This is a genomic window from Streptococcus pluranimalium (assembly GCF_002953735.1).
GTDB lineage: Bacteria > Bacillota > Bacilli > Lactobacillales > Streptococcaceae > Streptococcus > Streptococcus pluranimalium.
In genome coordinates, this window is record NZ_CP025536.1 from 360686 (window position 1) to 476028 (window position 115343).

General features: G+C 38.7%; 111 protein-coding genes, 2 pseudogenes and 1 riboswitch (2 of these 114 running past the window's edge). Of the genes and pseudogenes, 88 read left to right on the forward strand and 25 right to left on the reverse strand.

Going from position 1 to position 115343, the window contains the following annotated elements:
- From pbp2x to sstT, 16 genes and pseudogenes are all read left to right on the forward strand, one after another.
- Window positions 1-526: the 3' end of a penicillin-binding protein PBP2X gene (pbp2x, locus tag C0J00_RS01840; RefSeq protein WP_104967297.1), read on the forward strand. 1721 nt of this gene lie to the left of the window's left edge; 526 of the gene's 2247 nt are visible here — the last part of the coding sequence; its start codon lies off the left edge, out of view; the stop codon is at window positions 524-526.
- A 1-nt stretch (window position 527) separates the two neighbouring features.
- The gene (gene mraY / locus C0J00_RS01845) at window positions 528-1538 is read left to right on the forward strand and encodes a phospho-N-acetylmuramoyl-pentapeptide-transferase (protein ID WP_104967298.1); all 1011 of its coding nucleotides are present in this window, start codon (window positions 528-530) and stop codon (window positions 1536-1538) included.
- 67 nt (window positions 1539-1605) lie between these two features.
- Window positions 1606-2949, forward strand: coding sequence for a DEAD/DEAH box helicase (locus C0J00_RS01850; protein WP_104967299.1), 1344 nt, complete (start codon window positions 1606-1608; stop codon window positions 2947-2949).
- 146 nt (window positions 2950-3095) lie between these two features.
- Window positions 3096-3911: a transporter substrate-binding domain-containing protein gene (locus C0J00_RS01855; protein WP_104967300.1), complete on the forward strand. Its 816-nt coding sequence runs from the start codon at window positions 3096-3098 to the stop codon at window positions 3909-3911.
- A gap of 138 nt (window positions 3912-4049) precedes the next feature.
- Window positions 4050-4847, forward strand: a complete 798-nt coding sequence (locus tag C0J00_RS01860) for an amino acid ABC transporter permease (protein WP_104967301.1) — start codon at window positions 4050-4052, stop codon at window positions 4845-4847.
- Window positions 4847-5590: an amino acid ABC transporter ATP-binding protein gene (locus tag C0J00_RS01865; RefSeq protein ID WP_104967302.1), complete on the forward strand. Its 744-nt coding sequence runs from the start codon at window positions 4847-4849 to the stop codon at window positions 5588-5590. The genes C0J00_RS01860 and C0J00_RS01865 overlap by 1 nt, the downstream gene beginning before the upstream one ends.
- Window positions 5591-5796: 206 nt before the next feature.
- Window positions 5797-6021, forward strand: coding sequence for a DUF4059 family protein (locus tag C0J00_RS01870; RefSeq protein WP_104967303.1), 225 nt, complete (start codon window positions 5797-5799; stop codon window positions 6019-6021).
- Window positions 6022-6086: 65 nt separating this feature from the next.
- A complete protein-coding gene (trxB, locus tag C0J00_RS01875; protein ID WP_104967304.1) occupies window positions 6087-7004 on the forward strand; it encodes a thioredoxin-disulfide reductase in 918 nt (305 codons plus the stop codon).
- Window positions 7005-7374: 370 nt separating this feature from the next.
- Window positions 7375-8841, forward strand: a complete 1467-nt coding sequence (locus C0J00_RS01880; RefSeq protein WP_104967305.1) for a nicotinate phosphoribosyltransferase — start codon at window positions 7375-7377, stop codon at window positions 8839-8841.
- A complete protein-coding gene (gene nadE / locus C0J00_RS01885; protein ID WP_104967306.1) occupies window positions 8842-9663 on the forward strand; it encodes an ammonia-dependent NAD(+) synthetase in 822 nt (273 codons plus the stop codon).
- Window positions 9664-9803: 140 nt separating this feature from the next.
- Complete coding sequence (locus C0J00_RS01890; protein ID WP_104967307.1) at window positions 9804-10673, forward strand: MetQ/NlpA family ABC transporter substrate-binding protein; 870 nt, start codon at window positions 9804-9806, stop codon at window positions 10671-10673.
- Window positions 10674-10773: 100 nt separating this feature from the next.
- Entirely contained in the window at window positions 10774-12132 is a 1359-nt protein-coding gene (locus tag C0J00_RS01895) for a M20/M25/M40 family metallo-hydrolase (protein ID WP_104967308.1), read from the forward strand.
- Window positions 12125-13189 carry a methionine ABC transporter ATP-binding protein gene (locus C0J00_RS01900; protein ID WP_104967309.1) on the forward strand — a complete coding sequence of 355 codons (1065 nt, stop codon included), beginning with the start codon at window positions 12125-12127 and terminating at the stop codon, window positions 13187-13189. The genes C0J00_RS01895 and C0J00_RS01900 overlap by 8 nt, the downstream gene beginning before the upstream one ends.
- On the forward strand, window positions 13190-13882 hold the full coding sequence (locus C0J00_RS01905; RefSeq protein ID WP_104967310.1) for a methionine ABC transporter permease: 693 nt from the start codon (window positions 13190-13192) through the stop codon (window positions 13880-13882).
- 193 nt (window positions 13883-14075) lie between these two features.
- Window positions 14076-14564 (forward strand): annotated as a pseudogene (locus C0J00_RS01910) (aminotransferase class I/II-fold pyridoxal phosphate-dependent enzyme); the annotation flags it as partial.
- A gap of 112 nt (window positions 14565-14676) precedes the next feature.
- A complete protein-coding gene (gene sstT / locus C0J00_RS01915) occupies window positions 14677-15885 on the forward strand; it encodes a serine/threonine transporter SstT (protein ID WP_104967311.1) in 1209 nt (402 codons plus the stop codon).
- A 136-nt stretch (window positions 15886-16021) separates the two neighbouring features.
- Here sstT and brnQ read toward each other — a convergent pair whose 3' ends face one another.
- The 4 genes from brnQ to rsmG all read right to left on the reverse strand — a co-directional run bounded on the left by brnQ (window position 16022) and on the right by rsmG (window position 20513).
- On the reverse strand, window positions 16022-17404 hold the full coding sequence (brnQ, locus tag C0J00_RS01920; RefSeq protein WP_104967312.1) for a branched-chain amino acid transport system II carrier protein: 1383 nt from the start codon (window positions 17402-17404) through the stop codon (window positions 16022-16024).
- Window positions 17405-17711: 307 nt separating this feature from the next.
- Window positions 17712-18383 (reverse strand): potassium channel family protein, encoded by a 672-nt coding sequence (locus C0J00_RS01925; RefSeq protein ID WP_104967313.1) that lies wholly within the window; start codon window positions 18381-18383, stop codon window positions 17712-17714.
- Between the two features lie 18 nt (window positions 18384-18401).
- Window positions 18402-19775, reverse strand: a complete 1374-nt coding sequence (locus C0J00_RS01930) for a TrkH family potassium uptake protein (RefSeq protein WP_104967314.1) — start codon at window positions 19773-19775, stop codon at window positions 18402-18404.
- A gap of 24 nt (window positions 19776-19799) precedes the next feature.
- Window positions 19800-20513, reverse strand: a complete 714-nt coding sequence (gene rsmG, locus C0J00_RS01935) for a 16S rRNA (guanine(527)-N(7))-methyltransferase RsmG (protein WP_104967315.1) — start codon at window positions 20511-20513, stop codon at window positions 19800-19802.
- A 114-nt stretch (window positions 20514-20627) separates the two neighbouring features.
- On the opposite strand from rsmG, the gene htpX reads away from it, so the two are divergent.
- The 14 genes from htpX (at window position 20628) to greA (ending at window position 38502) form a co-directional block, all read left to right on the forward strand.
- The gene (gene htpX, locus C0J00_RS01940; protein WP_104967316.1) at window positions 20628-21533 is read left to right on the forward strand and encodes a zinc metalloprotease HtpX; all 906 of its coding nucleotides are present in this window, start codon (window positions 20628-20630) and stop codon (window positions 21531-21533) included.
- Window positions 21534-21567: 34 nt separating this feature from the next.
- On the forward strand, window positions 21568-22101 hold the full coding sequence (locus tag C0J00_RS01945) for a YceD family protein (RefSeq protein WP_104967317.1): 534 nt from the start codon (window positions 21568-21570) through the stop codon (window positions 22099-22101).
- Between the two features lie 232 nt (window positions 22102-22333).
- Window positions 22334-23023, forward strand: a complete 690-nt coding sequence (locus C0J00_RS01950; protein ID WP_104967318.1) for a response regulator transcription factor — start codon at window positions 22334-22336, stop codon at window positions 23021-23023.
- 43 nt (window positions 23024-23066) lie between these two features.
- On the forward strand, window positions 23067-24524 hold the full coding sequence (locus C0J00_RS01955; RefSeq protein WP_233995856.1) for a HAMP domain-containing sensor histidine kinase: 1458 nt from the start codon (window positions 23067-23069) through the stop codon (window positions 24522-24524).
- Between the two features lie 442 nt (window positions 24525-24966).
- Window positions 24967-25440 carry a transcriptional regulator NrdR gene (gene nrdR, locus C0J00_RS01960; RefSeq protein WP_104968798.1) on the forward strand — a complete coding sequence of 158 codons (474 nt, stop codon included), beginning with the start codon at window positions 24967-24969 and terminating at the stop codon, window positions 25438-25440.
- Window positions 25440-26612: a replication initiation and membrane attachment family protein gene (locus C0J00_RS01965; protein ID WP_104967320.1), complete on the forward strand. Its 1173-nt coding sequence runs from the start codon at window positions 25440-25442 to the stop codon at window positions 26610-26612. The genes nrdR and C0J00_RS01965 overlap by 1 nt, the downstream gene beginning before the upstream one ends.
- 2 nt (window positions 26613-26614) lie before the next feature.
- A complete protein-coding gene (dnaI, locus tag C0J00_RS01970; RefSeq protein WP_104967321.1) occupies window positions 26615-27517 on the forward strand; it encodes a primosomal protein DnaI in 903 nt (300 codons plus the stop codon).
- A gap of 58 nt (window positions 27518-27575) precedes the next feature.
- On the forward strand, window positions 27576-28886 hold the full coding sequence (gene der / locus C0J00_RS01975) for a ribosome biogenesis GTPase Der (RefSeq protein ID WP_104967322.1): 1311 nt from the start codon (window positions 27576-27578) through the stop codon (window positions 28884-28886).
- Between the two features lie 601 nt (window positions 28887-29487).
- Window positions 29488-32586: a DEAD/DEAH box helicase gene (locus C0J00_RS01980; protein ID WP_104967323.1), complete on the forward strand. Its 3099-nt coding sequence runs from the start codon at window positions 29488-29490 to the stop codon at window positions 32584-32586.
- A 59-nt stretch (window positions 32587-32645) separates the two neighbouring features.
- Window positions 32646-33347: a hypothetical protein gene (locus tag C0J00_RS01985; RefSeq protein WP_104967324.1), complete on the forward strand. Its 702-nt coding sequence runs from the start codon at window positions 32646-32648 to the stop codon at window positions 33345-33347.
- Between the two features lie 9 nt (window positions 33348-33356).
- Window positions 33357-34688: a UDP-N-acetylmuramate--L-alanine ligase gene (gene murC / locus C0J00_RS01990; RefSeq protein ID WP_104967325.1), complete on the forward strand. Its 1332-nt coding sequence runs from the start codon at window positions 33357-33359 to the stop codon at window positions 34686-34688.
- Window positions 34689-35321: 633 nt separating this feature from the next.
- The gene (locus C0J00_RS01995; RefSeq protein WP_104967326.1) at window positions 35322-35813 is read left to right on the forward strand and encodes a GNAT family N-acetyltransferase; all 492 of its coding nucleotides are present in this window, start codon (window positions 35322-35324) and stop codon (window positions 35811-35813) included.
- Window positions 35814-35905: 92 nt separating this feature from the next.
- A complete protein-coding gene (gene mltG, locus C0J00_RS02000) occupies window positions 35906-37771 on the forward strand; it encodes an endolytic transglycosylase MltG (protein WP_104968799.1) in 1866 nt (621 codons plus the stop codon).
- 239 nt (window positions 37772-38010) lie between these two features.
- Window positions 38011-38502, forward strand: coding sequence for a transcription elongation factor GreA (greA, locus tag C0J00_RS02005; RefSeq protein WP_104967327.1), 492 nt, complete (start codon window positions 38011-38013; stop codon window positions 38500-38502).
- A gap of 204 nt (window positions 38503-38706) precedes the next feature.
- Here the strand turns inward: greA and yidC are convergent, their stop codons facing one another.
- Together yidC and C0J00_RS02015 are read right to left on the reverse strand one after the other, a co-directional pair.
- Window positions 38707-39624 carry a membrane protein insertase YidC gene (gene yidC / locus C0J00_RS02010; RefSeq protein WP_104967328.1) on the reverse strand — a complete coding sequence of 306 codons (918 nt, stop codon included), beginning with the start codon at window positions 39622-39624 and terminating at the stop codon, window positions 38707-38709.
- A gap of 81 nt (window positions 39625-39705) precedes the next feature.
- On the reverse strand, window positions 39706-39984 hold the full coding sequence (locus C0J00_RS02015; protein ID WP_104967329.1) for an acylphosphatase: 279 nt from the start codon (window positions 39982-39984) through the stop codon (window positions 39706-39708).
- 187 nt (window positions 39985-40171) lie between these two features.
- On the opposite strand from C0J00_RS02015, the gene C0J00_RS02020 reads away from it, so the two are divergent.
- Genes C0J00_RS02020 through C0J00_RS02035 form a run of 4 tightly spaced genes read left to right on the forward strand, consistent with a single transcriptional unit; the run spans window position 40172 to window position 42505 of the window.
- Window positions 40172-40468 (forward strand): DUF4298 domain-containing protein, encoded by a 297-nt coding sequence (locus C0J00_RS02020; protein ID WP_104967330.1) that lies wholly within the window; start codon window positions 40172-40174, stop codon window positions 40466-40468.
- Between the two features lie 42 nt (window positions 40469-40510).
- Window positions 40511-41251: a TrmH family RNA methyltransferase gene (locus C0J00_RS02025; protein WP_104967331.1), complete on the forward strand. Its 741-nt coding sequence runs from the start codon at window positions 40511-40513 to the stop codon at window positions 41249-41251.
- Between the two features lie 39 nt (window positions 41252-41290).
- Window positions 41291-41794, forward strand: coding sequence for an HD domain-containing protein (locus C0J00_RS02030; RefSeq protein WP_104967332.1), 504 nt, complete (start codon window positions 41291-41293; stop codon window positions 41792-41794).
- A 21-nt stretch (window positions 41795-41815) separates the two neighbouring features.
- Complete coding sequence (locus tag C0J00_RS02035) at window positions 41816-42505, forward strand: Bax inhibitor-1/YccA family protein (RefSeq protein ID WP_104967333.1); 690 nt, start codon at window positions 41816-41818, stop codon at window positions 42503-42505.
- Window positions 42506-42562: 57 nt separating this feature from the next.
- On the opposite strand, the gene C0J00_RS02040 is transcribed toward C0J00_RS02035, so the two are convergent.
- The 5 genes from C0J00_RS02040 to C0J00_RS02060 form a co-directional block, all read right to left on the reverse strand.
- Window positions 42563-43908 (reverse strand): IS3 family transposase gene (locus C0J00_RS02040; RefSeq protein WP_199773974.1). Its coding sequence is split into 2 segments (ribosomal slippage): window positions 42563-43467 and window positions 43467-43908, totalling 1347 coding nucleotides; the frame shifts between segments, so codons are not numbered across the junction.
- A gap of 80 nt (window positions 43909-43988) precedes the next feature.
- Window positions 43989-44306 carry a DUF960 domain-containing protein gene (locus tag C0J00_RS02045; RefSeq protein WP_104967334.1) on the reverse strand — a complete coding sequence of 106 codons (318 nt, stop codon included), beginning with the start codon at window positions 44304-44306 and terminating at the stop codon, window positions 43989-43991.
- 89 nt (window positions 44307-44395) lie between these two features.
- Window positions 44396-44929 carry a nucleoside tri-diphosphate phosphatase gene (ntdP, locus tag C0J00_RS02050; protein WP_104968801.1) on the reverse strand — a complete coding sequence of 178 codons (534 nt, stop codon included), beginning with the start codon at window positions 44927-44929 and terminating at the stop codon, window positions 44396-44398.
- An 80-nt stretch (window positions 44930-45009) separates the two neighbouring features.
- Window positions 45010-45786, reverse strand: coding sequence for a recombination regulator RecX (gene recX / locus C0J00_RS02055; RefSeq protein WP_104967335.1), 777 nt, complete (start codon window positions 45784-45786; stop codon window positions 45010-45012).
- Between the two features lie 2 nt (window positions 45787-45788).
- On the reverse strand, window positions 45789-46568 hold the full coding sequence (locus C0J00_RS02060) for a phosphotransferase (RefSeq protein WP_104968802.1): 780 nt from the start codon (window positions 46566-46568) through the stop codon (window positions 45789-45791).
- A gap of 60 nt (window positions 46569-46628) precedes the next feature.
- Between C0J00_RS02060 and C0J00_RS02065 the strand changes: the two genes are divergently transcribed.
- From C0J00_RS02065 to C0J00_RS02075, 3 genes are all read left to right on the forward strand, one after another.
- A complete protein-coding gene (locus C0J00_RS02065; RefSeq protein ID WP_104967336.1) occupies window positions 46629-47594 on the forward strand; it encodes a helix-hairpin-helix domain-containing protein in 966 nt (321 codons plus the stop codon).
- Window positions 47591-48946 (forward strand): 23S rRNA (uracil(1939)-C(5))-methyltransferase RlmD, encoded by a 1356-nt coding sequence (gene rlmD / locus C0J00_RS02070; protein WP_104967337.1) that lies wholly within the window; start codon window positions 47591-47593, stop codon window positions 48944-48946. Before C0J00_RS02065 ends, rlmD begins: the two co-directional genes overlap by 4 nt.
- Before the next feature lie 207 nt (window positions 48947-49153).
- On the forward strand, window positions 49154-49780 hold the full coding sequence (locus tag C0J00_RS02075) for a ribonuclease P (RefSeq protein WP_104967338.1): 627 nt from the start codon (window positions 49154-49156) through the stop codon (window positions 49778-49780).
- Between the two features lie 38 nt (window positions 49781-49818).
- Here C0J00_RS02075 and serS read toward each other — a convergent pair whose 3' ends face one another.
- Window positions 49819-51102 carry a serine--tRNA ligase gene (gene serS / locus C0J00_RS02080; RefSeq protein WP_104967339.1) on the reverse strand — a complete coding sequence of 428 codons (1284 nt, stop codon included), beginning with the start codon at window positions 51100-51102 and terminating at the stop codon, window positions 49819-49821.
- Window positions 51103-51385: 283 nt separating this feature from the next.
- Between serS and C0J00_RS02085 the strand changes: the two genes are divergently transcribed.
- On the forward strand, window positions 51386-52453 hold the full coding sequence (locus tag C0J00_RS02085) for an acyltransferase (protein WP_104967340.1): 1068 nt from the start codon (window positions 51386-51388) through the stop codon (window positions 52451-52453).
- Window positions 52454-52501: 48 nt separating this feature from the next.
- On the opposite strand, the gene C0J00_RS02090 is transcribed toward C0J00_RS02085, so the two are convergent.
- From C0J00_RS02090 to C0J00_RS02110, 5 genes are all read right to left on the reverse strand, one after another.
- Complete coding sequence (locus C0J00_RS02090; RefSeq protein ID WP_104967341.1) at window positions 52502-52861, reverse strand: DUF956 family protein; 360 nt, start codon at window positions 52859-52861, stop codon at window positions 52502-52504.
- A 252-nt stretch (window positions 52862-53113) separates the two neighbouring features.
- Complete coding sequence (locus C0J00_RS02095; protein ID WP_104967342.1) at window positions 53114-54028, reverse strand: PTS system mannose/fructose/sorbose family transporter subunit IID; 915 nt, start codon at window positions 54026-54028, stop codon at window positions 53114-53116.
- A gap of 16 nt (window positions 54029-54044) precedes the next feature.
- The gene (locus C0J00_RS02100; RefSeq protein ID WP_104967343.1) at window positions 54045-54857 is read right to left on the reverse strand and encodes a PTS mannose/fructose/sorbose transporter subunit IIC; all 813 of its coding nucleotides are present in this window, start codon (window positions 54855-54857) and stop codon (window positions 54045-54047) included.
- Window positions 54858-54919: 62 nt separating this feature from the next.
- Entirely contained in the window at window positions 54920-55912 is a 993-nt protein-coding gene (locus tag C0J00_RS02105) for a PTS sugar transporter subunit IIB (RefSeq protein WP_104967344.1), read from the reverse strand.
- 290 nt (window positions 55913-56202) lie between these two features.
- Window positions 56203-57015, reverse strand: coding sequence for a Cof-type HAD-IIB family hydrolase (locus C0J00_RS02110; RefSeq protein WP_104967345.1), 813 nt, complete (start codon window positions 57013-57015; stop codon window positions 56203-56205).
- An 87-nt stretch (window positions 57016-57102) separates the two neighbouring features.
- On the opposite strand from C0J00_RS02110, the gene C0J00_RS02115 reads away from it, so the two are divergent.
- The 7 genes from C0J00_RS02115 to C0J00_RS02145 all read left to right on the forward strand — a co-directional run bounded on the left by C0J00_RS02115 (window position 57103) and on the right by C0J00_RS02145 (window position 64047).
- The gene (locus C0J00_RS02115) at window positions 57103-57711 is read left to right on the forward strand and encodes a DUF1361 domain-containing protein (protein WP_104967346.1); all 609 of its coding nucleotides are present in this window, start codon (window positions 57103-57105) and stop codon (window positions 57709-57711) included.
- 81 nt (window positions 57712-57792) lie between these two features.
- Window positions 57793-59214, forward strand: a complete 1422-nt coding sequence (locus tag C0J00_RS02120) for an NCS2 family permease (protein ID WP_104967347.1) — start codon at window positions 57793-57795, stop codon at window positions 59212-59214.
- A 385-nt stretch (window positions 59215-59599) separates the two neighbouring features.
- On the forward strand, window positions 59600-60037 hold the full coding sequence (gene tsaE, locus C0J00_RS02125; protein WP_104968803.1) for a tRNA (adenosine(37)-N6)-threonylcarbamoyltransferase complex ATPase subunit type 1 TsaE: 438 nt from the start codon (window positions 59600-59602) through the stop codon (window positions 60035-60037).
- A 2-nt stretch (window positions 60038-60039) separates the two neighbouring features.
- Window positions 60040-60564, forward strand: coding sequence for a GNAT family N-acetyltransferase (locus C0J00_RS02130; RefSeq protein ID WP_104967348.1), 525 nt, complete (start codon window positions 60040-60042; stop codon window positions 60562-60564).
- On the forward strand, window positions 60564-61787 hold the full coding sequence (gene lytR, locus C0J00_RS02135; RefSeq protein ID WP_104967349.1) for a glycopolymer--peptidoglycan transferase LytR: 1224 nt from the start codon (window positions 60564-60566) through the stop codon (window positions 61785-61787). Before C0J00_RS02130 ends, lytR begins: the two co-directional genes overlap by 1 nt.
- A gap of 519 nt (window positions 61788-62306) precedes the next feature.
- Window positions 62307-62431: riboswitch (FMN riboswitch) on the forward strand.
- A 76-nt stretch (window positions 62432-62507) separates the two neighbouring features.
- Complete coding sequence (locus C0J00_RS02140; protein ID WP_104967350.1) at window positions 62508-63068, forward strand: ECF transporter S component; 561 nt, start codon at window positions 62508-62510, stop codon at window positions 63066-63068.
- Between the two features lie 325 nt (window positions 63069-63393).
- Window positions 63394-64047: a phosphatase PAP2 family protein gene (locus C0J00_RS02145; RefSeq protein ID WP_104967351.1), complete on the forward strand. Its 654-nt coding sequence runs from the start codon at window positions 63394-63396 to the stop codon at window positions 64045-64047.
- Between the two features lie 82 nt (window positions 64048-64129).
- On the opposite strand, the gene C0J00_RS02150 is transcribed toward C0J00_RS02145, so the two are convergent.
- Window positions 64130-65140: a YeiH family protein gene (locus C0J00_RS02150; protein WP_104967352.1), complete on the reverse strand. Its 1011-nt coding sequence runs from the start codon at window positions 65138-65140 to the stop codon at window positions 64130-64132.
- A gap of 112 nt (window positions 65141-65252) precedes the next feature.
- Here C0J00_RS02150 and C0J00_RS02155 point away from each other — a divergent pair, with 112 nt between their 5' ends.
- From C0J00_RS02155 to C0J00_RS02225, 14 genes are all read left to right on the forward strand, one after another.
- On the forward strand, window positions 65253-65807 hold the full coding sequence (locus tag C0J00_RS02155) for a tRNA (mnm(5)s(2)U34)-methyltransferase (protein WP_104967353.1): 555 nt from the start codon (window positions 65253-65255) through the stop codon (window positions 65805-65807).
- Between the two features lie 48 nt (window positions 65808-65855).
- Window positions 65856-66095 carry a hypothetical protein gene (locus tag C0J00_RS02160; RefSeq protein WP_104967354.1) on the forward strand — a complete coding sequence of 80 codons (240 nt, stop codon included), beginning with the start codon at window positions 65856-65858 and terminating at the stop codon, window positions 66093-66095.
- A gap of 5 nt (window positions 66096-66100) precedes the next feature.
- Entirely contained in the window at window positions 66101-68164 is a 2064-nt protein-coding gene (locus tag C0J00_RS02165) for a cation:proton antiporter (RefSeq protein WP_104967355.1), read from the forward strand.
- A gap of 555 nt (window positions 68165-68719) precedes the next feature.
- The gene (locus C0J00_RS02175; RefSeq protein WP_104967357.1) at window positions 68720-69118 is read left to right on the forward strand and encodes a VOC family protein; all 399 of its coding nucleotides are present in this window, start codon (window positions 68720-68722) and stop codon (window positions 69116-69118) included.
- Entirely contained in the window at window positions 69115-70398 is a 1284-nt protein-coding gene (locus C0J00_RS02180; RefSeq protein WP_104967358.1) for a hypothetical protein, read from the forward strand. The genes C0J00_RS02175 and C0J00_RS02180 overlap by 4 nt, the downstream gene beginning before the upstream one ends.
- A 15-nt stretch (window positions 70399-70413) precedes the next feature.
- A complete protein-coding gene (locus C0J00_RS02185; protein ID WP_104967359.1) occupies window positions 70414-73068 on the forward strand; it encodes a valine--tRNA ligase in 2655 nt (884 codons plus the stop codon).
- Between the two features lie 85 nt (window positions 73069-73153).
- Window positions 73154-74515: an ApeA N-terminal domain 1-containing protein gene (locus C0J00_RS02190; RefSeq protein WP_104967360.1), complete on the forward strand. Its 1362-nt coding sequence runs from the start codon at window positions 73154-73156 to the stop codon at window positions 74513-74515.
- A gap of 530 nt (window positions 74516-75045) precedes the next feature.
- Complete coding sequence (locus tag C0J00_RS02195; protein WP_104967361.1) at window positions 75046-76176, forward strand: hypothetical protein; 1131 nt, start codon at window positions 75046-75048, stop codon at window positions 76174-76176.
- 223 nt (window positions 76177-76399) lie between these two features.
- Window positions 76400-76879 carry a methylated-DNA--[protein]-cysteine S-methyltransferase gene (locus C0J00_RS02200; protein ID WP_104967362.1) on the forward strand — a complete coding sequence of 160 codons (480 nt, stop codon included), beginning with the start codon at window positions 76400-76402 and terminating at the stop codon, window positions 76877-76879.
- Entirely contained in the window at window positions 76879-77235 is a 357-nt protein-coding gene (locus tag C0J00_RS02205; RefSeq protein ID WP_104967363.1) for a Spx/MgsR family RNA polymerase-binding regulatory protein, read from the forward strand. Before C0J00_RS02200 ends, C0J00_RS02205 begins: the two co-directional genes overlap by 1 nt.
- A gap of 83 nt (window positions 77236-77318) precedes the next feature.
- Entirely contained in the window at window positions 77319-77948 is a 630-nt protein-coding gene (nth, locus tag C0J00_RS02210; RefSeq protein ID WP_104967364.1) for an endonuclease III, read from the forward strand.
- 138 nt (window positions 77949-78086) lie between these two features.
- Window positions 78087-79418, forward strand: coding sequence for a hemolysin family protein (locus tag C0J00_RS02215; RefSeq protein WP_104967365.1), 1332 nt, complete (start codon window positions 78087-78089; stop codon window positions 79416-79418).
- A gap of 200 nt (window positions 79419-79618) precedes the next feature.
- Complete coding sequence (gene pflA / locus C0J00_RS02220) at window positions 79619-80410, forward strand: pyruvate formate-lyase-activating protein (protein ID WP_104967366.1); 792 nt, start codon at window positions 79619-79621, stop codon at window positions 80408-80410.
- A gap of 137 nt (window positions 80411-80547) precedes the next feature.
- Window positions 80548-81483 (forward strand): manganese-dependent inorganic pyrophosphatase, encoded by a 936-nt coding sequence (locus C0J00_RS02225; protein ID WP_104967367.1) that lies wholly within the window; start codon window positions 80548-80550, stop codon window positions 81481-81483.
- A gap of 38 nt (window positions 81484-81521) precedes the next feature.
- Here C0J00_RS02225 and C0J00_RS02230 read toward each other — a convergent pair whose 3' ends face one another.
- From C0J00_RS02230 to C0J00_RS02250, 5 genes are all read right to left on the reverse strand, one after another.
- Window positions 81522-82529 (reverse strand): FecCD family ABC transporter permease, encoded by a 1008-nt coding sequence (locus C0J00_RS02230; protein ID WP_104967368.1) that lies wholly within the window; start codon window positions 82527-82529, stop codon window positions 81522-81524.
- Complete coding sequence (locus tag C0J00_RS02235; RefSeq protein ID WP_104967369.1) at window positions 82526-83542, reverse strand: FecCD family ABC transporter permease; 1017 nt, start codon at window positions 83540-83542, stop codon at window positions 82526-82528. Before C0J00_RS02235 ends, C0J00_RS02230 begins: the two co-directional genes overlap by 4 nt.
- Window positions 83543-83559: 17 nt before the next feature.
- Window positions 83560-84504 carry an ABC transporter substrate-binding protein gene (locus tag C0J00_RS02240; protein ID WP_104967370.1) on the reverse strand — a complete coding sequence of 315 codons (945 nt, stop codon included), beginning with the start codon at window positions 84502-84504 and terminating at the stop codon, window positions 83560-83562.
- Window positions 84501-85298 (reverse strand): ABC transporter ATP-binding protein, encoded by a 798-nt coding sequence (locus tag C0J00_RS02245; RefSeq protein WP_104967371.1) that lies wholly within the window; start codon window positions 85296-85298, stop codon window positions 84501-84503. The genes C0J00_RS02240 and C0J00_RS02245 overlap by 4 nt, the downstream gene beginning before the upstream one ends.
- Before the next feature lie 245 nt (window positions 85299-85543).
- Window positions 85544-86989, reverse strand: coding sequence for a UDP-N-acetylmuramoyl-L-alanyl-D-glutamate--L-lysine ligase (locus tag C0J00_RS02250; RefSeq protein WP_104967372.1), 1446 nt, complete (start codon window positions 86987-86989; stop codon window positions 85544-85546).
- 88 nt (window positions 86990-87077) lie between these two features.
- Here C0J00_RS02250 and C0J00_RS02255 point away from each other — a divergent pair, with 88 nt between their 5' ends.
- The 17 genes from C0J00_RS02255 to C0J00_RS02340 all read left to right on the forward strand — a co-directional run bounded on the left by C0J00_RS02255 (window position 87078) and on the right by C0J00_RS02340 (window position 103560).
- Window positions 87078-88712, forward strand: a complete 1635-nt coding sequence (locus C0J00_RS02255; RefSeq protein ID WP_104967373.1) for a putative polysaccharide biosynthesis protein — start codon at window positions 87078-87080, stop codon at window positions 88710-88712.
- Window positions 88713-89335: 623 nt separating this feature from the next.
- Window positions 89336-90430 (forward strand): cystathionine gamma-synthase, encoded by a 1095-nt coding sequence (locus C0J00_RS02260; protein ID WP_104967374.1) that lies wholly within the window; start codon window positions 89336-89338, stop codon window positions 90428-90430.
- Between the two features lie 9 nt (window positions 90431-90439).
- Window positions 90440-91606: a MalY/PatB family protein gene (locus C0J00_RS02265; RefSeq protein ID WP_104967375.1), complete on the forward strand. Its 1167-nt coding sequence runs from the start codon at window positions 90440-90442 to the stop codon at window positions 91604-91606.
- Between the two features lie 91 nt (window positions 91607-91697).
- On the forward strand, window positions 91698-92327 hold the full coding sequence (gene upp, locus C0J00_RS02270; RefSeq protein WP_104967376.1) for a uracil phosphoribosyltransferase: 630 nt from the start codon (window positions 91698-91700) through the stop codon (window positions 92325-92327).
- 262 nt (window positions 92328-92589) lie between these two features.
- Window positions 92590-93180, forward strand: coding sequence for an ATP-dependent Clp protease proteolytic subunit (locus C0J00_RS02275; protein ID WP_104967377.1), 591 nt, complete (start codon window positions 92590-92592; stop codon window positions 93178-93180).
- A 375-nt stretch (window positions 93181-93555) separates the two neighbouring features.
- Window positions 93556-93813 (forward strand): DUF2129 domain-containing protein, encoded by a 258-nt coding sequence (locus C0J00_RS02285; protein ID WP_104968804.1) that lies wholly within the window; start codon window positions 93556-93558, stop codon window positions 93811-93813.
- 284 nt (window positions 93814-94097) lie between these two features.
- A complete protein-coding gene (locus C0J00_RS02290; RefSeq protein ID WP_104967379.1) occupies window positions 94098-95273 on the forward strand; it encodes an ABC transporter substrate-binding protein in 1176 nt (391 codons plus the stop codon).
- 135 nt (window positions 95274-95408) lie between these two features.
- Window positions 95409-96278: a branched-chain amino acid ABC transporter permease gene (locus C0J00_RS02295; protein ID WP_104967380.1), complete on the forward strand. Its 870-nt coding sequence runs from the start codon at window positions 95409-95411 to the stop codon at window positions 96276-96278.
- Between the two features lie 4 nt (window positions 96279-96282).
- Window positions 96283-97236 carry a branched-chain amino acid ABC transporter permease gene (locus tag C0J00_RS02300; protein ID WP_104967381.1) on the forward strand — a complete coding sequence of 318 codons (954 nt, stop codon included), beginning with the start codon at window positions 96283-96285 and terminating at the stop codon, window positions 97234-97236.
- Window positions 97236-98000 carry an ABC transporter ATP-binding protein gene (locus C0J00_RS02305; protein WP_104967382.1) on the forward strand — a complete coding sequence of 255 codons (765 nt, stop codon included), beginning with the start codon at window positions 97236-97238 and terminating at the stop codon, window positions 97998-98000. The genes C0J00_RS02300 and C0J00_RS02305 overlap by 1 nt, the downstream gene beginning before the upstream one ends.
- Window positions 98000-98710 carry an ABC transporter ATP-binding protein gene (locus tag C0J00_RS02310; protein ID WP_104967383.1) on the forward strand — a complete coding sequence of 237 codons (711 nt, stop codon included), beginning with the start codon at window positions 98000-98002 and terminating at the stop codon, window positions 98708-98710. Before C0J00_RS02305 ends, C0J00_RS02310 begins: the two co-directional genes overlap by 1 nt.
- Window positions 98711-99020: 310 nt before the next feature.
- Window positions 99021-99680, forward strand: a complete 660-nt coding sequence (locus C0J00_RS02315) for a CBS and ACT domain-containing protein (protein ID WP_104967384.1) — start codon at window positions 99021-99023, stop codon at window positions 99678-99680.
- Window positions 99681-99745: 65 nt separating this feature from the next.
- On the forward strand, window positions 99746-100393 hold the full coding sequence (tmk, locus tag C0J00_RS02320; protein WP_104967385.1) for a dTMP kinase: 648 nt from the start codon (window positions 99746-99748) through the stop codon (window positions 100391-100393).
- A complete protein-coding gene (locus C0J00_RS02325; protein ID WP_104967386.1) occupies window positions 100386-101285 on the forward strand; it encodes a DNA polymerase III subunit delta' in 900 nt (299 codons plus the stop codon). Before tmk ends, C0J00_RS02325 begins: the two co-directional genes overlap by 8 nt.
- A 29-nt stretch (window positions 101286-101314) precedes the next feature.
- On the forward strand, window positions 101315-101635 hold the full coding sequence (gene yabA / locus C0J00_RS02330) for a DNA replication initiation control protein YabA (RefSeq protein ID WP_104967387.1): 321 nt from the start codon (window positions 101315-101317) through the stop codon (window positions 101633-101635).
- A gap of 2 nt (window positions 101636-101637) precedes the next feature.
- Window positions 101638-102504, forward strand: a complete 867-nt coding sequence (gene rsmI / locus C0J00_RS02335; protein ID WP_104967388.1) for a 16S rRNA (cytidine(1402)-2'-O)-methyltransferase — start codon at window positions 101638-101640, stop codon at window positions 102502-102504.
- Window positions 102505-102942: 438 nt separating this feature from the next.
- Window positions 102943-103560 carry a hypothetical protein gene (locus C0J00_RS02340; protein WP_104967389.1) on the forward strand — a complete coding sequence of 206 codons (618 nt, stop codon included), beginning with the start codon at window positions 102943-102945 and terminating at the stop codon, window positions 103558-103560.
- A gap of 170 nt (window positions 103561-103730) precedes the next feature.
- Here C0J00_RS02340 and C0J00_RS02345 read toward each other — a convergent pair whose 3' ends face one another.
- On the reverse strand, window positions 103731-104369 hold the full coding sequence (locus tag C0J00_RS02345) for a copper homeostasis protein CutC (RefSeq protein WP_104967390.1): 639 nt from the start codon (window positions 104367-104369) through the stop codon (window positions 103731-103733).
- A 170-nt stretch (window positions 104370-104539) separates the two neighbouring features.
- On the opposite strand from C0J00_RS02345, the gene serC reads away from it, so the two are divergent.
- The 6 genes and pseudogenes from serC (at window position 104540) to C0J00_RS02375 (ending at window position 109793) form a co-directional block, all read left to right on the forward strand.
- A complete protein-coding gene (serC, locus tag C0J00_RS02350; protein ID WP_104967391.1) occupies window positions 104540-105631 on the forward strand; it encodes a 3-phosphoserine/phosphohydroxythreonine transaminase in 1092 nt (363 codons plus the stop codon).
- Window positions 105631-106179, forward strand: a complete 549-nt coding sequence (locus C0J00_RS02355) for a GNAT family N-acetyltransferase (RefSeq protein ID WP_104967392.1) — start codon at window positions 105631-105633, stop codon at window positions 106177-106179. The genes serC and C0J00_RS02355 overlap by 1 nt, the downstream gene beginning before the upstream one ends.
- 77 nt (window positions 106180-106256) lie before the next feature.
- Window positions 106257-107442, forward strand: a pseudogene (locus tag C0J00_RS02360) (3-phosphoglycerate dehydrogenase family protein).
- Between the two features lie 58 nt (window positions 107443-107500).
- Window positions 107501-107683, forward strand: a complete 183-nt coding sequence (locus C0J00_RS02365) for a DUF6440 family protein (RefSeq protein WP_104967393.1) — start codon at window positions 107501-107503, stop codon at window positions 107681-107683.
- Between the two features lie 453 nt (window positions 107684-108136).
- Entirely contained in the window at window positions 108137-108652 is a 516-nt protein-coding gene (locus C0J00_RS02370; RefSeq protein ID WP_104967394.1) for a GNAT family N-acetyltransferase, read from the forward strand.
- Between the two features lie 43 nt (window positions 108653-108695).
- On the forward strand, window positions 108696-109793 hold the full coding sequence (locus C0J00_RS02375) for an MmcQ/YjbR family DNA-binding protein (protein WP_104967395.1): 1098 nt from the start codon (window positions 108696-108698) through the stop codon (window positions 109791-109793).
- A 153-nt stretch (window positions 109794-109946) separates the two neighbouring features.
- Here the strand turns inward: C0J00_RS02375 and C0J00_RS02380 are convergent, their stop codons facing one another.
- The gene (locus C0J00_RS02380) at window positions 109947-110855 is read right to left on the reverse strand and encodes a diacylglycerol/lipid kinase family protein (protein ID WP_104967396.1); all 909 of its coding nucleotides are present in this window, start codon (window positions 110853-110855) and stop codon (window positions 109947-109949) included.
- Between the two features lie 88 nt (window positions 110856-110943).
- Here C0J00_RS02380 and rsmD point away from each other — a divergent pair, with 88 nt between their 5' ends.
- The 6 genes from rsmD to rbsD form a co-directional block, all read left to right on the forward strand.
- Window positions 110944-111483 carry a 16S rRNA (guanine(966)-N(2))-methyltransferase RsmD gene (rsmD, locus tag C0J00_RS02385; RefSeq protein ID WP_104967397.1) on the forward strand — a complete coding sequence of 180 codons (540 nt, stop codon included), beginning with the start codon at window positions 110944-110946 and terminating at the stop codon, window positions 111481-111483.
- Window positions 111473-111973, forward strand: coding sequence for a pantetheine-phosphate adenylyltransferase (gene coaD, locus C0J00_RS02390; RefSeq protein ID WP_104967398.1), 501 nt, complete (start codon window positions 111473-111475; stop codon window positions 111971-111973). The genes rsmD and coaD overlap by 11 nt, the downstream gene beginning before the upstream one ends.
- The gene (locus C0J00_RS02395) at window positions 111954-113033 is read left to right on the forward strand and encodes a SepM family pheromone-processing serine protease (protein WP_324761706.1); all 1080 of its coding nucleotides are present in this window, start codon (window positions 111954-111956) and stop codon (window positions 113031-113033) included. Before coaD ends, C0J00_RS02395 begins: the two co-directional genes overlap by 20 nt.
- A 263-nt stretch (window positions 113034-113296) precedes the next feature.
- Window positions 113297-114280, forward strand: coding sequence for a LacI family DNA-binding transcriptional regulator (locus C0J00_RS02400; protein ID WP_104967399.1), 984 nt, complete (start codon window positions 113297-113299; stop codon window positions 114278-114280).
- The gene (gene rbsK, locus C0J00_RS02405) at window positions 114273-115184 is read left to right on the forward strand and encodes a ribokinase (RefSeq protein WP_104967400.1); all 912 of its coding nucleotides are present in this window, start codon (window positions 114273-114275) and stop codon (window positions 115182-115184) included. The genes C0J00_RS02400 and rbsK overlap by 8 nt, the downstream gene beginning before the upstream one ends.
- A protein-coding gene (gene rbsD, locus C0J00_RS02410) for a D-ribose pyranase (protein ID WP_104967401.1) crosses the window boundary here: on the forward strand, window positions 115159-115343 show its start. Its footprint extends 214 nt past the window's final position; 185 of the gene's 399 nt are visible here — the first part of the coding sequence; the start codon lies at window positions 115159-115161; its stop codon lies off the right edge, out of view. The genes rbsK and rbsD overlap by 26 nt, the downstream gene beginning before the upstream one ends.

Below are 115343 nucleotides of genomic sequence, written 5' to 3' on the forward strand. Positions count from 1 at the left end.
TGTAGCCATGGTTCCTGCTGAAAAACCTATTTTTACGATGTATGTTACGGTTCAACAACCTGGCAGTTGGAAAGGTTTGGAGTGGCGAACGATTTTTAACCCAGTCCTTCAAGAAGCCATGACCATGCAGGATCAGTTGCTGACATCAGTTGCTGACAAGGAAAAACGCAGTGAGACAATTTATGAAATGCCTGATTTTATCGGAGAGTCTAGTGCAACAGCTGTGGAAACCTTGCGAAAAAACCTGGTTCATCCTATCTTAGTAGGTGATGGTGCCAAAGTGAGCAAAATATCTGTCACAAAAGGTACAAAATTAAAGGCTAATCAACAAATCCTTGTACAAGCTGGTAAAGTCGACGAAATGCCAGACATGTATGGCTGGAGTAAACGAAATGTCCAGGCATTTGCCAAATGGAATGATTTGAGTATTACCCTCAAAGGTTCAGGCAAAGTTGTCAAACAAAATACGGATGTCGGTACACCGTTTAGAAAAAAGAAAAATATCAAAATTACATTGGGAGATTAACATGTTATTCAGTTTAATAGTAGGTAGTGTGAGTTTTCTTTTCACCATTATCGCTATGCCCTTCTTTATTCGCTATTATCAGATGAAAAAAATTGGTGGACAGCAAATGCACGAGGATGTTAAACAACATCTGGCAAAAGCTGGGACACCAACTATGGGAGGAACTGTTTTTCTAACAGTAAGTCTTCTTATCAGTCTTGTTTTTGGACTTATGGCTCAAATCAATCAAGGAGCACCTATTGGGGCTACTATAGGCATTTTATCTGTTGTGCTGATTTATGGTATTATTGGATTCTTGGATGATTTCTTGAAAATCTTTAAGCAGATCAACGAAGGCTTGACCCCTTGGCAAAAAATGGCACTTCAGATTATAGCCGGCTTGCTTTTCTATTTTGTCCATGTGCGTCCAAGTGGTATCACCAGTTTAACGATTTTAGGTTGGGAACTTCCTTTAGGTGTTTTCTACGTTGCCTTTGTCATTTTCTGGGTTGTTGGTTTTTCAAATGCTGTTAATCTTACAGACGGTATCGACGGATTAGCTTCTATTTCAGTTGTGATTAGCTTAGCGGCCTATGGGGTCATTGCTTTTGTTCAAAAACAATTTGATATTTTACTCATTATTACGTCAATGATTGGTGCCCTTTTAGGCTTCTTTATCTTTAATAAAAAGCCTGCTAAGGTCTTTATGGGAGACGTTGGCTCACTAGCACTGGGAGCGATGCTGGCAGCTATTTCAATTGCTCTTCGTCAGGAATGGACGCTCTTACTGATTGGACTTGTCTATGTTATTGAAACAGCATCTGTAATGTTACAAGTCACATACTTCAAGTACACTAAGAAAAAATATGGTGAAGGACGTCGCATTTTCAGAATGACTCCTTTCCACCATCATCTTGAACTAGGTGGTTTATCTGGAAAAGGGGAGCGTTGGAGTGAGTGGAAGGTGGATGGCTTTATGTGGTCAGTCGCTCTTGTCTCAAGCTTAGTTACCTTAGCGTTACTTTATCTATAATCTCAGAGCAAGGGAGATTTTCCCTTGCTTTTATTATGTTATAATAGTCATAAGAAAAGGAGGCCTTATGTCCTTTAAAGATTTTAATTTTAAAACCTATATCCAATCAGCCTTAGATGAGATTGGATTTAAAGAACCAACCCCAGTACAACAAAAGTTAATTCCAGTTGTTCGCTCAGGTCGTGACCTGGTCGGAGAATCAAAAACAGGTTCTGGTAAGACTCATACTTTCTTGTTGCCCATTTTTGAAAAATTGGATGAAGAAAGAGCAGAAGTCCAAGTTGTTATCACAGCACCGAGTCGTGAATTGGCTACTCAAATTTATCAGGCGACTAAGCAAATTGCGTCGCATTCTGATAAGGAAATCCGTGTCGTTAACTATGTAGGCGGAACGGATAAATTGCGTCAAATTGAACGCCTAAAATCAGCACAGCCGCATATCGTCATCGGTACGCCGGGTCGTGTTTATGATTTGGTTAAATCCGGTGACTTGGAAATTTACAAGGCCCACACCTTTGTCGTTGACGAAGCTGATATGACCATGGATATGGGATTTCTGGATACTGTTGATAAGATTGCAGCAAGTTTTTCAAAAGATATCCAAATGTTGGTCTTTTCAGCAACCATTCCGCAAAAATTACAGCCATTCCTTAAAAAATATTTGACCAATCCGGTGATGGAACAAATCAAGACAAGTACTGTCATTTCAGATACCATTGATAACTGGTTGATTTCCACAAAAGGTAAGGATAACAACACGCATATTTTGAAATTATCCAAAGTCATTAATCCTTATATGGCAATGATTTTTGTTAATACCAAAGAGCGTGCTGATGAATTACATGCTTACCTTCTAGCCAATGGTCTAAAAGTAGCTAAAATCCACGGTGGTATTCCACCACGTGAACGTAAGCGTATCATGAATCAAGTGAAAAACTTAGATTTTGAATATATCGTGGCGACAGATTTGGCTGCGCGTGGGATTGATATTGAAGGAGTCAGTCATGTGATTAACGATGCCATTCCGCAAGACTTGTCCTTCTTTGTGCACCGTGTTGGGCGTACAGGACGTAATGGATTATCTGGAATTGCTATCACCCTTTATCAACCAAGTGATGACTCAGATATTCGTGAATTGGAAAAGTTGGGTATTACTTTTAAAGCAAAAGTTTTAAAAGACGGTGGTATTCAAGATACTCACGATCGTGATCGTCGTAACCAACGTGAAAAATCTTATCAGAAACTAGATACTGAGATGATTGGTCTTGTTAAGAAGAAAAAGAAAAAAGTTAAGCCAGGCTACAAGAAGAAAATCCAGTGGGCTGTTGATGAAAAACGTAAAAAAGAACGTCGTGCTGCTAATAAGGCGCGTGGTCGTGCAGAACGAAAAGCTAAGAAACAAACCTTTTAATCACAATATAAAAACTAGATTTCGGTCTAGTTTTTTTGTTCGAGCGACTTTTAATTTTTATAAGGCTTAATATAAAAAAGCTATTAGTCAAGGCCTTCAAATGATGATAGACTATGGTCATAGTTATTCATTGAAAGGAGAAGCATATGAATTTAAAAAAGATCGCTATTTTAATGGTTAGTTTGGGTGCTTTGTTATTTTCTACGAAGGCTTACGCTGACAAACCAACACTTGTGACTGTCCCTACTGATTCTGATACTAAACCCTTTACTTACAAAGAAAATGGGAAGTTCAAAGGCTATGATATTGAAGTTGTTAAAGCTATTTTCAAAGGCTCCAAAAAATATGATGTCACCTTTAAAACTATCCCTTTTTCATCCATTTTAACGGGATTGGATGCGGGACGTTATCAAATGGCTGCTAATAACTTTAACTATAACGAAGAAAGAGCTGAAAAGTATCTTTTTTCTGATCCCATTTCTAAATCAAATTATGCCATTGCCGCTAAAGATGGTAAGACATTTGATTCTTTAGATGCTGCTTCAGGAAAATCAGTTGAAGTATATGCTGGATCAAACTATGCTCAAATTTTGGAGAACTGGAACAAGAAACATAGAGATCGTAAACCGATTGATATACGATATGTTGACAATCAGGTTACCCTGCCACAACGTCTTCAAAATATTGAAAATGGTAAAAGTGATTTTCTGATTTACGATGCTATATCCTTAAAGACAGTCATTAAAGATCAGAATCTATCTTTGGTAGTTACAGATGTTGCAGATCAATTAGGAACTAATAAAGACGGACTGGAATACTTACTATTTCCAAAAGATAAAGAAGGGAAAGCTTTACAAAAATTTGTTAATAAACGTATCAAGGTGTTACAAAAAAATGGCACTTTAAGTAAACTCAGTCAGAAATACTTTGGTGGTGATTACAGTACACTAGGTAAGGAATAATTGGTAAAACTGGAGATAGAAAAAGGATAAGAGGTGATAGGTAAATCTTATCACCTCTTTAAAACCTCCTATTTTACAGGCTAGATAGTCAGTGATAGAATGGACAGATAAGAAGATTATCGATTAAAGGACATAATTATGAGACCATTATTTTTAGCAGCAGGTTGGTATGAAAGCCTTGTTGAAAAATTACCAGCAGGCAAACTGTTTTCATGGAGGGCGGTTTTTGATGCCATCCCATCCATTTTAGAGCGTCTTCCGCTAACGATTGGGTTAACTTTAGCAGGGGCTGTAGCTGGGCTAATCCTAGCTCTTTTATTTGCGGTTATTAAAATTAATCGTGTTAAGGTGATTTATCCTATCCAAGCGTTTTTTGTTAGTTTCCTGCGTGGAACACCGATTTTAGTTCAGTTGATGCTTAGTTACTACGGTATTCCGCTTTTACTTAAAGCTATTAATCAAAGAACTGGTTTAGATATGAATATCAATGCTATTCCAGCATCTGTATTTGCGATCACAGCCTTTGCTTTTAATGAGGCGGCTTATGCTAGTGAGACCATTCGAGCAGCTATTCAATCCGTGAATTCTGGTGAAGTAGAAGCTGCCAAGAGTTTGGGGATGACCAATAAACAAATTTATAGTCGCGTTATCATCCCTAACGCCGCTGTCGTTGCGACACCAACATTGATTAATAGTTTAATTGGTCTGACCAAAGGAACTTCTCTAGCTTTCAGTGCAGGAATTGTTGAAATATATGCGCAGGCACAAATTCTTGGTGGTGGTGATTACCGTTACTTTGAACGCTTTATTTCCGTATCACTTATATACTGGGGAGTAAGTTTCTTGATTGAAAATCTTGGTCTTTTTATTGAAAAATGCATGGCTATTAAGCCACCAGAATCAGTACAAGAATCACTTGAAGTAGGAGGTCGCTAATGATTTCAATTCGCCATTTAACCAAAGAATTCTCAGGGCAAAAAGTTCTTGATGGCTTAGATTTAGATATCCAAAAAGGGGAAGTTGTTGCTCTTGTCGGGGCTTCAGGTGCTGGTAAATCAACCTTTTTACGTAGTCTTAATTACCTTGAAGAAGCTGATTCTGGAAGCATTGACATTGATGGCTTCAAAGTTGATTTTAAAACCATTTCTACCGAGGAAATCTTAACACTTCGCCGTAAGCTAGCTATGGTTTTTCAACAGTTTAATCTGTTTGAGCGCCGTACAGCCCTTGGAAATGTTAAAGAAGGTTTAAAAGTGGTTAAACAGTTGTCAGACGCAGAGGCAACTAAAATCGCGAAAGAAGAATTGGCTAAGGTTGGTTTGTCAGATAGAGAAAACCATTATCCTCGTCACTTGTCAGGAGGGCAAAAGCAGCGCGTAGCCTTAGCGCGTGCCTTAGCTATGAAACCAGATGTTCTCTTGCTTGACGAGCCAACATCAGCATTGGATCCTGAGCTTGTAGGTGAGGTTGAAAAATCGATTGCAGATGCTGCTAAGGCCGGCCAAACCATGGTATTAGTTAGTCATGACATGAATTTTGTTGCTCAAGTGGCTGATAAAATTCTATTTCTTGAAAAAGGGAAGATTTTGGAACAGGGAACACCTGATCAGTTGATTAATCATCCTAAGGAAGAACGAACTAAAGAATTCTTCGCTAGTTACAAAAAATCATATCTTTGATATAATGGAGAAAAACTCAGCTAGGTAGTCTGGCTGAGTTTGTTTTAACATTGTTTTAGTCTTTTGAATTAACTTTGATACATTGTCACTTTCAACTTGTCGTACTCCAGTACTGTCTGCGTCTCAGTTCCTTGTCTGAAAGTTAATTCATTTGACTATATTAATGATTGAGCCATTAATGGACTTAAGGCAAAGAAGGTAGGCGTATGTTACACACTTTAGTTTCATTTTATTTACAAGGACTCTTACTAGCGACTATAGTTGTAGTTATCACTGGTCTGGCTTATATGGTGAATAGAGCCTATAAAAAAGTAGATAAAACCGCGAGAGAAAAACAGGAAGTTCTTTACGATGTTTTAATGATTTGTATTTTAACTACTCCTATTTTTTCATTCGCTTTTATGGCTTTACTACTTGTTATTAAGTCTTAAAGATTGCTAATTAAAAAAAGAATTGCTAAAATTTGGCTACGTATGTAGATGAAAAAGGAGAAAGCATGTACGATACAATTGTGATTGGAGCAGGTCCTGCAGGAATGACTGCAGCGCTTTATGCAGCTCGTTCAAATCTGAAGGTGGCAACCTTGGAACAAGGAGCTCCAGGTGGACAGATGAATAACACTGCTGATGTCGAAAATTATCCAGGATTTGAGCTTATCAGTGGTCCAGAACTGTCAATGAAGATGTTTGAACCGCTTGAAAAGTTTGGTGTCGAAAACCTTTATGGGATCGTAACGGGTATCGAAGACAAGGGTGATTATAAGATCGTTCGCACTGACGATGAAGCTTATGAAGCAAAGACGGTCATCATTGCAACAGGAGCTAAGCATCGCCAAATTGGGGTAGTTGGAGAGAATGAATACAACAGTCGAGGCGTTTCTTACTGTGCGGTTTGTGATGGCGCTTTCTTTAGAAATCAAGATTTGCTTGTTGTCGGCGGTGGTGATTCAGCTATCGAAGAAGGTCTATTTTTAACACGATTTGCAAATTCTGTAACGATTGTTCATCGTCGTGATGAATTACGGGCTCAGAAGATTTTACAGGATCGTGCCTTCGCTAATGATAAAGTTTCTTTCATCTGGGATTCTGTCGTTGAAGAAATCAAGGGTAACGACATGAAGGTTACGAACGTAGACATCAAAAACGTTAAAACAAATGAGATTACCAATCATGAATTTGGTGGTGTCTTTGTTTATGTTGGTCTCGATCCGGTATCTGATTTCTTCCGTGATTTAGGTATCACAGACCAAGATGGTTGGGTAGTAACTGATGATCATATGAGAACTAATATTCCTGGCATCTTTGCTGTCGGGGACATTCGTCAGAAGCATTTGCGTCAAATCACAACAGCTGTTGGAGATGGTGCTATTGCAGGTCAAGAAGCTTATCAATATATTGTAGACCATGAGGTTTAAGGGGAGTCAGGACAAAAGTCCTGGCTTTTTATACTCATTGAACATCAAAATCTGACCTTGTCACCTTTACCTTGATGACTTTTAGTTCTATTTGAGGCGCCTTTCCTAGTCAGATTTTGATTTTCTTCGAGTACTATGTTGGTGCTATTCAACAGTGACCTTTTCTTTTTTATAGCCAAAAAGTTTCCTTTGAGTTTTTGGTTGGAAAGAAAAATATCAGATGAGGAGAAAACTTGTTGTTTTATTCACAATAAAAGGGTGGATGATTCCCTAAAGCTAGCGCTTGTGCTATAATAGTCAACAAGATTAGAAGTACTGACTTTTTGAAATGAGGTTCGCTACTTTGGTCAAGAACGAAGGATATAAAAAAATGAATTATACAGACGATAGTTTAACACTACATACAGACCTTTATCAAATCAATATGATGCATGTTTATTTCAAGCAGGGTATTCATAACAAACATGCTATTTTTGAACTTTACTTTCGTAAGTTACCTTTTGAAAATGGTTTTGCAGTGTTCGCTGGTCTAGAACGTATCGTATCATACTTAAAGCAATTACGCTTCACAGAGACAGATATTGCTTATTTGCGTGAGGAAGGCTACCCAGAAGACTTTTTAACTTATTTACAAGAGTTTAAGCTAGAATTATCAGTAAAATCAGCGCGTGAGGGAGATTTGGTTTTTGCTAATGAACCTTTAGTTCAAGTCGAAGGTCCCTTGGCACAATGTCAACTTGTCGAAACAGCGCTTTTGAACATTGTCAACTTCCAAACGTTGATTGCGACAAAAGCGGCTCGTATCAAGACTGTTATTGCTGACGAACCACTTCTTGAATTTGGAACACGTCGGGCACAAGAGATGGATGCAGCGATTTGGGGTACTCGTGCAGCTGTTATTGGTGGAGCGGATGCGACTTCAAACGTTCGAGCTGGGAAGATTTTTGGCATTCCAGTATCGGGGACCCACGCTCATGCCATGGTACAAGCTTATGGTGATGATTACAAGGCTTTTAAGGCCTATGCTGAAACCCACAGAAACTGTGTTTTTTTGGTAGATACCTATGATACCTTGAAAATCGGTGTTCCGGCAGCGATTAGGGTTGCTAAAGAATTTGGTGATAAGATCAATTTCCAAGGAGTTCGTCTGGATTCAGGAGACATGGCTTACCTCTCGAAAGAAGTGCGTAAACAACTAGACGAAGCAGGCTTCACAGATGCTAAGATCTATGCGTCAAATGATTTGGATGAAAATACCATCCTTAACTTGAAGATGCAAAAGGCTAAGATTGACGTCTGGGGAGTTGGAACAAAATTAATTACAGCTTACGATCAACCAGCCCTAGGTGCCGTTTATAAAATTGTTTCGATCGAAGATGACAATGGCGAGATGATTGATACTATCAAGCTATCAAATAATGCCGAAAAAGTCTCTACACCTGGTAAGAAACAGGTTTGGCGGATTACTAGCCGTGAAAAAGGTAAGTCTGAGGGGGATTACATCACCTTTGCGGATGTCGATGTGTCAAAAATGGATGAAATCCATATGTTCCATCCTGTCTATACTTACATTTCAAAAACAGTCAAAAACTTTGATGCTGTCCCATTATTAACTGACATCTTTCAGGATGGTCAATTGGTTTACGATTTGCCAAGTCTGGAAGAAATCAAAGAATATGCCCATAAAGAACTAGATGATTTATGGGATGAGTATAAGCGCGTTTTAAACCCTCAAGAATACCCAGTAGACCTAGCCAAAGATGTTTGGGATAATAAGATGGCTCTTATTGATCGTGTTCGTCAATCAGCATTTGCTCAAGTTAAAGGAGACAAATAGGTGAGTTTGCAAGAAACTATTATTAAAGAACTAGGTGTGAAACCAGAAATCAATGCCAAAGAAGAAATCCGTCGTTCGGTTGATTTCTTAAAGGCTTATCTTTTGAAATATCCGTTTTTAAAGACGCTTGTTTTAGGGATTTCAGGTGGTCAAGATTCTACTTTAGCTGGACGGCTTGCTCAACTAGCCATTGAGGAATTACGTGATGAGACTGGTAAAGATTATCAATTCATCGCCATTCGTCTTCCTTATGGGGTGCAGGCTGACGAAGCGGATGCCCAAAGAGCACTTGATTTTATCAAACCAGATGTGACTTTAGCGATTAACATCAAGGAAGCAGTAGACGGTCAAGTATCAGAATTGGCCAAGGCAGGCGTAGAAGTGTCTGATTTTAATAAGGGTAATATTAAGGCTCGTCAACGCATGATCACTCAGTACGCAGTTGCTGGTCAGTACAGTGGTGCTGTTATCGGAACAGATCATGCTGCAGAAAATATTACTGGCTTTTTCACTAAGTTTGGTGATGGTGGTGCCGATATCTTACCGCTCTTTAGACTTAATAAACGTCAAGGAAAACAGCTTTTGGCAGAGTTAGGTGCCGATAAGGCACTCTACGAAAAAATCCCTACAGCGGACTTGGAAGAAAATAAACCAGGCATCGCTGACGAAGTTGCACTCGGTGTAACCTATAACGATATCGATGACTATTTAGAAGGTAAAGCTGTCTCAGCAGATGCCCAAGAAAAAATCGAAAACTGGTGGCATAAAACCATGCACAAACGTCATCTACCAATCACGGTATTTGATGAGTTTTGGAAATAATAAGTATCAAGACCGGCCAATATGTCGGTTTTTGTTATAAACTAAAACTATAACTAAACCTAACTTTTAACAACTTGTTTTTTATAACTGTATATGACATAATAAGTAAGCATTTAAAAACAAGTGAGAGGTAGAATGATATGACATTCAAAAAAGTATTAGGTATTGCAGGTGTAGCTTTAGCTTCAACAGTTGTTTTAGCAGCTTGCTCAGGTGATAACTCAGCTGATGATAAAAATGTCGTGCGTGTTGGTATCATGACGAAAACTGATGCGACAGAGCCCATCTGGGACCGTGTTGAAGAACTTGCTGAGAAGAAAGGTGTGGAACTAAAATTCACAGAATTCACAGACTACACACAACCCAATAAAGCTCTTAAAAATGGTGAAATTGATGTCAATGCTTTCCAACATTATAATTTCTTAAATGATTGGAACAAGAAAAATGATGGTGATTTAGTGGCAGCAGCTGATACTCTCTTGAGTCCAATTCACTTGTTCTCAGGATTAGACGGTAAGAAAGCTAAATACACAGATGTCAAAGATATTCCAAAAGGTGCAACGATTTCAGTTCCAAACGACGCAACAAATGAAAGTCGCGCCCTCTATGTTCTTCAATCAGCAGGTCTAATCAAGTTATCTAAATCAGGTGAAGAAGTAGCAACACTTGATGATATTACATCAAATCCAAAAGATTTGGATATCAAAGAAATCGCTGCTGACCAAGCCGCATCAACTCTAACATCAGTTGATGCAGCTGTTGTCAATAATAACTATGCTGTCGATGCTGGCGTTGATTACGACACTTCAATCTTTACTGAAGAGAAAAATGATAGTTCAAAACAATGGATTAATGTCATTGCTGCTCAAAAAGATTGGAAAAAATCTGCTAAAGCAGATGCTATCAATACATTGATTGATGTTTACCAAACGGATGAAGTTGCCAAAATCATCAAAAAAGCCTCAAAAGGTACTGATATTGCTATCTGGGAAGGCGCTCCAGAAAATTAATTCAAGTCTCCAATAATTTATTAATGAACAAGTAAAATAGGCGTGTGACGAGCACTCCTGTTTTCTTGTTATTAGTAGCTATTAAAGAGGGGGAGAGAATATGGTAGAAACCAATCAAATTGATGAAAAAGCTAGCTTGAAGGAGAATTACCTCAAGGTTTTAGAAAGATTAATTGCCAGTAAATCCATCTTTGCTCAAGGGATTGGCTTAACGGAAACAGCAAGTTACCTCAAGGAAGTTTTTGAAGAAGCTGGTGCTCAAGTTCTTGTGGACGAGACTTATGTTGCACCGTTTATTCTGGCTCAGTTTAAGAGTTCTCGTCCAGATGCCAAGCACATCATTTTTTACAATCACTATGATACACAACCAGCAGATGCAGATCAGATTTGGCAAAGTGATCCCTTTCAACTCACCTTCCGTGATGGCTATATGTATGGACGAGGCGTCGATGATGACAAGGGGCACATTACAGCTCGTTTGACAGCAGTGGTATCCTATTTGCAAAAATATAAGGATCTGCCAGTTCATATCACGTTTATGATGGAGGGGGCGGAAGAATCCGCTTCTGTTGACTTAGAAAAGTACTTGGAGATTTATGCTGATCAGTTGAGAGGGGCAGACCTTCTTGTTTGGGAGCAAGGGATTCGTAATAAAGAAGGACAGATTGAGATTTCTGGTGGAACTAAGGGTATTGTTACCTTTGATGCATCGGTTGTTTCCGCCAAAGTTGATAGTCATTCAAAATTTGGGGCTATTTTTGACAGTGCTACTTGGTATCTTATCAATGCTCTGTCTAGTCTTAGAGCTCCTGATGGTCGTATTTTAGTAGATGGTATTTATGAAGATATCATTGAGCCTACAAAGCATGAACTTGACTTGGTTGCAAAACATGCACATTTGGATTTGGAATCCTTAAAAACATTGTATGATTTAAGTTTGCCAACCTTAGCCAAAACGCAAGCTGATTTGGAAAGACGCCTGTTCTTTGAGCCAGCTTTAACGATTGAAGGCTTATCATCGGGTTATCTGGGTCAGGGTGTTAAAACCATTATACCTGCAGAGGCTTCAGCTAAGTTAGAGGTTCGTTTGGTACCAGGTATGGATCCGTATAAAGTTTTAGGTTTGATTGACAAACAGCTTGCCAAAAATGGTTATGATAAAGTACAATTAACCTACACTTTGGGTGAAAAAGGCTATCGTAGTGACATGACAGCACCAGCTATTCAAAATGTTATTAGCATAGCGGAGCGCTTTTCGCCCAAAGGGGTAGCTATTTTGCCAACGACATCAGGTACTGGTCCTATGCACCAAGTCTTTGAAGCCCTAGAAGTGCCTATTGCAGCTTTTGGGATAGGGAATCCTGATAGTCGAGATCATGGTAGCGATGAAAATGTCAAGATGACAGACTATGAGACACATATAGAAATGATAGAGGAGTTAATTGCAAGTTATGACTGATGCGATTATAAATTTAGAGCATATTGATATCACTTTCCATCAGAAGAAACGTGTTATCGAAGCTGTTAAAGATGTTTCGGTAAGTATCCATAAGGGTGATATTTATGGGATTGTTGGTTACTCAGGTGCTGGGAAATCAACCTTAGTTAGGGTTATCAACCTTCTTCAAGTTCCTACAGCAGGGAAAATTACCATCAATGGCGATGTGACTTACGATCAAGGAAAAGTTCAGCTGTCATCAGCTGCCTTACGCCAAAAACGCCAAAAAATTGGTATGATTTTCCAACACTTTAACTTGATGGCACAAAAAACAGCTTCTGAAAACGTTGCTTTTGCCTTACGCCATTCTGATTTGAGTAAGGAAGCTAAAGCTAAGAAGGTTTCGGAATTGCTAGAATTGGTTGGTTTGTCAGATCGTGCGGATAACTATCCCGCTCAATTATCTGGTGGTCAGAAACAGCGTGTCGCGATTGCGCGTGCTCTTGCTAACGACCCTGAAATTTTGATTTCTGATGAATCAACATCTGCTCTAGACCCTAAAACGACGAAACAAATTTTGGCTCTTTTACAAGATCTCAATCGTAAATTAGGGTTGACAGTTGTCATGATTACTCACGAAATGCAAATTGTTAAAGATATTTGTAATCGAGTTGCAGTCATGCAGAATGGTGTCTTGATTGAAGAGGGATCTGTTTTGGATATTTTCTCAAATCCCAAAGAGGAATTGACACAGGAGTTTATCAAAACAGCTACTGGTATCGATGAAGCTATGATTAAAATTGCCCAGCAAGATGTTGTTGTCAACTTAGCAGCTGATTCTATTTTGGTACAGCTAAACTATGCGGGAACATCTACAGATGAGCCGATTTTGAATGATATTTACAAACGATTCCAAGTTACTGCCAATATTCTTTATGGTAATATCGAAATTTTAGATAGCACACCTGTGGGTGAAATGGTGGTTATCCTATCAGGAAATTTGGATAATTTATCAGCAGCGCAAGAAGCTATTACGGCGGCTGGTATTCATTTAACAATTTTGAAAAGAGGTGCCTAGATGTTAGAATGGGTTCAAACGTATTTGCCAAATGTTTATAATATTGGTTGGACGGGAGATAATGGCTGGTTGGCAGCAATCAATGCTACTTTGTACATGACCATTGTATCTTTTATTATTGGTGGATTTTTAGGTCTCCTAGCAGGTCTATTTCTCGTTTTAACAGGTCCTGGTGGCGTTATTGAAAATCGTCCTGTTTTTCAAGTTTTAGATAAGATAACCTCTATTTTTCGCGCAATTCCCTTTATTATCTTACTAGCGATTTTGGCACCAGTGACTTTCTTGATTGTTAAAACAAATCTTGGAGCGACTGCCGCTCTAGTACCGCTTTCAGCAGCAACCTTTCCATTTTTTGCTCGTCAAGTTCAAGTGGTCTTGTCAGAACTTGATCGCGGAGTCATTGAGGCAGCACAAGCTTCAGGTGCTACCATTTTTGATATCATCAAGGTATATCTTGGAGAAGGTTTGCCTGATCTTATTCGTGTGTCAACGGTAACCTTGATTTCTTTGGTAGGTGAAACAGCTATGGCAGGTGCTATCGGCGCTGGTGGACTTGGTAATGTAGCGATTTCTTACGGTTATAACCGTTCTAATACAGACGTTACCTTTGTAGCTACCTTAGCTATTTTGTTGTTAATCTTCGCCATTCAATTTATTGGAGATTTCCTAACCCGCAAACTTAGTCATCGTTAATTATTTTTGGTGAATGTGGCAGGACTTGTCAAAACTATATATAAAGAGAGGTTTCCTGTTGGTGATCCTCTCTTTGTTTTTTATCGAATGGCAGGTATTATGAAACTTGCTTTATGACAGATGGCGATTAAGGAAGGTCAGTCTGAGCAAAATCGTCAGCGTGTGTTAGACTTATTGGATGAACCGATATTGTGATGTGGGCATTGAGCTTTATACCTTTTCTAAAACGTTTAATATGGCAGGTTGGCGTATAGCCTTTGCAGTAGAAAATAAGGACATGATTTCACCTTTAAACCTGTTACAAGACCATCTCTAGGTTACCGTTTTTTCAGCTATTCAGGAAGCTGATCGTGTTGCCTTGCTTGATGATAGAAGTGAGGAGGCTATTAGGCAATTAAATAAACTCTATGATCAAAGGCGTCATGCTTTTGTAGAAGCAGCTGCTAAGATTGGTTGGTAGGCTTATCCATCCAAAGGTAGTTTCTATGCATGGCTGCCAGTCCCTGAAGGCTATTCGTCAGAAAGCTTTGCAAATTTGTTATTAGAAGAAGTCAAGGTTGTTGTCGCTCCTGGCCTTAGTTTTGGTCATGCTGGAGACGATTATGTTCGAATTGGATTTTTAGAGACTTCCGAACGTTTGGTTGAAGCAGTAGAGAGAGTCAGACAGTTGGATTTATTTTGAAAATCATAAAATCACTTGAATTTTTAAACAGATTTTATGATATAATATCTATTTGTGGGAGCTATTGGCTCCTGTTTTAGTATCAAATTGTAATAAAAATTCAGGAGAAGTTATGAAAAAAGCATTTCATGTTTGGAAGCGTGTCAGTCTAGTTAAGCGTATTGTCATCGGTGTTATTTTTGGTGCTCTTTTGGGCCTTCTTGTCCCTAGCATGACCTTTATTGGCTTGATTGGGCAGATGTTTGTTGGGGGCTTAAAAGCTATTGCTCCTCTTTTGGTATTCGCTCTTGTTGCTAATGCTTTGTCACAGTCGCGTGATGGTCAAAAAAGTAATATGAAGCTTGTTATTTTCCTTTATATTTTGGCAACATTTTCTGCAGCCTTTGTAGCGGTTTTAAGTTCTTATGTTTTTCCAGTAACCTTGACTTTGACGGAGTCAGCTGCCGCTAATGCTGATTCACCTGAAGGGATTGCCCAAGTTTTTCAAGGACTCCTTTTAAATATTGTAGATAATCCTATTAATGCCTTAGCTCAAGCTAATTATATTGGTGTCCTATCATGGGCAGTTATCTTTGGGCTTGCCTTTCGTTCAGCTAGCCAAACAACCAAAGAACTATTGGCTACCCTAGCAGACGTCACAGCGCAAATTGTTAAGGGGATTATCAATCTAGCTCCTTTTGGTATCATGGGATTGGTCTTTACGACTATTGCTGAAAATGGGCTTGCCGTTTTGGCTGATTATGGCATTTTACTTCTAGCGCTTGTGGGAACTATGTTTTTTGTTGCTGTAGTTGTCAATCCAATCCTTGGTTTTGTGATGATGGGTAAAAATCCTTATCCCCTTGTTTTTCAATGTTTGAAAGAATCAGGAGTAACAGCTTTCTTTACACGTAGTTCAGCTGCCAATATTCCTGTTAATATGCGCCTTTGTGAAAAAATGGGCTTGAATCCAGATACCTATTCGGTTTCTATCCCTCTTGGCGCAACCATTAATATGTCAGGTGCAGCCATTACAATTAATGTTTTAACCCTAGCTGCTGCACGTACCTTGGGAATAGAGGTTGATTTTGCAACAGCATTTATCTTGAGTGTTGTTGCTGCAGTTTCTGCTTGTGGGGCTTCAGGTGTCGCTGGTGGTTCTCTTCTTTTGATTCCGGTGGCATGTAGCTTGTTTGGGATTCCAAATGATATCGCAATGCAAGTTGTTGGCGTAGGCTTCATTGTTGGAGTTGTCCAAGATTCTTGCGAGACAGCGTTGAACTCATCAGCAGATGTTTTCTTTACAGCAGTTGCTGAAAAATCACGTTTTAGCAATCATTAATGACTAAGTCAAAGAAACTGTACCAAAGTTTAAAAAAAGAAAATAGCTTAGAATGACGTTTCATGACATGTCATTCTAAGCTATTTTATATGGTATAACAGAAAGGCTAAAGTCGAAGTTTTACCCAAATGCTTGTTTATTTGTTTTTAAAATAGAAATGGTAGCCAGATAACCCGATAAGGTAACCTATCAGTGTAAAGATAATCCATCCCATGTTGTATTGTCCCAAAGGAACGACAGTTGTAAAGAAATGTTTCATAGCGTCGGGTAATTGGAAGAAACCTGTCATTGATCCTAATGTTGATGCAAAATCGTAAAAACTAGCTATAAAAGTAGCTACAATAGTAGTCTGATAGACAAAAGAATGATTAGCAAAGAATGATTTTGTAAAAACTAATAGTATCAAGGCAATTGTTAATGGATATAAGAGATATAGGAATGGGGTTGACCATTTAACAATCTCTGATAGTCCACCAAAGTAAAAGAGGGTTGACATCAACGTAAAAACTGATACCCATGTCACGTGTGATACTTTGGGCATGAGATGGTGGAAAAATTCAGAGCAAGCTGTGATTAATCCAGAGGAAGTTGTCAAACAAGCTAGGAAAATAACAACCGATAAGATGGTCTGCCCCAAATTACCTAGGTAGAAGGCGGCGGATTGGTTAAGGATATGTCCTCCATCTACTTGAATACCATAAAGCTCAAAGATCCCACGTTTTAGGGTGAATAAGCTTTGGGATGTAGCGCCTATGTGCCCAATAAAGACGTAAACTAGAGAGAGTAAGAAGCAAGCAATTAAGCCAGATTTGACAACATTTTGTCCGACTTCTTGCTTTTCGCTAATCCCATGATCTTTGATAGCATTAATGACTAGAATAGCAAAAGCTAATGATGCTAAGGCATCCATAGTTCCATAACCTTGGATGAGACCAGCGACAAAAGGTGAGTCTTTAAAAGCATTGTTGATGGTTTCAGAAGCATTTCGTGGTTCTCCTAATCCACCGATAGGGTTGATAAAAGAGACTACAATCAAGATTCCAAGGACTGATATTAAAATAGGTGTTAGGTATTTTCCGATATAATCTGCAATTTGGCTTGGCTTAACAGCTAGAAAGTAAGATAGACCAAAGAAAATAAGGGCGTAGATGATCCTTACTAAAAGGCTATTTCCGAAAATAGGTTCAATGCCGATAGAAAATGATGTTGCTCCTGTTCGTGGAATAGCAAAGAAGGGTCCGATAGATAGGTATAAGATAGCTGCAAAAAGCAAGGCATACCATTTGGAAACAGGACGTGCAAGCTCCTGAGGGATTTCATGGCCAGAAAAGGCTACAGCAGTGACTCCGAGCAAGGGGAGACCTATACCAGTGATACAAAATCCGATGATAGCTTGCCAGAAATGCTGTCCTGAATAAAGCCCTAAAAATGCAGGGAATGTTAAGTTTCCTGCCCCAAAAAAGAGCGCAAAAAGCATAAATCCAACAATAAGTGTTGGATTTTTAAATTTTTTTAACATGTAAAGGTGATACTTTCTAAAAATGAGTAATATGTTGTGAAAAAACAACGTTTATTATTTTAGAATTATTCAGACAGTTTGTCAACTTTTCTTACTAAGGATGTCAGAAAATGAGAATTATCAAATATTGGTGTAAAATGAAAAAATAGCGCAATCAAATCAGTTATTGATAGAGAAAAGCAGTCTAGCGCTTCAGTAAGAGCCGATTGAAGTCTACTGTAGCAGCGTAACAGTTGGAAAGCGGTGGCGTTAGGAGACAAAAAGAAAGAAACTGGGAATTCTCCCAATCTCTTATGATACTTAAAAATTATGTTAAGTAACCTAAATAGTCGAACTTTTCAAAAGTGCGGGAATTGGTGACAGCACTGATTTGAATATCGCCTGGTAAGGGATCTTGAGGATTAAAGTCTGTTGTCAGACTTTCCATATTTCCTCTACGGATACCAACAACGTTTAATTCGTATTTATTGCGGACATCAAGCTCGATAAGATTTTTACCGACCCATTTTTGAGGGATTTTAAATTCAATAATAGAAATATCGTCCTCAACATGTATGATATTGGAAATGTGACGTCTTAAAATATGAGAAGCCAATGATTTTCCTGAGGCTCTTTCGGGCATGATGATACGACTGGCTCCAATATTGTAAAGAACATCTTCAAAAATACCACTTTTAGCCTTGGCGATAATATTTTGAACACCCAGTTTTTTACAATGCATAACAGCAAGAACAGAAGCTTCCAAGCTATTACCTGTTGCAATAACAACGGTATCGCAATGTTCAATCCCAACACTTTCGAGAAATTCGTAGTTGGTAATATCACCAACAGCAGCACGAGTGACGGTATTAGCAACAGCTTGAACATGGTCTTCACGATAGTCAAGAGCGATGACCTCTTGGTCAAAGGTACATAGTTCTTCAGCAACTGTTTTTCCAAAAATCCCGAGTCCTAGAACACCAATGATTTTTTTAGACATAATCTTTTCCTTTCTTTATTACCCAACGGAAATGTTTGCTTTTGCGTAACGAATGGTTTTTTCTTTCTTTTGTAATAGGCTTAGAAGAACCGTGATTGGTCCGACACGTCCTATAAACATAAGGATCATAATAATAACCCGTCCAGCTGATGATAAATCGGGTGTTAGATTCATAGAAACACCGACAGTTGCGATGGCTGATGACACTTCAAATAAGAGCCTAAAGGGATTTACAGTTTTCTCAACTATCAGCAAGAGAAGAAAGCCAGTTATCATCAGGCTGAAGAAAAAGATAATAATGGTCAAGGTTTGTTTGATAATCCGATTATCAATGGTTCGATGGAGGAAGGTGACCTCTGTTTGACCCGAAAGCTCCGCTTTAAATAATAAAGCAATAATGGCAATCACTGTGATTTTAATACCACCAGCTGTACCTCCAGGCGCACCTCCCATAATCATTTGAATCATGTAGAGGAAATTAGTAGCAGGATTAGCGCTTTCGTAGTTAATCGTTGCAAAGCCAGCTGTTCTCATTGTCACTGTCTGAAAGAGCGATGTCATAAACTGCTGAGCTGGTGATAAGTTGGCAATGGTTTTAGGGTTGTTGAGTTCCAGCAACCAACTTAGCACTGTTCCGATTATTAAAATAATAGCTGTTGTTTTGAGAACCAAGCGAGACTGAGTGGAGAGAGGTCGAAAGAGTGCGGAAATCCGTTTAGGACGTTCAGACAAATAGTTTTTAAAACACTTAATGATATCCTGCCAAACACCAAATCCTAGACCACCTGCAATAATTAAGCTAATAATAGTAAAATTGACAATGGGATCTGTGGCATAGTTTTGCAAGCTAGATGAACCAAAGTTGTCAAAACCAGCATTACAGAAAGCAGAGATAGCTAGAAAGATAGCATTAAAAATGCCGTGTCCTAAACCAAAACGTGGTATGAAATCAATCATTAAGATTAAGGCTGCGAGCGTCTCAACAACAAAAGTGAATCGATAAACTAGATAGAGAAACTTTTTCAAGTCTTGACCACTATCTCTACTCAAAGCAGACTGCAATAAAGATTGATCAGAAAGATTTATTTTACGATGAAGAGCATAGCTACTGATAGCGATTAGGGTAACTAACCCCAATCCTCCAATCTGCATGAGAAGCATGACAATCACTTGCCCAATACCATTATAGACATCGCCTACAGCAAAAACAGATAAGCCAGTCACACAAACCATAGAAACAACATTGAAGAGGTGGTCAAAATAACTGGTCTGAGGGGCATTGCTATAGTGGGTGAAGGGCTGTGACAGGATAAGACTACCGACCAAAATAACGATAATAAAGCTAAAACTAAGTCGCTGAGTCACAGACCATTTGGAGATAAAAGATGACATGAGAGTCCTTTCTGATAATCAGTCCTAAAGAGGTTTTTTGTTTGGAATCCCAGCTTTTCGTGGATACTTTTTGGGAGTTTCTTTTTTCTTTTCGACAATGGTAATGTTGCGAGGATCTCCGTTTGGTAATTCATAATCCTTGCTTTCAATAACTTGTGCAAAAAGGGTGGTTAAGGCATGCTTAGCTTGATCTAATTCTTGGTCTGCAGCGCTAGCTTTCAAGGCGATTAACCGACCGTTTAATGTTAAAAAAGGAATGGTTAATTCTGCTAAAACCTGCATTCTTGCCACAGCTCTAGCGGTTACAATATCAAATTGTTGGCGAAATGCCTTATCCTGACCAAAATCTTCAGCACGGCCGTGGAAGAAATGGACATTTGTGAGTTCTAATGCTTCAGCTAAAAGATTCAAAAACTGGATGCGTTTGTTTAACGAATCAATGATGGTAATCTCTAAATTAGGGAAAATAATTTTCATCGGAAGGCTAGGGAAACCTGCTCCCGCTCCAATATCAAGAATCCGAATAGGTTCATTTGTTATCTTGCCTTGTAAGATCGGTGCAATGGAATCATAAAAATGTTTGAGATAGACCTCATGTTTTTCAGTAATAGCAGTGAGGTTAATCTTTTGATTCCATTCGACTAAAAGATCAAAATAGCGCTCAAACTGTTTTTTTTGTTTATCTGTTAGAGCGATGCCGTAAGCTTCTAATTGCTCATAAAAAGTCTGCGGTGTCATATAAACTCCTTGTATCTTAAAACTTCTCTTATTTTATCACAATCACTTGTTATTTTCTTTGGAAATCATCTTAAACCTGTTATAATGAAGAGAAAAGTTCTTAGAGGAAGGCTTATGATAAAACATCAGATTGCAAGTAATAAAAGAAGGACTATTTTTCTTCTTGTTTTCTTTTTTATCCTATTAGCTGTTATTGGAGCTGCTATTGGTTACCTTATGCTAGATAATATGAGGCTAGGTCTTTCGATAGCCTTAATTATTGGGATAATTTATGCGGTTAGCATGATTTTTCAATCAACGCAAGTGGTCATGTCTATGAATGGGGCTAGGGAGATTGGTCCCGAACAAGCTCCAGAATACTATGACATTGTTGAGAAGATAGCCTTGGTAGCTCAAATTCCAATGCCAAAAGTTTACATTATCGAAGATAATGCTTTGAACGCCTTTGCAACAGGCTCAAGTCCAGAAAATGCTGCTGTTGCGGCTACCAGTGGTTTATTAAAGGTCATGAATCGTACAGAACTAGAGGCTGTTATAGGGCATGAAGTTAGTCATATCAGGAATTATGATATCCGCATCTCGACGATCGCTGTGGCTCTTGCGTCTATCATAACATTGATTTCTAGTCTAGGAGGTCGAATGATGTGGTTTGGCGGTGGACGAAGACGTAACGATCGTGAAGAAGGTTCGAATATTGTCATTGTTTTGCTATCCTTAGTTACGATTATTCTGGCGCCATTGGTCGCTAGTCTGGTTCAATTGGCTATTTCTAGACAAAGAGAATTCTTAGCAGATGCGAGTTCTGTTGATTTAACTAAGAATCCACAAGCTATGATTAATGCTTTAAAGAAGCTACAGGCTTCACAACCAATGACTCACCCTGTTGATGATGCTAGTGCCGCCTTGTATATTAGTGATCCTAGAAATAGGGCTTCTGTTAGAGCCTTATTTCAGACGCATCCGCCACTTGAAGCTCGTATCAAGAGGCTTGAAGAATTGCCAGCCAGTCACCTGTTGTAATAGTGACCACTATCATTAAGAAAAGGAAAATAGAATGAAATTAATTGATATTAGAAAAAGCCTTGATGGTTTACAGTTTGACAAAGTATTAGATGTGAAAGACCAGCTGTTAGCTAGAGATGAAACGATTATTGACTTGCAAAATGTCATGGCAAAAGGCTTAGTCACATTTGATGATAGTTTTTATTTGTTGAATTACCAGTTATCATATGAACTCACTCTACCTTCAAGCCGTTCAATGGAACCGGTAGTTTTATCTGAAAAGCAGGAGGTATCAGAAATCTTTATAGCAGTCTCAGACGCACCTAGTAAGGCAGACTTGGTTGAAGAAAATCTTGTATTACTACTTGAAGAAGATTATATTGATCTTTCAGAGAGTGTTGTGGATAACATTCTATTAAACATCCCATTGAAGGTTCTTACTGATGAAGAACAAAAAGCAGAAGTGATGCCAGAAGGAAGTAACTGGACAGTTTTAACCGAAGAGCAATACCAAGCTATGAAAGAAGAAGAAAAACAGGATAATAGTCCTTTCGCCTCTCTATCTGGTTTGTTTGATGAGGATTAATTGAAATTGAAACCATTTTGACACATAACTTTAATTTGTAAAGTTTGTTGAAACATGATATTATAAAATATCAGGAGATTATTGAAACGACGCTTGCTCAAAGTAGAACAACTAAAAAGAATGATGACTAATGTAAACCTTATGATTGGAGTCCCTTTCTTTATTTAGTTTATTTGAGCAGGAAAACTCTCATTATATAAAAAATAATAAAAATAATATTAAAGGTGGAAAAATGACAAAAAGTATTCTGATCATAGAGGATGAGAAAAATCTTTCGCGCTTCGTTTCTTTAGAATTACAGCATGAAGGGTATTCGGTAACCATTGAAAGTAATGGTCGCGCTGGTTTAGAAACAGCATTAGATAAAGATTTTGATTTGATTTTATTAGACTTGATGTTGCCAGAGATGGATGGCTTTGAAGTGACACGTCGCTTACAACAAGAAAAGTCAACTTATATCATTATGATGACTGCTAGAGACTCTGTTATGGATATTGTTTCAGGATTGGATCGTGGCGCAGATGATTATATTATCAAGCCATTTGCGATTGAGGAACTCTTAGCGCGTGTTCGTGCTGCTTTTCGTCGTCAAGAAATTGAAGAAAGTAAACGAAATGCTTCAGGTGGAGCTAGCTATCGTGACCTCAAATTGGATCCACAGAATCGCTCGGTTGTTCGCGGGGATGAAACAGTTCCTTTAACAAAACGTGAGTTTGATTTGTTATCTGCTTTGATGTCTAACATGAACCGTGTCATGACACGTGAAGAATTATTAAATCTTGTCTGGAAGTATGATGAAGCTGTAGAAACAAATGTTGTTGATGTCTACATTCGTTATCTTCGTGGCAAAATTGATGTCTCTGGTAAAGAATCATACATTCAAACTGTCCGTGGTATGGGTTATGTCATTCGTGAAAAATAATCATGCTTTTCAAGAATTATATCGAATGTCGCTAAGAAGAAAAATGGTCCTAGTCACAATGGGGCTGTTTTTTCTCATTTTAACAACATTTACGATAATGGTTCTGCTTTTTTCTAATGACTTATTAATTAAGCAAGAAGAAAAAACCATAAGATCAACCGCCGATTTGCTTCAAAGACACATTTCTGATATTGATAATCCCTTAACAAAAGAAAATTTAGTGGGATATCTACAGACAGCGCAAACAATTGATGTGGCGAGCTCAGAAACGATATTAACTGAAGGTATGGCTATAGCTGGAAATAACTCGGTTTCTCATCTCTTATATTCTAACCAAGTCGCTTATTTGTATAATGATGAGAAAAAGCTACTTTTTACCACTGGTTTAGAAGTAGATGATATTAAGTTAGGCCCTCTCAATGTTCTGCGGTCTGAAAAAATCGAAGATGATAGAGGGTTTACATTAAGTGTTCCTGTTTTTAATCAAACAGGGAAGAAAGTGATTGGATACGCTAAATTATTTCATAATCTAGAGTTCTACTATGCTTTAAAAAATCGTTTGATTATTTTATTGCTTTTCCTAGAAGTCGGCACAATTATTATTGTTTTAGTAATCATGCGATATAGCATAGAGACCTTTTTAAGACCTATTTATAGTCTTCGTAGGGTTATGCGTCGCATTGAAGCTGACCCTACTGATTTGGACGTTAGGGCGGATATTAATAGTGGCGATGAGATTGAAGAGCTTTCGCATATCTTTAATGACATGATGTCTAGGATTGCAGAACAAAATAAGTTACAGCAACAATTTATCAGCGATGTTAGCCATGAATTGAGGACACCTGTTGCCGTTATTAAGGGGCATTTGGACATGCTTAGTCGCTGGGGGAAAAATGATCCTGACATTTTAGAGGAAAGTTTAGAGGCTAGTCGCCATGAAGCCCATCGTATGAATTTGATGATCAGTGACATGCTTGATTTGATTCGTCTTCAAGGTAATTTAACAGGTAAAAATAAAGAAGTGACCAGTTTGGAGGAACCTATGCAAGCTGCACTTTATAATTTTGAAATTTTACGACCTGATTTTCAATTTAGCTTACATATCAAATCAGCTCATATTCGCGCTAAAATTGCTAAAAATCATTTTGAACAGTTACTAACGATTTTGATTGATAATGCCATCAAGTACTCACCCAATAAGGGACAGATCGATTTGTTTTTAGACCAAGAGGATGGTTATGCTCTAGTGACCGTTGAGGATGAAGGAGAGGGTATCGCTAAAGAAGACTTGCAAAATATTTTTGAGCGCTTCTATAGAACAGATAAGTCACGTAACCGAGAAGGCACCCGAGCAGGATTAGGTATTGGTCTGTCTATCCTTAAGGAAATTTGTGATGCTTATGACTGTCGACTCAGTGTCGATAGTGAGGTTAATGTTGGAACAAGCTTTGTTGTGGCTATCCCCTTAGCAACTGATACCGAAACATCTTCATATGATTAGTATTTGTTATGATCAAGAGGTAGGGAGCTTTCGTTTGATATCAATGTTCACTTTTACAATTCCAATAAGACTAATTGATCTTCTGGTTGTTCTGGGGGTGCTTTAGATGACAAATGAATGAGGCAAATGGCATTTTAAGTAATCTTTCATTGCTTTAGGAGCTTGTTTGTTTTTATGACGTTAGTAAACCAGATGATAGAAGGCTAGGAATGGTAGAGACTTAGTCAAAGATTATTGCAAAAAGTTCTGAAAAGATTCGACTTCATCTGTTTTTAATGAAGTCGATTTTTTAAAGACCTATCATGAGGGTCTGTCTGATGGTTTTATTTCTATTTCAAGATATGCTATAATTAAGTATTACAAGCTCACTATAATAATTGTTTTTGAAGCTTTTAAATAAAGCTTTAGTAGTCATTATATAAAGAAAGATGGGGTGTTTTTTGTGCGTTGTCCAAAATGTCATACTACAAAATCTAGTGTCGTTGATAGTCGTCAAGCCGAAGAGGGGACAACTATCAGAAGACGTCGCGAATGTGATCATTGTCAAAATAGATTCACGACTTTTGAGCGTGTAGAAGAGTTGCCACTCTTGGTGGTCAAAAAAGATGGGACTAGGGAAGCCTTTTCAAGAGATAAAATATTACATGGTATCATCATGAGTGCACAGAAACGCCCAGTTTCTAGTGAGGACATCGAAAATGTCATCAGTCGTATCGAGCAGGCTATCCGTAGTAACTATGAAAATGAAGTGCCAAGTACAGTTATTGGTAACATGGTGATGGACGAGTTAGCAGAACTAGATGAGATTACTTATGTTCGTTTTGCTTCTGTTTATCGTAGTTTTAAAGATGTTGATGAAATCGAAGAATTGTTGCAACAGATTACCAATCGTGTTCGTGGAAAAAAGGGTAGTTAATGAGACCTATTGATGAATTTTCCTTTGTAAAAGGTAATGTGGTCGATGTGGCTCCAGAAGCTCTCATGACTTGTTATTATCCCATTATTGGTCAAGACGCCTTCAGTCTATATCATTATTTGGTTGCCTTTAAGGATGATGGTGCCAAAAAACATAAGTTTTCAGAGATTCTCAATCACACGTTGATGGGAATGTCATCCTTTGAAACAGCGTTGGCAACCTTGACAGCAATGGACTTGGTTGCTTTCTATCAGCATCGGGACTCCTACCTGATCAATCTAAAAGCTCCCTTATCAACCGAAGCTTTTTTGAAAGTCTCTTTATATCGACAGTTGTTGATACAAAAAATTGGGGAAGTCGCTGTCGGTGAGATTGATCTTGTGTTACCAGAAAATGCTCAGAATTTGTCTAAGAAATTTTCAGATGTCTTTGACGATCAGGGACACGTCGCTCTTTTAAAAGAAAATAACAATGCGAAAGAAAGTTTTGATTTGGAAGCTTTCAAAAATCTGATGAAGCGTGATGGCTTGTCTTTTGCTCAAGAAAAATCAGACATTATCGGTTTACATCGTATTGCTGAAAATTATCAAATGACCTGGTATGACACTTATCTGCTAGCTAAGGAAACAGCTATCAATTTGACGATTTCTCTGTCAAGAATGAAAACCAAAAAAGAGCAGTCTAAGGGACTTCTTGTTAAATCAGGAGAATTAACGGCTCAAGAAGCTATTCTTGTCAAAGAAGCAAAGCTTGATAGGGCAGATGTTTTCTTGGCGAAAATCAAGAAGACACGAAAAGCGTCAATCACTCATGATGAGAGGCAGTTGCTTCTAGACTTGGCTAAAATGGGTTTTTTGGATGAAGTGATTAATGTTATTGTGCTTTATACCATCATGAAAACCAATTCAGCCAATGTGAATAAAAAATACGCTATGAAGATAGCTAATGATTTTGCTTATCAAGAGATTAATAAGGCTGAAGTAGCAGTTTTAAAGATGCGTGATTTTTCAAATAGAACCTCTAAATCAACTCAAGCATCCTCGAAACAATCAGTAAAACCTAATATTCCTGAGTGGAGTAATCAAGATTATCAGAATCAGACGTCTGATGAAGATCAAAAACGACTAGAGGAAGCAAGACGTAAGGCTTTGGAACGCCTTAGAAAGGACTGATCATGGAAAAAGTAGGACAAACTTTACATAAATCGGGACATTCTAGGCACTTCGATGCCCACCAAGTGACCCAACTAATCTTATCAGATCCTGATGTGGTGACTTTTATCAATCAACATGGCTTGACACAAGATGAAATCAAACGGAGTTTACCAAAGTTCAATCAATTCATTAATGAACGCCGTAAATTTCAAGATCAGGAAGACAGTTATATTGCCAAGGGTTACGAGCCTATTTTAACTATGAATGAGGGTTATGCGGATGTGACCTATTTGGAAACAAGGGAGCTAAAAGAAGCGCAGGAACAAAAAGCTATTGAAAATCGGATTAATCTGGTAAGTTTGCCAAAATCCTATAAATCCATTTCATTTGATGATGTTTTATTGGATGATGTTAAGCGTTTAGATGTTTATGAAAGTTTGGTTGATTTTATTAGCCAGTACCCTAGTCCTGACCAGAAAGGGCTATATCTCTATGGGGATATGGGGGTTGGAAAGTCCTTTTTCATGGCAGCTTTGGCGCACGAATTGTCAGAGAAGAAAAGTGCCCTTACAACGATCCTGCATTATCCAAGCTTTACCATTGATATCAAAAATGCGATAAAAACAGACTCGGTCAAAGATGAAATTGATGCTGTTAAAACCAGTGAAGTTTTAGTTCTTGATGATATTGGTGCAGAGCAAACCTCATCATGGGTACGTGACGAGGTTTTGCAAGTGATTCTGCAATACCGTATGCAAGAAAACTTACCAACTTTCTTTACGTCAAATTACAGTTTTGCGGATTTAGAACGAAAATTGGCTAATGGTCGAAATGGCGACGAAACATGGCAAGCAAAACGAGTCATGGAGCGTGTACGCTTTTTAGCTAAAGAGACCCACTTGCAGGGTGAAAATAGAAGATAAGGATCAATTACACCTTGGGACTTATCGAAATAATTATAGAAAAAGATAGGGAGACATTATGTCCTTACCAACAGTTGCTATTGTCGGACGTCCCAATGTGGGGAAATCGACGCTATTTAACCGTGTTGCGGGTGAACGTATTTCCATCGTTGAAGATGTGGAAGGAGTGACACGTGACCGTATTTATACTAGTGCTGAATGGCTTAATCGCCAGTTTTCATTGATCGATACAGGAGGTATCGATGATGTCGATGCACCATTTATGGAACAAATCAAGCACCAAGCTGATATCGCTATGACAGAAGCCGATGTTATTGTTTTTGTTGTGTCTGCCAAAGAAGGTGTGACCGATGCTGATGAATATGTCGCACGCATCCTTTACAAAACGAATAAACCGGTTATCCTAGCAGTTAACAAAGTGGATAATCCGGAAATGCGTGCTGAAATTTATGATTTCTATACATTAGGTCTAGGGGATCCTTTCCCTGTATCATCTGTTCACGGTATTGGTACAGGTGATGTTTTGGATGCCATTGTGGAAAATCTTCCATCTGAACATGAGGAGGAGAATCCAGATATCATCAAATTTAGTTTGATTGGACGTCCGAATGTTGGCAAATCAAGTCTTATCAATGCCATTTTAGGTGAAGAACGTGTGATTGCTAGTCCAGTAGCTGGAACAACTCGTGATGCCATTGATACAAACTTTACGGACAGCGAAGGTCAAGAATACACCATGATTGACACTGCAGGAATGCGTAAATCTGGTAAAATTTATGAAAGCACTGAAAAGTATTCTGTTATGCGCTCCATGCGTGCTATTGACCGCTCGGATGTCGTTCTTATGGTTATTAATGCTGAAGAAGGTATTCGAGACTATGACAAGCGTATTGCTGGCTTTGCTCATGAAGCAGGTAAAGGCATTATCATCGTTGTTAATAAATGGGATACGATCAAAAAAGACAACCATACTGTCAGTCAATGGGAAGCGGATATCCGCGACAATTTCCAGTTCTTGACTTATGCACCTATTATTTTTGTCTCAGCTGAAACTAAGCAACGTCTCAATAAATTGCCTGAGATGATTAAGCGTATCAGTGAAAGTCAAAATCGTCGTATTCCATCAGCCGTACTTAATGATGTTATTATGGATGCTATCGCCATTAATCCGACACCAACGGATAAAGGGAAACGTCTCAAGATTTTCTATGGAACACAAGTGGCGGTTAAACCACCAACATTTGTTATTTTTGTTAACGAAGAAGAACTCATGCACTTCTCATACCTTCGTTTCTTAGAAAATCAAATTCGTGCTGCTTTCGGTTTTGAGGGGACACCGATCCATCTCATCGCACGTAAACGTAGTTAGTGATACAGAAAAGAGGCAGGGACAAAAGTCCCTGCCTTTTTAGGTTATCGTCAAATGAATTCACTTTCAGACAAGAAAATGAGACACAGATAGCTTAAATAGCGCCCACCTACCTGTTTGAGCTGTCCAAACCTAGGAATGAACGAGTGAGGGGAAAGTGAACACTTCGAGTTATCGATTTTTGTCCCACACTCTTTTGAATTATCTAAGCACTATCACTTTATCTGTTATGTTCAGGCTAAAATCTAGATTGGTAAGGATAATGATGTTAGTGAAATGATTTACTGAAACTGATTGGGTGTTGTTAACGGTTTTCTTTTTGTAGTACAATTATTTTGAATCTCAGAGTTCCTTTTATGTGTTTGTGGTGAACGACATGATATTTCTCTGAGCTATTTTTGTGCTCTCAACTGGCTAACTTCATTTTAGAACTTTCGTTTTTTTGATTCTTCTGGTAAATCATTCTATTGTTCAATTATCATAAGCGAAATACTAGGCTTTTTGTTATAATAAAGGGATAGATAATGCGAGGTTTAGCTAAGTTAGTTATTGCAATAAAGTCCTTTAATCAGCTTTATCTGGCATGAGAGGTAAAACAATTATGGCAAAATTAATTCCAGGTCGTATCCGTAATCAAGGAATTGCTTTTTATGAAGCAGGTGCGATTTCGATTATTTCTCAAGAAGAAACCGCACTACAAGCTAGTGTTGATGAGGTCGTCATTCAGTATTCTTTGGATGATGAAGCTGTTACTTGTCAGTGTGCTTTTTTCCATGAAAAGTCTTACTGCGAACATCTAGCTGCGATTGAATATTTTTTAAAAAACGATATTCAAGGGCAGGAATTAGCAGAAGAGCTGGAGGAACAGTCTGAGGTCGTTGAAAAGGTTTCAGAACGTCAGTCATTTGGAAGTTTATTTTTAGATACCCTACAAATGAATGAAAGTAGTGATGATGTCTTCAGCCTCAGCGCTGAGGGTCAGCAAAGTCTGTATTCGAATGAAATCTGGTGGACGCTTCGTATCCGTCGTTTGCCTGACCAGAGAAGTTATGTTATTCGTGATATTAAGAGTTTTCTCAATCTTATCAAGAAGGAATCCTTTTATCAAATTGGAAAACATTATTATGAACCCTTATCATTTGGACAATTTGATGATGCTAGTCAACAACTGATTGAGTTTTTATGGCGTATAACACCTGAGACTTCTCAACAAGAATTAGCATTTTTATATCCCAATCACCATCGCCATCTTCTCTTACCATCAGGTTTCTTTGAGGAAGGTCTGAGTTTGCTTAATCAGCTAGAAGCATTCAGTTTGGAAGTTGGTTTGAAAACCTACCATCATATAGATATCACTTATCTTCAACCAGATCACCATCTCTTTGAGTTTGAAGTGGAAGTGCATCAGAAGGCTATTGAATTACGAGTCAGAGAAAGCAGTTATCAAGCTTATTTTGACAATCAATATCTTTTTACGAATGGCCATTTTTATTACTTGGATCGTAAACAACAGAAGTTGGTGAGTGCTTTGAAAACACTACCGATTGCTGAGGATTTAGCGAAGCACTTGTATTTTGATTTAGATGATCAGGATAAGTTGGCAGCTAGCCTTTTGGATTTTGCGCTTCTTGGATCAGTGGCTGCTCCTAAAACATTTGAACAAAGAGAGTTTAAACCGCTTTTTAACTTTGACTTACAAGATGAGAATCGCCTTGTCTTACAAGCCAGCTTACAGTTTAATGACCTCGAGATTACCAGTAAAGCGCAACTGAAAGAGTTACCTTTTGCGGTGCATTACAAGAAAGAAGCTAGACTTTTTCAATTGCTTGATAAAGAGGGATTTGGTCTTGATTTACATAGCGAGAAAGTTCTCTCATCTAGTGATGATTTGGTTCAATTCTTTCAAACAAGTCTTCCTAAGTTTCGCCAGTTAGGAGCTGTTAAGCTTTCGGAACGTTTGGAAACGATGAGAGTGGTAGAACGTCCTAAAGTTAGAGTAGAGCGTCAAGGCGGACTCTTGGATGTATCCTTTGATTTTACAGAGCTAGGCGAAGAAGATGTTGACCAAGCCCTCCAAGCTCTCTTCGATAATCAAGTTTACTTTATTGCCCAATCAGGAAAAATGGTTGTCTTTGACCAAGAAACTCAAAAGATAAGTAAGTCGTTGGAAGAACTTCGAGCCAAGCCTATTCAAAATGGTCATGTCCAGTTGGATAGTATCGCAGCCTTTCATTTATCAGAAACGTTTACGAGTTCAGAACAGGTCATCTTTTCTCAAGAATTTCAAGATTTAGCTAGAGATTTACGTCATCCTGAAGCATTTGATATCCCTGAGCTATCTATACAAGCTGAGTTACGTGATTATCAGCTCAGAGGCGTTCAATGGTTATCAATGCTAGATCATTATGGCTTTGGCGGTATTTTAGCAGATGATATGGGTCTTGGAAAAACATTGCAAACCATTGCTTTTTTAACAAGTAAATTATCAAAAGAGGGGCGCGTGTTGATTTTGGCTCCTTCTAGCTTGATTTACAATTGGCAAGAAGAATTCCATAAGTTTGCACCCCAGATTGATGTGGCTGTTTCCTATGGCTTGAAACCAGTACGTGACCAGATTATTGCTGAAAATCATCAAGTGACTATTACGAGTTATAGTTCATTTCGCCAAGACTTTGAAGCATATCAAGCCTTTGCCTATGATTACCTCATTTTGGATGAAGCTCAGGTCATGAAAAATGCCCAGACCAAAATTGCCCATTATTTACGACAATTTGATGTCAAGAATGTTTTTGCGCTCTCAGGAACACCTATTGAGAATAAACTGTTAGAAATTTGGTCCATTTTTCAAATTGTCTTACCTGGTCTTTTGCCTAGCCAAAAAGCCTTTTTGAAACTAGACGCTAACCAGGTTTCTCGCTACATCAAACCCTTTGTCCTTCGCCGTAAGAAAGAAGATGTCTTACCGGAGTTGCCTGATTTGATTGAAATTACTTATCCTAATGAGTTGGCAGAAAGTCAAAAGGCGATATATCTTGCTCAGTTACGCCAAATGCAAGAACGTATTAGTCACTCCAGTGATTCAGAAATTAATCGTCAAAAAATTGAGATTTTATCTGGTATTACTAGATTGCGTCAAATTTGTGATACTCCAAGCCTCTTTATGGATTATTCTGGAAATAGTGGGAAGTTGGACAGTTTGCGTGAGTTGCTACTTCAAATTAGAGAAAATGGGCATCGTGCTTTGATTTTCTCACAATTTAGAGGAATGCTTGATATTGCAGAAAAAGAACTTGAAACATTAGGGTTGAGTACTTATAAAATAACAGGGTCAACTCCAGCTAATCAACGTCAAGAGATGACACGAGCTTTTAACGCTGGTTCCAAAGATGCTTTCTTGATTTCTTTAAAAGCTGGGGGAGTAGGGCTAAATCTAACAGGTGCTGACACGGTTGTTTTGATTGATTTATGGTGGAATCCTGCTGTTGAGATGCAAGCAATCAGTCGTGCCCATAGGATTGGTCAGAAAGAAAATGTCGAAGTTTACCGCTTGATTACACGCGGAACGATTGAAGAGAAGATTTTAGAAATGCAAGAGAGCAAGAAAAATCTTGTCACCACTGTCTTAGATGGTAATGAAACGAGAGCGAATATGAGTATTGAAGATATTAAAGAAATTCTTGGTATAGGTGTCGGCAGATAACTTTGAAAAAGTAGAGGCTTTAGTTTATAATAGGACTGTTACAGAAAGGAAGTGAGCTAATGAGTTCCAGAAGACGTGCGTTTCCCCTAATTCCCGATGACGAACCAGTTATCGGACAATCAACAGCGATGCGCTTATACGATAATGACGATCTTATTACTAATATTAATGGGACTTATTATGATAAGGATTATTCTGATGTAACACCCAGTATTCAATTTGTTCCTAAGACCAGTAACGATAGTGAAGATAGTCGATCGAATATCCCTACTGAGCTAGATCAGGGGCGGACTTATGCAGAGCAGGCGCGTGAAGATGCTAAAAATGATTTGCGACAAAAGCGACAGTTTTACGTCAATCATGAGTTACAACGCGCTAAACAGCCTAGCCACTCTGCTAAGACCGGTACAGCTTTATCACAATCGTCTTCTAAAAGAGAAGTACCTAGCTTTCAAAAGAAAGGGTCTGTAGTAAAGAAACCGGCGCAGACTATTACTAAAACTAAGGTATTTCAGAAAGGCAAAGCATCAGAACACACTTCTGAAATAGCTGCATTTTCTAAAAACTTGCACCAAGAGACATATATTTTGGTGGATTTGCCAAAAGTCTATAACAAACCTGAGAATCAAAAAGATTCAAAACCAAAGAAAAATACCTTTGACTTTTTAAAACGCAGTCAAATTTATAATCACCAAGAAAGACAAGAAAAACGAGAACGTCAGATTGCTCAAGAGCTTAATTTGACACGTTTTGAAGATTAAGGAGTTACCATGTCAAAAACCTATCATTTTATCGGAATTAAAGGCTCTGGGATGAGTGCCTTGGCACTGATGTTGCATCAAATGGGTCACAAGGTTCAAGGATCCGATGTTGAAAAATATTACTTCACACAGCGTGGATTAGAACAAGCTGGTATCCCAATCCTTGCTTTTTCTGAAGAAAATATTACAGCAGATGTTGAATTAATCGCTGGTAATGCCTTTCGTCAAGACAACAATGTCGAAGTGGCTAAGGCTATTGAGTTGGGCTATTCCTTTAAACGTTACCATGAGTTTCTGGGCGAATTCATGGGACAATTTACCAGCCTTGGTGTAGCCGGTGCTCATGGAAAAACATCTACAACGGGTCTCTTGGCTCATGTCATGAAAAACATCACAGATACATCATTCTTGATCGGTGATGGTACAGGCCGTGGTTCTGCGTCCAGTCAATACTTTGTCTTTGAATCTGATGAATATGAGCGTCACTTTATGCCGTATCATCCAGCCTACTCTATCATTACCAATATCGATTTTGATCATCCAGATTATTTTACAGGTATTGATGATGTTTTTGATGCCTTTGATGCTTATGCAAAGCAAGTCAAAAAAGCTCTATTTATCTTTGGTGAAGATGAGTATCTCCGTCGTATTACTTCACCAGCAAAAATTTACTATTATGGTTTCGAAGAATCAAACGACTTTTATGCGACAGATATCACTCGTACAGTAAATGGTTCTGACTTTACTGTTATGCATAAAGGAGAAGCAATTGGTCGCTTCCATGTACCAGCATTTGGGCGTCATAATATCCTAAATGCCACAGCTGTTATTGCTAATCTTTTTGTTGAAGGTTTTGATATGGTACTTGTTGCAGAACACCTAAAAACCTTTTCTGGAGTAAAACGTCGTTTTACAGAGAAAAAAATCAGTGATACGATTGTGATTGATGATTTTGCTCACCATCCAACAGAGATTATCGCTACTCTGGATGCAGCGCGTCAAAAATACCCTTCAAAAGAAATTGTGGCTATCTTCCAACCTCATACTTTTACACGTACCATCGCCTTGTTAGATGAATTTGCAGCTGCTTTGAATGAAGCTGATGCTGTTTATTTAGCACAAATTTATGGTTCAGCTCGCGAAGTTGATAATGGAGATGTTAAAGTAGAAGACTTAGCAGATCGCATTAAAAAACCAGCTAAAGTAGTCACCGTTGAAAATGTATCACCACTTCTTGACCATAACAATGCTGTCTATGTTTTCATGGGAGCAGGTGACATCCAACTGTATGAGCGTTCTTTTGAAGAGCTTTTAGCAAATTTGACCAAAAATAATCAGTAGTCTTGTAACTATCAGAAAGTTTTCTAGTCGGCAAGAATCACATATACTTCAACGTAGTATTTTCTTAGAATTATCCTAGTACCTCTATTTTGATAGGATTGCAAAGGATTAATCAAGTGCAATTGTCTTTTGTTGATTTAATGATTAATGTGATTTTTTTGGCTTATGTTTTTAAAACTAGCTGTAGAGGACTACGCAACACCGTCCAACCTCACTATATGGAGTTCGTTATAACATTCTAACGCAGTGTCGAGAGAAACGCTTAAGGATTTATTTCTTTTAGCGTTTTCTTTGCATACTTGCTCAGGAGCTTAAGTTCCAAGCGGCCATTACTGAATGGTTTTTTGGTTACGATTTAGGTTCTGAAACAAGCCTATTTAATATTGCGGGGATGGAAGGCGGACTTTTTTTAGGACAAAAAATCTTACTTTTTCGGAAATGTTCTATCAGATGGAGAACGGTCAGTATAAAAGTATTTTTTGTACAAAGAAGATAGTGCTTAGATGAGGTGATGACTTACCGATAGGCCTGACAGGTGGTATGCTAAGATATCGTCAGAAAAGTATTGTATGGCAGTCATCGTTTGTTACATAAGTAGTCTAGGAATGATTTTAGCATTTATATGGAGGACATATGGAAATTAGACATGTGGCATTAGCAGACTGGGCTATCATCTCAGATATTGAGTCTCAAAATTTTTCAATAGAAGAAGCTGCAACACCAGAAGCTATGAAAGAAAGAATTGAGCGAATTTCAGATACTTTTCTAGTCGCTGTGATAGATGGGAACATAGCTGGCTATATTGAAGGGCCAGTGGTATCACAACGCTATTTAACGGATGACTTATTCCATAAAGTAGAGCAAAATCCTAAAGAGGGTGGTTTTATTGCTGTTACCAGTTTATCTATTTCAAAAAACTATCAAGGGCAGGGGGTTGGGACAGCTTTAATTGCGGCGCTTAAGGACCTAGCTGTAGCTCAAAAACGACAAGGCATTAATCTGACCTGTCATGATTACCTGATTTCTTACTATGAGATGAATGGCTTTATTGATGAAGGTCAATCCGAGTCAGCACATGGTGGGAGTATCTGGTATAATATGGTCTGGGAAAATCCAATCAACTAATGTTAAGAATAGGTGACAACCTGATGTAATCGTTGCTTTTCCAAGGTTTTTGAGATATAATGGCGATTGATTATTATGTAGGAGGATCAGCTTTGACGGATTTTAAAGACGATGATAAATCTTCTTCTGTGGGTGCGGAAAATTTTAAAGAGCGTATTTTACGAGAATTAGAAGAAGCCAATCGCAAACGTCAACTTCAAGAAGAGGAACAGAGACGAGCTGAGGAAGCACGTCAAGCTGAACAAGCAAGACTTCAGCAGGAAAAAGAAGCTGCACGTTTAGCTAAAGAGCGAGAAGATGAGTTAGCTCGCATTCAACGTGAGCAAGAATTGGCACGTCAAACTGAACAAGTAAGACTTCAGCAGGAAAAAGAAGCCGCACGTTTAGCTAAAGAGCGAGAAGATGAGTTGGCTCGCATTCAACGTGAAAGAGATTTAAAGCATCACCAAGAATCAGCAGTGTCTCTTAGTCTTTCCACTGAAGTTTCAGAGAGCAGCCACTCCGTGTCAATGAGTGAAAGTACTAGTGAAGCGTTTCAGCTTACTGATGATAAAGTATTATCGGCTGATTTAAAAGCACCCCTTCTTAGACCTAGTCAGGAAAAACAATCAACTTCAGCTTCATTGACTGCTGGTGAAGTTGATTTTTCAGACACAGACATTGAACAGAGCCATAAGCAAGAAGCTGGACAAACTCATATTGCTGAGAATAATGAATTATCTAGTGATAGTATAGCAGCTAAAAATGAGGCTGTAGTGGCTCAAGTAGAAGCAAAAGAATCTATTACTGAGGTAAAACGTCCAATGATGAATAGACGACGAAAAAATAATAGGATTGCCGCAAAAATAACAGGTATTTTAGTAACCATTATCGTATTGATTGGTTTATTAACAGCGTTTTTAGGCTATCGTTATGTTTCAAGTTCACTTGGAGCTGTTGATACAGACTCCAAAGAATTTGTTACTGTCCAAATTCCTGAAGGATCGGGTAATAAATTAATTGGGCAGATTTTAGAAGAAAATGGCTTGGTGAAAAATGCTGCTATTTTCAACTATTATACCCGTTTTAAAAATGTTTCAAATCTTCAAAGTGGTTATTATAATCTTCAAAAAAGTATGACTGTGAAGGATATTATCGACACTCTTAAACAAGGTGGAACTTTAGAGCCACAAGAGCCTGTTTCTGGAAAGATTTTGGTTACCGAAGGTTCTACGATAGATCAGATTGCTAAAGCGGTGACAGTCAATGTTAATACGAAAAAAGCAAGTAAGACCTCATATTCTGAACAAGACTTTTTAGAGTTGATGAAGAATAAAGACTTCATTGACAAAATGGTTAAGAAATACCCTGAGTTACTCAAGGATATTCCTTCAGCCGATCAAGCAAGGTACCAGTTGGAAGGTTATTTATTCCCAGCAACTTATAATTATTATGAGGAGTCAAGCCTTGAAGATATCGTTGACCAGATGTTGGCGACAATGAATACTAATTTAGCACCATACTTTGATCAGATTGCTGCTAAAGGACATACGATTAACGAAGTCCTTACCCTAGCTTCATTGGTCGAAAAAGAAGGCTCCACAGATGAAGATCGTCGTCATATTGCAAGTGTTTTTTACAACCGTTTAAATATCCAAATGCCTCTTCAAAGTAATATTGCTATTTTGTATGCTATGGGCAAGTTAGGTCAAGAAACGACACTTCGTGAAGATGCTACTATTGACACTAAGATCAATTCACCCTATAATATCTATGAAAATCCTGGCTTGATGCCTGGTCCTGTTGATAGCCCAGGAATGTCAGCTATTGAAGCAACCATTAATCCTGCAAATACAGATAATTTGTACTTTGTTGCTGATGTCACAACAGGTGAAGTTTACTATGCGGAAGATTATGCTACTCATGACGCTAATGTTTCTAAGTATGTTAATGCTCATTTGGAAAATAGTGCAGAGTAAAAGGAGTAGACTGATCAGTCTGAGATAAAAGAGTCTCAGATTTGTGATAATCGTATCCTTGGTTAACTAAGTTTGCAAAAAATCAAGAGAGCTGTTAGTAGCTGCTATAATCAATTCTTAAAGTTTTAGCAGTTGCAAGTACTTTTTAGGAGTGAATGCACAGTGTATCTTCTATCGATTATTGATTTTTAGGATTATTCCCATTCTTTCATAAAAAAAGATTTAGAAAAGAGAAAAACATGTCAGAAAAAACATTTCCAATGACTCAAACTGAAAAAGAGCAACTCGAAAAAGAGTTGGAGGAATTAAAGTTAGTTCGTCGCCCAGAAGTTGTTGAGCGTATTAAAATTGCTCGTTCTTATGGAGACCTTTCAGAGAATTCAGAATACGATGCAGCAAAGGATGAGCAGGCATTTGTTGAAGGTGAAATTTCAACACTTGAAAATCAAATTCGTTACGCTGAAATTATTGATAGTGATGCCGTTGCTAAAGATGAAGTTGCTATCGGTAAGACAGTTGTTGTTCAAGAAGTTGGTACAACTGATAAAGATACCTACCATATTGTAGGTGCTGCTGGAGCAGATATTTTCTCAGGAAAAATTTCAAATGATAGCCCAATTGGTCAGGCTCTGATTGGAAAAAATAAAGGTGATAAGGTTTCGATTGTTTCACCTGCCGGTAGTTATGAAGTTGAAATTATCAGTGTTGAGAAAACAGAAGATAATAAATAATAAAAAAGTTGACAGTCGTTTCAAAAAACTGTCAACTTTTTTATTGATTTGACTTATTTTGGCATCAGTAAAGAACTTTTGAAAAAGCTAGGAACTTGTCTAGATGAGCTATCCTAACTTATCGCTACATGTTGATCATCTACCTACCATAAAGGTATTTCCAAACACTAAAAAAGGTTGAGAAGTTCCTCAACCTTTTTATAATTAACGTTTACGCTGTTTTCCAGCATTACGATTTGATTTAGTTTGAATGGCGCCTTGAGTTGGATTAGCTGTTGGTGTTACGTCTTTACGAGCTGTTGCATTTGATTTAAAAGGTTTTGGAGGATTTTTAGCAAATTCCGCCTCCACTTTTTGACGCAAACGAGGTTTGATAACGTAAGTTGTGAGTAATTGTTGGGCAATAGCGAAGAAACCACCGACAAGCCAGTATAATGTTACACCTGCTGGTGAAGAAAAACCAAAGAAGGCCATCATGAGGGGCATTGAATACATAGCTGTTTTCATTTGCGCCCTTTGTTCTTCTGGAACTGCAGCGACTGACAACCAAGATTGGAAGAAGTAGAGTGCTACAATGATTGCTGTCAAAAGCAAATCGGGTTTATCTAAGGAGAACCATAAGAACTGGGAACCTTGAATACCATTAGTATAGCGAGCTGCAAAGTAAAGAGCAGAGAAAAATGGCATTTGAATCAGGAGCGGTAAACACCCAATACCACCAAACATGCTAACACCGTATTGACGCTGTGCTGCCATAAAATCAGCTTGAGCAGCTAATTTTTCTTCTTGGGTTGTTGCAGACTTCATACGTTCTTGAATGGGACCTAAGAAAGGTTTCAAGTAAGCCATCTTTTCAGATTGATAGGCAGCTTTTTGAGATTGGTAAAGCCCAAGAGGTAAAATAATCAAACGAACAATGATTGTCACTGCGATGATCCCGAGACCAAAGCCGAGACCTAAGTCATTGGCAAAGTACTGGATGACCTTTTCCATTGGTTTACCGATGGTATTCCAGACAAAGCCAACGGGTTTACCATGTTCAGTTCTGACACATCCAGACAGGAATAGGAGCAGTGATAATGCAAATCCTGAGAAGAATAATTTTTTAGTTAATTTTTTCACAGTTTATATCCTTTAATTTTGTAATACCTATCTATTTTACAGCTTTTTAAGGATTTTCTCAATACTTCTGAAGTCCTAATTTTAATTGCCTACACGAAAGTCTGTATAGTCTTCAAAGTTATCTATTTGCACATCAACATAAGTGACGCGACTCATGCGCGAAGGGCCTTTTCTTACTTCTTGGATAAAACTTGCCATCTTGTTGGCATCATCAGATTGGGCAAGAATTTCAACGGTTCCATCGTCATTATTCCAAACACGACCATGAATACCTCCTATTTCTTTAGCAAGGGCATAAGTTGAATAACGAAAACCAACCCCTTGAACACGACCAGAAACAATCATCCGAATTTTTTTCATTTTCTTATCCTCCTGATGTTATAGTAAGTTTATTATAACCCAAAAAGTTAGCAAAAGTCTTGTTTCAGCAGAGAAGATAACTGTTTGACTTCAATTAAAAAAATATTACCGCTGTCATCTAGTAATGTTTAATTCACTTTTGTTATAATGAAATAGACGAACAGATGATCGCAAGAAAGGAATGGCTATGAATCTTAAAGATAAACAAATAATCGAAGAAATGGAAGCCAAGTATGATAGTTTGGCTCCTAAATTGAAAGCACTTAGTACAGCGGTCGAAGATTTCGAACAGCATTACGCAGATTATATAGCTCTAAGAGATTTTTATGGAAGTACGGAATGGTTTAGACTCTTTGAACAGCCCCATGCTGATATAAAATCTGGTGTGCTTAGTGAAGATCAATTGTATAACTTTATTAGTGACCATAATGCACTCTTAGCAACGTGTTTGGAATTAGCCGCTAAAATGTCTAAAAATATGTAAACATTAATACCCTGATAATAATCATTTGACAATAGGAAAAATATGACAGTAATCACTTCAAAATCCAATCCTCTCATCAAGAGAACAAAAAAATTATTGCAAAAAAAGCATCGTAAAGATTCCTACCTGATAGAAGGCTGGCATCTTTTTGATGAAGCGCAGAAATCTAACGCTACATTCCGCCATATTTTTGTATTAGAAGAGATGGCAGATCAGCTTACAGCAAGTTCTGAAATCGTTCTGGTTTCAAGTGATGTCTTGAAAGAAATATCAGATGCACCAACTCCACAAGGGATTGTGGCAGAAGTTATCTTAAATAAAGTGGACTTACCAGACTTCAAGACAGGTCGTTATCTTGTTTTAGAGGATGTCCAAGATCCGGGAAATTTAGGGACTATGGTTCGTACGGCGGATGCAGCAGGTTTAGATGGTGTGATTTTATCAGATAAATCCGCGGATTTGTATAATCCAAAAACTCTGCGTTCTATGCAGGGAAGTCATTTCCACTTGCCTGTTTATCGTCAGTCTTTGACTTCTGTTTTTGAACAAATGAAGACAGCTAATTTACCCGTTTTAGCGACTACCTTGTCTGATAAGTCAGTGGATTACCAAAGTTTAGCACATTTTGATAAGTTTGCTTTGGTGATGGGTAATGAGGGTCAAGGGATTCGTCCTGAAACGAGCCAACTAGCAGATCATCTGATTCATATTAGCATGCCTGGTCGGGCAGAGAGTCTGAATGTATCCGTTGCTGCAGGGATAGTGATTTTTAGCTTGCTTTAAGCCAATATGGTATAATAGTGGTCTAGAAAGGTGAGTATTATGAAAAAATATGAACAAGATGCTGAATTTATGGAATTAGTTGGGCATTTGATTGATCACCCACGCTTTCAAAAACTTGACGGTATTGTTCAACATCACCATTCCACACGGATGGAGCACTCCATTAATGTGGCTTATACTAGCTATAAGATTGCTAAAAAGTTTGGGTGGGACAAGGACAGTACTGCTAGAGGTGGTTTGTTACATGACTTCTTTTACTATGATTGGCGTGTGACGAAGTTTAATAAAAGCCATGCTTGGGTGCATCCACGCATTGCGGTACGTAATGCTAAAAAATTAACACCACTAAACAAAAAAGAAGAAGATATTATCCTCAAACATATGTGGGGGGCAACAGTGGCTTTTCCACGTTATAAAGAGTCTTATATTGTGACCATGGTTGATAAGTATTGGGCGATTAAGGAAGCTACTATTCCAATGCGTCGTAAGCTTGGGAAGCCTATTCGCTTTAGCCGTAAGTTTTTAGGTAGTCACAATCGTTAGTTAGAAAAGGGAAATACAGTTATGAATGACAATCTTATTTACACAGAATCACAGGACGGCTTGTCAGCCTTCTTTACTAAAATATACAGTCTTGTAGGTATTGGTATCGGGCTTTCAGCTTTTGTGTCTTGGTTGATGCTTTACCCATTCCAAGCTAATCTTATCACTATTATGAATCAGTATTCATGGGTTTATCTGGGTGCATTTTTTGTAGAATTAGCCTTGGTTTTCTTGGCGTCTAATGCAGCACGTAAAAACACACCAGCTGCCTTGCCACTATTTTTGACCTATTCGGCTTTGAACGGTTTTACCCTAAGTTTTATCATTTCTCAATACGTTCAAACAACAGTTTTTCAAGCTTTTGTTAGTTCTGCTCTTGTTTTCTTTATTATGGCAGCCATTGGTGCAACGATTAAGAAAGACTTGTCAGGTATGGCGAAAGCTCTACTAGCAGCCCTAATTGGTATTATCATTGCTAGTGTTGTTAATATCTTTATTAGAAATGACTCAATGAGTTTCATCATCAGTATTGCTTCTGTATTGATTTTCTCAGGTTTGATTGCTTATGACAACCAAATGATTAAACGTGTTTACCAACACACAGGTGGTAATGTACAGGATGGTTGGGCTATTTCAATGGCACTTAGTCTTTACTTAGATTTTATTAACTTGTTTTTAAGCCTTCTACGTATTTTGGGACGTAATGATTAATTAGTAAGAAAAGACTTGCCGCTTGGGTGTACTGACCCCAAAAAGTTGGACAACTCATTATTGAAAGGATTTAGTTCTGTATTGGACAGGACTAAGTCCTTTTAGTTTTACTTTAATGCGTTTGTTGTTGTAGTAATAAATATAGTCTATAATAGCTTCTTCAAGCTCGTCAAGGGATTGATAAGATGTCTCGAGTCCATAAAACATTTCAGATTTGAGAATGCCAAAGAAAGATTCCATCATGCCATTATCTGGACTATTTCCCTTGCGGGACATAGATGGCAGAATGCCTTTAGACTCTAAAAAATCATGGTAGGACTGGTGTTGGTATTGCCAACCCTGGTCACTATGAAGAATAGTTCCACTGTATGAATCTGCTGGAAATGCCTTATCCAGCATGGTCTGAACCTGTTTCAAGTTAGGAGATCGAGACAGAGTGAAATCAATAATCTCGCTGTTATAGCCGTCAAGAACAGGTGATAAGTAGAGTTTTCCTTCAGGTAAGGCAAACTCCGTCACATCGGTATAACACTTCTCGCAAGGCTTAGAGCCCTCGAATTGACGTTTAATTAGATTATCAGCCTTCTTACCAACTCCACCTTTGTAAGAAGAATACTTGCGCTTACGACGAATGCGGGCTGCTAGGCCTATGACTGTCATGAGACGTTGAACTTTCTTATGATTGACCACAAATCCACGATTTCTGAGTTCTAAATAAATTCGACGATAGCCGTAATTACCTTTATGTTCATCATAAATGGCTTGAATTTCAGTCTTAATTGCTTTGTTCTTGTCGAGTTTATCCAGTTGCTTGACTTGATAATAATAGGTGGAGCGAGGCATTTTAGCTGTCGCAAGTAGGAGGTCTAGTCGGAATCCTTCTTGGACCATGTCTCTAATTGTTTCTGCCGTTCGCGCGCTAGAGCTTCGTCCCTTAAACGAAGTTCTCTCAACTTTTTTAGAAAGGCCACCTCAGTTCGGAGACGTTCATTTTCCTCTTGAAGGCGTTCTAATTCCGTCATTTCATCCCAGGTTTTATTGCGTTTACGTCCCATCTTGCTCGGTCTCCCTCTTGGTTTTTCAAGAATAGTATAACCGTTTTTCTTGTATTGCGCTATCCAATTTGGAAGTATTCCTCGATTTGGCAAGGCATAATCAAGAGAAACTGAGAGTTGAGAACAACCATGAATCAAGACTTTATCTATTATTTCCTCCTTTAATTCGGGAGAATAATACCGATTGTTACCTTTTTCAACGACTTCTACGCCATACCGATCCATGAGGTTCATCATGTATGTGAGATTAGAAATATTAACATCATATTGTTGGCTAATCCAAGGCCACGACATTCCGTTCTTTCTCAGCTCATAGATTTCTAGTTTATCTTTATAACTTAACTTCATAGGAAAAGCACCCCAATCGTTAGATTTTGTGTCTAACTTTTGGGGTGCAGTTCAGGGCAAGTCTTTTTGATGTAATCTTTCTATAAATGGTTTAACTCATGGGCAAGAAGAATAGTCTGTCGGCCCCTGTTATCAACGATATAGAGTTTTTGGGGGAAGAAGGGGTCAAAAGGATACTTGTAATCAAAAGCAATCATGAGCTTTCGTTTGACATCATGATACTCATAGGTCATGCCTTTGTTAGACTTTTTCAGGTTAAAGGTTAAAATACTGTCTAAAGGGACAACTGACTTTAAATAATTGTCCAAAATATCCCAAAACGTATCGATGAGTTCGCTGGGTAAGCTAGTCGCTACACCAAAACTAGCATAACGAGCGCTTGTTTTTTCAAAAGCCATATAAGCTCCTTTCTAGTATGTTGATGATTTTGGTGTTGCCGGCAAAAGCGAAGGAGCTGAAGACCTTTCTCCAGCTCCTATGGACAACTTTAACGCTTCTTCAGCTCAAGATAGCGTTTGTACCAGATATTAACGTAAGACTGTGAAAATGGTCCTTTATGGTTGTTAATCCAATCCACTAAAATTTTGACATTCTCTTTGAGAATAAAATCAATATCAGCTGAATAGTGCATTTCTCGCTTGTGAATCTCATATTCATCAACATCAAGCAGTTTTTTCTCCCCATCGGCAAAGACTTTGACATCTAAATCGTAGTCGATGTATTTGAGGGCTTCTTGATCAAGAATATAAGGACTAGCCAGGTTGCAATAATAAGAAACGCCGTTATCTCGAATCATTGCGATGATATTGAACCAATATTTTTTGTGGAAGTAGACAATTGCGGGTTCACGGGTCACCCAGCGACGACCGTCATGCTCGGTTACGAGCGTATGGTCATTCACACCAATAATTGCATTTTCCGTTGTTTTGAGTACCATAGTATCACGCCAAGTGCGGTGCAAACTACCATCATGTTTATAACTTTGAATTGTAATAAAGTCGCCTTCTTTTGGTAATTTCATGGCAATCATCTTTCTACAATTTCTTTGTCCTTACTAGTCTATCATAATTTTCAGAAAAAATCACATTGAGATAAGATGGATTACAAATAGTCTCTTAATGCCGAACGAATGGCATCGAAATCATAGCCCTTTCTGGCTAAAGCCTGCGTTAACCGTTGTTTTAAATCATAGCCCTCGTATTTTCGGCTATACTTCCGATATTGCTTGTCTAATTCTTGGTAGATGAGTTCTTCCTCGGTTTCATCATCTTTCTCCAAATCTAGACCTTCAACAGCGATTTTAGCTTCTTGGTAGGAAAATCCTTTGTTCGTTAGACTTTGGCTGAGCTTGTCTTTTAGGGCTTTAAAAGCTAGCTTACCCTCATACTTGCGCAAGAGTTTCTGTGCGACGCGTTCAGCGACTTCTATGAAGTCATAGTCACCTAAAACGCCATCGATCGTAGCACTAGAAATACCTTTTTGTATGAGTTTTTGTTTGATGACAAAAGCTCCCTTATCACCACTGGATAGATTTTGTTCAGCAATAGAGATGACAAACTGCTTATCATTTATCCAACGGTCTGCTTTTAGATTTTCTATCACTTGTGGAATGATAGATGCCTCAATCTCATGTTTATAAAGGTAATCTTTTACTTCTTTTTCCGTGCGTTGTTTGAAAGAAAGAAAATAAAGAGCTAGGTTTTTCCCGTAAGAAAATTGGGCAAACTGACGAATTTGATTCAATTCTTCTTTAGAAACAGACATGCCCTTGGTCAGCATAAAACGAACGATAGTATCCTCAGTAATATACAATTTATCCGACTCATCCAGCTCTAAAAGATAGAGACGCTTTTTCTTCTCGATTTTAGTGATTTTCATGCTTAGTCTCCAAAGGCTTCGTGTGCTGCAACAATTTTTAATTTATCCCAGTCAATTTCTTCTCGTGAATAGCTGTCTAGAAAAATATCGATGTATTTGTTATCAGCTAAATTATAATGGATGGACCAAATAGCCCAAAAGATATCAATATGCTTTTCACTATAGCCAGAAAGGCCCCAATCTATGAAGGTTGAGAAAGTTTGGCTGTCTTTTAAAATAATATTAGGTAGACAGGCATCACCATGTATGAAGGCATTTGTTTCTAACAGATATCCTTGGTCTTGTACTAAGTAAATGGCTTCATCTTTACCTGAGATATTAAAGTATGGAAGGAGTGCTTTTTGATAGAAAACACCTTTTTGATAGTTGATTTTGCTTGTTTGACGATAAGTATCAAGAAGATTGTCTTGCGGAAAATCCTTTGGTCTTAATTGATGCAGATCACGCAATGCTTTTCCTAAAATCTTACAGACTGATTCTGGCTGATCCAAAAAAGATGTTGCAGCAGAACCCATTGCTGCCCTTGTCAGGAGATAGTCTTTGTCGGTACTGATATAATCAATCACCTCAACTCCCATATCATGTGTGAAAAAATAGTGAGTTAATGTTGCTTCTTTGGCAAGTTTTCCATGTGCATCAATTTTCAGAAAGAAATCATTACCAACTTTTAGAACCAGTGCTCCAGAATGAGATGATAAATCATAACACTTTTGTTTATTGAGATAAGGCTGTAATTTGTCGGGGAATTCTTCAATCTTCAGTTTGAATTCAAGATTTTTCATGCCTTTATTATAACAAAAATGGTAAAATGGTAGCAAAGATTCCTTGAAAGAAGAGTTGATATGACTAAAAAAAATAATGATAAGATTGTCGATTTTAGCGACTATTTAGCTGAAAAGGATTTTGAAGAACTCCTCCAAAGTGAATTAGCTGGTTTTTCTGATGAGGAGTTGGATGAACTTTATGATGATTTGGCATTTGGAGAAGAGTTTGAAGACTTAGAAGGAGAAGCAGCCTTAGGCAAAATGAGCTATCAAACGCTCAGAGACTTAGAAAGAACGGAAGCTCAGGGGCATGATAGCTGGCTAGCTTCTGAGCCAGTTGGTTGGATAAACTTGGACGAGCGCCCTTATCTATCCACGAAGATGGAGCTTGCTGTCGTTTATAAGCAGAGTGGTCTTTATCAAAAAGCTTTGACTCATTTTTTAGAGATTTACAATCATGATGAGGGGGATCGATTAGGTACCCGTTATGAACTGATGGCTATCTATGTTTTGACGTCAAATCACCAAGCAGCCAAAGCTTTATTTGCTAGTCAACCGTATCATCGAGACGATTTAATGATGGTCATTCCGATGATTATTGCTAATATTTTAGCTGGTAATGATCAAGAAGCTAAGACCCTACTTGATGGCTGGTTATACCGAATTGATGGGCTCAAAGAATTTTGTAAAAATCCTGTTATGCCTATGGATGAGATTATGGAAGCAGGAAGTTTAGATGCCTATCAACCTAATAGCATGACAGCTGTTTATGTTTCTCTCAGTACTTTTTTAGCCATTCTTATCCCATCAAGTCATTACATTATGTCTGTTATCCATGAATTTCTGGAGTTTGAAACTGGGGGGCCTTTTGTAGAAGACTTGGCCGTTTTAAACAGTGCACAGATAGAGACTTTGTATAATCTTGGTATTGTGACCTTGCAAGATCTTAAAGAATGGACCGAGAAAGAATTTCTAGCTATCCCTAAAATGGGTCCTGCAACACTTAGGGCGCTAAAAGAGAAGGGAGTGGTATTTCAGTCGTGAGCACATTACAAGTTAAACAACGGATTCCTTTGAAAATCAAGCGTATGGGTATCAATGGCGAAGGGATTGGTTTTTACAAGAAAACCCTTGTCTTTGTTCGAGGTGCCCTTAAAGGTGAGGAAGTCTTTTGTCAGGTGACGTCTGTTAAGCGTAATTTCGTTGAAGCCAAGCTTCTTGATATCAATAAGAAGTCTAAGTTCCGTGTCGTGCCAGAGTGTCCCATCTATGAAGCTTGTGGTGGTTGCCAAATCATGCACCTACGCTACGACAAACAGCTTGATTTTAAGGTGGATTTGCTCAAGCAAGCCCTTAAGAAATTTAAACCAGCAGGTTTTGAGAACTATGAGATTCGTCCAACATTAGGGATGGATAAGCCGCAACATTACCGGGCTAAATTGCAGTTTCAAACCCGCTCTTTTGGTGGTTCTGTTAAAGCAGGTCTCTATGCTGAAGGAAGTCATCGACTTGTTTCTTTGGAAGATTGTTTGGTACAGGACCAGTTGACGCAGGAAATCATTAACAAGATTACCAATCTTTTGGATAAGCACAAGGTTCCTATCTACAATGAGCGTAAAATTCAGGGAATTCGGACAGTCATGGTTCGTAAAGCAGAAGCCACTGACCAAGTTCAAATCATCTTTATTTCGAGCAAGTGGATTAATCTAACGGCTGTTATTAAGGATTTGATTGCAGCCTTTCCACAAATCAAAACAGTTGCCTTTAACCTTAATACGTCCAAATCCAGTGAGATTTATGGGGCAGAAACGGAGATTCTCTGGGGGCAGGATGCTATTGAAGAGGAAGTTTTGGACTATGGTTTCCAATTGTCTCCAAGAGCATTCTACCAGCTCAACCCTGAACAAACAGAAGTGCTCTACGGTGAAGCTGTTAAGGCACTCGATGTTAGTCCAGAAGACCACTTAATTGATGCTTATTGTGGCGTTGGTACGATTGGATTTGCTTTTGCTAAGCAGGTCAAGAGCGTGCGCGGGATGGATATTATCCCAGAAGCCATTCAAGACGCCAAAGAAAATGCACGTCGTATGGGCTTTGACAATACCCACTACGAAGCAGGTAAAGCAGAAGAAATCATTCCTAAGTGGTATCAAGAAGGTTATCGAGCAGATGCCCTTGTTGTGGACCCACCAAGAACAGGTTTAGACGATGCCCTTCTCAAAACCATTGTCAAATACCAACCGAAAAAAATGGTTTACGTCTCTTGTAACGTCTCAACCTTGGCGCGTGATCTGGTCCAGCTAGCGAAGATTTATCAGGTAGAGTATATACAAAGCGTGGATATGTTCCCGCATACTGCACGTACAGAGGCGGTTGTGAAGCTAACGCTAAAATAAAAGTTCTCCAATCCTTTCCAATTTCAAGGGATTGGCTAAAACGATCTTTCTCCAGATTATTTCACTTCCGAAATCCCTCAACTCTTGTTTTTTAGTTAGGAGTTTACAACAGTCTTCTACGAGATTTTTGCAAATATATCGCTGTTAATTAAGAGATTTCTTTACTTCAATCAAAGTTGTTACAATAACCCATGTTAAGGAGCCCTTATGTTTTCTCAAATCAATCACTATTTACTCTATCAAGGTCTTAAGTACGTTAAACCAGAAAAATCTGGTACAGAAGCAGATGCGATGAGGGCATTTAAGGCACAGGGACAAGCTGCGCGTGCTGAGATGAGGAACTTATCTAAAGCTTTGTCTCAAGACTTGCCTGGTTTTAAAATGGATCGTGTCAGCAACTGGGCCAATCAGGCTCAAATAGGACGACCACATTTTTGGACTTATTTCCATGCTATTGATGATAACTATGATGAGGTTGGGTTTGCCATTCGCCTCTATGGTCAACAGGATGATTTTGGTATCTCGGTTGAAGTTAGTTTCATTGAACGTAAGAAATCAGATGAAACACTGGCTAAACAGGCGAAGGTTTTAGACGTTCCGATAACTGAGCCACTCTATTATTGGGTTCAAGAAAATGGTGAAAGTCATCGGGAAGAAGGAACGGAAAGCAATAGACAAAAATTGCTAGAGGAGCTGGCTGACGGGAATATTAGAAAAGTTTTAGTTAAAAAGGATATCCCAATGACAGAAACGATGACTATCCAAGAGTTGGTTCCAAAACTGCTAGAAGCTTTTAGAGATCTATTTCCTTATTATGAAGCTACAAAAAAGTGAGTTCCGTTTGGAGCTCACTTTTTGAACGTCATAAGGTTTTATTTCGGTGCAATCACTTCGGCACCACCCATGTATGGACGAAGCACATCTGGAATGGTGACAGAACCATCTTCATTTTGATAATTTTCAAGAATGGCAGCGACTGTACGACCAACTGCAAGACCAGAGCCGTTTAGCGTGTGGAGCAATTTAACCTTACCATCAGCTTCGTCACGATAACGGATTTGCGCACGACGAGCTTGGAAATCCTCTGTATTTGAACAGCTTGAAATTTCACGGTAAGCATTTTGAGCTGGAATCCAAACTTCCAAATCGTAAGTTTTAGCAGCTGAGAAGCCCATATCTCCAGTACAGAGAGCTAAAACACGGTATGGCAGCCCAAGTTTTTGTAGGATATTTTCAGCGTTAGCTGTCATTTCTTCTAATTCATTGTAAGACTCTTCAGGTTTAGCAAATTTCACCATTTCAACCTTGTGGAACTGGTGGAGACGGATGAGTCCACGAGTGTCACGACCAGCTGAACCAGCTTCAGAGCGGAATGAAGGGCTCATGGCTGTAAACTTGATTGGCAATTCTTTACCATCGATAATTTCGTTACGGTAGTAGTTGGTAAGAGGAACTTCAGCTGTTGGGATAAGAACGAATGGACGTTCTTCATCATTGATTTCAAAGGTATCTTCCTTGAATTTTGGATAATTACCAGTTCCAAACATAGAATCACGATTGACCATGTAAGGCGTGATCATTTCTTGATAGCCTTCTTTAGCATGCTCATCCAACATAAAGTTATAGAGGGCACGTTCTAAGCGAGCACCTAAGTTACGGTAGAAGAGGAAGCGAGTTCCAGTAACTTTTGCCCCACGTTCCCAATCAAGGATACCCAAATCTTCACCAAGATCCCAGTGCGCTTTTGGTTCAAAATCAAATTCACGAGGCGTTCTCCAACGACGAACTTCGAGGTTTTCTTCTTCGTCAGCACCCACAGGAACAGAGTCGTGTGGTGTGTTTGGCAAAATAGTGATAATAGCTGTTAGCTTATCATCAATTTCAGCCAATTCAGCGTCAACAGCCTTGATATCAGCAGAGACTTTTTGCATAGCTGCAATCTGTTCAGACGCATCTTCTTTATTACGTTTGGCCTGGGCGATTTTATCTGAAGCAAGGTTACGCTCTGCTTTTAATTCTTCAGATTTTGTTAAGAGCTGACGGCGTTTAGCATCTAAATCTTTTAACTCCGTTAACGTTTCGGCAGCAACACCACGTGTCGCTAATTTTTCCGCAACGTTATCAAAGTCGTTACGAATACGTTTAATATCTAACATAGAAACCTCCTGTATGGTAGAAAAAAACACAACCTGCTTGTCGTTGGAGCGCTAGCTCGCGCGGTTCCATCCAACTTCACAGATTGTGCACTTCATTAATATCAGTAATAATAACACGGTAGAATTTCATAAGGCAAAGAGATCTGCTCACAGCAACCGCAGACTTTCTGAACAATCAGCATTACTACTTATCCGTTGGAGTTATTATACACAAAAGAGAAGCAGGTGTAAACCATAAACCAAGGATTTTTCTTACTTTCTTGAATTATGATAAAATAAGTGCATGGAAAAAAGAATATATAATGCAGGAATTGATTTTTTAAGAATTTTTGCCATGTTTATGATTGTTGTCACCCATGTGTTAGGTAAAGGTGGAGTCCGTGATTCAGTTGCCGGCACAGTTGACGTTCACTTTTTACAGACTTGGATCATTCAAGCCAGTGTTTATGTTGCAGTTAACTGTTATGCTCTAATCAGTGGTTATGTTGGTTTTCGTTCCAACTTTAAATATTCTAAAGTAGTAAATTTATGGCTCCAAGTAGCCTTTTATTCGATTGGGATAACCTTATTTTTCTTGATTTTGGGTAAGGATATTGGTTCCAATGATTGGTTGGCTGCCTTTTTCCCAGTCATTACGGGTCAATATTGGTACGTGACCGCTTATTTTGGCTTGATGTTGACCATGCCCTTCTTCAATATTGCCCTACCGAGAATGGAGTTGTCTGATCTTGCCAAGATGATTTTTACAGGTTTTATCGTCTTCTCATTACTACCAGTATTACTGGATACCAGCGTTTCGGAGTTTTCATTATCCAAAGGCTTTAGCATGACTTGGTTAATTCTCTTGTATATTGCTGGTGCATTCTTGGCTCGTATCGATTTGAAAAAGTATAATAAGCCTTTCATTTTAATTGGTATTTATGTTTTATCCATTGCAGCAACCCTTATTTTGAAGTACACCGTCAGTGAGAAGTGGTATTGGTACACCTCACCAACCATAAGCTTAGGAGCTCTGGCTTTATTTATTTTATTCGTCAATCTGAAAATTTTACCATCTGGAAAATTAGTAAGCTTCATTAAGTTCTTTGCACCTGCCACTTTTGGTGTTTACCTTGTTCACTTACATCCTTTGGTGGTCAAATTCGCTATGCGAGACTTTGCGGAAAATTTTGTGAATCAATCCCCACTTGTTTTCCCGTTTGCTATTCTAGGTGTTAGTCTCTTAATTTTCTTTGGATCAATTTTAATTGAAAAAGTGAGAATCTGGCTCTTTAAGACACTTCAAGTTTCACAAATGACAACAAAAATTGATGATTGGTTGATCTTTAAAAATAAGGTCAAAAAAATATAAGACTAATAAAACCCAAGTTTCACAAAGGAGACTTGGGTTTTATTAGTCTTAACGACCTTTTAATTTTTGACCGATAATTTGCAGCAAGGTTGGGAGCTTAACGACATTCTCATTGCCGACTTTTTCTCTAGCGATTTTTAGAATTTTTCCAGAATCTTTTGATGAAAATAGAAATTTTCCAGAATCTGTAAACACTTCAAAATGGCGACTAACTTTTTTTCCACTGACATTAGCTCCGATTTGTTTGATACTTTTCCAAGGAATTTGAATATAGTCTTCAACATTACGATCGCTATAGTATTCCAAAGAAACATCGCCAATCAAAAATTTCCCAACCTTTCCTCCCATACCGAGGTAGGATACACCTGTCGTTTGTAGTAACACTTCTTTATTTAAGGATTGTGCCATATTAACCTTTCTATTTAGAGGATTCACTGATTATAGAACAACTACTATATTGCCCTTTTGAGCGAATCAGTTTAGTGATACTCATTGAAAATCAAAATGTGATCTTGTCAAGTTTACCATCATGAACTTCAGTTCTATCTGAGTCTCCTTTCCCAGTCAGAATTTGATTTTCGTCTAGTATTAAATGCTGTTATGCTATGCTTTATATCTTATCATAAATAAAAGAGTTTCCAAGAGGAAACCCTTTTTAGTTTACATGATACCTGCAAGACGAGCAAGGACACCTAATACGAAGAGACCAACAATCATTGTAATTGGAGAAACTTTTTTCTTAAGTAACCACATACAGATAAATGTTAAGATAAGTCCCATCAAACCAGGAATCAATGAGTCTAATTGTGCTTGTAGTGTGTTTGCTTTCTCAGCTGTTAAGCTTAAACCACTGAGAGCATCTCCAAGAATTCCTTGGAGTTGAGGTCCAGATACCATTCCTTTAGGGAATTCAATATAGGCACCTTCAGCTAATTTTGTAGCAGGTAGGTCAACTGTAAAGTTGATAGAAACCCAGCGTTGTACAAGGACAGCAAGGATAAACATACCAAGGATTGAAGCTCCTTTAGTGATATCTTGGAGGATACCACCAGACATGTCTTTTGTGATTTCTTTACCTGATTTGTAACCAAATTCTTGAGTGTACCATAGGAAGCTCATACGAATAGCATTCCATGCAACGAAGAAGATGATTGGACCCATGATGTTTCCTGCTTGTGCCAGTGAAGCACCGAGCGCACCAAGGATAGGACGTACTGTAAACCAGAAGACTGGGTCACCGATACCAGCAAGAGGTCCCATCATACCGATTTTAACACCTTGGATAGCTGTGTCATCGATATCAGTACCATTTGCTTTCTCTTCTTCAAGAGCAAGTGTTACACCAAGAATCGGAGCAGCTACATATGGGTGAGTATTGAAGAATTCCATGTGGCGTTCAAGAGCAGCAGCACGGTCTTCTTTAGTAGTATATAGTTTTTTGATTGCCGGAACGAGTGAGTAAGCCCAACCTAGGTTTTGCATACGCTCGTAGTTCCAAGATCCTTGAAGGAATTGTGAACGGAACCATACTTTTTGGCGATCTGATTTTGATAATTTGATTTGAGTTTCAGTCATTGTAGGCACTCCCTTCTTAGTAATCTTCTAGGATATCGCCGATTGGGTCCATTGAACTTGACCCGCCACCGTTACCTGAACCACCTTGTTTTGAGAGGTTAAGATAGATGAAGGCAATAGCTACACCGATAACACCCATGGCAATAAGTGTAAGGTTAGAGATAGCAGCAAAAGCAAAACCAAGGGCAAAGAATGGCCATACTTCACGAGTTGCCATCATGTTGATAACCATAGCGTAACCAACGGCAACAACCATAGCACCACCAACTTGCATACCACCACTTAGCCATTCAGGCATTAATTCCAAGACGCCACGAACAGATGATGCAGGAACAGCAAGCAAGAGTGCAGCAGGAACCGCAATTCGGAGACCTTGAAGAAGAAGTGCGATAAAGTGAGTACGTTCAAGAGCAGAGATATTTCCCTCAGAAGCAGCTTTATCAGCAGCATGAACCAAACCAACTGAGATGGTCCGAACAATCATCGTAAGGAAAAGTCCAGCAACGGCAAGAGGGATAGCAGTAGAATAGGCAAAAGTGATTCCTTTTGGAGTGAAGTCGCCACCTTTAACCATAATAATAGCAGCTGCTACAGATGCAAGCGCAGCATCTGGGGCAACAGCGGCCCCGATATTAGCCCAACCAAGAGCGAGCATTTGAAGGGTACCACCAAGGGCAATACCAGCTGTCAAGTTTCCTGTAACAAGACCAATCAAGGTACATGCGACAAGTGGTTGGTGGAATTGGAATTGGTCGAGGATACCTTCAAGACCTGCAAAGAAGGCTACAACAACGACCAAAATAGCAGAAATAATAGAAATATCTGACATTTTGAAATCCTTTCGAAAAATAAGAATACCGAAGTAAAGTTTACCTTGTTTCGGTTAGGTTATTATTGAACATTTGCCTTCTTGATCAAGTCAAAGAGGTTTTTACGTGAATCGTTTGGTACTTTACGAACGTCAAATTCAACGCCCAAGTCACGTAGTTTTTCAAATGTTTCAACGTCATCTTTATCCATAGACAAAACGTTATTAACCATTGTTTTACCAGTAGAGTGTGCCATAGAACCGACATTGAGTTCCTTGATTGGCACGCCACCTTCAATAGCACGTAAAGCTTCTTGAGGTGTTTCAAAAAGAATAAGTGCGTGTGTGTTACCAAAGCGTGGATCTTTAGAAGCTTCGATAAGTTTATCAATTGGCACAACGTTTGCTTTAACACCACCTGGTGCAGCTTGTTTAATCAGTTGTTTGCGCAATTCGTCCTTGGCAACTGTATCTGATGCAACAATGATACGGTTGGCCTTAGAAGCAGGTGTCCAGTTTGTCGCAACTTGTCCGTGTAGAAGACGAGTATCCACACGCGCAAGATTAATTTTAAGTTGTCCGTCACCGATGACAGTTCCTGGAGGGATGGCTCCCTGAAGGGCAGTAACAACTTTTTCAGTTGGAGAAGCTTCCTCAAGTGGATTGAGCTCTTCAGGAAGAGCTTTAATACCGTCTTTAGCTTCTTTGATAATATTTGCAGCAACTTGATCAACCCCTGCAGTCGCATCCATCATGCGTTCTGTGTAGGCTTGGATCAACATTGGCAAATTAAGACCAGTGATGATGGCGAACTTGCGATCTGGGTTTTCACCCATGATACGACTTGCTTGGTTAAATGGAGATCCACTCCATAAGTCAGCAAGGACAAGAATTTCATCATCAGCATCAAATTGAGCGATAGCATTGTTGAAGTGTGCATATAAATCATCAGGTCCTTCGCTTGGCATGAAAGTCACTACTTGAACTTTCTCTTGATCGCCAAAAATCATTGAACCAGATTGATGAATGCCTTCAGCAAATTTACCATGGCTGGCAATAATAATACCGATACCCATTCGTGTTCTTCCTCCTATAAGTTATTTTTCTTAGGATAAAAAAGAATCTCTCCAGATATGGCCAACAGGCACTCTTTTTTATCCCAAAAATTAAGAACAACTCATTTTAAAACGTTTTCAGTTAAAATGCAAGCGTTTTTGAGAAAAAAATGCAAAATACTTCGATATTTTCCAATAACTGTCAATTGATATGCTTGAAAATGCAAATAAAAAAGAACAGACACATAAAATCTGCTCTTTTTTGAAAGTTTTAATGAAATTGTCGCACAAAAATAATGAATTATTGAAAGTTACAGAAAAAGTTTTTCTAGTTGTCTAGCAACTCCGTCTTCTTCATTAGTATAGTTGAGTTTTTCGTCGGCAAATGGCAGGAGAACCTGACTAGCATTTTTCATAGCATAACCTGATTTAGCCAAATGGAGCATCTCAGTATCATTATGTTCGTCTCCAAAAGCAATTAAGTCATCGGGGGTTTTATGATATATCGTTAACAGATACGATAGGGCAAAAGCCTTATTAATACCTTTAGGTGATACTTCAAGGATATTTAAGGGGCCACCCCAAGAATCAATTTCGATTTCGTTTTTAAAGTGTTCCCTCATCCTGTTAGCAAGGCTTATTTTATCAGCAGCACGAGATTGCATGAGTAGTGCATTGGGATTTCGTGTGATTTTAGTTGGTTCCAAACGCATTCTTTCGGTAATTCTGTCAACACCAAACAAGGCAGGTGTTATGCGTTCGGGATAATCTAAGGTAACATAGAAATTTTTGCGATATTCACTGGCAATAAAATCCATTTCAAAAAAGTCACTGAACTTAAGAATATCGAAAAGATAAGTTTTATCTAATGTTACCGACTGCTCGTATTCCCATTTTTTACCGGGTAAGTGTGTCAAAGAACCATTAAAGGTAATCATTGGCGTATCAAGTTCTAGGCGTTTATAGTGCTCAACAGCCATGCGGTAAGGTCTTCCTGTAGCAATAACAACGTGATGCCCTTGCTCACGGACTTTTTTTATCGTATTGACAGTATAATCTGAGATGGTATTGTCACTATGAAGTAAGGTTCCATCTAAATCTATAGCAATTATTTTTGTAGTCATAGAGCTATTATAACAAAAAATAATCGCAAGGGATATTTTAACTAGTCTTGTGTTACAATTGAGAAAATATGAAAAAAGGAGACTGCGATGAAACGCCAATTTATAGTAATACATGCCTTCTTTGCGATAATTTCCCTCGCTTTTTGGTATTACAACCCTACTGGACCTGGGCTGATTTGGAATATCTTTTTGGCTACACTAGCCTTTGATTTTAGTTACCTGGCTTGCTCGATAAAGAATAGATGGTTAAAGCCTTTCTTCATGCTAGGATGGTTTATCTTCTACCCCAATACTTTCTATATGCTAACAGATCTCGTTCATATGTCTTTTGTAACGGACATTTTAAATGATCGTTTGAGCTTTATGCATTACATCATTTACATGTCTAGCATTTTATTAGCTTTAATTTTGGGGGTATTAAGTGTTCGCTACACACTCTTGATACTTAGGGTGAGGCACTGGTTTTGGTTTTATCTCTACATAATAGGTCTCTCATTTATATCTAGTCTAGCCATTCATCTTGGTCGCTTTGCACGATTAAATTCTTGGGATGTTTTCGCCAATCCGTCTCTTGTTTATAGGGAACTGTTAGAAATCTTTTCATATTCAGAAATCCATTTTATTTTAGGCTTTACATTTATACAAACCATGTGCCTATTGCTTTTGGCTGAAAGGACGAATGATTTTTTCAAATAAAAGCGCAAAATTCTATTGAAATACGAATGTTATTTTGTTAAAATCTACTTATTGTTCAATAAAAGGAGTTCTATTTTAGAAATGGAAAAGTTATTTAAGTTAAAAGAACATGGAACGGACATTCGAACAGAAGTTGTTGCCGGATTGACGACTTTCTTCGCAATGAGCTATATCCTGTTTGTTAATCCAGCCATGTTAAGTCAGACAGGGATGCCAGCACAAGGTGTTTTCCTAGCGACTATCATCGGAGCAGTCGCAGGGACCTTGATGATGGCTTTTTACGCCAATCTACCTTACGCTCAAGCATCTGGTATGGGCTTGAATGCCTTCTTTACCTATACGGTAGTCTTTGGTCTAGGCTTTACTTGGCAAGAAGCATTGGCTATGGTCTTTCTTTGTGGTGTGATTTCAGCAGTGATTACATTGACAAAGGTTCGTAAGATGATTATCGAGTCAATTCCAGCATCGCTAAAGTCTGCTATCTCAGCAGGGATTGGGATTTTCCTAGCGTATGTAGGGATAAAAAATGCTGGATTATTACAATTTACTGTTGATCCTGGTACCTATACTGTTGTTGGGGAAGGGGCTCAAAAAGCTGAAGCGACAATCGTTTCAAATTCTTCTGCAGTTCCAGCCTTGGTTGAATTCACTAGTCCATCGGTTTTAGTTGCTATTATTGGTTTAGTGATCACGACTTTCTTTGTGATTAAAAATATTAAGGGTGGGGTCATTATATCAATTGCCCTAACAACTATTATTGCGATGCTATTTGGGGTTGTTAGTTTAGGAAGTATAGATTTTTCAGCCAATAATATCATGACTGCAGTGAAAGATTTAGGCGATGTTTTCGGAGTAGCTTTAGGGCGCCAGGGCTTGGGTTCTTTATTTAGTGATGTAGCTCGTATTCCTGAAGTATTGATGGCTATCTTAGCTTTCTCATTGACAGATATTTTTGATACCATTGGAACTCTTATTGGAACTGGTCAGAAGGTAGGCATCGTAGCCAAAACAGGAGAGAATAACGAATCACAAAAGTTAGATAAAGCACTCTTTTCTGATTTAGTCGGAACGACAATGGGTGCTATCGCTGGAACATCGAATGTGACAACCTATGTTGAATCAGCTGCAGGTATTGGAGCTGGAGGCCGTACAGGTTTAACAGCACTTGTTGTTGCAGGGATGTTTGCCATTTCAAGTTTCTTTAGCCCGCTTTTAGTTATCGTGCCAAACGCTGCTACGGCACCGGTGCTTATCATTGTCGGGATTATGATGTTAAGTAGTCTTAAAAACATCAAGTGGGATGATTTAAGTGAGGCTGTGCCAGCTTTCTTTACTTCTATTTTTATGGGATTTGCCTATAGTATTACGCATGGTATTGCTGTTGGTTTTATTTTCTATACTATTTCAAAAGTGATCAAAGGTCAGATTAAAGAGATTCATCCCCTCGTTTGGATTTTGGATGTGCTATTTATTTTAAATTTTATTAGTCTAGCTATTTTGTAATGCCTATACTAGCTGTTAATCTCAAGTCATCGTTTTTGATGTAAAAGCGTGTTTGTAAGGCGTTCTATAGAGTGAAATATGACCTTTTATCTCTCTTGGTTAGAAATGGTAGGATAAGTCGTTTACTTGCCTTTTTGATAATTTGAAAAAAAGTTGGAAAGGTTAGATAAGCTCTATTAGTGAGTTTAACTAGCACATCGTCAGACTAATGTTGCCTGTTGTGATAAAGAATCAAAACGGATGAAAGCAAGATAAGATGTTAACATCTACCGTGCTTTATTCGTTTTTTTGTACTCCTAAAGGAGACATTTGCCCTATGATTTTTCTTATTTTGAATGACGATTGCTTCATGACAAAGGTTAAGTGCTGTGATATAATTAATTTTATGTATAAGGTAACTAATGAAGCAGAGCTCATTGCCCTGGGAGAAAAAGTAGGAAGGCTTCTTGAAGCGAGTGATATTCTGATTTTGACGGGTGATCTGGGTACTGGAAAAACGACTTTTACAAAAGGACTTGCCAAGGGACTTGATGTTGAACAAATGATAAAAAGTCCTACCTACACTATTGTTCGTGAGTACGAAGGTAGACTTCCTTTATATCACCTAGATGTCTATCGCATTGGTGATGATCCTGATTCTATAGACCTAGATACTTTTTTATTTGGTGATGGTGTTACTGTCATTGAATGGGGAGAAATGGTTGAGGATCACCTTCCAGACGGTTATCTCAAAGTTGAATTATCTCTTGATGGACAAGGTCGTCAATTGAAGATGACTGGAAATGGTACTAGGTACGAAAAATTATTAAATGAGTTAAAGTAATTATGGCTGAGAAGGAATTAATCATCGAAGAAGCGCAAGTTTCAGATGCTCTAGCGATCAAGGTATTTTTAGAAGAAGTTAGTCAAGAAACTTCCTTTATCGTCAATGATAGTCTAGATATTACGATAGAGGATTTACAAGAGGCCTTATATGTTAGCTTGAACAGTTTAAACCGCATCTGTTTGTTGGCTAAGATAGAGGATACTATTATAGGAATGGTTAATGTCACTAGCAGTGATGGAGTAAATGTCAATCATGTTGGTGATCTTTTTATTGCTGTGAAGCAAGCTTATACTGGTCATGGTATTGGGCACTATCTGATGGACCTGATTTGTGACTGGGCAGAGCAAAGTCCTATGATTAGACGCTTAGAGTTAACGGTTCAAAGCCGTAATAAAAAAGCTATAAAACTATATCAAGACTTTGATTTTGTTATTGATGGCAAAAAGAAACAGGCGTTTAAGCTAAACGAAGGGACATATTTAGATCTTTTTATGATGAGTAAATTGATAGGTAAAGGGAATTAATGAAACTAGGCAAAAAAATCTTATTGATGATTTTGTTGATCATCACAACAACTTTTGTAGCGGCTGGAGTTTATCTTGGATCGGCCTATATTTTTTCGACGGATGCTTTATCAAAAACCTTTAAGGGCTTTGAAGGAGAGAAAGTTAGCAAGGCCATTGATAAAACAGAGCCATTTTCAATCCTACTAATGGGAGTTGATACGGGAACAACTGAGCGTTCTTCTACTTGGGAGGGTAATAGTGACTCGATGATATTAGTGACAGTTAATCCGGAAACCCAGAAAACAACGATGACGAGCTTAGAACGTGATATTTTAGTCAAATTAAAAGGGCCAGCGTCTAATGATCAAAACGGCGAAGAAGCTAAGCTTAATGCTGCTTATGCAGCAGGTGGTGCTAGAATGGCTAAGATGACTGTTGAGGAGATGCTTGATATTGATATTGATTATTACATGCAAATCAATATGCAAGGCTTGATGGATTTGGTTGATGCTGTTGATGGTATTACTGTTACGAATAACTTTGATTTTCCAATCTCCATTTCTCAAACAGAGCCGGATTATAAAGCGACTGTAGCACCTGGTACGCACCGTATCAATGGTGAACAAGCCTTGGTATACTCACGCATGCGTTATGATGATCCGGAAGGTGACTATGGTCGTCAAAAGCGCCAACGTGAGGTTATTCAAAAAGTGATGCAGAAAGTTTTAAAGCTAGGTAACAGTGTTGCTTCTTATAAGAAAATTTTAAACGCTGTTGCAGGCAATATGCAAACAGATATTAAAATCAATTCTTCAACTATTCCTAGTTTATTCCAGTATGCAGATACGGTGCAGCATATCAAGGAATATCAATTAAAAGGTGAAGATGCAGACATTAATGGCGGGTCTTATCAGATTCCTACAGCCAAAGCACTCTTAAAGATTCAAAATACAATTAAAAAGCAACTAGGTAAAGCAGTTAATAGTTTACAGCAGTTGAAGACGAACGTGATTACCTACGAAGAACTCTATGGACTTGATGTTCCCTTAGATGACTCTTCTGAAGAGGAGTCTGTTGCTACGGAAGACAGTACTGGAACGGTGAATCATCAATATGGAGATGAGACAATTCAAGGTTCTCAAGAAACGTATCCAGTGAACGATGGTACACAAGTATTTTATAACGACCAAGTACCGGCAGACCAAGGATATTACGGCGAGACGGGTCAACCAGCTTATTAAGAAGAAAAGTGATAAGCTTATGATCCGCCTAGAAAAGTCATCTTTTGATGGCTTTTTTGTTTTTTGTTGCACAGGGTCACGATTAGTAAGTACTCAATGTTGACTATATATTTAGTGACTTAAATGATAATTCCTGTCTTACTATCTGAGAAAAGGAATGACTTTTATGATGTTAGTTAATGTTTACTTAATAGGTTATTTGTTACTATTTCTTTAGGAATAAACAAATAGTTGATATTCTTTGAAGGCCACTTCAAGGTAGTTAATGGTGTTTTATAGTCTTTTGCATGACCTTTGCTATTTTTTGCTTTTTGATTTCTAGGATTAGTCTTCAAAATCTCCTCATGAGGTTTTGAGTTTTCTGCGCCTCAGCTTCCTATCTGAAAGTTACTTGATTTAACTGTATAGCCTTATGGCTAGTAACGAGATGACATGGCATTCACATTGATTTTGAGAAGCTAGCGAATTAACATTTTAAGGAAAAAGGATTGCGCATTGACTTGTCGCATGCTATAATGTAAGGGTCTTCAGGGCAGGGTGAAATTCCCGACCGGCGGTGTCTAGGCAACTAGAAGTCCGCGAGCGAAAGCTGATGTGGTGTGATTCCACAACCGACAGTAGAGTCTGGATGGGAGAAGACGAAGATTGACTAGATAAGACTGGCTTTTTGACAGCCAATCTTCAGATTCTCTGATTTTTAAGAAATTGGAGGAACCTTTGATGACAAACACACGTAAGATGGCTTATATTGCTATCCTTTCAGCTATTTCATTTTTATTGCTCTTTTTCAATTTTCCTATTTTGCCAGCAGCAAGTTTTTTGAAAATTGATTTTAGTGTGATTCCGATTTTATTAGCCTTATTGTTGTTTGATTTAAAATCGGCTTATGTTGTCTTGCTCTTACGTACGCTTTTAAAATTTATATTGAATTTTGAAGGGGTTAATACCTGGGTCGGTATGCCAATGAATGTACTTGCTCTAGGTTTGTTTGTAACGGTATTTGCTCTTGTCTGGAAAAATCATCAGACGCTTAAGACCTATGTCTCAGCAGCTGTTATTGCGACAATCGCTTTAACATTAGCTATGTTAGTATTGAATCTCTTTTTCGCAATACCGCTTTACATCAAGTTTGCAGGATGGCCACCAGAAGCTCTAACAATGACTTCATATATTGTGCCAGCTGTGATACCATTTAACCTCTTGCAGGGAGCTATCCTATCGCTAGTCTTTTACCCTGCATACTTGGGCACTCAAAATGTTCTTTTAAAATATCAAAACTAACTAATGGAGGCTGAGCGTAAAGTCCAGCTTTTCTATTGTTTGTAAGATCCGAACACAGCGGTTGGGAGAAATGATAAGCGATTTATCTGACAGTTGCTTAGGTTTTTTTATATTTCAAGTGTCACCTGCCGACTAGCTCTTATTAGGTCTGGTTTCCAATCTCTTCTCATCATTCCTCTGATTGTGGGAGTTAAGTGGAGGGGGAAAAGGTTTGGATAATCTGTTCAATCGGAGATAAAAGAGAGAAGAAGGGCTCTTTTTTCGGTAGAGATCTTTCCAACTCCTTTTACCATTAATATTTGAGAGAAAATGCTATAATACTATTATGAAAAACAAACAGACTTATCTTTTGAGAGCATCTATTGCTCTTGTTTTATTCATGATACTTGGTTATACAGTCAAGTTTTATCCTGAAACATTGGTTACCTTTGATGAAGCCATCCAAACAGCAGTGCGTGGTTCTCTACCAGCATCAGCCACTTCTTTCTTTAGTGGCGTCACGGTTTTGGGCAATACCTTAACCTTTGTTTTGATGCTACTTGTTCTAGTTGCCTTCATTTACTTTGTGAAAAAATGGAAAATGGAAGCTATTTTCCTGGGGATTACAGGAGCTCTGTCTGGTCTCTTGATTGTCGGTTCTAAGTATCTTTATGGGAGAGCCAGACCAAGCCTAGAACATTTAGTATCGGCTCATGGTTTTTCATTTCCTAGTGGTCATGCGACGGGGTCGATGATGATCTATGGTTTTATGCTTATCATTGCTCATCAGCGAATCAAATCAAAAGGTTTGAGAATACTAGTAGAAGCTTTAATAGCACTCTTGATTGCCTTGATTGGTTTATCACGTATCTACGTAGGTGTTCATTACCCAACAGATGTTCTAGGAGGTTTTATCTTAGGATTTGCTTGTCTAAATATCATTTACCCTTTTTATGATCAGAAACGCTTTGAATCTCGTTTTCAAGGAAAACAAAAATAATGAAAAAGGGTCTTTGTTACCCATTGCAGAAATGATAGAGCCTAAAACAAAAACGAATTTGGTCTTCCAAATTCGTTTTTACTTACCAAAGTCCCATTAGTTTTTGCATGAGTAGACTGACAAAGGAAATGAAAAACCAAGAAAGTCCGCCCATAATGATGGCTTTGCCACCGCGTTTGAAAAGGTTGGCTATATTGGTATTAAGACCAATAGCGCTCATGGCCATGACGATGAAAAATTTTGAGGTGTTTTTTAAAAAGTCGACCAAAGGAGTTGGTAGATGTAGGACGGTAGTAACTAATGATGCTAAGATAAAATAGAGAATAAAGGTTGGGAATACTTTTTTTAACTTAAAAGCATTGTTTCTATCTCCTGTCTGATGGCGTTTCATTTCATAAAACGAAAGTCCCAGTGTAATAGGAATGATCGCTAATGTCCTCGTTAGTTTAACAATGGTAGCGCCGTCAAGTGTATTAGCGTTATAGAGGTTATCCCAAGCTGTTGCCGTTGCGGTTACAGAGGACGTATCGTTAACAGCTGTTCCTGCAAAGAGAGCAAAGCCATCATTGGATAAGCCAAGCGCATGCCCCAAGGTTGGAAACAATAGGGCAGCCAGGATATTAAACAAAAAGATAACAGAGATCGCCTGGGCAACATCTTCTTCCTTAGCCTTGATAACAGGTGCGGTAGCAGCGATGGCAGAGCCGCCGCAAATAGATGATCCAACGGCAACTAGTGTAGCGATGTGACGATCAAGGTTTAGGATTTTTTTCAAAGGAAAAGCGAGTAATAAAGCCGTCAAAATAGTCGCAAGGATGATGGGGAGAGACTGGCTACCGACAGCTAGTACCTGTTTGAGGTTGAGACCAAACCCAAGGAGAACAACAGCTGTTTGAAGGATAGTTTTCGAGGAATAGTTGATACCTGCCTGGGTTTGCCTGCGATTAGTGTGCCAAATGGCGATGATCATGCCGATGAAAATGGCAAATACAGGAGCTCCGATAAGTGGTAACCATTGGCCTAGGAACCAGGCGCTCGTAGCGATGACTAGGCAAAGTGCTAGTCCTGGTAGGCGTAATTTTAAAGTAGACACGGTTGCCTCCTCTTCATGTTTTTGTTTTAATTATAGTGTTTACGATGATAAATGTACAGAAGAGCAAATGGATCTTCTGAATTTCTTTTATAGGACAGTTGAAAGAGAGGTTATGATGAAGAGACCACTTGAGTTTTCTCATGATTTTTTAGCAGAGGTATTAGATAGTGAGAGTGTTGCTGTGGATGCGACTATGGGAAAGGGTAATGATACCTTGTTTTTAGCCAAACGTAGTCGTAAAGTTTACGCTTTTGATGTGCAAGAAGAGGCTTTAACAAAAACAAGACAACGACTAGAAGCCGAAGACATTAACAATGTAGACTTGATTTTAGATGGACATGAGAATCTTGACCACTATGTGAGAGAACCACTTAGAGCAGCAATCTTTAACTTGGGCTATCTTCCTAGTGCTGATAAGAGTATCATCACCCAACCCCATACAACCATACAAGCCATTGAAAAAGTACTCGACCGATTAGAAGTGGGTGGTCGTCTGGCTATTATGATCTATTACGGTCATGAAGGGGGAGAAATGGAAAAGGACTCCGTCTTAAACTTTGTTAGCCAGCTAGATCAAAAAGCCTACACAGTCATGCTTTATCAGGCACTTAATCAAATCAATACGCCGCCGTTTTTAGTTATGGTGGAAAAACTCACTTCTTTCTAGTCTTCTGATGAGAATTTTGTTACAATGGCAAAATGAAAAGGAGTAGTTATGTCTCATCAATCCGTTATTGAACGTTTATCAGAATTGCGCCAAAAATATATTGAACAACCGTCACAAAATGATAGTCATTTTGTTGATTCGCCCAAAATGACTAAAATGAAGAAGAAATTGATGGCGCTTGAAAAAGAACGCTGTCAGTTAAAGTTGACGCAAAAAGATTATCAGGCTATTGATCAGAAAATTGCTGACTTAAAAGAAGCTTTTGCAGAAGACAATAAGGGAGGTTGATCAATATGGATATGTCCATCCTGGTGATTATCTTCCTTTTTTCATTAATCATATCTAATGTCATTAATAGGGTTTTCCCGAAAATCCCCCTGCCCTTGGTCCAGCTCTTGCTGGGGATTACTTACGGGATTTTCCAAGGTGGAAAAGGGATAGATCTCAATCCGGAACTATTTATAGCCTTCGTCATTGCCCCGCTCAACTTTCGTGAAGGTGAAGAAGCAGATGTTGGGAGTTTTTTGAGGTATCGGTCATTGATTCTCTTTCTTATCTTACCTGTGGTTTTTGTGACCGCTCTAGGGATTGGTGCAGTTGCTAGTTATTTGTTGCCGATTGAGTTACCTATGGCGGCTTACTTTGCACTCGGAGCAGCATTAGGGCCAACCGATGCCGTCGCCTTCATTTCGATTGCCAAGCGATTTGCCTTTCCTAAGCGCGTGGAAAATGTCCTCAAACTAGAAGGACTTCTCAATGATGCTAGCGGTTTGGTTGCCTTCCAATTTGCCGTAACAGCACTTCTGACAGGTTACTTCTCTATCGGACAGGCTAGCGTGAAGCTGCTCTTATCCATTATAGGTGGCTTTGGGGTTGGCTTCTTATTTGCCTTTTTGAACCGTGTCTTTCTATCGGTTTTGGAGAAATTCGACGCAGCTGATGTCACAGGTGCTTTGTTGTTGGAGCTAGCGCTCCCGATGGTCTCCTACTTTGTTGCGGATACCTTAGGGGTATCAGCCATTATTGCTGTTGTGATAGCAGGTGTCATGCAGGCAGGGAGACTCAGAAAAGTGACTCTCTTTGATGCTCAGGTTTACCGGGTGACCAATGTTATTTGGAAGACCATTAACTTTATGCTAAATGGTGTGGTCTTTCTAATTTTTGGTTCGGAATTGACCAGTATTCTCGTCCCAGTTTTAACAAGTCCTGATTATGGTAACGGCTATTTGTTGTCATTACTATTGGTTTTGACAGGACTTCTATTCCTACTGCGTTTTAGCATGATCGGACTTTATTATGCTTGGCTAAAATGGTCTAAGAGGAAGACACTGCGCAAGTCTTGGAAAGAAATCTGTCTGTTGACCTTTTCAGGCGTTAAAGGAACGGTTTCTATAGCGACTATTCTCTTGTTACCTCGAATGGAGAATTTGCAATATAGCCTTCTCTTATTTATGGTTGCTGGAGTGACCTTGTTGAGTTTCTTAACAGGACTATTGATTTTACCTTTTCTTGCACCAGCTATTGACAAGCCAGTTGATAACTTTATGAGGATTTCTATCTTGACCAAGGTTTTGACCATCCTAGAGCAAGATAGTAAGGATAACCCCGATAATGCCTCACTTTATGCAGTTATCGATAATTATAACGCTCGAATTCAAGGTTTAATTTTAGAGCAAGAACCAGCAAGTGTCAAGAGAGATTTGGCTAGTCTCCAACTCTTTATGATTGATATTGAAAGCCAAGGTTTAGAGTATGCCTATAATCAAGAGGACATTGATCTTAAGGAATATCGGATTTATCAAGGTTATTTGAAGATTTTAGAAAAACAAGTCAATCGTAGCTTTGTGTCTAGTTTTACTTATGGTATCAGGATTTTTATGCGCGTGGTTCGTGCTAGTCTTCATGAAATCGTCACTTTTGGTGCTCGATTCAGAGCTTTGAAGAAGGTGCCGAAGCAACATCGTCGTTTAACAGAGCAAAATCGAGATCGTATCACAAACCTCTACTTGAAAAATACCGAGCTCATTCTTGAAGCGTTGGAGGATTTAGAGGGGTATTACAATCATCCTTTAGTTGATTATCTCCAGAATGCCCGCTTGCGTGATGCGGAGTTGATCAAATCTGGCTTGTTTGTGGAACGGGTTATCATGCACTGGATTCCAAACAGTAATGACGACATTTTACGAGGATACTATTTGGAGCGAAAGACCATCGCTGAATTTGAAGCCGACGGACTTATTTCCAACCAGTATGCCCAAGAACTCCGTAGCAATGTCAATGAATTAGAAAATTATTCACTTAATGACACAACGACGAGTTTATCATATGAATTCCTTAACTTTGCCAGTCAAAAATAAAGAGTCGTTGAGCTTTTAATGTTTTCGTTGTATTTGACCTAGAGGTTTGCTATAATAATCCTATCAGAGGTGTTTTGAAGCCCATTTGTCACAGGAAGCGGCGTTACTGAGAAATCCGCACAAATGTCAAAACTAGTTGCTGAGTTATCAAATTGTATAAAAAGAGCAGCGGGCACAAGCCCGAATGTGGGTGGTACCGCGGAATTCAAAAAAGAAATTCGTCCCTGTCTAGCGTGAGCTGGGCAGGGATTTTGACGTTTTGGAAAAAATTCGATAATAATTTTTTCAAAACTAATGCATGGAGTAGGAAAAGTCCACTGGGACTTTCCGTCACGACAGGCGAGAGCATATATTTTGTTCACTATTATTTCTATCAATGCGATAGCCTTCCAAGAAGCAAGAGCGTGCTCAAAGCTGATTGGTAAAGGACAACTGGTGACTCAGATGGAGTAAAAATAGTTAATAGAAATTTCTATTTTGATAGGTTATGAGCTTAAGGATAACAGAAACAGTTTTAGTCATGTGAAAACTGTAAATAAAAAACAGGAGGGTAACATGCTTCACCACGTTGAGATTTATGTCAGTGATCTGGCTCGCAGCCGTGTCTTTTATGAATATTTGCTCCCGCAATTTGGATACGAACTCTACCAAGACTGGGCTCAGGGCTTTTCTATGAAAAAAGCAGAGCAGTATATCGTCTTTGTCCAAACACCAACAGCCTTCCTTGAAGCTGGTTACCACCGTTGCCGCACAGGGCTCAACCATCTAGCCTTCCACGGAGGCAGTCGAGAAGAGATTGACCAACTTCGCAAGGGCTTGCTGGCCAGAGGTGTTACACTCCTCTACGATGACCGTTATCCTTTTGCAGGAGGAGAGAACCACTATGTCCTCTATTTTGAAGATCCGGATGGGGTGAAGATAGAGGTAGTGGGGGAAGGAGAAGAAGAAAAATGAAAAGAACCAAACTAACAATTGTTTTAATTCTTGTATTTATAGTATTTCTTATTCTACTACCATTCTTAGCAGAAATGAATGTGCTGGGAACTCCATTAAAATGCCTGAAGTCATATTTCTCATCAGATAGCAACAAAGAGTATTTTGAAGTTGTACTGTCAGCAATCGTAATTTTGACAACTTTTATTCTGTTTTATTGGCAAAATACAATAGAATCACATAATAAAAAGAGGGAATTAAAGGAAGAAAAAGAAAAACAAGAGAAGCTATATTTAGAGCAACGTGAACGCGAACGTGCACTTGTGCGACCGCTATTTTTAACGGAATTACAAGAACAGAATTCAGCAATTAGATTGTTCATCAGAGAAAGTACTCCTCTTACTAACATTACAGTCTACTATCAAAATGTAGAAGATGAAAGTTTTAAAGAGGAATTTGTCGGAAATGCTGTTTCTGGCGATTATATTTTTAGATTTAATTCTGATAAACTTGAGTCAGCTATCATCGAGTGTAGAACTTATTTAGATGAAAATATTTATTTTCAATATCACGTTGGAAACAATTTGCTTCACTACAGAATAGTTGATGGAGAAGATTTAAATTATATCAGAGAGATACTAAAAAGACGTATTTTAAATGATAGTATTGAAAATAACTTGAGTCATATTATAGAAATATATAATATTCAATTACAGCATTCAGTTTATGAATCAATTTTTTTCAATAAGTTTATAGAATTTTTCTCAAGTCACAAGCAATATTGGAGAATATCAAAAGAAGATAAGCTACTTAGATTATCTGTAATACTGGGAGAAGATGATATTGAGATTTCCTTGAGCCGTTCCATTGGATTAGATAGTAAGCACGACTATGCCCAAACTCCAGAGATATTTGTTGAATTATTGGAGGTAATAAATAAGTATTTAAAAGATTGTTGGTATACGACTTGTGAGGAAGCTGAACAAGAGCGATACTATTTCATAGGCAATATAAGAAACTACCAGGGAACAGAAATAGGAAGCTATGTTGAGCGATTTGAAAATGAAATGATTAACCGCAAACTGATAACTCAATACATAGATGATTTGATAACATATTTGCAAAAAACTAAACAAATGGTTGATTTTCCTCTTAGAATTGTTGAAGTTTATTTAAACAAGTATGTGACTATTTCTAAAGAAAGAGTGGAATATCCAAATGAAGTTAAACATGTTAAAGAGCAAATTAGGAATGACTTAAGAAAAGTGTTTAGTAAATATATTTTAAAAGGTAATGAATAAAAGAAAGGACCCCCCATGTCAACAAAAGAACTATCACCAAAATACAACCCAGCTGAAGTAGAGGCTGGACGTTATCAATCTTGGTTGGACCAAGATGTTTTCAAACCATCAGGTAATCCTGATGCCAAACCTTATTCTATCGTTATTCCACCGCCTAATGTCACTGGTAAGTTGCACTTGGGACATGCTTGGGATACGACTTTGCAAGATATTATCATTCGTCAAAAACGCATGCAGGGCTTTGATACGCTCTGGTTGCCAGGGATGGACCATGCTGGTATTGCCACTCAAGCTAAGGTTGAGGAGCGTTTGCGTGGAGAAGGTATCACACGTTATGATTTAGGACGTGAAAAATTCCTTGACAAAGTTTGGGAATGGAAGGACGAGTACGCAGCAACCATCAAGGACCAATGGGGTAAGATGGGAATTTCTGTCGATTATTCTCGTGAACGCTTCACCCTCGATGAAGGTTTGTCAAAAGCTGTTCGTAAGGTCTTTGTAGACCTCTACAAAAAAGGCTGGATTTACCGTGGTGAGTTTATCATTAACTGGGACCCAGCAGCTCGCACAGCTCTTTCTGATATCGAAGTTATCCACAAAGATGTGGAGGGTGCCTTCTACCACATGAATTACATGCTTGAAGATGGTTCACGCGCCCTTCAAGTGGCAACAACTCGTCCAGAAACCATGTTTGGTGACGTTGCGGTTGCGGTTAATCCAGAAGATGACCGTTATAAAGACTTGATTGGTCAAAACGTTATCTTGCCAATCGTCAACAAAGCTATCCCAATCGTTGCAGATGAGCATGCGGACCCAGAATTTGGTACTGGTGTCGTGAAAATCACACCGGCTCATGACCCCAATGACTTCTTGGTTGGTCAGCGCCATGATTTGCCACAAGTTAACGTCATGAACGATGATGGTACCATGAATGAACTAGCTGCTGAATTCGTCGGTATGGACCGCTTTGAAGCTCGTAAGGCAGTAGTGGCTAAGCTGGAAGAACTTGGTGCCCTTGTCGAGATTGAAAAACGTGTGCACTCAGTTGGTCACTCTGAGCGTTCAGGCGCAGTAGTTGAGCCACGCTTATCAACGCAATGGTTCGTTAAAATGGATCAATTGGCTAAAAATGCCATTGCCAACCAAGATACTGATGACAAGGTAGCATTCTACCCACCACGCTTCAATGATACCTTCATGAGCTGGATGGAAAATGTCCATGACTGGGTTATTTCTCGCCAGCTTTGGTGGGGGCATCAAATCCCAGCTTGGTACAACGAGAATGGTGACATGTATGTTGGCGAAGAAGCCCCAGAAGGTGACGGATGGGTGCAAGACGAAGACGTTCTTGACACTTGGTTCTCATCAGCCCTCTGGCCTTTCTCAACCATGGGCTGGCCTGATACAGACTCAGCTGACTTCCAGCGTTATTTCCCAACCTCAACCTTGGTAACGGGATATGACATCATCTTCTTCTGGGTGTCTCGCATGATTTTCCAATCTCTTGAATTCACCGGACGTCAACCATTCCAAAACGTTCTCATTCATGGTCTTATCCGTGACGAAGAAGGTCGCAAGATGTCGAAATCTCTTGGTAACGGTATCGACCCAATGGATGTTATCGAGAAATATGGTGCGGATGCCCTGCGTTGGTTCCTTTCAAACGGTTCTGCACCGGGTCAAGACGTGCGTTTCTCTTACGAAAAAATGGACGCCTCTTGGAACTTCATTAACAAGATTTGGAACATTTCACGCTACATCCTTATGAACAACGAAGGACTGGACTTGGACACTGCTGCTGACAAAGTTGCGCAAGTGGCTAGCGGTCAGGCTGGTAATGTCACCGATCGTTGGATTCTCCATAACCTCAATGAAACCATCGCTAAAGTCACTGAAAACTTTGATAAGTTCGAGTTTGGTGTGGCGGGGCACATCCTTTATAACTTTATTTGGGAAGAGTTTGCCAACTGGTATGTTGAGTTGACTAAGGAAGTGCTTTATAGTGACAATGAAGAGGAGAAAGTGGTAACGCGTGCCGTTCTGCTCTATACACTTGATAAGATCCTCCGCTTGCTTCACCCAATCATGCCGTTTGTAACGGAAGAAATCTTTGCCCAGTACGCTGAAGGGTCAATCGTAACAGCTGACTACCCTGTGGTTAATGAAGCTTTTGACAATGCTGACGCCCATAAGGGTGTTGAGAGCTTGAAAGACTTGATTCGTGCCGTTCGTAATGCGCGTGCGGAAGTCAACGTAGCCCCATCAAAACCAATCACTATCTTGGTCAAAACAAGTGACGCTGAATTGGAAAGCTTCTTCACGTCAAACGTCAACTACATCAAACGCTTCACTAATCCAGAAACTTTGGAAATCTCAGCTGATTTGACAGCGCCAGAACTAGCCATGTCAGCGGTTATCACAGGAGCTGAAATCTTCCTCCCGCTGGCCGACCTCCTCAACGTTTCCGAAGAATTGGAACGCTTGAACAAGGAGCTAGCCAAATGGCAGAAAGAACTCGACATGGTCGGCAAAAAACTCAGCAACGAACGCTTCGTTGCCAACGCCAAACCAGAAGTCGTCCAAAAAGAACGCGACAAACAAGCCGACTACCAAGCTAAATACGACGCGACAGTGGAGCGTATCAGAGAGATGGAGAAGTTGGTAAAATAAGCTAATACATACAAATACCCAGCCTAGAAAGGTTGGGTATTGTGGTATAATGAATGAGAAAAAATCAAGTTTACGGAGGTATATTATGAGTAATTTAGGTATTTATAGTGGAAAATTTAATTATGGAAATACTAAAGATGAATATCACGGAAACTTACAAGTGGATAAAATAAATAATATTATCACACTAACTCTTACAATATCTACTTCAGATTTAAATACTGTACCACTCTTTCCTCTGGAAAGCAAAATAAATATTATTTATGGAAAACTTTTAACTGGTGAAACAGTTATGCTTTATGATTGTTATGTTGTAAGTGAATCCAATCATAAAAATTTTACCCAAAAGAGTTTGAACTATACGACACAAGTAATTAGGGCTAGTTATTTATTTGAAACAGATATAATGTTAGGGAAAGAAGGTTTACTAGTGGTCTCAGCACAAGTTGATTTTGGTAATATTCTTGAGTGGGCAGATTTATGTCATTACACATGGGAAGGAGATAGCACCACTTGGAATCCAGTGTGGATTGAGAAAGAGCCGATAAGTGTTAATATACTCGATAACTTAGGAATTACGTTTATTCCAAGTAGAGTTAGTGGAATGTTAGATAATTACCAGGAAAAATTTGAGTTGAATCAAAAAGTTTACACAAAGTTCCAGTATGCAGAACCAGTAGAGTGGGAAGTGTTTTTAGAGGATATAAAGAAAGTAGAGCATTTAATAGGTTTTGGAATACAGAGAAAAGTTCGATTTGAAGGTATAAGATGTCAATTATTTAACAATGATTCTAGGTATGAGTGTTATAATGATGAAGTAACATTAGGAATTGGGAAAATAGAAAATACTGACAATCAACATCCATATTTTTTCTTATACAATTTGGAAACAATTATTGAAGAGGACCATTTTTCAAAGTGGATTTACTATTATGGGAAGTTACAGCCAATTCTAGATTTATATTTTCTGATGTTAGATAATCAATATTATCTGACATCAGAAACAGTATTTTTAAATATGGTTCAAGCGTTAGAAACTTTTCATGCTCGATTTATTACAGATGATGTTAAGGAGTATATTGCTCGGTCTAAATCTCTCGTTGAGAGCTTACATGATTATGAAGGTTGGTTAAGCTTTCTTTGTGATGATAGACAACAAAGAGAGCGCTCAATTTATTTGAAAAGTAGATTGGCAGATTTAATGTTTGCGGATGGACAATATTTAGAATTAGATCCTAAATATATACAGAAAATAGTAGATACAAGAAATTATTATACGCATTATAATCTTAAAAAATTGGGGAAAAGTTTTACAAAGTCGGAATTACCAATTGTAAATTATAGATTAAAAATATTGTTAGAATTTCATATCCTAAAATTAGTAGGATTTGATGAAATTAATCTTAAAAAGAAATATTTTGAAAGTATTCGTAAATTGAGAAAATAATTCGATAAGGAGAATTTATTGCTGATCGAGAGATTTTCTATTCTTTTTTACGCATTTATCGACTGTAATGGTTTACTATGGCTAACATCTAGTGAGTCTCGTTTTGGTTTTCTCTGACAATCTCTTTCTTATTTTTGAGAGACAGCCTAAAAGAGTCACCTCCAAGCAACTTTTAACATTCAAAGCGATGAGAATTTTAGTTTTAAAAATTTTGAATTTATTTAACCAAATAGCTAGTAATTTGATAACTTTGAAGAATTTATTTCTGTCTTCTAGCTTAGCGATAGACTTGGTAAGTTAGGTGGCAGAGATAACATAACTTTGTATCTCAAGAACATTTTAAGACGATGTCAAACTATTTATTGACTGACTTTTTCCTCTGTCTAGTTTTGTGTAATTTATTCACTTCTAAGTTAAAAGTAATCAATCTAAAATTAATTCTACAATTTTTATAAACAATCTTAATAGTTAAGGGAATAAATGTTTTTTAATTTATATAAATAGTCAGATTTTTTTGTTATAATATAAGTATGAAAAAAAGAGAACAATTAAAAATATATTCTAGAAAAAATAATCACATCCATAGAGATAAGAAAAAGAAATTAAAAGGAATTTTAAAAAGAATATTTTCTGTATTAGTTTTACCAGTTATAATCTCGTCAATGATTCCAATAGTTACGAATTTAATCCATACTTTGCATGATGATATTAAAATAAATTCAATTACTGTTAGAGATGCCCCTAGAATTATTGGTGATTATATAGTTAATGAAGCTGATCAAAATAACCAATTTTCGAATCATATAATTAATGATGTTCATTTTTCTGGAGAAAAGGCCGTTACAGTTGATTCTATAATGATAAAAAATGTTAAATTTTCTAATTTTGAATTTAGTGACCTAGTGGCGCATTATGGTTTTAACGATAAAAGTCAAACTTTTGATGCATTTATAATGCAAAATGGTAATAAAAATGTAGATGAGACTTATCACTTGAAAATTAGTAATGTAAATATTAATTCGAAGGATAAGGAAATTTCAAAATACTCCTCTAATGTCCGATTAAATAGTGGTGATATTAGAAAAATTTTTAGTATAAATTTGAACAAAGACTCAATTTTCAAAGAAATGAAAAAACAGTTAAATCAAGACGATTTGATTTCTTTAGACATTCAAAATTCTAAGGGGAACTCCAAAGGAAAAAAAATATTACAATATGATGCTAAAAATAATAAATTCATTTTTCCACCAACAGGTGCTGCATCTGGAGGAGGTAATATTGACGAGATATTATTATTTAAAATAAATTCGTCTAAAAAGAATTATACTAAAATTGTTTCCGAAACTATCGATAAAGATTCGAGAAAATTGTCTTTCAATCTATTGTTTAATAAAACTGCACATGTTGATTATGATATTTATCTATCCTATCAGATGACTTCAATTAAATCAAAATCTGAAGAAAATCACAAATCTATAGATATTCGCGTACCTCATTATATAATATACGGTAGTCCAATTTCACAAGATAATTCTGTCTACTATCAATTTATGATAAAAAAAAAATTATTGACAGCAACTTATAAACAGATGAAAATTTTTAACCCTGATTTATTATATACTGTTGAAGATACGGAAAAATTATTTAGAGTCAGAAAATAAAAATTAATGATTTTTATCATCTTATAAAAGTAAGAGTATATTCAGTAAAATGTTTTTAATGTTTGATTGGTTAATGTATCTTAGTGTTCGATTTTTCTGACTTCAAAATCATTTTAAAAAAGCCTAAAAATCTAAATTTTTATGGTAATTTTCCTAAAATAATTACCGTTATCTCACAACTGAAATATTTTTTACTACCACCAACAATAATGATTAAACCCCTATGACTATCTACAAATCCCTTTACCAATCCCCACTCGGTCCGATCAGTCTTTTGGCTGATGAGGTGTCGCTTTTGGGGCTTTACTTTGTTGGGCAGGCTTATTTTGAGCGTGGTTTTGAGACAGCTCAGATTGTGGAGCAGGAGGTGGCTCCTCATCTGGCGGCTAAGGCTTGGCTGGACGACTATTTTGCGGGGCGCAAGCCTGACTCTGGTCGATTGAGACTGGCTCCACATGGGACTGCCTTTCAGCATCGGGTCTGGTCAGCGCTAGCGGCCATTCCCTACGGTCAAACGACGACCTATGGTCAACTGGCCACAGCCCTCAACTGCAAGTCTGCGCAAGCTATTGGCTCTGCCGTTGGTAAAAATCCCCTGTCCATCATCGTGCCCTGCCACCGTGTGCTAGGGGCTGATGGGTCTTTGACGGGCTATGCTGGTGGCATCGAGCGCAAGGTGGCGCTCTTAGAATTGGAGAAATGATGTATACTTTTTACGAATACCCTAAATGCACGACCTGCAAGAAGGCTAAGAAGGAGCTAGAGATGCTTGGTCTGGACTATCGTTCTGTTGATATCAAGACGAATCCGCCCAAGGTGAGTCTTCTCAAGGAACTTTTGGAGAATTCCGACCTTGATTTGAAGAAGTTTTTCAATATCTCGGGAAATTCCTATAGGGAGTTGGGTCTCAAAGACAAGTTCGATACGTTGACAGTTGATGAGGCACTGGAACTCTTGTCACAAGACGGCATGCTCATCAAACGGCCTATCCTTATCAAGGATGACAAGGTCCTACAAATCGGCTACCGTACGCCTTATGAGGATTTAAATCTTTCATAATATAGCAAAACATCAGTGAAGATAAGCTGGTGTTTTTCTCTTGTGCAACATGCTATAATAGTAAAAAACAAAAAGGAATGGTTATGGTTTTATCAAAAAAACGCGCACGTAAGGTTATCGAAGAGATTATCGCTCTTTTTCCAGATGCTAAGCCTAGTTTGGATTTTCGCAACAGTTTTGAATTATTGGTAGCTGTGACCTTGTCTGCTCAAACGACAGACGCAGCGGTCAATAAGGTGACACCAGCTCTCTTTGAGGCTTTTCCAACACCGGCTGATATGGCTTTGGCAGAAGAAGGCGAGATTGCCAAGTATATTTCTCGACTAGGTCTTTATCGCAATAAGGCTAAGTTTTTAAAGAAATGCTCCCAGCAGCTCTTGGAAGATTTTGGTGGAGAAGTTCCCAGAACGCGACCTGAGTTGGAGAGTTTGGCTGGTGTGGGGCGTAAGACAGCTAATGTTGTGATGAGTGTTGGTTTTGGTATCCCAGCTTTCGCAGTGGATACTCATGTGACTAGGATTTGTAAACACCATGATATCGTCAAGAAATCAGCAACCCCACTTGAAATCGAAAAGCGTGTCATGGAGGTCTTGCCTGAAGAAAAGTGGCTCCCAGCTCATCAAGCCATGATTTATTTTGGGCGTGCGATTTGTCACCCTAAAAATCCAGAGTGCCATGAGTACCCTCAACTCTATGATTTTTCAGACATTTAAGTCAATGTCACCTATTTTTAGTGACAGGATTTCAGAAAAAAACGCTTTAAGACTGTTGTTTAGGGCAGAAATGCTTACACTCGCCCTTGATTTTATGCTATAATATAAGCACTATACTTATTTTTTAGGAGAACATTGATGGAAGACCCCGGTCAGTCCTTGATTTTACAGTTTATTTTATTACTTGTTTTAACCTTGCTAAATGCCTTTTTCTCAGCTAGTGAGATGGCTCTCGTTTCTTTGAACCGTTCTCGAGTTGAGCAAAAAGCTGAAGAGGGCGAAAAGAAATTCGTCCGCTTGTTGAAGGTTTTAGAAAATCCTAATAACTTTTTATCAACCATTCAGGTTGGCATCACGCTTATTAATCTCTTAGCCGGAGCCCAATTTGCGGATTCACTAGGAGATGTTATTGCGGGTTGGTTTGGAGACTCTAGATTTGCAGGTTCTGCTGGTAATGCAGTGTCGCTTATTTTCCTGACATATATTTCGATTGTTCTTGGTGAATTGTATCCCAAGCGAATTGCCATGAACCTTAAGGAAAATCTTGCGGTTATTTCTGCACCAGTGATTCTGGTTTTGAGTAAGATCGTTAGTCCCTTCGTATGGTTGCTCTCAGCTTCAACCAACCTTCTCAGTCGTATCACACCGATGAGTTTTGATGATGCGGATGAGCAGATGACACGTGATGAGATTGAGTATATCTTAACCAATAGTGAAGCATCGCTGGATGCGGAAGAAATTGGCATGCTTCAAGGGATTTTTTCACTTGACGAGATGATGGCTCGAGAGGTTATGGTGCCTCGAACAGATGCATTCATGGTGGATATTAACGATGACATCAAAGAAATTGTTCAAGCGATTTTAAAAGAAAACTATTCTCGTATCCCTGTTTATGATGGGGATAAGGACAGGGTGATAGGTCTTATCCATACCAAGAAAATCCTTAATGATGCTTTTGCTAATGGCTTTGATAAGATCAACATTCGTCGTATTATGCAGGAGCCTTTATTCGTTCCTGAGACTATCTTTGTGGATGATTTGCTAACGCAATTACGAGCAACGCAAAATCAAATGGCTATTCTTTTGGATGAATACGGGGGATTAGCTGGTATTGCGACTTTGGAAGACCTGCTTGAAGAGATTGTTGGTGAAATCGATGATGAAACGGATCTTGCAGCTGAATCCGTTCGTGAAATCGATGATAATACCTATATTGTCAAAGGGACAATGACCCTTAATGAATTCAACGACTATTTTGATACTAACTTGGAAAGTGATGATGTTGATACCATTGCCGGTTTCTATTTAACTGGGGTTGGTTCCATTCCAAGTCAAGAAGTCAAAGAGTCCTATACTGTTGATAGTAGCGACAAGCGTTTAACGCTTATTAATGATAAGGTCAAAGATGGCCGTATTAATAAATTAAAATTATTGGTTTCAGGCATTCCTGAAGAGGAAGAAGAAGCCTAAGTTGACAATTCAGAGTTCAAATGAGCTCTGAATTTTTTGTGCTATAAAACTAGAGAGAAATCGATGACGGTCTGTACTATAAAAGAACTTGTGCTATTTCTGAGGACATTTCCTTGTGATACTTTTGTTTTACTTGTGAAAAGTGTATAATAGAAATTATAAAAACGGTTACATAAATTTTTCATGTATGGGAGGTTGCAATGACTGAGATTGATTATTCGCAAGTAACGGGAATGGTCCACTCGACAGAAAGTTTCGGTTCGGTTGATGGCCCAGGAATTCGTTTTATTGTTTTCATGCAAGGTTGTAAAATGCGTTGTCAATATTGTCACAATCCTGATACTTGGCAAATGGAAACCAACAATTCTCAGGAAAGAACCGTCGAAGACGTTTTAAATGAGGCGATGAAGTACCGTCATTTCTGGGGAAAAAATGGGGGTATTACCGTTTCAGGTGGGGAAGCACTCCTACAAATCGAGTTTGTAACAGCTCTCTTTCATGAAGCCAAAAAATACGGTATTCACTGTACTTTGGATACTTGTGCCCTACCTTTTCGTGATAAACCAGCCTATCATGAGATTTTTGACAGGCTCCTAGAAGTCACGGACTTGGTCTTGCTAGACATCAAGGCTATCCGTCCTGAGAAACACAAGATTGTTACAGGACAATCCAACCGTAATATCCTAGCTTGTGCGCGTTATCTCTCAGACAAGGGCAAACCTGTCTGGATTCGCCATGTTTTGGTACCAGGCTTGACTGATGTTGATGAGGAATTGGAAGAGTTAGGAGAATTCGTAAAAACGCTCAAAAATGTCGATAAGTTTGAAATTCTTCCCTACCATACTATGGGCGAATTCAAATGGCGTGAATTGGGCATTCCTTACAAGCTTGAGGGCGTTAAACCACCCACAGCAGCCCGAGTTCAAAATGCTAAGGATATCATGCAAACAGAAAGCTATACAGAATATTTAAAACGCATGCAAGGTGCTTAAGATATGAAACTAGGGGATTTTCTCTAGTTTTTTTATGTGATATCTGCTGTCCTCGTGATTTACCAGCAAGCCTTTTGGTAGATAGCTTGACTTGTGGTATAATGTAACAGAATTTAAAATAATGAAGAGGTATAAACATGTCTAAATTTTTAGTTTTTGGTCACCAAAATCCTGACACAGATGCTATTGCATCATCATACGGTTGGGCTTACTTGGAGCGTACAGCCTTTGGTCGTGATGCTGAAGCTGTAGCCCTTGGCACACCAAATGAGGAAACAGCTTTTGCCCTTAACTACTTTGGTGTTGAAGCACCTCGTGTAGTTGAGTCTGCTAAAGCAGAAGGTGTTAGCCAAGTTATCTTGACAGACCACAATGAATTCCAACAGTCTATCTCAGATATTCGTGATGTTGAAGTTGCGGCTGTGATTGACCACCACCGTGTGGCTAATTTTGAGACAGCAAACCCTCTTTACATGCGTTTAGAGCCAGTTGGGTCAGCATCATCTATCGTTTACCGCGCTGCTAAAGAAAACAGCGTTGAACTTCCAAAAGAAGTGGCTGGTCTCTTGCTTTCAGGCTTGATTTCAGATACCCTTCTCTTGAAATCACCAACAACTCATGAGTCAGACCCACAAGTGGCTAAAGAATTGGCAGAAATTGCTGGTGTTAACTTGGAAGAGTATGGGCTTGAATTGCTCAAAGCGGGTACTAATCTTGCTAGCAAGTCAGCAGCAGAATTGATTGATATCGATGCTAAAACCTTTGAACTTAATGGTAACAATGTTCGTGTCGCTCAAGTTAACACTGTTGATATCAACGATGTATTGAACCGTCAAGAAGAGATTGAAGCAGCTATTTCTGAAGCGATCGTTTCAGAAGGTTACTCAGACTTTGTTTTGATGATTACAGATATTCTTAACTCAAACTCAGAAATCCTTGCTCTTGGTTCAAATATGGATAAGGTTGAAGCAGCCTTTAATTTCAAATTAGATAGCAACCATGCTTTCCTAGCAGGAGCTGTGTCACGTAAGAAACAAGTGGTGCCACAATTGACAGAAAGCTTCAATGCATAAACTAAAAATACAGACATCAATGTTGATGTCTGTGTTTTTTATAGTTTGACTTTGGTCATAAGATAGAGGAAATAAGGCGCTCCGATTAGGGTAACAATAATACCAGTTGGAATGCCTGTGCCAACCAATAAGACCCTACCGATAGTGTCAGCAACCAAGAGTAAGATCATACCTAGAATAATACTACTTGGTATGGTCAAATGATGATTTGCTCCTAATAACTTGCGTGTGATATGACCAGCAACAAGACCGATAAAGGTAATATTACCAATTAAGACAACGCTGAGGGAAGCTAAGGCAGTTGATAAGATAAGGACAATCAGTCTTTCTTTATGAAGATTCAAGCCCAAGGCTAATGCTGTTTGTTCATTGAGATTCATAATGTTTAGGGATTGACTTTTGGTATAAGTAATGCCCCAAATAAGTAGCAAAGCAGGTGCAAAGATAATGACTCTTGACCAAGATCCTCCCGAAATACTACCGCTCAACCAGCTAACAATAAAGTCAACCTTAAAGTCATCAATACTGGAGACAATGGTTACCATCAGTCCAGATAAGAGACTAGACATTCCTATACCTGCAATGATTAAACGAGTTGGGCTAACCCCGTGGTTCTTTTTACGTGAAATCAAGTAAACCAGGACAATAGTACTTATACCACCAAACATTGCTAAGAAAGGCGTCACTGCCATGGTCGTTATATCTGATAAATCAGAATAACCAACAACCAGAGCTACTACTAAACCAGCTCCAGAATTGATCCCTAAAATACCGGAGTCGGCCAAAGGATTTTTGGTTAGATTCTGCAAAAGTAACCCCGATAAGGCAAGCGAGCCACCCCCTAAAAGACAGGCAAGAATTCGTGGTAAACGGATTTTAGCAATGATCAGAGTCATTCCCTTAGAAGCTTGACCGGTCAAGACCTCAACAAGATCCATGATGGAAGCATTGGCATAGCCTACTGACAAGGCAATGACAAAACAAGAAACAAGTAGCAAAGCTAATACGAGAAAGGTGAGTTTAATGCGGTTTGGGTGTGTCATCATAAATACTTCCCCTTCCTAATAAGCCATAGGAAGCAAGGAAGCCCGACAACAGCGATAATAGCACTGATTGGTGTTTCTCTTGGTGGATTGATCATTCGCGAGATAATATCTACCCAAAGCAGAAATACAGCTCCAGCGTAAGCTGATAGAGGGAGAATGAGGCGGTAATCCTTTGGAACAAAAAGCTTTATGGCATGAGGGATAATTAACCCAACAAAAGCTATCGAACCAACCATAGCGACAGCCCCAGATGAGATAACCAAAACAATGACTAATAGTAATAATGTCGTCAGAAACGTTTCTTGCCCAAGAGCCTTGGCTACTGTTTCATTTAAACTGAGGATCGTTAACTGATGGGCAAATAATTGTGCCAAGATCAGTCCGATACTGATGATGGGAATAATCAAGGAAATCATTGACCAGTTGATTTGTGAGAGTCCACCTGCCTGCCAACCAATGACAGTGGTTTCAAGGTCAAAATAGATCGTAATAGCTTGTCCAATCGCTGAAAATAAGGTGGAAACCATAGCACCTGCTAAGATTAATCTCAGTTGATTGTAGCCCTTACCTTTTTGATAAGCGAGAATAAAAACCATCACGGCTGCTAGACTAGAACCGAGTAGACAAATCAATAGAATTTGAAAGTAGTGCAAATTGCCCCAAAAAGCATAGGCGATGATGAGGGATAAACCAGCTCCAGCATTAATGCCAAGAAGGCCTGGGTCAGCAATGACATTTCTTGTAATACCTTGCATCATAGCACCTGATTGCGACATTGCTGCGCCAACAAAAAGAGCTGCCAACATCCTTGGTAGGCGAATGTCAATGACAATATCTTGGATATTTGAATGAGTGAGGGGCTGCTGTAGGGTAGTTAGCAATTCTGAATTCGAAAAATTGATAGCGCCAAAGCGTAAGCCAATATAGCTTCCTAAAAGAAGTAAGATAGTCAGGATGAAAAAAACAAGCCAAAGACATTTTGGCCTATTTTGATGAGTCATTGAGGGCGTCATGGTAGCCTTTCTAATGATTAATTAGCTTTTTGGATAGCCTCCGTAAAAGCATCTAATTGGAGATCAAGAGACATTGGATCAGCGAAGTAGAAGAGATTGTAGTCCACTTCTAAGACGTGACCTGCTTTGACAGCGGGAATATTTTTCCAAACATCACTTTCTTTAAGTGATGAAGCTGCTTTTTCATTGTCTTTATTGATATTAACAACCGCATAGTCCCCGATATAGTCGCCAAGAACTTCTTGAGAAACTCCGAACCAACCGTCTTTAAAGACGTCCTCTTGAACTTTTTGAGGAGCTTTGTAACCCAGGGCACGGTAGATTAATTCACTACCACGCCCAAATTCTGGACCGTAAAGATAGATGCTCTTGTCATAGAAATCCATAACTGTAAAGGTTGTGTCGGGCTTGAGTTGATTAGCTAGTTCTTTTTTAGTTTCAGACACTTTTTTGTCCCAATCTTGACGCCAGGCTTTAGCTACTTTTTCTTTGCCAAATACTTGTCCAAACTGGTTCATGACCTCCAAGTAGTCGCTAGCACCGAATTCGATGGCTAGTACAGGTGCAATTTCTTTGAGTTTATCAATGTTTTCATCAAGTGAGAAAACAATGATTAGATCCGGCTCTTCAGCAGCAATAGCTTCTGTATCAGCTGATTTGAGTTGTGGTAAGCCTTTCAGTTTATCCCCAAAGGCGGCGCTATTCTTTTCTAAATCAAGAGAAAAAGAAGATACGTCAACACCGAGTTTCAAGAGATGTCCTGTGTATGAATAAGCGAAGTTAACAACTTTTTTAGGATTTTCAGGGATATCACCGTAGTAGGTAAACCCTTTTATTTTAGGCATGCTGGAGATTTTGACTTCCTCTGGCTTTGAGCTTTCTTGTTTAGAAGAAGCACAAGCAACTAGAAGAAAAGAGACTGTAAACAGACAAATGAGTGTTAAGAGTTTGCGAAATGTCATAAATCCTCCAAAGGTAGTAATTGATAAGATAGTAAAATAGGACGTGTGGAAACAGGATCCTCGATGATATGAGCCTTAATGTGAAAAATATCTTCAATACGTTCGGATGTGATGATGTCTTCAACAGATCCTTGGTACTGAATCTTGCCGTTTTTCATAGCGATAATATGATCCGAAAATCGTGCTGATAAATTCAAATCATGAAGCACCATAATGATGGTTTTATGGGACTTCTTGTTTAAATCTGCCAAGAGCTCTAGGACTTCAAGTTGATGATTTAAATCCAAATAAGTTGTCGGTTCATCCAGGAAAATAGTGTCTGTATCTTGCGCCAAAGCCATCGCAATCCAGACACGTTGCCTTTGCCCACCACTGAGGCTATCCACTTCGAGATTGGCTAAATCTGTAATCTTGGTCATCTCCATAGCCCAGTGAATACGACTACGATCGTGAGTTGTCAGGCTTCCCAGATATTTTTGATGGGGAAAACGCCCATAGGATACTAACTCATAGACCGTAATTCCTTCAGTTGCTTCTAAAACTTGTGGTAATAGAGCGATTTTTTTAGCAACCTCCTTCGTAGGCATTTGAGCTATGGCTTGCCCGTCCAGATAAATCTGTCCTTTATTGATACTGTGGATACGTGTTAAAGCTTTGAGCAAGGTAGATTTTCCACAGCCATTGGCACCGATAATGGTCGTAATCGCTCCGTGAGGAATCTTGACGGATAGATTTTCAATAATGGTATGATGGTCGTAGGCCACGTCAATATGTTGAGCGTGAATCTCAGACAAGACAAATCCTCCTTTTGAAGTGATGGCTTATTTGGATAGCAAAGATGGCTGTTACAAATCACTAGATGAAGACATGAATGATTTTATGAAAGACCAACAAGGCTAATACGAATTTGATTATAGCATAGTAAAAGGGCTTACAAAAGCCCTTTTCTTCTCTTTTTATAGAAAACACTCTTAACAATAATCATTCAAAAAAATATCAATAATGGTTACAAAAAGAAGTGATAATCATTCTAAATAGTCTATAGAAAGGATTTAGCGACAAGAAGGTCACCAGGGTATTTAGCATGTTTGCCTTCAACGATCTGGTAGGCATCTGCTCCCTTTCCAGCAATAATGACAGCATCATTTTCAGTTTTGCTTTGACGCATGGCTGTTTCGATAGCTTTTTCGCGGTCAATAATGATTTGAACTGGTCTGTGGATATAGCTGGCAATTTCTTCGGAGATGGTTTGTGGATCTTCAAAGTTAGGATCATCAGCAGTTAAGATGATATCTAAATCCGGGTATTGATTGATGACATGTCCAAAGTCAGCACGTCGGCTTTCTCCCTTGTTGCCGGGAGCTCCTAGAATAAGAGTCATTTGCCCTTTTTGGTGTTGGCTGACAACATCTAGCAACTTGGTTAAACTATCGCCATTATGGGCATAATCAACAAAAACCTTAGCACCATTTGTCTGGGTCAAGACCTCCATACGGCCAGGAACACTGGTTTGGGCGATGCCTTTTTGGATATCTTCCAGACTTGCTCCGAGGCGTAGGCAGGCTAATCCTGCAGCAAGGGCATTCTCTTGATTGAAGTCACCGATTAATTGCATATCGTAATGTCCAGCTAGTTTGCCTTTAGCATCGAAAGAGAAGGCAGAGCTGTTTTCGATAGTATTGTCGGAGTTTTGACCATAAAAATCATGGGGAAGTTTTTCAACTTCTTCTTTGACAACTTGAAAATGATCCATTCCACTGTTAACAATGGTAGCCTTGCTGTTAACCATCAACTGGCGCTTGTGGTAGAAATAATCTTCAAAAGTTGGGTGTTCGATCGGTCCGATATGATCAGGACTGATGTTGAGAAAGACACCAACATCGAAGGTCAAGCCATAGACACGTTTCACCAGATAAGCTTGGCTAGAGACTTCCATGATCAGATGAGTCATACCATTTGAAACAGCTTCAGCCATCATTTTAAAAAGGTCCAAGCTCTCAGGTGTTGTCAATCTTGACTTGAAAAAAGTCTTGCCATCTAGCGTTGTATTCATGGTAGAAAGCATGGCTGGTTGATGACTTTGTTTCAGAATATGGTAGGCGAAATAAGCGGCAGTTGTTTTACCTTTAGTCCCTGTAAAAGCTAATAATTGTAATTTTTCTTGCGGATTATCATAGAAAGCCATGGCAATCAGACTCATCGCTTGCTTGATATCGTTGACAAGGATGGCTGGGATACCTACTTCATAATCAATTTCAGAAATATACCAACTCAGCCCTTTGGAAATGGCTTGTTCAAGAAATTCAGCTTTGAAGGATGACCCTTTAGCAAAAAAGAGTGTTTTAGCATCTGCATCGCGACTGTCATAGCTAAGATTGTCAAAGGCAACACCTTGCCAGTTATAGAAGAAGCCTTCAGGATGATTGATTTGGCGATAATTGTGGTCGTTTTTTAAAATATCTAATACGGTTTCTATTTGCATCATACTTCTTATTTTAGACCTATGGCTATAGTTTTACAAGTCCTAGGCAAAAGTTTATAATAAATTGAATAAATTTTAAAAGGATAGGAAAATGTCTGAAAGCAAAGCAAAAGTCTCCCAACAGGAGCAAATGATGCGTGGGACTGCCTGGTCTGCAGCTGGTAATTTTATCAGTCGCTTATTGGGAGTTGTTTATATCATTCCTTGGTATTTGTGGATGGGAAGCCATGCGGACAAGGCAAATGCCTTATTTACACAAGGGTATAATATCTATTCCCTCTTTCTCTTGATCTCAACTTCTGGACTTAATGTCGCAGTAGCTAAACAGATTGCTAAGTATAATGCTTTAAATAAAAAATCTGAGAGTATCCAGTTGATTCGTGAATTCCTAAAGTTAATGTTGATTTTAGGGCTTGTTAGTGCAGGAACGATGTTTCTCTTGTCACCTATCATTGCTAAACTTTCAGGAGTGGGGCATGAATTGGTACCAGTTATTCAAAGTTTATCCTGGTCTGTTTTGATCTTCCCGATGATGAGTGTTATTCGAGGCATTTTTCAAGGTCATAATGATTTGGCTCCCTTTGCTAAAAGTCAGGTAGCAGAGCAGTTTATTCGTGTGGTGTGGATGCTATTGACAGCTTACTTCGTTATGCAGCTTGGTTCAGGTGATTATGTCAAGGCAGTGACACAGTCAACTTTTGCAGCCTTTCTTGGAATGCTAGCTAGCATGGGAGTTCTGTTCTATTATCTAGCTAAGGCAAAGCTATTAAAACCTATTTTTTTTGAGAAAACAAAAGACATTTCAGTAGATGCGAAAGGCTTGTTGCTTGAGACTTTAAAAGAAGCGATTCCTTTTATTGTAACGGGCTCTGCCATTCAAATTTTTAGTCTGATTGATCAGTTTACTTATGCTAACTTTATGGCAATGATTAGCCATTATAGTCGGTCGGAATTATCGGTTCAATTTGCTTACTTTGCCTCTAATCCTAACAAGATTGTGATGCTTCTGGTTTCTGTAGCTGGCTCGATTGGTGGCGTAGGGATTGCGCTGTTGACAGAAAATTATGTCAAAAAAGATATGAAAGCAGCAGCAAGTCTCATCGCTAACAACTTGCAGATGCTCTTTATGTTTATTATGCCAGCGATTGTCGGGATTCTTATTTTAGCTAAGCCAGTCTATACGATTTTCTATGGTGCGCCGACTGACATGGCCCTGGGATTGTTTGTGGCAGCAATGGTTCAAACGTTATTTTTAGCCTTATATATTATGTTGTCGCCAATGCTTCAAGCCATGTTTGAAAATAGAAAAGCCATGCGTTATTTTAGTTATGGGTTGGTGACGAAGGTTATCTTGCAGGTTCCGATGATTTATTTATTTCATGGTTATGGACCTCTTTTATCGACTTCTATCGCCTTGGCTGTTCCGATTGTCCTCAGTTACCTCCGTTTACAGCAATTAACAGGAATTAGCCCTTCAGGCTTAAATCGTCGTTTGCAGTTAATCAATGTAATGACAATTATCATGGCTATTTTAGCAGCCCTTGTAACGCTTATTTTGCATTTGGTGCTGGATCCTGCTAGCCGTATTCATAGCGTACTTTATGTGGTTATTGTTGGTGCAGTTGGGATGATGAGCTACGGTTATATGTCATTGAAAACACGGATGCTTGATAAGCTAATTGGAGGTCGTGCCAATCGTTTACGTGAGCGCTTTAAGATTTCATAAGTTATTAAAAGGGGCTGGGTAAAAAGTCCTTCCTATCAATATGGCGTTCGTTTTAACATCTTAATACAGTAGTTGGGAGAAATCCTTAGCGATTTACCGCTTTTAGCGTTTCCCTGCACAGTTGCTTAGGGATTTTAGTCCCAAGCAACTACTTCTGAATGGATGTCTTGCTCACGTCTTAGGCTCGAAACTAGACGTAGAAGTGGGTAAAAGAATCGCATTTCTATCTGTGACCTCAAAAGCTCTCTCAGATCTTTTGAGCAATGTAGGGGTAAGGAGACGAATGATTTTTTGGTTAAAGGGAGTTCTTTTTCGACTCCCTTTTTTGATCGTGTAAGTGCTAACAAGAGTTCATACCTTATGGCTTATTAAACTTATACTTATTGAAAATCTGACGTTGTCAAGTTTACCTTGCTGAACTTCAGTTCTATCTGCGGCTCTATCCTAGTCAGAATTTGATTTTCTTCGAGCATTAGTTATGAGGGATATAATTCAAAACTATACCTTCCTATCATAAATCTATATAATTCGCTGCCTGCTATCTTTTCTAAGAAGTGTTAGAATAAATATACTTGATTAAATATGATGATTATAAGTTATTCTTGAGTCAGAAAAGGAGATTTATGACAAAAGATTATCAGTTAGCTACTGTTTTAGCACAAGCGGGTATTAAATCAGATGATGTGACAGGATCACTAGTTTCTCCGATCCATTTATCCACTACCTACCAACATCCAGAATTTGGAAAATCAACAGGTTATGATTATACGAGAACAAAAAATCCTACCAGAACAAGGTTAGAAGCCACTCTAGCTAAGATTGAAAAAGCAGATTATGCCATAGCAACGAGCTCGGGGATGAGTGCGGTTGTATTAGCATTTTCAGTGTTTTCATACGGCAGTAAGGTGGTTGCGGCGCGTGATTTGTATGGTGGGTCATTCCGTTGGTTTAACAATCAAGAATCTGAAGGCCGTTTTTCGTTTACTTATGCCAATACTCAAGAGGAAATGATTGCTGCCATTGATGCATCAACTGATATTGTCTATATCGAAACGCCAACTAATCCATTGATGGTTGAATTTGATATTGCAAAAGTGGCTCAAGTAGCCCATGCTCACGGCGCAAAAGTGTTAGTCGATAATACTTTTTATAGTCCTGTTTACCAAAATCCGATTCTGCTTGGTGCTGACATTGTTATCCATTCAGCGACAAAGTATTTATCAGGGCACAACGATGTCTTAGCTGGTGTGGTGGTGACAGATGACCAATTCTTGTTTGACCAGCTCATGTATCATTACAATACGACAGGACCTAATTTATCGCCACTTGATTCTTATCTTTTGATGCGTGGTCTCAAAACCCTCAAAATTCGTATGGAGGCTGCAACTAAAAATGCCCAAGAGCTGGTTGCATTTTTGGAAAATCATCAAGCTATCAAAGAAGTTCTATATACAGGCAAGGGTGGGATGATTTCCTTTAAGGTTAAAGATCAAGGGAAGATTCCAGTACTCTTAAATCATTTAAACATCATTAGTTTTGCGGAGAGCTTGGGAGGTGTGGAAAGTTTAATTACCTATCCAGCAACGCAAACACATGCAGATATTCCATCAGAAGTCCGTGCCTCTTACGGGTTAACAGACGACTTGCTACGGCTGTCTGTTGGTATTGAAGACATCGAAGATTTAAAAGCAGATTTAGAGCAAGCCTTGAGCAAATAAGGAGTTAGCATGACCAAGTATAATTTTACAGACGTTCCAGAGCGTCTCAAAACCAATGCCATTAAATGGCAAAAGGTCAAAGAAGATCCGGAAATTATTCCTTTATGGATCGCTGATATAGACTTTCAAGTTTTTCCAGAAATGACAAAAGCCCTAGAAGAGTTTGCTAAGACCTCAGTTTTTGGTTACGACGCTCCTAAAGAGAGTCTCTATCAAGCCATTCAAAGCTGGGAAAAAAAGCAACATCAAGTCACTATTGATAAAGAAGACATTGTCTTGATTGAAGGTGTTGTTCCGGCTATTTCAGTAGCGCTCAATGCTTTTACCAATAAGGGAGATGCGGTTCTTATTAACACACCGGTTTACCCTCCTTTTGCTCGCAGTGTCAAATTAGCAGAGCGACTCTTGGTTACTAATTCTCTGGTGGACCAGGATGGTCATTTTGAAATTGATTTTGAGCGACTGGAAAAAGAGCTGGTTGATAATCAGGTAAAGCTTTACATCTTCTGTAGCCCTCATAATCCTGGCGGTCGTGTTTGGACGAAGGAGGAGATTATCAAAGTGGCTGAGCTTTGTCGTAAGCACGGTGTTTATCTTGTTTCAGATGAAATTCATCAAGACTTAGCTCTTTTTGGCAATGAGCACCATAGTCTTTTATCTGTCGATCCTGACTATCAAGATTTTGCCTTGGTATTGACAAGTGCGACAAAGACCTTCAATATTGCAGGGACCAAGAATAGCTTTGCACTAATCCCAAATGCTAAACTAAGAAAAGCTTTTAAAGATGCCCAATTAGTTAACAATCAACACGAAGTTTCGACGTTAGGCTTTTTGGCCACAGAAATAGCTCTTAGAGACGGAAAAGCTTGGCTAGATGAGCTGAAAACTGTTCTTGAGATGAATATCAATTTACTCACCCAAACCTTGAGAACCAAAACAAAGATCAAAGTTATGAAGCCAGAAGGCACCTACTTAGTTTGGCTAGATTTTTCTGATTATGGTATCGATCATAATGAACTGGGTCGAATGATTCAAGAAGATGCCAAATTGATTTTGAATGATGGTTTAACGTTTGGAAAAGAAGGAGAGTATCATTTCCGCTTGAACACAGCCACACCTACACATTTACTAGAGAAAGCACTTAATCGCTTGGTAAAAGTCTTTCCCAAAATCTAGTGGAAAATAATGACATTGACCACCCAAATCTTCCCCTCAAGGAGGATTTTTTGGTATAATAAATAAAAACAATAGAAAGTGGTTTCACATCATGGGAAAATTCCAAGTCATTTCACATCCGCTCATTCAACATAAACTCTCAATCCTACGTCGTTCAACAACTCCGACAAAAGATTTTAGAGAATTAGTTGATGAAATTGCTATGTTGATGGGGTACGAAGTGTCTCGTGACTTACCTCTTGAAGACGTTGAAATTGAAACGCCAGTGACAACAACTGTTCAGAAACAATTGGCTGGTAAAAAATTAGCTATCGTTCCTATTCTTCGTGCTGGTATCGGTATGGTTGACGGCCTGCTGAGTCTGGTTCCAGCTGCCAAAGTTGGTCACATAGGGATGTATCGTGACGAAGAAACACTTGAACCAGTTGAGTACTTGGTCAAACTACCAGAAGATATTGATCAACGTCAAATTTTCTTGGTTGATCCAATGCTTGCTACTGGTGGTTCAGCTATCTTGGCTGTAGATTCACTAAAAAAACGTGGTGCGACCAATATCCGCTTTGTTTGTTTGGTGGCTGCACCAGAAGGTGTTGAAAAATTACAAGCAGCACACCCAGATGTAGATATCTACACAGCTTCGCTTGATGAAAAACTCAATGAGCATGGCTACATTGTTCCAGGTCTAGGTGATGCAGGTGATCGTCTCTTTGGTACAAAATAGAAATAGTGTTGGCATTAGCCGAAGGAGAGCAATGGATTGCTCTTTCCTTTTTAGACAAAAATTAGCACTCTTGTATATAGAATGCTAAAAATTGAGTTTTTTATTTGACCTTTATTGACCTATAACCTATAATAGAGTCAATCAGAAATTTGGTAACTGAGTTTATCAAAGGAAAATCAAAATCCTTACAAGTGCCTTGACAATCAGGAAGATATCCTTGGTAAGTCTAGGTCTTGTATCTTAAGAAAAATGGAGAAAAAGTATGATTCCAGTAGTTATTGAACAAACATCACGTGGCGAACGCTCTTACGATATTTATTCACGTCTCTTAAAAGACCGTATTATCATGTTGACTGGTCCAGTTGAAGACAACATGGCTAACTCAGTGATTGCCCAGTTGCTCTTCTTGGATGCACAGGATCCAACCAAAGATATTTACCTTTACGTTAACACACCAGGGGGTTCGGTTTCAGCTGGCTTAGCAATTGTTGATACCATGAACTTCATAAAAGCTGATGTCCAAACTATTGTTATGGGAATGGCAGCTTCAATGGGAACTATTATCGCTTCATCAGGTGCTAAAGGCAAACGTTTTATGTTACCAAATGCAGAATACATGATGCACCAACCAATGGGCGGTACTGGTGGAGGTACCCAACAAACGGATATGGCTATTGCGGCTGAACACCTCTTGAAAACACGTCACAAATTAGAAAAAATTCTTTCTGATAACTCAGGACAAACTATGGAGAAAATCCATATTGATGCTGAACGTGATCGTTGGATGGATGCTGAGGAAACCCTTGAGTATGGTTTCATTGACGCTATCATGGATAATAATGAGTTGAAATAATTGATATCATCTCAAAATAAAGAGCCTGCTCCTATCTGGTTTGAGAACGTAGACAAACCTATTTTATTTCAAAAATGTTTTACGCTGCTTTACAAAAATAATCATTTTTAGCGAGCGAAGCGAGCCCAAACCGAAACTTTCCGATGTGATAAAAGTGGCTGAAACAATAGTGTTTCAGCCACTCGGAAGATTTGAAACTTTAGGTTCAAATCTTAGGCATGGAATCCTAAAGGGAGTCGCTGCCGTCCGCTATCACCTAAGGAAAGTTTCAAAAAGACTTTGTTTTCAATCTGGAACCTGCTCCTAGCAGGTTTTTTATTTTGGAAAATTTGCTATAATGGTAGCAATAAGATTGAAACAGAAAAAAAGGATATTATGGAAATCAAAGAAAGAATTGGTCTTGCGGTTTATCTCTATTACAACCGTGATGCTAGAAAGTTAAGTAAGTTGGGTGATATGGTGTACCATTCCCGCCGCTTTAAATACCTCATCATCTATATCGATAAAGAACAAGAAGCGGCTGTTCTAGAAAGTTTGAAGTCAATGAAATTTGTTAAAAAAGTCAAACTCTCAGCACTTGATGCTATTGATATGAATTTTGTAGGTAATTTAGGAAACCATGAAACAGAATAAATAAAAACCATATAAAAAATATAATCATCAGAAAAGTTATGATGGCAATAAAGTAGTTTAGAATGATTGGTTGGAAGACAGTTCTTTGTTTTGAACTGTTTTTCCAACCAATCTTTTTTGATAGAAAAGACCATTTTAAGAAATGACACATGTGGAGAGGTTAAAAACTCTTGAAAGATTGCTATTACTGCATTTTAAGGAATTTGAAAAATTCAGAAAAAATCTATTGACAATATTCTGATAATTCAGTATTATTATGTAACATACTTGAAGGAGATTATTCTATGAAGAAAAAATTAACATTTGCAGCTGTTGCATTTATGAGTACAGCAGTTCTTTCAGCTTGTGGTGCTGCACCAGGTAGTTCAAGTTCAAACGCAGAAGGAACAAAGGTTGGTGACACACTTAAAGTTGGATTGAACTTTGAGTCAACAGGTGATGTTTCTGCTTATGGTAATGCAGGTAAAAACGGTGCTCAACTTGCCATCGATGAGATCAATAAAGATGGTGGTGTTGATGGTAAAAAAATCAAAGCTTTTGTTAAAGATAACAAATCTGATAACTCAGAGGCTGCGACGGTTACAACTAACTTGACAACTGAAAGTGAAGTTAATGCGATTGTTGGTCCAATGGTATCATCAGCGGTTGCTTCAGCTAGTCCAAACGCAGAAAAAGCGGCTGTGCCATTGGTAGCGCCAGCTGCGACTCAGGATGACTTGACAGTTGATAAAGACGGTAAAACACGTCCATACATGTTCCGTACAACTTTCATTGACAGTTATCAAGGTGAAGCTATTTCTAAATTCGCTACTGATGAGTTGAAAGCTGAAAAAGTTGTTCTTTACTACGATAACTCAAGTGACTACGCTAAAGGAATTGCTAAAGAATTCAAAAAACAATTCAAGGGTGAGATTGTTAACGAATCAACATTCCAAGCTAAAGATACTGACTTCCAGTCTGCTTTAACAAAATTCAAATATGCTGACTTTGATGCTGTTGTCATGCCTGGTTACTATCAAGAAGTTGGTACCATCATCAAACAAGCTCGTGAAATGGGAATCGATGCTCCAATCGTTGGTCCAGATGGATTTGCGGATGACAAACTCGTCGAATTGGCAGGTGCCAAGAATGCTTCAGATGTCTACTATATCTCAGGATACTCGGCTAAATCATCTGATAAAGCGGCAGACTTTGCTAAAGCTTACAAAGAAAAATATGGTGAAGAACCATCAATGTTTGCAGCACTTGGTTATGACTCTGTTTACATGGTAGCAGATGCAGCAGAGGGTGCTAAAAACTCAGCTGAACTCGCTAAAAATCTTGCTAAAACAAAAGATTTTGAAGGTGTGACAGGTACAATGACTATCGATAAGAAACACAATCCGGTTAAATCCGTATCAGTTGTTGGTCTTACAGATGGTAAAGAAGGCTCAGCTACGGTTGTTGAAGCTGACAAATAATCACTAGAATAGATGGTAGTTATGTGTTATGATGACATGTCTACCACAACTGTTTATTAGTAAAATACAAGATAACATCTGGGGAGTAATCCTTCTCAGGTGTTCTTATTTTGATAGAAAGTTTGGTAAACTCTTATGTTACAACAACTTGTCAATGGTCTCATTTTGGGAAGTGTTTATGCACTATTGGCTCTAGGTTATACCATGGTTTATGGTATTATCAAGTTGATTAACTTTGCGCACGGTGATGTTTATATGATGGGGGCCTTTGTTGGTTATTATCTGATTTCAACCTTCCATATGAATTTCTTTGTGGCGCTTATTTTAACAATGATTATCACAGCTGCGATTGGGGTTATTATTGAATTCTTAGCTTATCGACCACTACGGAATTCAACTCGTATAGCAGCCTTAATCACAGCTATAGGTGTCTCATTCTTTTTGGAATATGGTATGGTTTACTTAGTAGGTGCGGAAGCCCGCGCTTTTCCGCAAGCCATGCAGACAGTAAAGTATGATTTGGGTCCTATCAGTGTGACGAACATCCAATTGATTATTTTGGCAGTTTCTATTCTTTTGATGCTTGCCCTTAACTTCATCGTTAAGAAAACAAAAATGGGGAAAGCCATGCGTGCTGTGTCTGTAGATAGTGATGCTGCTCAGTTGATGGGGATCAATGTCAATTCAACCATTAGTTTCACATTTGCTCTTGGTTCAGCCATGGCAGGTGCTGCTGGTGTCTTGATTGGTCTTTACTATAATACAATGAATCCTCTGATGGGGATGGCACCTGGTATCAAAGCCTTTGTTGCAGCAGTTTTAGGAGGTATCGGTATTATTCCTGGTGCTGCTGTAGGTGGATTTATTATTGGGATGTTGGAAACATTATCGACAGCAATTGGTTTATCAAGCTATAAGGATGCTGTTGTTTATGCGATCTTAATCGTTATCCTCTTGGTTCGTCCAGCGGGTATTCTTGGTAAAAATATTAAGGAGAAGGTATAAGCTAATGATCAAAAATATCAAATCAATCTTAGCTTGGCTAGGGCTTATTGTAGTTGCTTTTCTTGTCCTCAATATCCTAGTTAGTGCTGGCGTTTTGGGGTTGTATCATGTACAAATTTTGATGGGGATTGGTATCTCAATCATCATGGCTATGGGAACCAATTTGGTTTTAGGTTTTTCTGGTCAATTTTCACTTGGACAAGCTGGGTTTATGGCTATTGGTGCCTATGCAACAGCTATTATGACTCAAATCAATCCGACATATACAGGATTTTATTTATCAATGCTTGTGGGTGCTATGGTAGCAGGACTTATTGCGGTGATTGTTGGCTTTCCGACCCTTCGTCTAAAGGGTGATTACCTTGCTATTGCAACCCTTGGTGTAGCAGAAATTATCCGTATCGCAATCGTTAATGGTGGTGAATTAACCAATGGCGCAGCTGGTTTGACTGGCATTTTGCCCTATACTTCATGGCAGGTTGTTTTCATCTTTGTAGTAGTGATTGCTGTACTTTTAATGAATTACCTCCGAAGTGCAACAGGACGTCAAGTGATTTCTGTTCGTGAGGACGAAATTGCAGCTGAATCAATGGGAGTTAACACGACAAAAGTGAAGGTGATTACCTTTGCTATTGCGGCGATGACAGCTGCTATTGCTGGTTCCCTTTATGTTGGCTACATCGGGACGATTGCGCCTAAAGATTTTACCATCATGCGTTCTATTGATTACCTCATCATTGCTGTTCTAGGTGGTCTTGGCTCGATGACAGGAACAATCGTGGCGGCTATTGTTTTAGGGATTCTCAACATGTACTTGCAAAATGTAGCGGATCTGCGTATGATTATCTATTCTTTAGCTTTGATTTTAGTTATGGTATTCCGTCCAGGAGGACTTTTAGGAACTAAAGAATTGCTTTTGTCTAAATTCTTTCAAAAAAATAAAGGAGGCAATTCGTAATGGCCTTACTTGAAGTTAAACATTTAACCAAACATTTTGGGGGGTTAACTGCCGTTGGCGATGTTACTATGGAGCTGAATGAAGGGGAACTGGTAGGGCTTATTGGACCTAACGGTGCTGGAAAGACGACTCTTTTTAACCTCTTAACGGGAGTTTATGAACCTTCGGAAGGAACAATCAGCCTTGACGGAACTCTCTTAAACGGTAAGAAACCTTATACTATTGCATCACTTGGATTATCACGTACTTTCCAAAACATTCGTCTCTTTAAAAATATGACTGTTTTGGATAATGTTTTGCTTGGTATGAGCAATACTAACAAGTCACATTTCTTTTCTTCTTTGTTGCGATTGCCGAAATTTTATGCTAGCGAAGAGACGTTACGCCAAAAAGCTATGGATTTGTTAGCTATTTTTGGTCTTGATGATAAGGCAGACCATCTCGCTAAAAATTTACCCTATGGTCAGCAGCGCCGTCTTGAAATTGTGCGTGCCCTAGCTACGGAGCCGAAAATTCTGTTTCTTGATGAACCTGCTGCAGGGATGAACCCACAAGAAACGGCAGAATTAACAGCACTCATTCGCCAAGTTAAGGATCAATTTGGGATTACCATTATTTTGATTGAACATGATATGAGTTTGGTTATGGAAGTGACAGAACGTATCTACGTTCTTGAATATGGTCGTTTAATCGCCCACGGCACACCAGATGAAATAAAAAATGATAAACGTGTTATTGAAGCCTATCTTGGAGGTGACGTCTAATGGCTATGTTAAGTGTAGAAAATCTCTCGGTCAGCTACGGGGCTATTGAGGCGGTAAAAAATGTCTCCTTTGAAGTTAATGAAGGAGAAGTTGTTTCTTTAATTGGAGCGAATGGTGCTGGTAAAACATCTATCCTTCGTACGATTTCTGGTTTGGTACGTCCTAAAGAGGGTAAAATTTCTTTCTTAGGAAATGAAATTCAGCGAGTTCCTGCTCGTAAAATTGTCTCGGATGGCTTGTCGCAAGTTCCAGAAGGTCGTCATGTTTTTGCAGGATTAACCGTTATGGAAAACCTTGAAATGGGTGCCTTCTTAAAGAAAGATAAGGATCAAAACCAAAAAAATCTTAAGAGTATTTTTGAACGTTTTCCACGTTTAGAGGAACGTAAAAACCAAGATGCAGCGACTTTATCAGGTGGTGAGCAGCAGATGCTTGCTATGGGGCGTGCTCTCATGAGCCAACCAAAACTCTTGCTTCTTGATGAACCATCAATGGGGCTAGCGCCAATTTTTATTCAAGAAATCTTTGATATCGTGCAAGATATTCAAAAACAAGGAACAACGGTCCTCCTCATTGAGCAAAATGCCACAAAAGCACTCTCAATCGCAGATCGAGGCTATGTATTAGAAACAGGAAAAATCGTCTTGTCAGGGACAGGACAAGAACTCCTTGAATCAGACGAAGTCCGAAAAGCATATCTGGGTGGTTAAAACTGTCCGGTGGACAGTTTTAATCGGGAAATAGAGATTGCTCTAGCAATCTACATTACAGCCGGTGGACGGTTTTAATCGGAAAATAAAGATTGCGAAGTAATCCATACTCCAGCCAGTGGACCTTTTTAGGTTGCAGATAAGAAACGACGAAAGGTGTTTGACATTACATCTTAGAAATCACAATATTTCTAGTTAATCAGTGTATAATAGAAGTAAACAGTAGGCTTTAAAATGCTGATTACTTAGCGTAAGTGATTCTCTTGTTAACGATTGATTCAAGAATTGAACAAATTGAAGGAGGGCTGGTATGGCCGTTAAAGATTTTATGACGTCAAAAGTCATTTATGTATCGCCTGATACGACTGTTGCACATGCTTCAGATAAAATGAAGGCTCAGGATTTGCGACGATTACCTGTTATTGAAAATGATCGCTTGGTCGGTTTGGTAACAGAAGGGACCATGGCTGATGCAACGCCATCAAAAGCTACAAGTCTCTCCATTTATGAGATGAATTATCTCTTAAACAAAACCAAAATCCGTGATATTATGATTCGAGATGTTATCACCGTATCGCAAGATGCCAGTCTTGAAGATGCTATTTACATTATGATGAAACATAAGGTTGGGGTTTTGCCTGTTGTGGATAATGATCAACTTTATGGCATTATTACAGACCGTGATATTTTTAAAGCCTTTCTTGAAGTATCTGGTTATGGAGAAGAAGGGCTGCGCCTGAACATTCTTCTTAACGATACTATTGGTAGTTTGGAAAAAGTTGTTCGTGTCATCAGTGATGCTAACCTTAATATTCACCGTACGGTAGTCGCCAATCATAAATCTGGAAAAACCTTGGTTGAAATCCAAATTCAAGGGCAAGCAGATACCCAAGCACTACAAAAAGCCTTGGAAGAACAAGGTATCACTGTTACCAGAATTATGCAAACAGAGGCTAAAGCTGGATTCTAAAAGATGAAAAGACGACAAGAATTCTTGTCGTCTTTTTTGATAAATTCTGCTAAAATAGAAGTACTATGACTAATGGATTTTTAATTTCCTTTGAAGGACCTGATGGTGCTGGGAAAACGACTGTTTTAGAACAAGTTATCCCCAGATTACAAGATATATTTGAGCAAGAGATTATTGCGACTCGCGAACCTGGTGGTGTTGACATTGCTGAAAAGATTCGTGATGTCATTTTAGATGTTAATCATACAGCAATGGATGCTAAAACGGAGCTCTTGCTTTACATTGCAGCCCGTCGCCAACACTTGGTTGAGAAAATCCTTCCAAACCTTGAGAAAGATGCTATTGTCTTGGTTGATCGATTTATCGATAGTTCAGTAGCTTATCAGGGCTATGGGCGAGGGTTGGATGTTGCTGATATCACTTGGTTAAATGCTTATGCGACTGACCATCGTCAGCCAGACTTGACAGTCTATCTTGACGTGACTTCAGAACTTGGTTTGGAACGTATCTCCAAAAATGCAGATCGCGAAGTTAATCGTTTGGATTTAGAAAAGTTAGATATGCACCAAAAAGTTCGTCAAGGGTATTTGGCACTTTTAGAGGAAAATCCTGACCGTATTGCCTTAATTGATGCTAGTCAATCTGTGGAAAAGGTTGTGGAGGATACTTTGGCTGTGATTATCAACAAATATAAGGACTTAAAAAATGCCTAAAAATCCTTTGACGAATGTATTGGAGCAACAACAGCCGCAATTACTGCAAGAAATGCAACGAATCCTGAAGAACAATAAACGTAGCCATGCTTATTTGTTTACAGGTGGCTTTGCTTCTTGGGAGATGGCTATCTGGATGACCCAGTATCAATTTTGTGAAGATTTTGACGGTTTGGAACCTTGTGGGAAATGCCGTTCTTGTCGTTTGATTGCTGAGGATGATTTTGCGGACTTGGCTATCTTGGAGCCGACCAATGGCTTTATCAAAACAGATGATGTACGTGCCTTGTTGAGTCGCTTTTCTAGCTCTAGTTATGAAGGTAAGGATCAGGTTGTCATTATCCGTGGAGCTGACAAGATGCATGTCAATGCAGCTAATAGTCTGTTGAAGGTTATGGAAGAGCCGCAGAGTCATATCTATTTGATCCTTTTGGTTGAGGATGAGAATCAGCTTCTAGCAACTATTAAAAGCCGTTGCCAACAATTTCATTTTCGTAAAAATCAAGAGGTTATCAAGCTTGATTTAGAACAAAAAGGCTTATTTCGCAGTCAAGCTGGGCTTCTAGCAGATGTCGCTTCTTCCGTTAGTGAGGCTAGGAGTTTAGCACAAGATGCTAACATTTTAAATGCTTTACAGACACTAGAACGTTTTGTTGGACTGTTACTGACAGATAAAGGAAAAGCTTATTTAGAAATCAGTCGACTAGCCAGTCAATTGACAGATAAGGATTCTCAAGCTTTGGCTTTTCAACTATTGGTGTCTTTGTTGGGGCAAGATTTGAAGAATCCAAAAGCGCTTGACTATTTAGACAGGCTTATTCTTGCTAGAAAGATGTGGCAAGCTAATGTCAGCTTTCAAAACGCTTTAGAATATATGATATTACAAGCATAATGAGTTAAGGTCATGAGGAGGTAGCTGTGATGGCTAAAAAAGATTTATTTGATGCATTTGATGGGTTCTCACAAAATCTCATGGTGACCTTAGCCGAGATTGAAGCCATTAAAAAGCAAGTACAAGATTTGGTAGAGGAAAATACCCAGCTGCGCTTGGAAAATAGCAAGCTACGTGAACGTTTGACGCAAGTCAGTGAGCAACATGCTGAAAAAAATCAACATCAAGCTAAGCAACACTTGGATACCATTTATGAGGATGGTTTTCACATTTGTACGGATTTTTACGGTCAAAGACGTGAAAACGATGAGCAATGTGCCTTCTGTTTAGAGCTACTATATAGGGAGTAATCATGCAGGTTCAAAAAAGTTTTAAGGGACAGTCTTCCCATGGTACGCTATATTTAGTTCCAACACCGATTGGCAATTTATCAGACATGACTTATCGAGCTGTTGAAACGTTGAAATCGGTTGATGCCATCTGTGCAGAAGATACACGAAACACAGGCTTACTGCTTAAGCACTTTGAAATTGAAACACGTCAAATCAGTTTTCATGAACATAACGCTTTTGAAAAAATTCCAGACTTAGTTGCTATGTTAAAAGAAGGACATTCTTTAGCGCAAGTGTCTGATGCGGGTATGCCCTCCATCTCTGATCCTGGACATGATTTAGTTAAAGCAGCAATTGCTGAAGACATTTCAGTAGTTGCTTTGCCAGGTGCTTCAGCCGGGATTACAGCTTTGATCGCTAGTGGTTTAGCGCCTCAACCCCATGTTTTTTATGGTTTTTTACCGCGTAAATCTGGTCAACAAAAAGCCTTTTTTACTGAAAAGTTATCCTACCCAGAAACGCAGATTTTCTATGAATCACCTTATCGTGTCGTTTCAACTTTGGAAAATATGTTGGAAGTTTATGGAGATCGTCAGGTCGTCTTGGTAAGAGAGTTAACCAAACTCTATGAGGAGTACCAACGTGGTTCAATCACAGGATTATTATCTTATTTGTCTGATAATCCTTTAAAGGGAGAGTGTTTAGTGATTGTTGATGGCAATGATGGAAGCATTATGCCAGCTGTACAAGACTTATTATCACCATTAGACGATGTTAAGGCGCGTGTTGCAGCAGGGACTAAACCAAATCAAGCTATTAAGATGGTAGCAAAAGAAAGAGGGCTTAATCGTCAGGACTTATATCAAGAGTATCATGAGCTTGTATAAGGTCTGGTCAAGAAGTTTTAAAAACAGGAAAAGGTTAGAATAACGTGGTCTAGAAACGTTATTTTAGCCTTTTTATCATGATGTGATTTTTAGTTTGCTTCATCCCATAAAGGAAATACCAACAAGATGCTTGCTAACTAATTACTCCGTATTCTTTGAACTTATGGCTGATAATCATAGAGAGTATATGTTTAAAATTGTTATCAAATTGACTTTTTTGTTGAAAACTTGTTAGTCTTATAACTAATTGTTAAGGTAAAATAATTGACTTTTCGCCTTCAAGAAAAATTTATCTGTTTATTGAGATATTTTTGAGGAGGTAAGGATGGAGCTATGTCATCAACTGTTAATATTGTAAAATTGGCTGATGAAGCTAGATTGCCCTAATGATGAGGCTTTGTTATGATTAATATAGTTTAAATAAAGGTGGTTATGATATTGAAAAAGTTTTTAAAAGTGACTTTAGTGACGGCAAGCTTGCTAACAAGCGTTAGCTTGGGACAAGCCAATCATGTTGCAGCAGAAATGTCGCAAGAATTTGTTGGCGATCAAGCTGATAATCAACAAGTTAGCATCAATCCTTGGAAAGAAGGGGATAATACCGTTTCAGGAACAGCTTCAGCCAATCAGATGGTTAGTGTTAGATTCAAGAAGGGGAACGATAAGTGGGATGTCACTTCTGTAACTGTTCAAGCTGACCAAGAAGGACAATGGCAAGTTGCTGTTCCAAGGGATACTTTTGATGGCTGGATGCAGCTGGATATGCAGGTTTTTGCTAGAGCAACCGATGAGACAACTGAAGCTGGTGGTGTTTTTGTTGAATTCGTTGATGCAACTGGTAAAAAATTGACTCAATCTCAAATTTTAGTCACTCCTATGACATTGCCACTAGGGAGTCGCTACGAAGCTATTCCACCAAGACGAATAAAGGACTTTTATGGTCAAGAGTATTGGTTTGTCGGTCGTGATAATTCTTATTCTGCTTATTCGGAGCGTGTCACTAAGCATGATAAGACAGTTCGATTTATCTATGAGCCTGTCCAAGAATCAGAATAATACTCATTGAAAATCAAAATCTGATCTTGTCGAGTTTACCTTGATGACCTTCAGTGCTATCTGTGGCTCTTTTACTAGTCAGATTTTAATTTATAATATGTCATACACAACGACATTCAAAATGATGATTTTTGATAACAGTTAAGAGGCTGGGGAAACCAGCCTCTTTTTTATGATATTAATCGTGTCCCATGAACTTGGGTAGCTCCTGTGAGTTTGACAAGTTCTTGGAAATTATCCTTGGTAATACCTCCACCGATTTGAATGTCAATACGACCTGCGGCATAGTCAACTAAAGCTTTTAAATGAGCAACATTATCAAAGATATCAGACTTGCTATCAGGATTCCCATGGGTTAGAATGCGTGTAAAACCATAGTCAATCAAGTCATCGATAGCCTGAAACTGGTCTTCTTGTGGAATGTGATCAAAAGCCATGTGAAAAACAAGGGGAAGACCTTGAGTTGATGGTAAGAGTTGTTCGATGGCTTCTGTGTCTAGTTGGTTGTCTTCTGTTAATAATCCTAATACAAGAGCATCAGATTCTAATTCGGCGGCATGGAGGATATCCTCTTCTATAGCACGTAGTTCAAGATCGTTATAGACGAAGTTACCACCACGAGGTCGGATCATGATAGCAGTCGAGATGCTTTTTTCATGAAGGTAACGATTTGCTTCCTTGATAACACCATAAGACGGTGTGGTTCCACCTACAGCTAAGTTATCACAAAGTTCAACACGTGAGATGTCTGGGCTATTTAGCCTATGGAGATCGGTTAAGTTTTCAGCGCAAAATTCTTTGGTAATCATTTGTAGTCCTTTCAAGAGGGTTTGGATTTATTATATCATGAATGTTGCTGATTTTCGTTAGTAACTGCTGTCGGTAAAAAACATCAAAAAACAATACTTTGTAGAAAGATTCTGATAATAATACACAATTTTGTGATATAATGAATTAATTTTAAATGGAGGTTGTGGTTATGACAATTTATAACTTTTCTGCAGGTCCTGCAGTATTGCCAAAAGAAGTGCTAAAAAAAGCCCAAGCTGAGTTTTTGGATTATGCCAACTCGGGCATGAGTGTTATGGAATTGTCCCACCGCTCCAAGGAATTTGAAGATATTATTAAGACTGCTGAGCAATTGTTGAGAGATTTGATGCAGATTCCAGACAACTACAAAGTCCTCTTTTTACAAGGAGGTGCTTCAACCCAGTTTTCCATGCTACCTTTAAATATGGCAAAGGGAAAGAAAGCTTATTATCTAGTTGCAGGATCTTGGGGTAAAAAAGCCTATACTGAAGCTGTTAAACTTTCAAAGACAATCCCTTTTGAACCCATTTGCTTGGCTTCATCTGAAGAGACTGGATTTGACCGTATTCCAGAATTTGATAACCGTTTGATTGATCCAGAGGCAGCATATGTGCATCTAACAACCAATAATACTATTGAGGGAACGAGTGTTTATCAGCTCCCTGAAACAAATGGTGTCCCGCTTGTGGCTGACATGTCATCGAATATCTTAGCAGTTGATTACAAAGTTTCTGATTTTGCTATGATTTATGCCGGTGCGCAAAAAAATATTGGGCCTGCTGGTGTGACGATTGTGATTGTTCGTGAGGATTTCTTGAATGATGAGCCTGCTCTTTCTAGCATGTTGGATTATCGTATTCAGGCAGAGAATGCTTCGCTTTATAATACGCCCCCAACTTTTGGTATTTACATGGCTAAATTAGTTTTTGAACATGTGACATCTTTAGGTGGTGTGGCTAAAATGGAGGAACTTAATCGTCAAAAATCAAGTCTTCTTTATGATTTTATTGATAGGTCTGACTTTTATAAGAGCCCGGTTAAGTTTGCTAAGGATCGCTCACTAGCTAATATTCCTTTTGTCACACCGAATGCGGAACTTGATAAAGCCTTTAATCAAGCAGCAGATGAAGCCGGATTTAAAAATATTAAAGGACACCGTAGTGTGGGAGGTATGCGAGCAAGCCTATATAATGCTTTTCCACTGGAAGGTGTGAAAGCCCTGCTTGCATTTATGAAAGCTTTTGAGGAGGAACGTGGTTAATGGAGCTACGTTTAGCACATCCCAATGAAGTAGATGATATTATGACGATCATTGAGGAGGCGCGTGCCTTTTTAAAAGCGTCTGGAAGTGATCAATGGCAGGGAAAATACCCTGCAGCCAGTGATATCATTGATGATATTTTGCAAGGTCAAGCTTGGGTTGGATTGATTGATGATGAGATTGTGGCTTATGCTGCAGTCATTGTAGGACAAGATCCAGCCTATGAGAACATCACAGATGGCAAATGGAAACATGCTAATCATCAATATACTGTTTTCCATCGGGTTGCTGTTTCTAAGAAAGCTAGTGGGCAAAAAGTAGGGCAAACTTTCATCCAAGGTTTAATCGAAGGTCATAAGGGTCCAGATTTTCGTTGTGATACCCATCCTAAAAATCTCATTATGCAACATATTTTAGAAAAACTTGGCTACGAATATTGTGGTAAAGTCATGTTTGAGGGAGAACGCTTAGCTTATCAAAAGATTAAGTCTAAGTCTGAAACAGCGGATTACCAAGAAATTGACGAAGGCCTTCGTTACGATTTGTAATTTCTGACTTAATAATTGCTAAAGAGTGTCAGATAGCGGTGTTTCGTTAATAGTTCATATGATTAAAGGAGATTTCTATGGTCTTTAGTGTCAAAACATTCAATAACATTAATAAAATTGGTTTGAAAGAATTAGGCAATGCCTTTCAAATTGATGGTGACTTAGCGGATAATCCAGATGCCTATATTTTACGTAGTCAACAGTTGCATGATGTGGATTTTCCAGATAATCTTAAAGCCATTGCCCGAGCAGGTGCTGGGACCAATAATATTCCCATTGATAAGGCGACAGAAGCAGGGATTGTTGTCTTTAACACACCAGGTGCCAATGCTAATGCTGTCAAAGAAGCCGTTTTAACAGCTATTTTGTTATCGGCGCGTGATTACCTATCTGCTAATAGTTGGGTAAATAGCCTGTCTGGTCATGATGTACCCAAGCAAATTGAGGCTGGCAAATCCCAATTTGCTGGTTCAGAAATTTCAGGGAAAACGCTAGGTGTTATCGGTCTAGGTGCTATTGGTGCTAGGATTGCTAATGATGCGCGCCGTTTGGGCATGAATGTTCTAGGTTATGATCCTTATGTGTCTATTGAAACGGCATGGAATATTTCCAGTCATGTCAAACGAGTTAATGATCTTAAAGACATTTTTAGCCAATCTGACTATATCACTATTCATGTCCCTTTGACTGAGGATACTAAGCATACCTTTGATCGCACGGCTTTTGCACAAATGAAAAAAAAACACTGTCATTATTAATTTTGCTCGTGCAGAACTTGTGGATAACCAGGCCCTCTTTGATGCGCTGGAAACAGGTGTGGTTAGACGTTATGTGACGGATTTTGGAACCCAAGAGCTCCTCAACAAAGAAGGAGTGACTGTTTTTCCACATGTGGGTGGCTCAACTGAGGAAGCTGAACTCAACTGTGCCATTATGGCTAGTCAAACGGTTCGTCGTTTCTTAGAGACTGGCGAAATCACTAACTCGGTTAATTTTCCTAACATGCACCAGGTGCAAGATGCTCCTTATCGCATTACTCTAATCAATAAAAATGTCCCTAACATCGTTGCTAAAATTTCGACAGCAGTATCCGATTTGGATATCAATATTGATAATATCCTTAATCGTTCAAAAGGTGATTATGCCTATACCTTACTTGATTTGGATGAAACGGACGCTGCTAAGATTGACCAGTTAGTTGCGCTGTTTGAAGACAGTGAGAACATCCTTCGTGTGCGTTTGATTCCTTTGGCAACATCCTAAACCTTTGACAGTATCTTGTCATCATGTTAGTCTAGAGGTGTAGAGGAGGTATTGATTAATGTTTAATAAATCCAAGAAAAGCGATAATCGTTTTGAATATATTCCGATGAACTCAGGATCTTTGATCGTGGTTGATCAAGAAACTGGTGTCGAATATTATAAAGAAGGCATTGCCATGACCGTTTTATATGACACTGACGGCAAACCAAAAATTAACAAGAACTGGCGAGACAGTCACTAATGAAATGAAAGGAGGTTGGCAAAAAGTCCAACCTCTTTATGATATGATGTTGGTTTTAACATCCTAAGGCAGTGGTGGGGAGAAGAACTTAGCGATGTATCGCTTTTAGCCTTTCCTCTGCACAGTTACTTAGGAACTTTAGTCTCAAGCAACCACTGCTGAATGGCTGTTTTATTAGCGTTTTACGTTCGGAACTAAGCCTAGATCTGTAGATAAAAGTTGTGCTTTTTTTATCTGCAAGCTCAAAGTGTCTGGGAGACCTTTTGAGCTATGCGGGAGTGGTTGAAGAGGTTAGGGGAAGCTTTTCAATCGGGAAATAAAACTTGCGAAGCAAGTGTCAAAAACTGTCCGCCGGACAGTTTCAGGTCTGAGTCTTAAAACCCTATAGCGAAGACGAACGCTTTTTAGTAAAAGGGAATTTTTCCCCACTCTCTTTTTCAGTTTGGAGGTAAGATGGAAATCCGCAAGATAGCCTTAAGCGATCAAAAAGCTTTTTTTGATTTTGAAGATGAATTACTTGAGGATAAGCGCACCAACCCTTTTATCGAATGGTGGCCAGTTGAAGATTTTAAGGCTTTTGTCTCTCAAAGTGATCTTTCAGAGGTCAAGCAGCTTGATCAAGCCTACTCGCCCTTTACTCGCTATTTTGCCTTTGTAGATGGTGCCATCGCTGGTTTTGTCATTTGTTTTTGGGAGATGGAACATCCAGACTGCTTGACCTTAGGGCATCTGGGTTATATGGCGGCTCCTTCTTTTAGGCATCAAGGTGTCGCTCAAGCTTTGATAGATTTCGCCTTAAGTCAGTATCGGTCTCGAAATATTGGACGTTTGCTTCTGGCAGCGCATGAGGACAACCAAGCCTCTCGTCAATTAATCGAAAAAATAGGTGGTCGAATGATTGCCCAAGAAACCGTTAATCATATGGGAAGTCGGTTTAAGTCGGTAAAGTATGAGTTAATCATCGGCTAATCTGTAACGTAAGACGGCTTGAGTGTGTAGTGAAAGGAAAATGATGTCATTTGAATCTGAGTTTTTTAAGAAGAAATACGTGCTATTTGAGCAACTCGAGGGTTTTGGATTTGTTAAAGATCAGAAGGGCTATACTTATCGTGAGAATTTTTTAGATGGACAATTTCAGGCTGTGATTAGGATTAAGGATGATGGAAGTCTTTATGGTCAAGTGCTAGATCTAGAGTTTGACGAAGAATATGATGCCTTCCGAGCAAATTCAGCTCAAGGGAGTTTTGTTGGTCAGGTTCGGGAGGCTTATGGTCAGATGTTGACTAGGATAGCTGAAGAGTGCTTTGAGACTAGGCTCTTTGAAAATGACCAGACTAATCGTCTAGCTACTTATCTAACAAGGACTTTTGGAGATGCAACAGATAATCCTTTTAAGAAATTTCCCCGTTTCACAGCTTTTAGACATCCTGCTAATGCTAAATGGTATGGTCTTGTTGGCTCAGTTAAGCGCGAGAAATTACAGTTGGGTGATGAAAAGTGGTCACAAGAAGCCTTGCAAGAAGAGGTTGAAATCATTAATATCAAGGTGGCATCCAATCATTTACAAGAATTATTAAAGCTGCCAGGAATTTATCCCTCTTATCACATGTCCAAGAAGACCTGGGTTACGATTGCTTTGGATAATCGTCTAACAGATGAGGACCTGTTTGCCTTGGTTGAGGATAGCCGTTCATTGGTAGCACCCAAGACCTTATCAAATCCTGATGGAACAGATTACTGGGTTATTCCGGCAAATCCAAAATACTATAATATTGATGCTGAATTTACAGAGAATTCTGAGATTCTTTGGACACAAAAAGCCAGAATTAAGGCTGGCGATTGGGTATTGATTTACATGACGAGTCCTATTAAGGCCATTCGATATGCTTGTAAGGTTTTAGAAGCTGATATTGAGAATAAGGGACATCGTGACAATCCAAGTATCAAACGATTGATGAAGTTATCTCTCAAACAAACCTTTGGAGATGACCAACTGTCCTTTGGATTGATGTCAGAAAAAGGTGTTCGAGCGGTCAGAGGACCTAGACGACTCAGTAAAGAATTGGTCGATTATCTTGAAGCAAACTTTCCTCTTTTCAAAGACTTATAGATTATAGTCTTCTTATGTGCAATTTTATAGACTCAGGAAGTGAATTGTAAAATGATTGGCATATTAACTTGGTAAGTTACTTAAAATAGTGACGAAGGATTATGTGGAGGTATCACATAGAGAAAAAACATTGTTGCTACTTACCTATCGACATTATTTCTTAGGAACAATGACCGTTATGGCTTTGGGAAGCATCTGGATAAGGACGGGTAATTTACCTGCTACATCGCCATCAATCCGTACATTGGGGTTATTTTTATCTTTTTGTCGGACATTAACTAAGCGTAGTTCAGAAGCTTGAAAGGAATCCCAATGCTTAAATTGACTAAATTTACCAATACGGAAAAAGAAGTAAAAGAAGAAACGAATGAAGTGGGTTTTCTTTAACGTATAAACAGTGAAAAGTCCATCGTCTACAGTGTCTTTACGGTTAAAACCAGGAAGACCAGCGACAGTATTACTCATGGTAACTAAGAGTAATTTGGTTTTGATATATTGCTTTTTCTGATCTGAGATAGCTTGAATACGATAGGAGCGCCTGCGTAGAAAGATTTTCCAACCTGCTTTGATAAAGGCAAGAGCACCAAAACGACGTTTGTTTTCAGGAGTGACGCTAAGTGCCATATCAGCCATCAGACCAAGGGTTAGGCTAGAAATCATGTATTGATTGCTAACCTTTGCCATATCAATAGCTAGTTCTTGTCCAGAAAAAAGACTTTCTAAAGCTTTTTTAGTGTTTAGCGGAATTCCAAGAGATTTGGCTAAATTATTAACCGTTCCAGTTGGTATGAGACCTAAGCGAGAGTGACCGCCACCTTCATAGATACCTGCGCAAACCAGTTTGATGGTACCATCACCCCCTAACGGGATGATGACATCGACGTTATCTAGACAGGCTTCTTTTGCCATTTGTCTGGTTTCATTAGCAGATTCAGGATAGAAGGTCAAAATGTCTTTTTCAGCTATATTTTTTTCAATTAAGAATGTCCTGATGGTTTCAACCAATTGATCTTTATCACTTTTTCCAGATTGTTGATTGATGATTAATGCAAATCTTGTCATGTTTTTCCTTATTATCAAAAATTTAAAAATTATTATAGCATTTTTTAGAAGAATTATCTTAAAGAATTTTGCTATAATAGAAAACATTATGAGAGTAGTAGCAGGTACATTTGGAGGACGTCCCTTAAAGACGTTAGTAGGTAAAACGACCCGTCCCACAACTGATAAAGTTAAAGGGGCTATGTTTAATATGATTGGTCCCTTTTTTGATGGTGGTCGGGTGCTTGATCTGTATTCTGGAAGCGGGAGTCTGGCTATTGAGGCAGTTTCACGCGGTATGGATTATGCTGTCTTAGTTGAAAAAGATCGTTCAGCACAAGCTATTATCCAAGCAAATATCAAAATGACCAAGTCAGAAAAACAATTTCAATTGTTGAAGATGGATGATAAAAAAGCTCTGAGTCAGCTATCAGGACAATTTGACTTGGTTCTCTTAGACCCGCCCTATGCTAAGGAGCAAATTGTTAATGTTGTAACAGAGTTGGAGGCTAGAGGGTTACTAACTGAGGATGTGATGATTGTTTGTGAGACTGACAAGATGGTAGCATTGCCAGAAGAAATCTCAGCCTTTGGTATTTGGAAACAAAAAATTTACGGAATTAGTAAGGTGACGGTATATGTCAGATAAGAAAATTGGCTTATTTACAGGGTCTTTTGATCCGGTAACCTTAGGGCATGTGGATTTGATTGCGCGTGCTAGTCAACTGTTTGACCAACTCTATGTTGGGATTTTTTACAATAAAGAAAAAGAAGGGCTGTTTAACATTGACCAGAGACGACACATGCTTGAAAAAGCGGTGGCTGAACTTGAAAATGTGTCGGTTATTACGGCTAATCATAGCCTTGCAGTCGATGTTGCAGCCAAGCTTAATGTGACTCATTTAGTGAGAGGATTACGTAATGGCAACGACTTGACCTATGAGGCTAATTTGGAATTTTTCAATAAACATTTGAACGCTAGTATTGATACCATTTACCTCATGTCAGCTAATCAATGGCAAGAAGTTAGCTCCAGTCGTATCCGGGAATTGATTTATTTTAAAGCAGATATCTCGGATTTTGTTCCTGAATCTGTTGTTAAAGAAGTGGAGAAAAAGCGTGAACAAACAAGAATTTAAAGTCATTGAGGAAAACCCTAAAAAGAATTCCCCTTTAAAATGGTGGTTACTGGGAATTGGAACAGCTATATTACTGGCTGTTGCCTTCTTTCTCCCACTGCCTTATTACATTGAAATGCCTGGGGGAGCCTATGATATTCGTGATGTTTTAGAAGTTGATGACAAAGAAGATACAGCTAAAGGTTCTTATAATTTTGTCGCGATTTCTCAAATGCAGGCAACCCCGGTCGCTTTACTTTATGCTTGGGCAACTCCTTTTACCGATATTTCAACTTCTAAGGAAAGTTTGGGAAATTATACCGAAGAGGAGTACATTCGCCTCAATCAGTTTTATATGGAAACGTCACAAAATGAAGCGATCTACCAAGCTTTTAAATTAGCTGACAAACCTGTAGACTTAAAATACTTCGGTGTTTATGTTTTGGATGTTGCTAAGCACTCTACTTTTAAAGGAATTCTAGGTTTAGCAGATACTGTTACCGGTGTTAATGGTAAAACCTTTGAAAGTTCTAAGGAACTTATTGATTACGTTGCCAAACAAAAGATTGGGGATAAGGTGACCGTACAATATTTATCTGATGGCAAAGAAAAAGAAGCTTCTGGTAAAATCATTAAGCTAGATAATGGCAAAAATGGGATTGGAATAGGACTCGTAGATCATACCGAAGTTGAAACAAAAACGCCAGTTCATTTTTCAACAGGCAATGTTGGTGGACCGAGTGCAGGTCTTATGTTTACCTTGGATATTCTAGATCAAATCAATGAAGAAGATTTGAGAAAAGGACGTATGATTGCAGGTACTGGAACGATTGAAAAAGACGGTTCAGTCGGTGATATTGGTGGTGCGGATAAGAAGGTTGTTTCAGCAGCTAAAGATAAGGCTGAGATTTTCTTTGTTCCAAACAATCCCCTCCCAAAATCTTATTTGAAAGAACACCCAGATGCTAAAACCAATTATCAGGAAGCCAAAGAAGCTGCTAAGCGTATCAAGACGGACATGAAAATTATTCCAGTCAAGAATGTTCAGGATGCGATTGACTACTTGAAAAAAACGTCTTAAAACTAAACTAAGGGGCTGAGCGAAGAACCTTATAAATGAGTAAAATGTCCCATATCATGTTATTTGAAAAACGTGATATGGGATATTTTTTTATGAAAAGAAGTGGCTGAATTTTCTTATGAAATGGGTTGGAGATCACTTTTACGAATATTTTTGATGCAATTAAGCTTCTTTTTATTTAAAAAAGTGATTGACAAAAACAAAGTAAGCGATTACAATATAAAATATGAGAACGGTTCCATAATTGAAAAAGGAGGTTTTCTGTGGTTACGATAAAAGAAGTTGCAGAAGAAGCTGGTGTATCAAAATCAACAGTATCTCGTTATATTTCTCAAAAAGGTTATGTGGGACAGGATGCTCAAAAAAAGATAAAAAAGGCTATTGAGAGCTTAAATTACAGCCCTAATGTTTTAGCGCAATCCTTAAAATCACAACGCAATCAACTAGTCGGTTTGTTACTGCCAGATATTTCAAATCCATTTTTCCCCCGTCTTGCTAGGGGTGCTGAAGAGTTTTTAAAAGAACGTGGCTACCGCGTTATGTTGGGAAATATTGGTGAAGGAGAAGTGCTAGATGAAGATTATTTAAAAGTTTTACTCCAAACCAAGGCGGCAGGCATTATCACAACGCATGATTTTACAAAGACACATCCTGATCTGGATATTCCAGTAGTTGTTGTCGATAGGGTTGATCAAGAAACAGAGTACGGTGTCTTCTCAGATAATCGAGCAGGTGGTCGTTTAGCTGCTGAGAAAATTGTTCAAGCGGGCACTAGCAAGGTGTTGTTGGTTAGAGGACCTTCTGATGGTGCGCAGAGTATCAATCAGAGATTTGAAGCGGGACTTGGTTATTTGAAAGACAAACAGATACCGACAGCTATATCCGACAGTCAATCTTTCGACTTTGATGCCATTCAAAAAGAAGCTGAGAACATGCTAGATCAAAACCCTGATTGTGATAGTATTATGGCGCCTTCTGATGTCCATGCGATAGCTTATATTCATGAGATATTATCGCGTGGGAAAAAGATACCTGAAGATATTCAGATTATTGGCTATGATGATATCTTGATGAGTCGATTTATTTACCCATCCTTATCAACGATTCATCAGTCTTCGTATAGGCTTGGACAAGAAGCAGCTGAATTAATTTATAAAATTGCCAATCAGTTACCGGTAGAAGAAAAAAGAGTGCAGTTACCAGTCAGATACATTGAAAGAGAAACCTTAAGGAGGACATATGAGTAAAATCGTTATTATTGGCAGTATCTCCATGGACTTGGTCATGGAAACAGATCGCATTGCAGAAGCAGGCGAGACCGTTTTTGGAAAACAGTTCTCCATGGTACCTGGTGGCAAAGGCGCTAACCAGGCGGTGGCCATTGGTCGTCTGAGTTCTAAAGACGATCATATTGAAATGTTGGGAGCTGTAGGACAGGATCAGTTTGGACCTAGCCTTCTAGACAATTTAAATCAAAATCAGGTTATTTCCGAAAATGTGGGAACGATACCATATTCAACAGGTGTTGCGCAAATTACACTTTACGATGATGATAATCGCATTATCTATTGTCCGGGAGCCAACGGAGAAGTAGATGCCAGTCATTTTGACAGTGAATGGGATATTATCAAAAGCGCTGATTTAGTTGTTTTACAAAATGAGATCAGTCATTCAAGCAATTTAGCTATCGCGCAATTTTGTCACCAAAATGGTGTTAAGGTTCTCTATAATCCAGCACCGTCGCGAGATACAGATGTTGACATGTTAGACTTCGTAGATGTTTTTACCCCTAATGAACATGAGATTAAAGAACTATTTCCTAATCAAGAGATAGAAGACGTTATCAAGCACTATCCTAATAAACTCCTAGTAACTTTGGGAACAAAGGGCTCTATTTTCTTTGACGGTAAGGAAATTCAAAAAGTGCCTGCTATTAAAGCAGAAGTTGTCGACACAACAGGAGCTGGTGATACCTTTAATGGTGCATTTGGCTACGCCCTTTCAAAAGGAATGTCCTTTAAAGACGCTGTAGCTTTTGGAACCTTAGCATCACACTTATCCGTTCAGGGATTTGGAGCACAGGGTGGCATGCCTTATTTAAAAGAAATGAAAGAGAGTGGTTATTATGAAGAAACATGGGCTGTTGAATAGTAATTTGGCTAAAATGGCAGCTGATTTAGGCCATACAGATCGCGTTTGTATTGGTGATTTAGGCTTGCCTGTTCCTGATGGTGTTAGCAAAATCGATCTCGCTCTAAAACACGGTTTACCGAGTTTTCAAGATGTCCTAGATAACTATCTAGACAATAT

Coding starts and splice junctions, on each gene's coding strand:
- mraY (WP_104967298.1), top strand. CDS start 528: ATGTTATTCAGTTTAATAGTAGGTAGTGTGAGTTTTCTTTTCACCATT.
- C0J00_RS01850 (WP_104967299.1), top strand. CDS start 1,606: ATGTCCTTTAAAGATTTTAATTTTAAAACCTATATCCAATCAGCCTTA.
- C0J00_RS01855 (WP_104967300.1), top strand. CDS start 3,096: ATGAATTTAAAAAAGATCGCTATTTTAATGGTTAGTTTGGGTGCTTTG.
- C0J00_RS01860 (WP_104967301.1), top strand. CDS start 4,050: ATGAGACCATTATTTTTAGCAGCAGGTTGGTATGAAAGCCTTGTTGAA.
- C0J00_RS01865 (WP_104967302.1), top strand. CDS start 4,847: ATGATTTCAATTCGCCATTTAACCAAAGAATTCTCAGGGCAAAAAGTT.
- C0J00_RS01870 (WP_104967303.1), top strand. CDS start 5,797: ATGTTACACACTTTAGTTTCATTTTATTTACAAGGACTCTTACTAGCG.
- trxB (WP_104967304.1), top strand. CDS start 6,087: ATGTACGATACAATTGTGATTGGAGCAGGTCCTGCAGGAATGACTGCA.
- C0J00_RS01880 (WP_104967305.1), top strand. CDS start 7,375: ATGAATTATACAGACGATAGTTTAACACTACATACAGACCTTTATCAA.
- C0J00_RS01890 (WP_104967307.1), top strand. CDS start 9,804: ATGACATTCAAAAAAGTATTAGGTATTGCAGGTGTAGCTTTAGCTTCA.
- C0J00_RS01895 (WP_104967308.1), top strand. CDS start 10,774: ATGGTAGAAACCAATCAAATTGATGAAAAAGCTAGCTTGAAGGAGAAT.
- C0J00_RS01900 (WP_104967309.1), top strand. CDS start 12,125: ATGACTGATGCGATTATAAATTTAGAGCATATTGATATCACTTTCCAT.
- C0J00_RS01905 (WP_104967310.1), top strand. CDS start 13,190: ATGTTAGAATGGGTTCAAACGTATTTGCCAAATGTTTATAATATTGGT.
- sstT (WP_104967311.1), top strand. CDS start 14,677: ATGAAAAAAGCATTTCATGTTTGGAAGCGTGTCAGTCTAGTTAAGCGT.
- brnQ (WP_104967312.1), bottom strand. CDS start 17,404: ATGTTAAAAAAATTTAAAAATCCAACACTTATTGTTGGATTTATGCTT.
- C0J00_RS01925 (WP_104967313.1), bottom strand. CDS start 18,383: ATGTCTAAAAAAATCATTGGTGTTCTAGGACTCGGGATTTTTGGAAAA.
- C0J00_RS01930 (WP_104967314.1), bottom strand. CDS start 19,775: ATGTCATCTTTTATCTCCAAATGGTCTGTGACTCAGCGACTTAGTTTT.
- rsmG (WP_104967315.1), bottom strand. CDS start 20,513: ATGACACCGCAGACTTTTTATGAGCAATTAGAAGCTTACGGCATCGCT.
- htpX (WP_104967316.1), top strand. CDS start 20,628: ATGATAAAACATCAGATTGCAAGTAATAAAAGAAGGACTATTTTTCTT.
- C0J00_RS01945 (WP_104967317.1), top strand. CDS start 21,568: ATGAAATTAATTGATATTAGAAAAAGCCTTGATGGTTTACAGTTTGAC.
- C0J00_RS01950 (WP_104967318.1), top strand. CDS start 22,334: ATGACAAAAAGTATTCTGATCATAGAGGATGAGAAAAATCTTTCGCGC.
- C0J00_RS01955 (WP_233995856.1), top strand. CDS start 23,067: ATGGTCCTAGTCACAATGGGGCTGTTTTTTCTCATTTTAACAACATTT.
- C0J00_RS01965 (WP_104967320.1), top strand. CDS start 25,440: ATGAGACCTATTGATGAATTTTCCTTTGTAAAAGGTAATGTGGTCGAT.
- dnaI (WP_104967321.1), top strand. CDS start 26,615: ATGGAAAAAGTAGGACAAACTTTACATAAATCGGGACATTCTAGGCAC.
- der (WP_104967322.1), top strand. CDS start 27,576: ATGTCCTTACCAACAGTTGCTATTGTCGGACGTCCCAATGTGGGGAAA.
- C0J00_RS01980 (WP_104967323.1), top strand. CDS start 29,488: ATGGCAAAATTAATTCCAGGTCGTATCCGTAATCAAGGAATTGCTTTT.
- C0J00_RS01985 (WP_104967324.1), top strand. CDS start 32,646: ATGAGTTCCAGAAGACGTGCGTTTCCCCTAATTCCCGATGACGAACCA.
- murC (WP_104967325.1), top strand. CDS start 33,357: ATGTCAAAAACCTATCATTTTATCGGAATTAAAGGCTCTGGGATGAGT.
- C0J00_RS01995 (WP_104967326.1), top strand. CDS start 35,322: ATGGAAATTAGACATGTGGCATTAGCAGACTGGGCTATCATCTCAGAT.
- greA (WP_104967327.1), top strand. CDS start 38,011: ATGTCAGAAAAAACATTTCCAATGACTCAAACTGAAAAAGAGCAACTC.
- C0J00_RS02015 (WP_104967329.1), bottom strand. CDS start 39,984: ATGAAAAAAATTCGGATGATTGTTTCTGGTCGTGTTCAAGGGGTTGGT.
- C0J00_RS02020 (WP_104967330.1), top strand. CDS start 40,172: ATGAATCTTAAAGATAAACAAATAATCGAAGAAATGGAAGCCAAGTAT.
- C0J00_RS02025 (WP_104967331.1), top strand. CDS start 40,511: ATGACAGTAATCACTTCAAAATCCAATCCTCTCATCAAGAGAACAAAA.
- C0J00_RS02030 (WP_104967332.1), top strand. CDS start 41,291: ATGAAAAAATATGAACAAGATGCTGAATTTATGGAATTAGTTGGGCAT.
- C0J00_RS02035 (WP_104967333.1), top strand. CDS start 41,816: ATGAATGACAATCTTATTTACACAGAATCACAGGACGGCTTGTCAGCC.
- C0J00_RS02045 (WP_104967334.1), bottom strand. CDS start 44,306: ATGGCTTTTGAAAAAACAAGCGCTCGTTATGCTAGTTTTGGTGTAGCG.
- ntdP (WP_104968801.1), bottom strand. CDS start 44,929: ATGAAATTACCAAAAGAAGGCGACTTTATTACAATTCAAAGTTATAAA.
- recX (WP_104967335.1), bottom strand. CDS start 45,786: ATGAAAATCACTAAAATCGAGAAGAAAAAGCGTCTCTATCTTTTAGAG.
- C0J00_RS02060 (WP_104968802.1), bottom strand. CDS start 46,568: ATGAAAAATCTTGAATTCAAACTGAAGATTGAAGAATTCCCCGACAAA.
- C0J00_RS02065 (WP_104967336.1), top strand. CDS start 46,629: ATGACTAAAAAAAATAATGATAAGATTGTCGATTTTAGCGACTATTTA.
- C0J00_RS02075 (WP_104967338.1), top strand. CDS start 49,154: ATGTTTTCTCAAATCAATCACTATTTACTCTATCAAGGTCTTAAGTAC.
- serS (WP_104967339.1), bottom strand. CDS start 51,102: ATGTTAGATATTAAACGTATTCGTAACGACTTTGATAACGTTGCGGAA.
- C0J00_RS02085 (WP_104967340.1), top strand. CDS start 51,386: ATGGAAAAAAGAATATATAATGCAGGAATTGATTTTTTAAGAATTTTT.
- C0J00_RS02090 (WP_104967341.1), bottom strand. CDS start 52,861: ATGGCACAATCCTTAAATAAAGAAGTGTTACTACAAACGACAGGTGTA.
- C0J00_RS02095 (WP_104967342.1), bottom strand. CDS start 54,028: ATGACTGAAACTCAAATCAAATTATCAAAATCAGATCGCCAAAAAGTA.
- C0J00_RS02100 (WP_104967343.1), bottom strand. CDS start 54,857: ATGTCAGATATTTCTATTATTTCTGCTATTTTGGTCGTTGTTGTAGCC.
- C0J00_RS02105 (WP_104967344.1), bottom strand. CDS start 55,912: ATGGGTATCGGTATTATTATTGCCAGCCATGGTAAATTTGCTGAAGGC.
- C0J00_RS02110 (WP_104967345.1), bottom strand. CDS start 57,015: ATGACTACAAAAATAATTGCTATAGATTTAGATGGAACCTTACTTCAT.
- C0J00_RS02115 (WP_104967346.1), top strand. CDS start 57,103: ATGAAACGCCAATTTATAGTAATACATGCCTTCTTTGCGATAATTTCC.
- C0J00_RS02120 (WP_104967347.1), top strand. CDS start 57,793: ATGGAAAAGTTATTTAAGTTAAAAGAACATGGAACGGACATTCGAACA.
- tsaE (WP_104968803.1), top strand. CDS start 59,600: ATGTATAAGGTAACTAATGAAGCAGAGCTCATTGCCCTGGGAGAAAAA.
- C0J00_RS02130 (WP_104967348.1), top strand. CDS start 60,040: ATGGCTGAGAAGGAATTAATCATCGAAGAAGCGCAAGTTTCAGATGCT.
- lytR (WP_104967349.1), top strand. CDS start 60,564: ATGAAACTAGGCAAAAAAATCTTATTGATGATTTTGTTGATCATCACA.
- C0J00_RS02140 (WP_104967350.1), top strand. CDS start 62,508: ATGACAAACACACGTAAGATGGCTTATATTGCTATCCTTTCAGCTATT.
- C0J00_RS02145 (WP_104967351.1), top strand. CDS start 63,394: ATGAAAAACAAACAGACTTATCTTTTGAGAGCATCTATTGCTCTTGTT.
- C0J00_RS02155 (WP_104967353.1), top strand. CDS start 65,253: ATGATGAAGAGACCACTTGAGTTTTCTCATGATTTTTTAGCAGAGGTA.
- C0J00_RS02160 (WP_104967354.1), top strand. CDS start 65,856: ATGTCTCATCAATCCGTTATTGAACGTTTATCAGAATTGCGCCAAAAA.
- C0J00_RS02165 (WP_104967355.1), top strand. CDS start 66,101: ATGGATATGTCCATCCTGGTGATTATCTTCCTTTTTTCATTAATCATA.
- C0J00_RS02175 (WP_104967357.1), top strand. CDS start 68,720: ATGCTTCACCACGTTGAGATTTATGTCAGTGATCTGGCTCGCAGCCGT.
- C0J00_RS02180 (WP_104967358.1), top strand. CDS start 69,115: ATGAAAAGAACCAAACTAACAATTGTTTTAATTCTTGTATTTATAGTA.
- C0J00_RS02185 (WP_104967359.1), top strand. CDS start 70,414: ATGTCAACAAAAGAACTATCACCAAAATACAACCCAGCTGAAGTAGAG.
- C0J00_RS02190 (WP_104967360.1), top strand. CDS start 73,154: ATGAGTAATTTAGGTATTTATAGTGGAAAATTTAATTATGGAAATACT.
- C0J00_RS02195 (WP_104967361.1), top strand. CDS start 75,046: ATGAAAAAAAGAGAACAATTAAAAATATATTCTAGAAAAAATAATCAC.
- C0J00_RS02200 (WP_104967362.1), top strand. CDS start 76,400: ATGACTATCTACAAATCCCTTTACCAATCCCCACTCGGTCCGATCAGT.
- C0J00_RS02205 (WP_104967363.1), top strand. CDS start 76,879: ATGTATACTTTTTACGAATACCCTAAATGCACGACCTGCAAGAAGGCT.
- nth (WP_104967364.1), top strand. CDS start 77,319: ATGGTTTTATCAAAAAAACGCGCACGTAAGGTTATCGAAGAGATTATC.
- C0J00_RS02215 (WP_104967365.1), top strand. CDS start 78,087: ATGGAAGACCCCGGTCAGTCCTTGATTTTACAGTTTATTTTATTACTT.
- pflA (WP_104967366.1), top strand. CDS start 79,619: ATGACTGAGATTGATTATTCGCAAGTAACGGGAATGGTCCACTCGACA.
- C0J00_RS02225 (WP_104967367.1), top strand. CDS start 80,548: ATGTCTAAATTTTTAGTTTTTGGTCACCAAAATCCTGACACAGATGCT.
- C0J00_RS02230 (WP_104967368.1), bottom strand. CDS start 82,529: ATGATGACACACCCAAACCGCATTAAACTCACCTTTCTCGTATTAGCT.
- C0J00_RS02235 (WP_104967369.1), bottom strand. CDS start 83,542: ATGACGCCCTCAATGACTCATCAAAATAGGCCAAAATGTCTTTGGCTT.
- C0J00_RS02240 (WP_104967370.1), bottom strand. CDS start 84,504: ATGACATTTCGCAAACTCTTAACACTCATTTGTCTGTTTACAGTCTCT.
- C0J00_RS02250 (WP_104967372.1), bottom strand. CDS start 86,989: ATGATGCAAATAGAAACCGTATTAGATATTTTAAAAAACGACCACAAT.
- C0J00_RS02255 (WP_104967373.1), top strand. CDS start 87,078: ATGTCTGAAAGCAAAGCAAAAGTCTCCCAACAGGAGCAAATGATGCGT.
- C0J00_RS02260 (WP_104967374.1), top strand. CDS start 89,336: ATGACAAAAGATTATCAGTTAGCTACTGTTTTAGCACAAGCGGGTATT.
- C0J00_RS02265 (WP_104967375.1), top strand. CDS start 90,440: ATGACCAAGTATAATTTTACAGACGTTCCAGAGCGTCTCAAAACCAAT.
- upp (WP_104967376.1), top strand. CDS start 91,698: ATGGGAAAATTCCAAGTCATTTCACATCCGCTCATTCAACATAAACTC.
- C0J00_RS02275 (WP_104967377.1), top strand. CDS start 92,590: ATGATTCCAGTAGTTATTGAACAAACATCACGTGGCGAACGCTCTTAC.
- C0J00_RS02285 (WP_104968804.1), top strand. CDS start 93,556: ATGGAAATCAAAGAAAGAATTGGTCTTGCGGTTTATCTCTATTACAAC.
- C0J00_RS02290 (WP_104967379.1), top strand. CDS start 94,098: ATGAAGAAAAAATTAACATTTGCAGCTGTTGCATTTATGAGTACAGCA.
- C0J00_RS02295 (WP_104967380.1), top strand. CDS start 95,409: ATGTTACAACAACTTGTCAATGGTCTCATTTTGGGAAGTGTTTATGCA.
- C0J00_RS02300 (WP_104967381.1), top strand. CDS start 96,283: ATGATCAAAAATATCAAATCAATCTTAGCTTGGCTAGGGCTTATTGTA.
- C0J00_RS02305 (WP_104967382.1), top strand. CDS start 97,236: ATGGCCTTACTTGAAGTTAAACATTTAACCAAACATTTTGGGGGGTTA.
- C0J00_RS02310 (WP_104967383.1), top strand. CDS start 98,000: ATGGCTATGTTAAGTGTAGAAAATCTCTCGGTCAGCTACGGGGCTATT.
- C0J00_RS02315 (WP_104967384.1), top strand. CDS start 99,021: ATGGCCGTTAAAGATTTTATGACGTCAAAAGTCATTTATGTATCGCCT.
- tmk (WP_104967385.1), top strand. CDS start 99,746: ATGACTAATGGATTTTTAATTTCCTTTGAAGGACCTGATGGTGCTGGG.
- C0J00_RS02325 (WP_104967386.1), top strand. CDS start 100,386: ATGCCTAAAAATCCTTTGACGAATGTATTGGAGCAACAACAGCCGCAA.
- yabA (WP_104967387.1), top strand. CDS start 101,315: ATGGCTAAAAAAGATTTATTTGATGCATTTGATGGGTTCTCACAAAAT.
- rsmI (WP_104967388.1), top strand. CDS start 101,638: ATGCAGGTTCAAAAAAGTTTTAAGGGACAGTCTTCCCATGGTACGCTA.
- C0J00_RS02345 (WP_104967390.1), bottom strand. CDS start 104,369: ATGATTACCAAAGAATTTTGCGCTGAAAACTTAACCGATCTCCATAGG.
- serC (WP_104967391.1), top strand. CDS start 104,540: ATGACAATTTATAACTTTTCTGCAGGTCCTGCAGTATTGCCAAAAGAA.
- C0J00_RS02355 (WP_104967392.1), top strand. CDS start 105,631: ATGGAGCTACGTTTAGCACATCCCAATGAAGTAGATGATATTATGACG.
- C0J00_RS02365 (WP_104967393.1), top strand. CDS start 107,501: ATGTTTAATAAATCCAAGAAAAGCGATAATCGTTTTGAATATATTCCG.
- C0J00_RS02370 (WP_104967394.1), top strand. CDS start 108,137: ATGGAAATCCGCAAGATAGCCTTAAGCGATCAAAAAGCTTTTTTTGAT.
- C0J00_RS02375 (WP_104967395.1), top strand. CDS start 108,696: ATGTCATTTGAATCTGAGTTTTTTAAGAAGAAATACGTGCTATTTGAG.
- C0J00_RS02380 (WP_104967396.1), bottom strand. CDS start 110,855: ATGACAAGATTTGCATTAATCATCAATCAACAATCTGGAAAAAGTGAT.
- rsmD (WP_104967397.1), top strand. CDS start 110,944: ATGAGAGTAGTAGCAGGTACATTTGGAGGACGTCCCTTAAAGACGTTA.
- coaD (WP_104967398.1), top strand. CDS start 111,473: ATGTCAGATAAGAAAATTGGCTTATTTACAGGGTCTTTTGATCCGGTA.
- rbsK (WP_104967400.1), top strand. CDS start 114,273: ATGAGTAAAATCGTTATTATTGGCAGTATCTCCATGGACTTGGTCATG.